The sequence below is a fragment of the Mycolicibacterium bacteremicum genome (assembly GCF_002086115.1).
GTDB lineage: Bacteria > Actinomycetota > Actinomycetes > Mycobacteriales > Mycobacteriaceae > Mycobacterium > Mycobacterium bacteremicum.
This window is the reverse complement of record NZ_MVHJ01000002.1, coordinates 226,590-340,581: the sequence shown is the minus strand read 5'-3', so window position 1 is coordinate 340,581 and position 113,992 is coordinate 226,590. Positions and strand designations below refer to the sequence as shown.

118 protein-coding genes and 1 pseudogene (2 of these 119 only partly in view) are annotated in these 113,992 nt (G+C 67.9%); 36 read left to right on the top strand and 83 right to left on the bottom strand.

Annotated elements, in window-relative coordinates; translation table 11 throughout:
• Together glpK and exaC are read right to left on the bottom strand one after the other, a co-directional pair.
• Positions 1-516 carry the beginning of a glycerol kinase GlpK gene (glpK, locus tag BST17_RS03990; RefSeq protein WP_083055617.1) on the bottom strand. The gene continues 1,002 nt to the left of window position 1, outside the view, so the window shows 516 of its 1,518 coding nt (coding positions 1-516); it begins with the start codon at positions 514-516; the stop codon falls past the left edge of the window.
• 114 nt (positions 517-630) lie between these two features.
• Positions 631-2,154 (bottom strand): acetaldehyde dehydrogenase ExaC, encoded by a 1,524-nt coding sequence (gene exaC / locus BST17_RS03985; RefSeq protein ID WP_083055616.1) that lies wholly within the window; start codon positions 2,152-2,154, stop codon positions 631-633.
• A 158-nt stretch (positions 2,155-2,312) separates the two neighbouring features.
• On the opposite strand from exaC, the gene BST17_RS03980 reads away from it, so the two are divergent.
• Positions 2,313-2,888, top strand: coding sequence for a TetR/AcrR family transcriptional regulator (locus tag BST17_RS03980; RefSeq protein ID WP_083055677.1), 576 nt, complete (start codon positions 2,313-2,315; stop codon positions 2,886-2,888).
• Here BST17_RS03980 and BST17_RS03975 read toward each other — a convergent pair.
• The 6 genes from BST17_RS03975 to eccCb form a co-directional block, all read right to left on the bottom strand.
• Positions 2,839-3,789 (bottom strand): alpha/beta hydrolase, encoded by a 951-nt coding sequence (locus BST17_RS03975; RefSeq protein WP_083055615.1) that lies wholly within the window; start codon positions 3,787-3,789, stop codon positions 2,839-2,841. The genes BST17_RS03980 and BST17_RS03975 overlap by 50 nt on opposite strands.
• A gap of 115 nt (positions 3,790-3,904) precedes the next feature.
• Positions 3,905-5,185, bottom strand: coding sequence for a GAF domain-containing protein (locus BST17_RS03970; RefSeq protein WP_083055614.1), 1,281 nt, complete (start codon positions 5,183-5,185; stop codon positions 3,905-3,907).
• 191 nt (positions 5,186-5,376) lie between these two features.
• A complete protein-coding gene (locus tag BST17_RS03965) occupies positions 5,377-5,670 on the bottom strand; it encodes a WXG100 family type VII secretion target (RefSeq protein WP_083055613.1) in 294 nt (97 codons plus the stop codon).
• An 11-nt stretch (positions 5,671-5,681) separates the two neighbouring features.
• Positions 5,682-5,990, bottom strand: a complete 309-nt coding sequence (locus tag BST17_RS03960) for a WXG100 family type VII secretion target (RefSeq protein WP_083055612.1) — start codon at positions 5,988-5,990, stop codon at positions 5,682-5,684.
• A 96-nt stretch (positions 5,991-6,086) separates the two neighbouring features.
• Positions 6,087-7,169 carry a type VII secretion-associated protein gene (locus tag BST17_RS03955; protein ID WP_083055611.1) on the bottom strand — a complete coding sequence of 361 codons (1,083 nt, stop codon included), beginning with the start codon at positions 7,167-7,169 and terminating at the stop codon, positions 6,087-6,089.
• Entirely contained in the window at positions 7,151-10,657 is a 3,507-nt protein-coding gene (gene eccCb, locus BST17_RS03950; RefSeq protein ID WP_083055610.1) for a type VII secretion protein EccCb, read from the bottom strand. Before eccCb ends, BST17_RS03955 begins: the two co-directional genes overlap by 19 nt.
• Before the next feature lie 97 nt (positions 10,658-10,754).
• Between eccCb and eccD the strand changes: the two genes are divergently transcribed.
• Positions 10,755-12,029 carry a type VII secretion integral membrane protein EccD gene (gene eccD / locus BST17_RS29575; RefSeq protein WP_133053507.1) on the top strand — a complete coding sequence of 425 codons (1,275 nt, stop codon included), beginning with the start codon at positions 10,755-10,757 and terminating at the stop codon, positions 12,027-12,029.
• Positions 12,026-13,390: a type VII secretion-associated serine protease mycosin gene (gene mycP, locus BST17_RS03940; RefSeq protein ID WP_083055608.1), complete on the top strand. Its 1,365-nt coding sequence runs from the start codon at positions 12,026-12,028 to the stop codon at positions 13,388-13,390. Before eccD ends, mycP begins: the two co-directional genes overlap by 4 nt.
• Here the strand turns inward: mycP and eccB are convergent.
• A complete protein-coding gene (eccB, locus tag BST17_RS03935) occupies positions 13,322-14,455 on the bottom strand; it encodes a type VII secretion protein EccB (RefSeq protein WP_083055607.1) in 1,134 nt (377 codons plus the stop codon). The two genes, mycP and eccB, sit on opposite strands and share 69 nt — an antisense overlap.
• Before the next feature lie 73 nt (positions 14,456-14,528).
• On the bottom strand, positions 14,529-15,083 hold the full coding sequence (locus tag BST17_RS03930) for a CGNR zinc finger domain-containing protein (protein ID WP_083055606.1): 555 nt from the start codon (positions 15,081-15,083) through the stop codon (positions 14,529-14,531).
• A gap of 74 nt (positions 15,084-15,157) precedes the next feature.
• On the opposite strand from BST17_RS03930, the gene BST17_RS03925 reads away from it, so the two are divergent.
• From BST17_RS03925 to BST17_RS03905, 5 genes are all read left to right on the top strand, one after another.
• A complete protein-coding gene (locus tag BST17_RS03925) occupies positions 15,158-16,162 on the top strand; it encodes an EamA family transporter (RefSeq protein WP_083055605.1) in 1,005 nt (334 codons plus the stop codon).
• A 38-nt stretch (positions 16,163-16,200) separates the two neighbouring features.
• The gene (locus BST17_RS03920; protein ID WP_083055676.1) at positions 16,201-16,857 is read left to right on the top strand and encodes a cutinase family protein; all 657 of its coding nucleotides are present in this window, start codon (positions 16,201-16,203) and stop codon (positions 16,855-16,857) included.
• Positions 16,858-16,902: 45 nt separating this feature from the next.
• Positions 16,903-17,544, top strand: coding sequence for a cutinase family protein (locus BST17_RS03915; RefSeq protein ID WP_407937726.1), 642 nt, complete (start codon positions 16,903-16,905; stop codon positions 17,542-17,544).
• Positions 17,545-17,568: 24 nt separating this feature from the next.
• Positions 17,569-18,279, top strand: a complete 711-nt coding sequence (locus BST17_RS03910; RefSeq protein ID WP_083055603.1) for a cutinase family protein — start codon at positions 17,569-17,571, stop codon at positions 18,277-18,279.
• 61 nt (positions 18,280-18,340) lie between these two features.
• A complete protein-coding gene (locus BST17_RS03905; RefSeq protein WP_083055675.1) occupies positions 18,341-19,021 on the top strand; it encodes a cutinase family protein in 681 nt (226 codons plus the stop codon).
• Position 19,022: 1 nt separating this feature from the next.
• Here BST17_RS03905 and truA read toward each other — a convergent pair whose 3' ends face one another.
• The 9 genes from truA to BST17_RS03860 form a co-directional block, all read right to left on the bottom strand.
• Positions 19,023-19,892 (bottom strand): tRNA pseudouridine(38-40) synthase TruA, encoded by an 870-nt coding sequence (truA, locus tag BST17_RS03900; RefSeq protein ID WP_083055602.1) that lies wholly within the window; start codon positions 19,890-19,892, stop codon positions 19,023-19,025.
• 7 nt (positions 19,893-19,899) lie between these two features.
• Positions 19,900-20,511, bottom strand: coding sequence for a 50S ribosomal protein L17 (gene rplQ, locus BST17_RS03895; protein ID WP_083055601.1), 612 nt, complete (start codon positions 20,509-20,511; stop codon positions 19,900-19,902).
• Positions 20,512-20,573: 62 nt separating this feature from the next.
• Entirely contained in the window at positions 20,574-21,626 is a 1,053-nt protein-coding gene (locus BST17_RS03890; RefSeq protein WP_083055600.1) for a DNA-directed RNA polymerase subunit alpha, read from the bottom strand.
• A gap of 71 nt (positions 21,627-21,697) precedes the next feature.
• Positions 21,698-22,303, bottom strand: a complete 606-nt coding sequence (gene rpsD, locus BST17_RS03885; RefSeq protein ID WP_083055599.1) for a 30S ribosomal protein S4 — start codon at positions 22,301-22,303, stop codon at positions 21,698-21,700.
• 14 nt (positions 22,304-22,317) lie between these two features.
• Entirely contained in the window at positions 22,318-22,734 is a 417-nt protein-coding gene (rpsK, locus tag BST17_RS03880; RefSeq protein WP_019512358.1) for a 30S ribosomal protein S11, read from the bottom strand.
• Between the two features lie 6 nt (positions 22,735-22,740).
• Positions 22,741-23,115 carry a 30S ribosomal protein S13 gene (gene rpsM / locus BST17_RS03875; protein WP_083055598.1) on the bottom strand — a complete coding sequence of 125 codons (375 nt, stop codon included), beginning with the start codon at positions 23,113-23,115 and terminating at the stop codon, positions 22,741-22,743.
• Positions 23,116-23,274: 159 nt separating this feature from the next.
• A complete protein-coding gene (gene rpmJ / locus BST17_RS03870; protein ID WP_079925868.1) occupies positions 23,275-23,388 on the bottom strand; it encodes a 50S ribosomal protein L36 in 114 nt (37 codons plus the stop codon).
• Positions 23,389-23,432: 44 nt separating this feature from the next.
• Positions 23,433-23,654 (bottom strand): translation initiation factor IF-1, encoded by a 222-nt coding sequence (infA, locus tag BST17_RS03865; protein ID WP_003418601.1) that lies wholly within the window; start codon positions 23,652-23,654, stop codon positions 23,433-23,435.
• Between the two features lie 274 nt (positions 23,655-23,928).
• On the bottom strand, positions 23,929-24,393 hold the full coding sequence (locus BST17_RS03860; RefSeq protein ID WP_083055597.1) for an SRPBCC family protein: 465 nt from the start codon (positions 24,391-24,393) through the stop codon (positions 23,929-23,931).
• An 80-nt stretch (positions 24,394-24,473) separates the two neighbouring features.
• Here BST17_RS03860 and BST17_RS03855 point away from each other — a divergent pair, with 80 nt between their 5' ends.
• The 10 genes from BST17_RS03855 (at position 24,474) to BST17_RS03810 (ending at position 35,513) form a co-directional block, all read left to right on the top strand.
• Complete coding sequence (locus BST17_RS03855; protein WP_083055596.1) at positions 24,474-26,186, top strand: NAD(P)/FAD-dependent oxidoreductase; 1,713 nt, start codon at positions 24,474-24,476, stop codon at positions 26,184-26,186.
• Between the two features lie 15 nt (positions 26,187-26,201).
• Complete coding sequence (locus BST17_RS03850; protein WP_083055595.1) at positions 26,202-27,695, top strand: ATP-binding protein; 1,494 nt, start codon at positions 26,202-26,204, stop codon at positions 27,693-27,695.
• Between the two features lie 73 nt (positions 27,696-27,768).
• Positions 27,769-28,623, top strand: coding sequence for an LLM class F420-dependent oxidoreductase (locus BST17_RS03845; RefSeq protein ID WP_083055594.1), 855 nt, complete (start codon positions 27,769-27,771; stop codon positions 28,621-28,623).
• 21 nt (positions 28,624-28,644) lie between these two features.
• Positions 28,645-29,502 carry an LLM class F420-dependent oxidoreductase gene (locus BST17_RS03840; RefSeq protein ID WP_083055593.1) on the top strand — a complete coding sequence of 286 codons (858 nt, stop codon included), beginning with the start codon at positions 28,645-28,647 and terminating at the stop codon, positions 29,500-29,502.
• 103 nt (positions 29,503-29,605) lie between these two features.
• A complete protein-coding gene (gene rfbB, locus BST17_RS03835; RefSeq protein ID WP_083055592.1) occupies positions 29,606-30,601 on the top strand; it encodes a dTDP-glucose 4,6-dehydratase in 996 nt (331 codons plus the stop codon).
• Positions 30,598-31,200 (top strand): dTDP-4-dehydrorhamnose 3,5-epimerase, encoded by a 603-nt coding sequence (rfbC, locus tag BST17_RS03830; protein WP_083055591.1) that lies wholly within the window; start codon positions 30,598-30,600, stop codon positions 31,198-31,200. Before rfbB ends, rfbC begins: the two co-directional genes overlap by 4 nt.
• Positions 31,201-31,284: 84 nt before the next feature.
• Positions 31,285-32,805, top strand: coding sequence for a CoA-acylating methylmalonate-semialdehyde dehydrogenase (locus BST17_RS03825; protein ID WP_083055590.1), 1,521 nt, complete (start codon positions 31,285-31,287; stop codon positions 32,803-32,805).
• A gap of 8 nt (positions 32,806-32,813) precedes the next feature.
• On the top strand, positions 32,814-33,992 hold the full coding sequence (locus BST17_RS03820; protein ID WP_083055589.1) for an acyl-CoA dehydrogenase family protein: 1,179 nt from the start codon (positions 32,814-32,816) through the stop codon (positions 33,990-33,992).
• 17 nt (positions 33,993-34,009) lie between these two features.
• The gene (gene mmsB / locus BST17_RS03815) at positions 34,010-34,897 is read left to right on the top strand and encodes a 3-hydroxyisobutyrate dehydrogenase (protein WP_083055588.1); all 888 of its coding nucleotides are present in this window, start codon (positions 34,010-34,012) and stop codon (positions 34,895-34,897) included.
• Positions 34,898-35,036: 139 nt separating this feature from the next.
• Positions 35,037-35,513, top strand: a complete 477-nt coding sequence (locus BST17_RS03810) for a hypothetical protein (RefSeq protein ID WP_083055587.1) — start codon at positions 35,037-35,039, stop codon at positions 35,511-35,513.
• 37 nt (positions 35,514-35,550) lie between these two features.
• Here BST17_RS03810 and BST17_RS03805 read toward each other — a convergent pair whose 3' ends face one another.
• A complete protein-coding gene (locus tag BST17_RS03805; RefSeq protein ID WP_234807518.1) occupies positions 35,551-36,360 on the bottom strand; it encodes an HAD family hydrolase in 810 nt (269 codons plus the stop codon).
• A 104-nt stretch (positions 36,361-36,464) separates the two neighbouring features.
• Here BST17_RS03805 and BST17_RS03800 point away from each other — a divergent pair, with 104 nt between their 5' ends.
• Together BST17_RS03800 and BST17_RS03795 are read left to right on the top strand one after the other, a co-directional pair.
• Positions 36,465-37,127: a response regulator gene (locus BST17_RS03800; RefSeq protein ID WP_083055586.1), complete on the top strand. Its 663-nt coding sequence runs from the start codon at positions 36,465-36,467 to the stop codon at positions 37,125-37,127.
• The gene (locus BST17_RS03795; protein ID WP_083055585.1) at positions 37,124-38,359 is read left to right on the top strand and encodes a GAF domain-containing sensor histidine kinase; all 1,236 of its coding nucleotides are present in this window, start codon (positions 37,124-37,126) and stop codon (positions 38,357-38,359) included. Before BST17_RS03800 ends, BST17_RS03795 begins: the two co-directional genes overlap by 4 nt.
• Positions 38,360-38,382: 23 nt before the next feature.
• Here the strand turns inward: BST17_RS03795 and BST17_RS03790 are convergent, their stop codons facing one another.
• From BST17_RS03790 to BST17_RS03780, 3 genes are all read right to left on the bottom strand, one after another.
• Positions 38,383-38,886, bottom strand: coding sequence for a MarR family transcriptional regulator (locus tag BST17_RS03790; protein WP_083055584.1), 504 nt, complete (start codon positions 38,884-38,886; stop codon positions 38,383-38,385).
• Positions 38,887-38,949: 63 nt separating this feature from the next.
• Complete coding sequence (locus BST17_RS03785) at positions 38,950-39,660, bottom strand: anti-sigma factor family protein (protein WP_083055583.1); 711 nt, start codon at positions 39,658-39,660, stop codon at positions 38,950-38,952.
• Positions 39,657-40,184, bottom strand: coding sequence for a sigma-70 family RNA polymerase sigma factor (locus BST17_RS03780; protein WP_083055582.1), 528 nt, complete (start codon positions 40,182-40,184; stop codon positions 39,657-39,659). Before BST17_RS03780 ends, BST17_RS03785 begins: the two co-directional genes overlap by 4 nt.
• A 168-nt stretch (positions 40,185-40,352) precedes the next feature.
• Here BST17_RS03780 and BST17_RS03775 point away from each other — a divergent pair, with 168 nt between their 5' ends.
• The 3 genes from BST17_RS03775 to BST17_RS03765 are packed head-to-tail and all read left to right on the top strand — an operon-like array spanning position 40,353 to position 43,413.
• Positions 40,353-41,162, top strand: coding sequence for an alpha/beta fold hydrolase (locus BST17_RS03775; RefSeq protein ID WP_083055581.1), 810 nt, complete (start codon positions 40,353-40,355; stop codon positions 41,160-41,162).
• A 34-nt stretch (positions 41,163-41,196) separates the two neighbouring features.
• Positions 41,197-42,720 (top strand): GMC family oxidoreductase, encoded by a 1,524-nt coding sequence (locus tag BST17_RS03770; RefSeq protein ID WP_234807517.1) that lies wholly within the window; start codon positions 41,197-41,199, stop codon positions 42,718-42,720.
• A gap of 39 nt (positions 42,721-42,759) precedes the next feature.
• Positions 42,760-43,413 carry a GntR family transcriptional regulator gene (locus BST17_RS03765; protein ID WP_083055579.1) on the top strand — a complete coding sequence of 218 codons (654 nt, stop codon included), beginning with the start codon at positions 42,760-42,762 and terminating at the stop codon, positions 43,411-43,413.
• A gap of 2 nt (positions 43,414-43,415) precedes the next feature.
• Here BST17_RS03765 and map read toward each other — a convergent pair whose 3' ends face one another.
• The 4 genes and pseudogenes from map to BST17_RS03745 all read right to left on the bottom strand — a co-directional run.
• Positions 43,416-44,210 (bottom strand): type I methionyl aminopeptidase, encoded by a 795-nt coding sequence (gene map / locus BST17_RS03760; protein WP_083055578.1) that lies wholly within the window; start codon positions 44,208-44,210, stop codon positions 43,416-43,418.
• 5 nt (positions 44,211-44,215) lie between these two features.
• Complete coding sequence (locus BST17_RS03755) at positions 44,216-44,761, bottom strand: adenylate kinase (protein WP_083055577.1); 546 nt, start codon at positions 44,759-44,761, stop codon at positions 44,216-44,218.
• Positions 44,762-44,774: 13 nt separating this feature from the next.
• A complete protein-coding gene (gene secY / locus BST17_RS03750) occupies positions 44,775-46,103 on the bottom strand; it encodes a preprotein translocase subunit SecY (RefSeq protein ID WP_083055576.1) in 1,329 nt (442 codons plus the stop codon).
• Between the two features lie 187 nt (positions 46,104-46,290).
• Positions 46,291-46,686, bottom strand: a pseudogene (locus tag BST17_RS03745) (sensor domain-containing protein); the annotation flags it as partial.
• Between the two features lie 116 nt (positions 46,687-46,802).
• Between BST17_RS03745 and BST17_RS03740 the strand changes: the two are divergent.
• The 3 genes from BST17_RS03740 to BST17_RS03730 are packed head-to-tail and all read left to right on the top strand — an operon-like array spanning position 46,803 to position 49,653.
• Positions 46,803-47,726 (top strand): class I SAM-dependent methyltransferase, encoded by a 924-nt coding sequence (locus BST17_RS03740; RefSeq protein ID WP_083055574.1) that lies wholly within the window; start codon positions 46,803-46,805, stop codon positions 47,724-47,726.
• Between the two features lie 2 nt (positions 47,727-47,728).
• Entirely contained in the window at positions 47,729-48,742 is a 1,014-nt protein-coding gene (locus BST17_RS03735; RefSeq protein ID WP_083055573.1) for an SAM-dependent methyltransferase, read from the top strand.
• Positions 48,742-49,653: a class I SAM-dependent methyltransferase gene (locus BST17_RS03730; RefSeq protein ID WP_083055572.1), complete on the top strand. Its 912-nt coding sequence runs from the start codon at positions 48,742-48,744 to the stop codon at positions 49,651-49,653. The genes BST17_RS03735 and BST17_RS03730 overlap by 1 nt, the downstream gene beginning before the upstream one ends.
• On the opposite strand, the gene BST17_RS03725 is transcribed toward BST17_RS03730, so the two are convergent.
• The 39 genes from BST17_RS03725 to rpsJ all read right to left on the bottom strand — a co-directional run bounded on the left by BST17_RS03725 (position 49,634) and on the right by rpsJ (position 82,803).
• A complete protein-coding gene (locus BST17_RS03725; protein WP_234807516.1) occupies positions 49,634-51,010 on the bottom strand; it encodes an MFS transporter in 1,377 nt (458 codons plus the stop codon). The genes BST17_RS03730 and BST17_RS03725 overlap by 20 nt on opposite strands.
• A gap of 92 nt (positions 51,011-51,102) precedes the next feature.
• Positions 51,103-51,465 (bottom strand): STAS domain-containing protein, encoded by a 363-nt coding sequence (locus BST17_RS03720; RefSeq protein WP_083055571.1) that lies wholly within the window; start codon positions 51,463-51,465, stop codon positions 51,103-51,105.
• Positions 51,458-52,576 (bottom strand): glycosyltransferase, encoded by a 1,119-nt coding sequence (locus BST17_RS03715; protein WP_083055570.1) that lies wholly within the window; start codon positions 52,574-52,576, stop codon positions 51,458-51,460. The genes BST17_RS03720 and BST17_RS03715 overlap by 8 nt, the downstream gene beginning before the upstream one ends.
• Positions 52,576-53,280: a glycosyltransferase family 2 protein gene (locus tag BST17_RS03710; protein WP_083055569.1), complete on the bottom strand. Its 705-nt coding sequence runs from the start codon at positions 53,278-53,280 to the stop codon at positions 52,576-52,578. Before BST17_RS03710 ends, BST17_RS03715 begins: the two co-directional genes overlap by 1 nt.
• Positions 53,277-54,638 carry a bifunctional PIG-L family deacetylase/class I SAM-dependent methyltransferase gene (locus BST17_RS03705; protein WP_083055568.1) on the bottom strand — a complete coding sequence of 454 codons (1,362 nt, stop codon included), beginning with the start codon at positions 54,636-54,638 and terminating at the stop codon, positions 53,277-53,279. Before BST17_RS03705 ends, BST17_RS03710 begins: the two co-directional genes overlap by 4 nt.
• Complete coding sequence (locus BST17_RS29190; RefSeq protein ID WP_083055567.1) at positions 54,631-55,626, bottom strand: acyl-CoA dehydrogenase family protein; 996 nt, start codon at positions 55,624-55,626, stop codon at positions 54,631-54,633. The genes BST17_RS03705 and BST17_RS29190 overlap by 8 nt, the downstream gene beginning before the upstream one ends.
• Positions 55,627-55,668: 42 nt before the next feature.
• Positions 55,669-56,307: a helix-turn-helix transcriptional regulator gene (locus BST17_RS03695; protein ID WP_083055566.1), complete on the bottom strand. Its 639-nt coding sequence runs from the start codon at positions 56,305-56,307 to the stop codon at positions 55,669-55,671.
• An 81-nt stretch (positions 56,308-56,388) separates the two neighbouring features.
• A complete protein-coding gene (sppA, locus tag BST17_RS03690) occupies positions 56,389-58,155 on the bottom strand; it encodes a signal peptide peptidase SppA (RefSeq protein WP_083055565.1) in 1,767 nt (588 codons plus the stop codon).
• 164 nt (positions 58,156-58,319) lie between these two features.
• Positions 58,320-58,763: a 50S ribosomal protein L15 gene (rplO, locus tag BST17_RS03685; protein WP_083055564.1), complete on the bottom strand. Its 444-nt coding sequence runs from the start codon at positions 58,761-58,763 to the stop codon at positions 58,320-58,322.
• Positions 58,764-58,765: 2 nt separating this feature from the next.
• On the bottom strand, positions 58,766-58,948 hold the full coding sequence (rpmD, locus tag BST17_RS03680) for a 50S ribosomal protein L30 (RefSeq protein ID WP_083055563.1): 183 nt from the start codon (positions 58,946-58,948) through the stop codon (positions 58,766-58,768).
• A 2-nt stretch (positions 58,949-58,950) separates the two neighbouring features.
• A complete protein-coding gene (rpsE, locus tag BST17_RS03675; protein WP_081843412.1) occupies positions 58,951-59,616 on the bottom strand; it encodes a 30S ribosomal protein S5 in 666 nt (221 codons plus the stop codon).
• Between the two features lie 25 nt (positions 59,617-59,641).
• On the bottom strand, positions 59,642-60,049 hold the full coding sequence (rplR, locus tag BST17_RS03670) for a 50S ribosomal protein L18 (RefSeq protein ID WP_109749978.1): 408 nt from the start codon (positions 60,047-60,049) through the stop codon (positions 59,642-59,644).
• Between the two features lie 3 nt (positions 60,050-60,052).
• Positions 60,053-60,592, bottom strand: a complete 540-nt coding sequence (gene rplF / locus BST17_RS03665) for a 50S ribosomal protein L6 (RefSeq protein WP_083055561.1) — start codon at positions 60,590-60,592, stop codon at positions 60,053-60,055.
• 12 nt (positions 60,593-60,604) lie between these two features.
• The gene (gene rpsH, locus BST17_RS03660) at positions 60,605-61,003 is read right to left on the bottom strand and encodes a 30S ribosomal protein S8 (protein WP_019510997.1); all 399 of its coding nucleotides are present in this window, start codon (positions 61,001-61,003) and stop codon (positions 60,605-60,607) included.
• 71 nt (positions 61,004-61,074) lie between these two features.
• Positions 61,075-61,260, bottom strand: a complete 186-nt coding sequence (locus tag BST17_RS03655; RefSeq protein ID WP_019510998.1) for a type Z 30S ribosomal protein S14 — start codon at positions 61,258-61,260, stop codon at positions 61,075-61,077.
• A gap of 3 nt (positions 61,261-61,263) precedes the next feature.
• On the bottom strand, positions 61,264-61,836 hold the full coding sequence (rplE, locus tag BST17_RS03650) for a 50S ribosomal protein L5 (protein ID WP_083055560.1): 573 nt from the start codon (positions 61,834-61,836) through the stop codon (positions 61,264-61,266).
• A 2-nt stretch (positions 61,837-61,838) separates the two neighbouring features.
• Positions 61,839-62,156, bottom strand: coding sequence for a 50S ribosomal protein L24 (gene rplX, locus BST17_RS03645; protein ID WP_019511000.1), 318 nt, complete (start codon positions 62,154-62,156; stop codon positions 61,839-61,841).
• The gene (gene rplN, locus BST17_RS03640) at positions 62,157-62,525 is read right to left on the bottom strand and encodes a 50S ribosomal protein L14 (RefSeq protein WP_018601827.1); all 369 of its coding nucleotides are present in this window, start codon (positions 62,523-62,525) and stop codon (positions 62,157-62,159) included.
• Between the two features lie 230 nt (positions 62,526-62,755).
• Positions 62,756-63,568 (bottom strand): formylglycine-generating enzyme family protein, encoded by an 813-nt coding sequence (locus BST17_RS03635; RefSeq protein WP_083055671.1) that lies wholly within the window; start codon positions 63,566-63,568, stop codon positions 62,756-62,758.
• A gap of 35 nt (positions 63,569-63,603) precedes the next feature.
• Positions 63,604-64,296 (bottom strand): hypothetical protein, encoded by a 693-nt coding sequence (locus BST17_RS03630; protein WP_083055672.1) that lies wholly within the window; start codon positions 64,294-64,296, stop codon positions 63,604-63,606.
• An 8-nt stretch (positions 64,297-64,304) separates the two neighbouring features.
• A complete protein-coding gene (locus tag BST17_RS03625; protein ID WP_083055559.1) occupies positions 64,305-66,656 on the bottom strand; it encodes an arylsulfatase in 2,352 nt (783 codons plus the stop codon).
• A 62-nt stretch (positions 66,657-66,718) separates the two neighbouring features.
• A complete protein-coding gene (locus BST17_RS03620) occupies positions 66,719-68,386 on the bottom strand; it encodes an ArnT family glycosyltransferase (protein ID WP_083055558.1) in 1,668 nt (555 codons plus the stop codon).
• A complete protein-coding gene (locus BST17_RS03615; RefSeq protein ID WP_083055557.1) occupies positions 68,383-69,876 on the bottom strand; it encodes a glycosyltransferase in 1,494 nt (497 codons plus the stop codon). Before BST17_RS03615 ends, BST17_RS03620 begins: the two co-directional genes overlap by 4 nt.
• Positions 69,873-71,396 carry a hypothetical protein gene (locus tag BST17_RS03610; protein WP_083055556.1) on the bottom strand — a complete coding sequence of 508 codons (1,524 nt, stop codon included), beginning with the start codon at positions 71,394-71,396 and terminating at the stop codon, positions 69,873-69,875. The genes BST17_RS03615 and BST17_RS03610 overlap by 4 nt, the downstream gene beginning before the upstream one ends.
• A complete protein-coding gene (locus BST17_RS03605) occupies positions 71,393-73,342 on the bottom strand; it encodes a cellulose biosynthesis cyclic di-GMP-binding regulatory protein BcsB (protein WP_083055555.1) in 1,950 nt (649 codons plus the stop codon). Before BST17_RS03605 ends, BST17_RS03610 begins: the two co-directional genes overlap by 4 nt.
• A gap of 97 nt (positions 73,343-73,439) precedes the next feature.
• A complete protein-coding gene (locus tag BST17_RS03600) occupies positions 73,440-74,951 on the bottom strand; it encodes a phosphatidylglycerol lysyltransferase domain-containing protein (RefSeq protein WP_083055554.1) in 1,512 nt (503 codons plus the stop codon).
• Between the two features lie 281 nt (positions 74,952-75,232).
• Positions 75,233-75,499 (bottom strand): hypothetical protein, encoded by a 267-nt coding sequence (locus tag BST17_RS03595; RefSeq protein WP_083055553.1) that lies wholly within the window; start codon positions 75,497-75,499, stop codon positions 75,233-75,235.
• Positions 75,477-77,117 carry a hypothetical protein gene (locus BST17_RS03590; RefSeq protein ID WP_133053506.1) on the bottom strand — a complete coding sequence of 547 codons (1,641 nt, stop codon included), beginning with the start codon at positions 77,115-77,117 and terminating at the stop codon, positions 75,477-75,479. The genes BST17_RS03595 and BST17_RS03590 overlap by 23 nt, the downstream gene beginning before the upstream one ends.
• 369 nt (positions 77,118-77,486) lie before the next feature.
• Positions 77,487-77,783 (bottom strand): 30S ribosomal protein S17, encoded by a 297-nt coding sequence (rpsQ, locus tag BST17_RS03585; protein WP_019514053.1) that lies wholly within the window; start codon positions 77,781-77,783, stop codon positions 77,487-77,489.
• A 3-nt stretch (positions 77,784-77,786) separates the two neighbouring features.
• Positions 77,787-78,020, bottom strand: a complete 234-nt coding sequence (gene rpmC / locus BST17_RS03580; protein ID WP_083055551.1) for a 50S ribosomal protein L29 — start codon at positions 78,018-78,020, stop codon at positions 77,787-77,789.
• The gene (rplP, locus tag BST17_RS03575; RefSeq protein WP_019514051.1) at positions 78,020-78,436 is read right to left on the bottom strand and encodes a 50S ribosomal protein L16; all 417 of its coding nucleotides are present in this window, start codon (positions 78,434-78,436) and stop codon (positions 78,020-78,022) included. Before rplP ends, rpmC begins: the two co-directional genes overlap by 1 nt.
• Before the next feature lie 2 nt (positions 78,437-78,438).
• On the bottom strand, positions 78,439-79,260 hold the full coding sequence (gene rpsC, locus BST17_RS03570) for a 30S ribosomal protein S3 (RefSeq protein ID WP_083055550.1): 822 nt from the start codon (positions 79,258-79,260) through the stop codon (positions 78,439-78,441).
• Entirely contained in the window at positions 79,260-79,721 is a 462-nt protein-coding gene (gene rplV / locus BST17_RS03565) for a 50S ribosomal protein L22 (protein ID WP_083055549.1), read from the bottom strand. The genes rpsC and rplV overlap by 1 nt, the downstream gene beginning before the upstream one ends.
• Positions 79,721-80,002 carry a 30S ribosomal protein S19 gene (gene rpsS, locus BST17_RS03560; protein ID WP_083055548.1) on the bottom strand — a complete coding sequence of 94 codons (282 nt, stop codon included), beginning with the start codon at positions 80,000-80,002 and terminating at the stop codon, positions 79,721-79,723. Before rpsS ends, rplV begins: the two co-directional genes overlap by 1 nt.
• 12 nt (positions 80,003-80,014) lie before the next feature.
• The gene (rplB, locus tag BST17_RS03555) at positions 80,015-80,851 is read right to left on the bottom strand and encodes a 50S ribosomal protein L2 (RefSeq protein WP_083055547.1); all 837 of its coding nucleotides are present in this window, start codon (positions 80,849-80,851) and stop codon (positions 80,015-80,017) included.
• Positions 80,852-80,880: 29 nt separating this feature from the next.
• Positions 80,881-81,183: a 50S ribosomal protein L23 gene (gene rplW, locus BST17_RS03550; RefSeq protein WP_083055546.1), complete on the bottom strand. Its 303-nt coding sequence runs from the start codon at positions 81,181-81,183 to the stop codon at positions 80,881-80,883.
• Positions 81,183-81,830 carry a 50S ribosomal protein L4 gene (rplD, locus tag BST17_RS03545; RefSeq protein ID WP_083055545.1) on the bottom strand — a complete coding sequence of 216 codons (648 nt, stop codon included), beginning with the start codon at positions 81,828-81,830 and terminating at the stop codon, positions 81,183-81,185. Before rplD ends, rplW begins: the two co-directional genes overlap by 1 nt.
• Positions 81,830-82,483, bottom strand: a complete 654-nt coding sequence (gene rplC, locus BST17_RS03540) for a 50S ribosomal protein L3 (protein WP_083055544.1) — start codon at positions 82,481-82,483, stop codon at positions 81,830-81,832. The genes rplD and rplC overlap by 1 nt, the downstream gene beginning before the upstream one ends.
• Before the next feature lie 14 nt (positions 82,484-82,497).
• Positions 82,498-82,803 (bottom strand): 30S ribosomal protein S10, encoded by a 306-nt coding sequence (gene rpsJ, locus BST17_RS03535; protein ID WP_003883485.1) that lies wholly within the window; start codon positions 82,801-82,803, stop codon positions 82,498-82,500.
• 444 nt (positions 82,804-83,247) lie between these two features.
• Between rpsJ and BST17_RS03530 the strand changes: the two genes are divergently transcribed.
• On the top strand, positions 83,248-83,742 hold the full coding sequence (locus tag BST17_RS03530) for a hotdog fold domain-containing protein (RefSeq protein ID WP_165762208.1): 495 nt from the start codon (positions 83,248-83,250) through the stop codon (positions 83,740-83,742).
• Positions 83,743-83,813: 71 nt separating this feature from the next.
• Here BST17_RS03530 and BST17_RS03525 read toward each other — a convergent pair whose 3' ends face one another.
• On the bottom strand, positions 83,814-85,367 hold the full coding sequence (locus BST17_RS03525) for a carboxylesterase/lipase family protein (RefSeq protein WP_083055669.1): 1,554 nt from the start codon (positions 85,365-85,367) through the stop codon (positions 83,814-83,816).
• A gap of 153 nt (positions 85,368-85,520) precedes the next feature.
• On the opposite strand from BST17_RS03525, the gene BST17_RS03520 reads away from it, so the two are divergent.
• The gene (locus tag BST17_RS03520) at positions 85,521-86,786 is read left to right on the top strand and encodes a cytochrome P450 (RefSeq protein WP_083055543.1); all 1,266 of its coding nucleotides are present in this window, start codon (positions 85,521-85,523) and stop codon (positions 86,784-86,786) included.
• Here BST17_RS03520 and BST17_RS03515 read toward each other — a convergent pair.
• The gene (locus BST17_RS03515) at positions 86,752-87,405 is read right to left on the bottom strand and encodes a TetR/AcrR family transcriptional regulator (protein ID WP_083055542.1); all 654 of its coding nucleotides are present in this window, start codon (positions 87,403-87,405) and stop codon (positions 86,752-86,754) included. The two genes, BST17_RS03520 and BST17_RS03515, sit on opposite strands and share 35 nt — an antisense overlap.
• Before the next feature lie 92 nt (positions 87,406-87,497).
• On the opposite strand from BST17_RS03515, the gene BST17_RS03510 reads away from it, so the two are divergent.
• On the top strand, positions 87,498-89,090 hold the full coding sequence (locus BST17_RS03510; protein ID WP_083055541.1) for an MFS transporter: 1,593 nt from the start codon (positions 87,498-87,500) through the stop codon (positions 89,088-89,090).
• 1 nt (position 89,091) lies between these two features.
• Here the strand turns inward: BST17_RS03510 and mftG are convergent, their stop codons facing one another.
• The 7 genes from mftG to mftA form a co-directional block, all read right to left on the bottom strand.
• Positions 89,092-90,459: a mycofactocin dehydrogenase MftG gene (gene mftG, locus BST17_RS03505; protein ID WP_083055540.1), complete on the bottom strand. Its 1,368-nt coding sequence runs from the start codon at positions 90,457-90,459 to the stop codon at positions 89,092-89,094.
• 5 nt (positions 90,460-90,464) lie between these two features.
• The gene (gene mftF, locus BST17_RS03500) at positions 90,465-91,877 is read right to left on the bottom strand and encodes a mycofactocin biosynthesis glycosyltransferase MftF (RefSeq protein ID WP_083055539.1); all 1,413 of its coding nucleotides are present in this window, start codon (positions 91,875-91,877) and stop codon (positions 90,465-90,467) included.
• Positions 91,874-92,617: a mycofactocin biosynthesis peptidyl-dipeptidase MftE gene (mftE, locus tag BST17_RS03495; protein ID WP_083055538.1), complete on the bottom strand. Its 744-nt coding sequence runs from the start codon at positions 92,615-92,617 to the stop codon at positions 91,874-91,876. Before mftE ends, mftF begins: the two co-directional genes overlap by 4 nt.
• A gap of 120 nt (positions 92,618-92,737) precedes the next feature.
• Entirely contained in the window at positions 92,738-93,913 is a 1,176-nt protein-coding gene (mftD, locus tag BST17_RS03490) for a pre-mycofactocin synthase MftD (RefSeq protein ID WP_083055537.1), read from the bottom strand.
• 5 nt (positions 93,914-93,918) lie between these two features.
• A complete protein-coding gene (mftC, locus tag BST17_RS03485; RefSeq protein WP_234807515.1) occupies positions 93,919-95,160 on the bottom strand; it encodes a mycofactocin radical SAM maturase in 1,242 nt (413 codons plus the stop codon).
• Entirely contained in the window at positions 95,157-95,474 is a 318-nt protein-coding gene (mftB, locus tag BST17_RS03480) for a mycofactocin biosynthesis chaperone MftB (protein ID WP_207573561.1), read from the bottom strand. Before mftB ends, mftC begins: the two co-directional genes overlap by 4 nt.
• A complete protein-coding gene (mftA, locus tag BST17_RS03475; protein ID WP_083055535.1) occupies positions 95,459-95,554 on the bottom strand; it encodes a mycofactocin precursor MftA in 96 nt (31 codons plus the stop codon). The genes mftB and mftA overlap by 16 nt, the downstream gene beginning before the upstream one ends.
• A 94-nt stretch (positions 95,555-95,648) precedes the next feature.
• On the opposite strand from mftA, the gene mftR reads away from it, so the two are divergent.
• The 3 genes from mftR (at position 95,649) to BST17_RS03460 (ending at position 98,138) form a co-directional block, all read left to right on the top strand.
• Positions 95,649-96,236 carry a mycofactocin system transcriptional regulator MftR gene (gene mftR, locus BST17_RS03470; protein ID WP_083055534.1) on the top strand — a complete coding sequence of 196 codons (588 nt, stop codon included), beginning with the start codon at positions 95,649-95,651 and terminating at the stop codon, positions 96,234-96,236.
• A 97-nt stretch (positions 96,237-96,333) separates the two neighbouring features.
• The gene (locus tag BST17_RS03465) at positions 96,334-96,855 is read left to right on the top strand and encodes an RNA polymerase sigma factor (protein WP_083055533.1); all 522 of its coding nucleotides are present in this window, start codon (positions 96,334-96,336) and stop codon (positions 96,853-96,855) included.
• Positions 96,852-98,138 carry a VOC family protein gene (locus BST17_RS03460; RefSeq protein ID WP_083055532.1) on the top strand — a complete coding sequence of 429 codons (1,287 nt, stop codon included), beginning with the start codon at positions 96,852-96,854 and terminating at the stop codon, positions 98,136-98,138. Before BST17_RS03465 ends, BST17_RS03460 begins: the two co-directional genes overlap by 4 nt.
• 49 nt (positions 98,139-98,187) lie before the next feature.
• On the opposite strand, the gene BST17_RS03455 is transcribed toward BST17_RS03460, so the two are convergent.
• Together BST17_RS03455 and BST17_RS03450 are read right to left on the bottom strand one after the other, a co-directional pair.
• Positions 98,188-99,366, bottom strand: coding sequence for an NAD(P)/FAD-dependent oxidoreductase (locus BST17_RS03455; RefSeq protein WP_083055531.1), 1,179 nt, complete (start codon positions 99,364-99,366; stop codon positions 98,188-98,190).
• Positions 99,367-99,420: 54 nt separating this feature from the next.
• Positions 99,421-99,858: an Rv2324 family transcriptional regulator gene (locus BST17_RS03450; protein ID WP_083055530.1), complete on the bottom strand. Its 438-nt coding sequence runs from the start codon at positions 99,856-99,858 to the stop codon at positions 99,421-99,423.
• Between the two features lie 120 nt (positions 99,859-99,978).
• Here BST17_RS03450 and ddaH point away from each other — a divergent pair, with 120 nt between their 5' ends.
• Together ddaH and rocD are read left to right on the top strand one after the other, a co-directional pair.
• A complete protein-coding gene (gene ddaH / locus BST17_RS03445) occupies positions 99,979-100,827 on the top strand; it encodes a dimethylargininase (protein WP_083055529.1) in 849 nt (282 codons plus the stop codon).
• 108 nt (positions 100,828-100,935) lie between these two features.
• The gene (rocD, locus tag BST17_RS03440) at positions 100,936-102,153 is read left to right on the top strand and encodes an ornithine--oxo-acid transaminase (RefSeq protein ID WP_083055528.1); all 1,218 of its coding nucleotides are present in this window, start codon (positions 100,936-100,938) and stop codon (positions 102,151-102,153) included.
• Here the strand turns inward: rocD and BST17_RS03435 are convergent.
• Together BST17_RS03435 and BST17_RS03430 are read right to left on the bottom strand one after the other, a co-directional pair.
• Positions 102,140-102,994 (bottom strand): mycofactocin-coupled SDR family oxidoreductase, encoded by an 855-nt coding sequence (locus tag BST17_RS03435; protein ID WP_083055527.1) that lies wholly within the window; start codon positions 102,992-102,994, stop codon positions 102,140-102,142. The two genes, rocD and BST17_RS03435, sit on opposite strands and share 14 nt — an antisense overlap.
• Positions 102,995-103,070: 76 nt before the next feature.
• Positions 103,071-103,904, bottom strand: a complete 834-nt coding sequence (locus tag BST17_RS03430) for an SHOCT domain-containing protein (RefSeq protein WP_083055526.1) — start codon at positions 103,902-103,904, stop codon at positions 103,071-103,073.
• A 158-nt stretch (positions 103,905-104,062) separates the two neighbouring features.
• Between BST17_RS03430 and BST17_RS03425 the strand changes: the two genes are divergently transcribed.
• Together BST17_RS03425 and BST17_RS03420 are read left to right on the top strand one after the other, a co-directional pair.
• Positions 104,063-106,339 carry a sensor histidine kinase gene (locus tag BST17_RS03425; RefSeq protein WP_133053505.1) on the top strand — a complete coding sequence of 759 codons (2,277 nt, stop codon included), beginning with the start codon at positions 104,063-104,065 and terminating at the stop codon, positions 106,337-106,339.
• Positions 106,340-106,506: 167 nt separating this feature from the next.
• Positions 106,507-107,166: a LuxR C-terminal-related transcriptional regulator gene (locus BST17_RS03420; protein ID WP_109749977.1), complete on the top strand. Its 660-nt coding sequence runs from the start codon at positions 106,507-106,509 to the stop codon at positions 107,164-107,166.
• A 447-nt stretch (positions 107,167-107,613) separates the two neighbouring features.
• On the opposite strand, the gene BST17_RS03415 is transcribed toward BST17_RS03420, so the two are convergent.
• From BST17_RS03415 to rpsG, 4 genes are all read right to left on the bottom strand, one after another.
• Entirely contained in the window at positions 107,614-109,842 is a 2,229-nt protein-coding gene (locus BST17_RS03415) for a protein kinase domain-containing protein (protein ID WP_083055524.1), read from the bottom strand.
• Positions 109,843-110,196: 354 nt separating this feature from the next.
• The gene (gene tuf / locus BST17_RS03410; protein WP_083055523.1) at positions 110,197-111,387 is read right to left on the bottom strand and encodes an elongation factor Tu; all 1,191 of its coding nucleotides are present in this window, start codon (positions 111,385-111,387) and stop codon (positions 110,197-110,199) included.
• Positions 111,388-111,476: 89 nt separating this feature from the next.
• Positions 111,477-113,579, bottom strand: a complete 2,103-nt coding sequence (fusA, locus tag BST17_RS03405; RefSeq protein WP_083055522.1) for an elongation factor G — start codon at positions 113,577-113,579, stop codon at positions 111,477-111,479.
• A gap of 64 nt (positions 113,580-113,643) precedes the next feature.
• Positions 113,644-113,992, bottom strand: partial view of a 30S ribosomal protein S7 gene (rpsG, locus tag BST17_RS03400; RefSeq protein ID WP_018601866.1) — the 3' portion only. It continues 122 nt past the right edge of the window; the window shows 349 of its 471 coding nt (coding positions 123-471); its start codon lies off the right edge, out of view; it ends in the stop codon at positions 113,644-113,646.

Sequence of the window (113,992 nt, the reverse complement as noted above, 5' to 3'; positions counted from 1 at the left end):
CAGGTTCCACACCACCCAGCTGTCGCTGTTGCCGAAGATGGCATCACCGTTCTCGGCCGCTTCGCGCACCCCGTCGACGTTCTCCAGGATCCACTGGATCTTACCGCCGGAGAAATAGGTCGCCGGGGGCAGACCGGCCTTGCGGCGGATCACATCACCGCGGCCATCGCGATCCAGCGCGGTCGCGATGCGGTCGGTGCGGGTGTCCTGCCAGACGATCGCGTTGTAGTACGGCCGGCCGGTGTGCCGGTTCCACACCAGCGTGGTCTCACGCTGATTGGTGATGCCCAGTGCGGCAATATCTTCGGGTTGCAGATTGGTGTTGTTGAGCACCGAGGTCAGCACCGAGGAGGTGCGCTCCCAGATCTCCACCGGGTTGTGTTCCACCCACCCGGCCTGGGGCATGATCTGCTCGTGCTCGAGTTGGTGACGCCCCACCTCGGCGCCCGCATGATCGAAGATCATGGCTCGGGTGCTCGTGGTGCCTTGATCGATGGCCGCGACGAATCTGGGCAACGCTGCTCCTGACGCCGAAAAGGGTTGTGGGACCGCGGACGTGAGCTTGGGCCGGAGATCGGGGGGAGTTTCGAACCCAAGCTCACGTCCGCGGGGTCTGTGGTGGGGTGCAGTCTAGAAGAAACCCTGCGCCTTGTTGCTGTAAGACACCAGCAGGTTCTTGGTCTGCTGGTAATGGTCCAGCATCATCAGGTGGTTCTCCCGGCCGATGCCGGACTGCTTGTAACCACCGAATGCGGCGTGCGCCGGGTACTGGTGGTAGCAGTTGGTCCACACCCGGCCGGCCTTGATGTCGCGGCCCGCACGGTAGGCGGTGTTGCCGTCGCGGCTCCACACGCCGGCGCCCAGACCGTAGAGGGTGTCATTGGCCAACTCGATGGCGTCGTCGTAATCCTTGAACGAGGTCACCGCGACCACGGGGCCGAAGATCTCCTCCTGGAAGATGCGCATCTTGTTGTTGCCGGTGAAGATCGTCGGCGCCACGTAGTAACCGCCGTTGAGGTCACCGCCGAGGTCGGCGCGCTCGCCACCGGTGATGACCTGCGCGCCCTCGCTCTTACCGATCTCGATGTAGGACAGGATCTTCTCGAGCTGATCGTTGGAGGCCTGCGCACCGATCATGGTCTCGGTGTCCAGCGGATCGCCCTGGCGCACCGCCTTGGTGCGGATGGCGGCCATCGCCAGGAACTCGTCGAAGATGTCGGCCTGCACCAGGCTGCGCGACGGGCAGGTGCACACCTCACCCTGGTTGAGGGCGAACATGGTGAAGCCCTCCAGCGCCTTGTCCTGGTAGTCGTCGTTGGCCGCCAGGACATCGTTGAAGAAGATGTTGGGGCTCTTGCCGCCCAGTTCGAGGGTGACCGGGATCAGATTCTGGCTGGCGTACTGCATGATCAGCCGGCCGGTGGTGGTTTCACCGGTGAAGGCGATCTTGGCGATCCGGTTCGAGGAGGCCAACGGCTTGCCCGCCTCGACACCGAAACCGTTGACGACGTTGACCACACCGGCGGGCAGCAGGTCACCGATCACCTTGAACAGGTAGAGCACCGAGACCGGGGTCTGCTCGGCCGGCTTGAGCACGATGGCATTACCGGCGGCCAGCGCCGGGGCGAGCTTCCAGACCGCCATCAGGATCGGGAAGTTCCACGGGATGATCTGCCCGACGACGCCGAGCGGCTCGTGAAAGTGGTAGGCCACCGTGTCGTTGTCGATCTCCGACAGCGAACCTTCCCGCGCGCGGATCGCGCCCGCGTAGTAGCGGAAGTGGTCGACGGCCAGGGGGATGTCGGCGTTCAGCGTCTCGCGGATCGGCTTGCCGTTGTCCCACGACTCGGCCAGCGCGATCGATTCGAGGTTCTCCTCGATCCGATCGGCGATCTTGTTGAGGATGAGCGCGCGCTCGGCTGCGCTGGTCTTGCCCCACGCGGGAGCGGCGGCGTGCGCGGCGTCGAGGGCCTTCTCGATATCGGATTCGTCGGAGCGGGCGACCTCGCAGAACACCTCACCGGTGACGGGAGTGCGGTTCTCGAAGTACCGGTCGGCGTTCGGGGCGACCCACTCGCCGCCGATGTAGTTGTCATAGCGGGCGTCGAACGACATCAAAGCGCCGTCGGCACCCGGCCGTGCGTAAACAGTCATGAGGATCTCCTGCGTTCGGACACATGGGTGTGTCGGCCGTCACTCAATGTAGGGGTTGCAACGTTGCATGACGGTTGCAACTCACGGTGATCTCGGAGAAGAATCGGCCCATCGGCACCACCCGCAGAAGCCCCCGGCAGGCCCGGTCGATCCAGACGCTGGCCGTGCTCGTGGAGGCCGCTGCGCAGGTGTTCTCCCGCGAGGGCCTGGCGGCCACGACCAACCGGATCGCCGAACGCGCCGGTGTCTCGATCGGCACGCTCTACCAATACTTTCCGGACAAGAATGCGCTGCTGCACGCGGTCGCGGCCCGCCACGTCCGGGCGGCCGATGCCCGGCTGGGCGCGCTCTTCGAGCAGTTGCGGGCCACCGAGCCGTCGTTCGACGAGACGATGGATCAGCTGTTGACCGCGCTGGTGGAGCTGCACAGCGGACAGCCCCGGCTGCATGCGGTGCTGCACCGGGTGGCGATGACGGCCGCCGATCTCGAAGAGATGCGCGCCTTCGAGGACCGGGTCTGCGCCGAGGTCGCGTTTCACCTGAAGCGCTGTGACCGCGGTGGCCTCGGGACGACGGGATATGCCGACGATCCGGAGCTGACGGCCCGGACGTTGGTACACGCCATCGACGCCCAACTGCACCGGGTGATGCCCGAGCACGGTTATGCGGTGGCACCGTTGCGGCTCACCGTCGAGCGGCTCGCTCCGCCGAACCGTCGGCACCCAGGGCCCTGACCGTCTCCCGGCCGACTGCTTCGAGCTGACTCAGCCCGGGCTCCTCGATCGGGTAATGCCCACAGTTCTCCAGCAGCACGGCCCGGGTGGGACCCGAGATCCGCTGCAGGAAACGCTGACTCAGCTCCGGCGGCGTCCAGGTGTCGGCGGCCGGTGCCACCAATGTGACCGGTGCGCCGCGGTACCGCTCGGGCGGGGTGTGCCGGTGGTTGAACCAGCTCGACAGGAATCCGATGGGTACCCGCACCCCGCCGCCGCGCGGGTCGGTGGCGCACAGCGTCGACAGGCCCGGGTTGTTGCTCATCGCGGACATGTCGGCCAACCATCGGACGGGTATCCGCAACCCGCCCAGCACGGGATCGATCGTGCGCAGCGCGACCGCTCCCGGCCTGCCGAGGACCTTGATGCGCGATGCCGCCCGGCGGGCCCGCGCGTCGGCGGGATCGAGCAGACAGGTTGCCAATACCGCGTCGACTCCGCCGGTGCGGTGTGCCACCTCGTAGGACAGCAGGCCGCCCATGCTGGCGCCGAACAGGATGATGGGCCGGTCGTCGGCGGCCCGTTCGGCGATGACGATGTCGGTCAGCAGGTCCAGCCAGTCCCGGTACCGCACGGCGGCCGGGTGCGGCTCCTCGGTGTAGCCGTACAGCGGCAGGTCGGGGGCGATCACCTCGACGCCGATATCACCACCGACGCCGGCGGCAAGTCCGGCCAGCGGCCAGAGCGCGCCGGAGTAGCCGCCCGCGCCGTGCACCAGGATGCCCTTGACCCGGGCGTCGGCGGTGCCCGCGCGGGCGATGTGGACCCGTCGGCCGCGCCACGGCAGCCAGGTCGACCGCGGGGTGAGGATGCCCGCGCGGCGATGCTCGGGAAGGAAGGCGGCGTAGCGCTCGACGTTCACACCCCGATGGTGCGGGGCGGCAGCGGCGCTGACAACTCGCGTTCGACCGCGATATCTGCCCAGCTCAACCGCGTTGTCGCCGGGAGTACTCAGATTCCGGCGGGCCGCGTCGGTCTCACCCGAGTTCGGAGTCGAGCCCGACGAGGTGGGCCCGCGCCCTCGCCCGCACGATCGGATCTGCCGCGGCGTGCTCGGCGAGCAACTGCCAGCCCCGCCGGTCGTCGCGGCCGTCGGGCAGTTGCAGCCAGTGCCGCAACAACGCGAGGTTTCCGCGGGCCGACTCGGCCAGCACCGCGCCGCGCAGGCTGGTGGCCAGCTCGGTGCGCAGCCGCGCGATGGCCGGCGACACCGACTGCGGCAGCAACGCACCGGCGTAGGCGGACAGCGCCCCGGCGACGTCACCGGCCTGCAGGGCGTCGAGCACGTCACCCATGTCGCTGGAGACCGGGCCGAGCAGCCGGTAGGGCCGCGAGGCGATGTGGTCGCCGCCGATGACGCGCCGCAGCCGCGACATCTCGGCGCGGATGGTGACGACATCGAGATCCTTGTCGTCCAGCAGCATCGCCAGGTGGTCGGCGCTGAGCCCCTCGGGATGACGGATCAGCAGAACCAGGATGTCGGCGTGCCTGCCGGTGAGCGCCACCGCATTGGCGCCGCCGGCGTGCCAGCGCGGGCGGTCCGCGCCGAGTACCGACAGGGTCGCGACCTCGTCGGCACCGTCGACGGGACCGGACAGCCGCAGCAGTGCCAACTGGTTCTCGACGGCGACGGCGGTGGCCCGCACCAGTGCCAGCGTCTGCGGCGTGGCGACCGACGGGCCGCCGGTGAGATCGATGGCGCCCAGCAGCGCACCGGTGCCCGGATCGTGGACCGGCACCGCGGTGCAGTTCCACGGGTGCACGATGCGGGAGAAGTGCTCGGAGCCGCGGATCTGCAGTTCCCGGTCCAGGGCCAGGGCGGTGCCCGGGGCGTTGGTGCCCGCGGCGTGCTCACTCCAGTCCGTGCCGGGCACGAAGTTCATCCCCTCGGCCTTGCGGATGGCGCGGCGGTCGCCCTCGACCCACAGCAGGGTGCCGTCGGCGGCGGTGATCGCGACGACGACACCGGAGTCCACGGCGTCCTCGACGAGCAGCCGGCGGATCAGCGGCAGGGTCGGCGCCAGCGGGTGTGACCTGCGCAGTTCTTCGAGCGCCTTGGCGGCTTCGGTGGCCTGCCCGACGGTGTCGGGGTCGACCCCGGTGGCCAGGCTGCGCTGCCAGCTCTCGGCGACGATGCGGCGCAGCGGGACGGAATCGAGATAGGAGGCGTCGACCTGACCTGCGACGAACAGGTCGTGGACGGCACGCACCTTCGCCGGCGGCACCCGGCCGCCGGAGGTCCTCGATAACGCCACCATGCTCACACTCCCCGCGAGGCGCCGTTCCCGGACGCTCCGCATCTCTGAGGCCAGGATAGTGGACCGCGTCACACTGGTTCGGCGTTCGCCCGCCCGGGCGTCGCTCGCCGGGTCGCGCACCTGCCCGATCGGGCGGTGCAGCCCCGTCCGGCTCTCCTCCGGGACGGGACCGCACCCGACCGTGGGGCAGGTCAGCCCCAGGCGCCGGCCGCGCGCCGGTCGGTGGCCGACACCTCGTCGGCACCGTCGCGGACCGCGTTGCCCAGCCGCTGCAGGATGTCGTTGAGCGCCGCGGCGGACTGGTTCCAGCGCAATTGTTCGGCGCGGTAGGCCTCGGCGGCCTGCGCGGTCCAGGTCTGCTGCAGCGGGGCGATCTGGCCGCGCAGATCTTCCAGTGCGGCGTTGAAGCGCGCGGAGATGGTGTGGATCTCCTGGCGGACGGTGTGCTCGATCTCGTCGAAGTTGTAGGTCACCATCATGTCCATGGCGGTCTCCGCTACAGGTGCTCGGCGACGGCGCTGATCCGCTGCGCATGGCCGTCGGCGGCCTCGCGCAGGGTGCGTTCGTTGAGCCGGATGGTCTCGGCGATGCGGCCGAGCGCGGTGTGCAGTGCGATCGACTCGGTGTTCCAGCGATCGACCACCTCCCGGAACCGCGCGGCGGCGGCACCACCCCACACCGAGGCCGGCACGCTGCACATCCGGCCGATGAACGACCCGAGCATGACCCGGACCTCGTCGTTGCGGGCATCGATCTGACCGGAGACCGTGTGCATGAGGTCCAGGTCGGTGTTCAGAGCGGGCATCGGGTGTCCTCCTCGGTGAGTGGTGTCGGGTGTCTGTCTGTCATTCGGGCTCTTCTTGATTGGACGCAGCGGATGTCCATTCGGTTCCACTGCATTTCAGTCCGGCACGGTGCGCGCCGAACGGACCGCCTCCGCGCAGTGCTCGCGGATCCGGTCGGGCTGCTGACATCCGATCGCGATCCGCACCGGTCCATCGACGAAGACCGCCCACTCGATATCGCGGCCGGGCCGGGTCTCGGTGTAGCTCATCACGTCCCGGTCACCACGGTGATCGGTGGCGCGGAAGTCGGCGAACACCCCGGGTGGTTGCGCGGCCAGCGCCGCCGCCAGCACGCCGGCCGGGTCGGGACCGGCCGGGGACTGGGTCAGCAGGATGGCGGCGTCCGGGTCGTACGGTGAGATCGCCTGCAGCCGTGGCGAACCCGCACCGTCGACGACGCGGTATCGCGCCCACCCGGCCGGTAACCGCAACGCGACCCGGCCCTCACCGACCGGCTCGGTCTGGCCGGGTGCCGGTTCACCCGACGGCACGATGACGCCCAGGCCGGCGGCGAGCAGCACGACTCCGGCCATCAGGGGTGCCACCCGGCGCCCCCGACGCCGGGCCGACGCGCCGGCCTGGCGCAGCAGCACATGATCGTCGACGACGGTGGTGTCGCGCCGGCGGGCCCGGCAGCGCCCTGCGATGTCGGCGGCGAGTTCGGCGGCACCGGGCACACCGATGGGCGCGTCGATCAGCACGGGCCCGCCGGCGGTGATCTGGGCCGCGACGTCATCGGCCACCCGGTCGGTCAGACGCGGCACCGAGGCGACCACCCGGTCGGCGATCCGCACGAGGACGAACTCCCCGGCGATCTCGACGATGACATCGGCGACCGTGGTGTACACCGTGTGTCGTTGCCGCACGGTGTGTCTCACGCCGGCCGCGCGCCGGATGCGATCCACCCGGGCCGGATGCCACCAGCCGGGACAGACGAGCACCAGCGGCGAGGTGTGCGCCGCCGCGGCCCGCAGCACGGTGCGCCACAGATCGTCGACATCGACCACCCGGTCGTCGACGAGCGCGCGCGGGTCGTCGATGGCCGCGCAGGCGGCCGCGGCGAGTTCGGCCGGAACCGGTCGCGGTCCGTGCACGGTGGCCGGCCCCACCAACAGCACGGTCACCGCGGTTCGGTCCATGCGGTCTGGATACGTTCGTCGGGATGCCCGCGCCGGATCAGTATGGCCCGTCCGGGTGGCAGGACGACGGGCCTGGTGGATCCGAACAACACGCCCTCGTCGGCGGAAGTGCTCATCATCAGTGCGGCGCATCCGAGTTCGCGCATGGTGGCCAGCACCGGGTTGAACAGCGCCCGGGCCGCTCCCCCGGCGCGGCGGCCGACGACCAGGTGCAGTCCGACATCGCGGGCGTACGGCAGGAACTCCAGCAGCGGGGCCAGTGGATCGCCGGTGCCGGAGAGCAGTTCGTGATCGTCGACCACGACATAGATCTCCGGCCCCGACCACCAGGAGCGGTCCCGCAACTGTCGCTGGGTGACACCGGCATCGGGCATCCGGGCACGCAGGATGTCGACCAGTGCCGGCAGGTGCGCCGCCAGGATGGCGGCCGAGATCGCGTAGCCGGCCAGGTGCGCGGTGTGCACGGCCCCCAGCAGGGTGCGCCGCGCGTCGCCGATGTAGAGCTGCACCTGCTCGGGTGAGCAGTCCCGGGCCAGCCGGGCGCACAGCGTGCGCAGCACCGAGGTCTTGCCGCAACCGCTGTCACCGAGCACGATCAGATGCGGAGTGTTCTCGAAATCGATTGTCACAGGTCCCAACTGAGACTCGTCGATACCGATCGCGACCTGGGTGGCCGGTACCGCGGATCTCGGCAGGGTCGCGCCGTCCACCCGCGCGGGCAGCAACCGCACGGGTGGCGCCGCACCATCGGGATGGCGGCCGCACAGAGCGGTCACCGACGCGCTGACGTCCGCGCCGTCGAGATGCGGCAGCGCCAGCGCCGCGAGCCGGCCGTCGCGGGTCAGCGCCGTCCCGGGCGGGTGGTCCGCCAGTTGCCGGGCGGTCTTGCGGTCCATCTCCGACTCCGCCGGCTCGCCGAGTCGTAACTCGATCCGGGTGCCGAGTTGATCCTTAAGCGCTGGGCGCAGATCCGCCCAGCGCGCCGCGGTGATGACGACATGCACGCCGTGGGCGAGTCCGTGGGCGGCCAGTTCGCCGATGGCCTCGTCGAGCCCCCGGCCGTCGTTACGCAACGCCGCCCAGCCGTCGACGATCAGGAACGCCTCGCCGTAGCCGTCCCGGGCGCGCTCGGCTCCGGTCGCGCGTCGCCGCACCAGCGCCTGCAGCTGGGCCACGGTGCGACCGGCGAGTTCGGGGTCACCCCGCCCTGCCACCGCGCCGGTGTGCGGCAGCCGCTTCATCGGTGCGAGCAGGCCACCGCCGAAATCCAGGCAATAGAATGCGATCTCACCGGGCGGATGCCGTGCCGCCAGCGCCAACATCAGTGTGCACAGCAGGGTGGACTTGCCCGAGCGGGTGGCGCCGACGACGGCCACGTGCCCACCGGATCCGGTGAGGTCGACGGTCAACAGCTCACGGGTCTGCGCAAAGGGGTTGTCGGCCAGACCGATCGGCGCCGTCAGGCGGGCGCCGTCGTGACGGGCCATCAGCGCCGCCAGCGTGGGTGGCCCTGGCAACGGTGCCAGCCAGACGGCATGCGCCTTGGGGCCGTGACCGGCCAACCGGTCGAGCACCACGTCGAGCACGGTGCGCGTGCCCGGTGCCGCGACCGCGGTGCCCGGCCCCGTATGCGCGGCGGTGAACAGCCGCACGGTCGGCGTGCGGTCCGGTGGTTGCTCAGCGGGGCCGGACACATACGTCGTCCGCAGCCGCACCGACGCGCCGTCGACGGTCTTCAGATACGCCGCACCGGGTTCGGCGGGCAGCTCATAGGCATCGGGGACGCCCAGCACGGCGCGGGAGTCGCCGGCCGAGAACGTCTTCAGGCAGACCCGGTAGGACAGATGGGTGTCCAGGCCGCGCAACCTGCCCTCGTCGAGGCGTTGGCTGGCCAACAGCAGGTGCATGCCCAGCGAACGGCCCAGCCGCCCGACGGCCAGGAAGAGGTCGGCGAAGTCCGGATGCCTGCTGAGCAGTTCGGAGAACTCGTCGATCACGATGAACAACACCGGTAGCGGCGCCAGGTCGACACCCTGCTCACGCGCCCGCCGATGCTCGCCGATGCTGCCCAGACCGGCCTGCCGCAGCAGTTGTTGACGCCGGTGCATCTCGCCGGTGAGCGCGGCGTGCATGCGGTCGACCAGATGCGACTCGTCGGCCAGATTCGTGATGACGGCGGCCACGTGGGGCAGCCGCTCGAAGCCCAGAAATGTTGCACCGCCCTTGAAGTCGATCAGTGCCAGGTTCAACTCCGCGGAGGTGTGCGTCGCGGCCAGGCCCAGGATGAGGGTGCGCAGGAATTCCGACTTTCCGGAACCGGTTGCGCCCACGCATAATCCGTGCGGTCCCATGCCGCCCTCGGCGGCCTCCTTGATGTCCAGATGAACCGGAGCGCCCACGTTCTCGGGGCCGTCACCGGTACCTATCGGTACCCGCAGCCGCGGTCCGGCCGGTGCGTCGCCGCCGAGCAGCCACGACCACGGCGTTGCCTCGCCCTCCCCCGCGGTGGCCGTGCGCCACCTGGCAAGCCGCCGGGCGCACAGCTGTGCCTGCGCCTCGGACAGTGCGTCGGAATCCGGACCCGCCATCACGGTGCGCGCGCCGTGACCCCCGAGATCCAGCACCACGTCCGCCGCGTCCGGTCGGACCGCGTCGTCGTCATCGAGGATCAGTACGGACCGCGCCCCGGGGAGGCCGTGGCCGTGGTGCGGCAGCCATTTTACCCAGTCCCAGTCCGGCGAACCGGGCCGGACACGCGCCGAGATCCGGACATCATCGGGTCCGTGCAGGGTGGCGAGCTGACAGACCACCGCGCGCACGAGCGGCCGGACATGCTGGGGGTCACCGGTGAAGCCGAGGTGGCCGCGGAGCTCGACGGTGACCGGGACGGCGGGCACCACGGCACAGGCTGCCAGCATGTCGTCGAGGGCCGCCTCGGTCACCGGGTCCGGCTCACCGACCGGGTCGCGATCGTCGACGATCAGCGGGGTGGCCAGGGCCACCGGCCCGACCCCGACGCGCACCCGACAGAACTCCGGCTCCGCGCGCCGGCGTTCCCACATCCGGCCGCTGCCGGCCATCGACCACAGCATCGCCGGATCCGGGTGCGCCCGGTGCAGACACGCGTGCTGGACGGCCGCGGTCTGCGCCGACTGCACCGCCACCGTGTCCAGGTAGCGCAGGTACTCCCGGCGCCCCGCGTCGAGTTCGGCCGACCGGCCGCGGGTGCCGTGCGCCACCGTCGCCAGCACGGACACCAGCATCATCACCGGCAGGATCAGATACATCGGGCTGCGGGTGGACGCCGCGCGATCGCCGGACAGGTACAGCACCACCATGCCGGCGGCGGCCACCAGCATCACCAGCGGCAGCAGTCTGGTCAGCACGTTGGGCGGCTGCTGCACCGGCACCGGCGGTGGCCGGCGCACCCGCACCGGTTCCGACGGCACCCGCGGCGCCGCCGCCGGCCGCCCGCGAACGAACTCCATTCTTGTTCTGACGCAGCGCGTCGGCGATCGGATCCATCGAATTCTGGTGCGCGTCAACGGGGCGCACCGGGGTTACCGTGGCTGCGGGGGTGATGTGATGGACGATCCGTTGTGCCGCGTCACCGTCCAGTGCGCCGATAATCCACGGACCGTGGACCTCGCACTGCCGCGGTACGCGCGGCTGGGTGTGTTGTTCCCGGACATCGTGGAGCTGGCGGCCGGCGGCGGGTCATCGGCCGCGGGTTGGCGGCTGGACCGACTCGCCGGCGGCCGCTGGGATGAGTCACTGAGCCTGCACGACAGCGGTATTCGCGATGGCGATGTCATTGTGCTGTCTGCGGTGTCCGCCCCGGCGCCGGGGCAGACGTCCGAGGACCCGTTCGGAACGGACCCGGACACCGAGCCGGGTGCGGCGACCGCCGCCGCGTCGGTGGGCGGGGGAACGGCGGCCGGGGGAATCGTCGCACTCGGATTGGCGCTGTCGGGCCCGGCCGGCGCCGACCACCTGGTGGCGGCCGCGACCGCCGCGGTCGCGGCCTGCGGGTACCTGGCCGTCGGCCTGCGCCGCGAACGGCGACCGGCCCTGGCGATGTCGCTCGTATTCCTCTGCACTGCAGCCCTTCTGCTGACACCCGGCCCGCCGGGTCCGGCACATCTCCTGCTGACCGCCGCGGTCTGTGTCTGCGCCTCGGTGGTGGCGCTGCGGTTCACCGGCTCGGATGCGCCCCTATTCACCGCGACCGCCACCGGTGCGACGCTGATGGCGGTGGCGAGCGCGGTGGCACTGGCGCTGTCCGCCGATCTCGCGGCCCTCGGGGCGGTACTTGCCGTGCTGTCGCTGGGTGTGCTGAGCGGGTCGGGACGGCTGGCACTCGGGCTGAGCGGGCTGCGGCCGGCACGGGCGGTATCGCATCCCCAGGTGGCGGCCGCGGGTGACCGGCTGGCCGGGCTGGTGGGCGGCTGCGCGGTCGCCGCGGCCGGGGCGGCGGCGACCGCGGCGGCGGGGTGCCTGCGCGCCGACGTGCCATGGCCCCCGGCGGTGGCGCTGGCCGGTGCGCTGGCCGGCGTGCTGGCCCTGCGGGCGCGGGTGTTCGCCGACGCGCGGTGCCGGCGGGTCCTGTGCTGGTCCGGGATGACCTGTGCGGCAGTGACGCTGGGCCTGTCGGTGTGGGCGGTACCGACGCACGCCGGGTGGCCGGCGGTGGCCGCGCTGGGCCTGGCGGCCTGGTGTCGCGGTCGGGGCGCAGCGGCCGGCCCGGTGCTGACCCGCGGGGTCGACGCCGTCGAATATCTGTTGTGTGCGGCGGTCGTACCGCTGGCCTGCTGGACCGGCGGCGGATACGACCTGGTGCGGTCTGCGAGCCTGATGTGACGCGGCTGGCGCGTATCTTCGCGGCGGCCGCGCTGGCGGCCGCGCCGGTCTGTACCGCGGCGCCCGCGGTCGCGGTCCGCCCGCCGCCGGTCGATTCCGCGTTGCTGCCCCCGCCGGGGCCGGCCGCCCCGCGCGTCCCGACCGAACAGCGTCGGCCGTGTGTGTCCCCGCCGGCCGCTGCAGCGCCGATGCGGGCTCCGCGGCCCGACCTGCAGGCGGCGTGGTCACGCACGCGCGGGGCGGGTCAGACCGTCGCCGTCATCGACACCGGCGTGACCCGGCACCGGTCGTTGCCGCGGTTGCGTCCCGGTGGCGATTACGTGGCGACCGCCGACGGCACGCAGGACTGCGACGGGCACGGCACCATCGTGGCCGGGATCATCGGCGCGCAGTACGACCCGATCACCGGGTTCGGTGGAATCGCACCCGACGCAGGCATTCTCGCGATCCGGCAGTCCTCGGCGATGTTCGATGCCGTCGATGCCGGTGGCGACGGGGTCGGTGACGTCGAATCGCTGGCCGCGGCCGTCCGCAGCGCCGCCGACCAGGGCGCGACCGTCATCAACATCGCGTCGGTGGCGTGTCTGGATGCCGCGGCCGCGCTGGATGACCGCGCACTCGGCGCGGCGCTGGCGTACGCCGTCGACGAACGCAATGCGGTGGTGGTCGCCGCGGCCGGCAACGTGGGCGGTCGGGGGACATGCCCGAAACAGAATCCGGCGCCGGATCCCGCCCGTGCCGGCACCCCGGACTGGGACCGGGTCCAGGTCGTGGTGAGCCCGAGTTGGTATGACGATCTGGTGTTGACGGTCGGGTCGGTCGACGCCGACGGTAGGCCGTCGCATTTCACCCTGGGCGGACCGTGGGTGGATGTCGCGGCACCCGGTGAGGACGTGGTGTCGCTGAGCCCGTCCGGGGAGGGACTGGTCGATGCGATGCCGGAACCGGATGGTCTGCAACCGATTTCCGGAACCAGCTACGCGACACCGGTGGTGTCCGGGGTGGTGGCGCTGCTGCGGTCGGCGGCCCCGCACCTCACGGCGCGCCAGGTGATGCACCGGGTCGAGAGCACGGCGCGCCGACCGGGGTCCGGGTGGGAACCACTGACCGGTCACGGTGTGGTGGATGTGCTCGCCGTCCTCGACGGCCTCGGTGAACCCGGCCCGGCCGCCGCGGGTCGGGTGCCGAGTCCACCACCGCCGCAACCGACGTCGACCAGTCGGATCCCGGTGATCGGGGCTGCGGTGTGCGCCGTACTGACCTTGGCCGCAGCGCTGGCCCCGGTCAGGAGGTCAGCCGGCGGCGACCGTGTCGCGCAACAGGGTGGCCCGATCGACGGCCAGTTCGGGCCCCCGCGGTAGCAGGGCCAGTACCGGCCACGGGGCCGTGCCCGGCGCAGGCAATCCGAGGGCGCCGGCGGCGGCATCGTCGGCCACCCCGAACGCCGCCCCGCTCGCGGTGACCAGATGGCACGGCCCGGTGGTCTGTCCGTCGCCGGCGACCCCCGCGGCGCGGACGTACACACTGCGCCCGCCGGTCATCGACACCGCGTCCAGTTGCGGGCCGGCGCCGTCGGCCTGGACGAGCCGGATCGCCGCGGGCCCGTCGGGCAGGGCGGTGCCGGTGAATACCGCGGTGTCCGGCGCCTGTCCGATACCGGTCCACAGCCAGCTTGCGCACAGCACACCGCCGAAGTCCGCGCCCACCGGGTCGGTCACCGGAACCGGGATCCGTACCGGCCTGCGTTCGGGTAGCGCATCCAGCACCGACTGCGAAACACTGAGCGGCACAATGCCTTCGAGACGCATGGCGGTGACGACGGCACGGTCGCGCAGATCGATCGCCGCCCTACCGCCGTCGTGCAGCAGGAAGGTGCGCCCGGAGCCACGGGCGGCGGCCAGGACGGCCCGACCGTCGGTCCGTGCCCCGCGTGGACCGATGAACAGTGTCGTGTCGTGCTCGGCGGCGTCGTCACACACCGTCCACGCGGCCGAGGAGGAATCCGCTACCGGGTCGACTGTGCCCGGTGCGCCCGCAATGCCCATCATCGGACCGAGTCGGGCGCCGGTCAGCATCGCCGCCGCGATCACCCGGGGCTGAGCGGGAGTGCCGGCGATCAGCCGCGCCGACGCCAGATTGGGGGTGGGATGCAGGGTGTCGCCGACCCGCACGTAGACCGCCGCGGTCTCGCGGACCAGGACTATCGGGTCGTCGCCGAGCGTTCCGTGCGGTCGCAGCAACGCCAGCACCGCACACACCGCGACCACCACCGCGGTGACCGCCACCCCGGCCGCCAGCGCCAGCGACTGGCCACGGATGGGATCGTCGAGCATCCGGGTGTCCCGGGACACCAGCGCGTATTCCATTCTGCGCAGCAGGAAGCGGTATCCGCTGACCTCCAACCGCGAAACCGAACGCCGTGCCATCTGACCCCCGGTTCGACCCTAACCGGGCCCGACCGCGGTGCAGCGCGCCAGTTTCCGGCGTCCGGGCCCGGCATCAACCGTCGCGGCCGCGCCGTTCCCGGTACGCGGCGACGTGCTGCCGGTTCCCGCAATTGCCCGTGTCGCAGAAGATCTTCGACCGGTTCCGGGAGACATCGAAGAGCACGGCCGCACAGTCCGGCGCCGCACACACCTTGAGCCGGCGCAGTTCGCCGCCACGGATCAGGTCGGCCAGCGCCATCGCCATCTCGGCGCCCATCCGCTGGGCCAGCGGGTCGTGGATCGATGCCAGATGCAGGTGCCACTCCGGCATCTCCGCGTGCCGGGTCAGCCAGGGTGCGGCCTGCGTGTCGGCCAGCAGGGCGTTGACCTGGCCCACGGTGTGCTCCTCATCGTCGGCGCACTCCCAGATCCGGCCGAGCCGCGTACGCAACCGGTGCACCGCCGCGAGCTCCTCGCCGTCCCGGTCGCGGCGGCCGGTCCAACCGAATTCGGTCAGGTAGGCGTCCAGACCGGCGAGGTCGGCGAACTGATCGCCGTCCACCCGGTCGCTGTTGACCAGGACGCAGGCCGCCCGCAGTGTGAGCTCCGTGTCATGAGTGAAAATCATTTGACGCATGACTCCCGTCACCGTTAATGTCATGAGCAAATTCCATTTTACTCATTACACCTCCGGAGTGCACCATGACGGCGATCGACGCGCGCGCGACGAACCGGTTCCGCATCGGCCTGATGTTCGCGATCACCTCGGCATTCACCTTCGGGATGTCCGGCCCGCTGGCCAAGGCCCTGATGGAGGCCGGGTGGACCCCCACCGCCGCCGTGACGGCCCGACTGGCCGGTGGCGCGCTGGCGATGGCCGCCTTCGCCACCTACGCCCGGCCCGGCTGGGTCAAAGAAGCCATGGCGCACCGCGGCACGGTGATTGCCTACGGCCTGATCCCGATCGCCGGCGCGCAACTCTGCTACTACAACGCTGTCTCGCACCTGTCGGTCGGCGTGGCGCTGCTGCTGGAGTACACCGCCCCGATCCTGGTCGTGGCCTGGCTGTGGGCGACCACCCGCCGGCGGCCCGCCGCGCTCACCCTGGCCGGCGCGGCGCTGGCGGTCGCGGGCATCATGCTGGTGCTCGACGTCTTCGCCGGGGCGCACATCAACTCCGCGGGCGTGGCCTGGGGCCTGGCCGCCGCGATCTGCGCGGCCTGCTATTTCATGATGTCGGAGAAGGCGAGCTCCGACGGCACCGGGCTGAGCCCGATCACCCTGGCCGCCGCCGGCCTGGTGGTCGGCGCCCTCACCGTCGCCGGTCTGGGCGCCTCCGGGGTGATGCCGCTGCGATTCACCGCCGCCGACGCCGTGGTCGCCGGTCTCACCCTGCCCTGGTACGTGCCGGTGATCGCGCTGGCGCTCATCCCGACGGCCATCGCCTACACCCTGGGCATCATGGGCATCGCCCGGCTGCAGCCCCGGTTCGCCTCGCTGGTGGGGTTGTCGGAGGTGCTCTTCGCGGTGCTGATCGCCTGGGTGATGCTGGGTGAGGCGATCTCGGTGACCCAGGCCGTCGGCGGTGCGGTGGTGCTGGCCGGCCTGGCCCTGGCCCGCCAGGGCGACCGGTCCGATCAGGTCGCCCAGGCGAACTGGCCCGACGTGCCGCCGCCGCCCGCGGAACGACCGATTGCCCATACCTGACCGACAGATGTGAAGATGGGCTCGTGAAGTTGCGCACGATGGCGGCCCGGTCGGCCGCGCTGGGCTCGGCCCTGATTTCCGCGTTTGCCGTCCTGGCGGTGACGGCACCCGTCGCCACGGCGGAGCCGGCCTGCTCGGATGTCGAATTGATCTTCGCCCGCGGCACCAGCGAGCCGCCCGGCATCGGCCGCGTCGGCTTCGCGCTGGAGAATGCGCTGCGCCCCCAGCTCGGCGGCCGCACCCTGAGCACCTACGGGGTGAACTATCCGGCGACCTACGACTTCTTCCGCGCCGCCGACGGCGCCTTCGACGCCAGCGCGCGCATCGCCTATCTCGCCCAGAACTGCCCGAACACCCGGGTGGTGCTGGGCGGGTACTCCCAGGGCGCCGCGATCGTCAACATGCTGGTCGGCCTCCCGCCGGCCGGCGACCGGATCGGCGACATCGGCTCGGCTCCCCCACTGGCGGCCAACCTGGCCGGCAACGTCGCGGCCATGGCCGCCTTCGGCAACGCCGGTGCCAAGTTCGGGTATCCGGTCAGCGCTGCCGGCCCGCCGTTCAGCGGTCGCGGGATCGACCTGTGCGCCGATGGTGACCCCATCTGCTCGCGTGGTCGCAACCCGTTCGCACACACCCGGTACGAGTCCTCAGGGTTCATCTCGCAGGCCGCCGGCTTCATCGCAGGTCGCGTCTGACGGGGACTTGTTTAGCCCGTCTCCGCGTTATCATTTGGCGTGCGCATTGATCTTGTTCGCCGTTGCTCCGTGCTCCTCGCCGCCGCCGCCACGGCCGTCGGCTCCCTGATCCTGATGCCGGCCGCGCCTGCGCAGGCCGAGTCCTGCCCCGATATCGAGGTGGTGTTCGCCCGCGGCACCAACGAAGACCCGGGTCTGGGCCGCATCGGCAACGCGTTCGTCAACTCGCTGCGCGGCAAGGTCGGCGGCCGGTCGGTGGGCACCTACGCGGTCAACTACCCCGCCAGCTACGACTTCCTGGCCGCCGCGGCGGGCGCGAACGACGCCAGCGGCCACATCCAGTGGATGATCGCCAACTGCCCGGCCACCCGCCTGGTGCTGGGCGGTTATTCGCAGGGCGCGGCGGTCATCGACGTCATCGCCGCGGTGCCGGTGCCGGCCATCGGCTTCAACGCCCCGCTGCCGCCCAATACCCCGGAGCACGTCGCGGCGCTGGCCGTGTTCGGCAACCCGTCGGCAAAGGTCGGTCTGCCCCTGACGGTCAGCCCGGTATGGGGGCCGCGCTCCATCGACCTGTGCAATCCCGGTGATCCGGTCTGCACCAGCGGTGAGGACGTCGCCGCTCACCGGGCGTATGACGGCGGTCCGGCCGACCAGGCGGCCTCCTTCGTCGCGGGTCTGCTCTGAGGCTCACCCCGTACACTTCATCAGGTGTCCAGCCGAACGCTCTCAGCAAAGCACCGTGCGCGTAAGTTCGTCGCCACCGCGGCCGCGGTCATGGCCGCCGCCGGCGGCTTCGTGGCCTCCGTCGCGGTGTCCCCTGCCGGCCAGCTGCCCACCGCCGCTGCCGAACCCTGCGCTCCCGTCGAGCTGATCTTCGCGCGCGGCCGTAACGAGGCCCCCGGAGTCGGGCGGCTGGGCAACAACCTCGTCGGTGCACTCAACGCCCGGCTGCCCCAACCCGTCGGGGTCTACGGCGTGAACTATCCCGCCAACACCGAGATCCCGGCCGGCGCCAACGACATCAGCAACCGGATCCAGTACATGGCCGGCGCCTGCCCGGACACCAAACTGATCGTCGGCGGATATTCGCTGGGGGCCGCCGCAGCGGTGCTGGCGTTGTCGGCCAACCAGTCCGGACTCGGCTTCACCCGGCCGTTGCCGCCCGGCATGGACCGTCACATCGCCGCCGTCGTGCTGGTCGGCAACTTCTCGAAATCGATTCCGGGCCATCAGATCGCGGCGCAATACGTCGAGCGCACCATCGACGTGTGCAACGCCGAGGACCCGGTCTGTTCGGGCGGGCTGCCCAACGACCTCAACGATCTGCAACGCGTGTGGGGCGATCACCTGCAGGACGGCTACATCGGTTCCGGCCTGATCGACCAGGCCGCCGACTTCGCCGCCGCACGCGTGCGCTGACCGGCCGACTTTCGCAACACAGACGTCAATTCCGGCCGCTACAATCGGCCTGGTGATCTTGATGTCGAGGGATCGGGTCTCCGCCGTCACCGCAGCGGCAGTCGCCGCCATCCTGGCGCTGGCCGCCGTGGTCGCGCCCGCCGTGGTGACACCCGTGCTGCTGCCCGCCGCCGGCGCGGCCGCGTGCCCGGACGCCGAGCTGATCTTCGCGCGCGGCCGGATGGAATCGCCCGGCGCCGGCCAGATCGGCAATGCGCTCGCCCAGGCCCTGCGCTCCAAGACCGGCAAGAACGTCGCGCTGTACGCCGTGAAATACCCCGCCGACACCCAGATCGACATCGGCGCCAACGATATGAGCGCCCGGATCCAGCACATGGCGGCAACCTGCCCCGACACCCGCCTGGTGCTCGGCGGCTACTCGCTGGGCGCCGCCGTCACCGACGTGGTGCTGGCGGTGCCGTTCGGGGTGTTCGGCTTCAAGAACCCGCTGCCGCCCGGAGTGGACCAGAAGGTCGCTGCGGTTGCGTTGTTCGGCAACGGCATTGCCTGGGTCGGCCCGATCTCGAACTTCAACCCGCTGTATCAGGAACGCACCATCGAGCTCTGCCACGGTGACGATCCGATCTGCAACCCGACCGACCCCGAGAACTGGCAGGACTACTGGGCCGACCATCTGGCTCCGGCCTACATCGGCGCGGGCATGGTCACCCAGGCCGCCGACTTCGTCGCCCCGCGGTTGTAGCTCACAGCGTGCGCAGGTCGCGGGTGATCTCGATCCGCGCGGCCAGTTCGTCATCGGGCGGGTAGTCGACGCCCACCAGCGTCAGTCCGCGCGCCGGGGCGGCGGCGAAGTCGCTGGATCGCTTCGACGAATCCAACAGCGCCGCACACCAATCCGCGTCCCGCCGGCCCTCCCCGACGGCCAACAGCGCGCCCACCAACGAGCGCACCATGGACCAGCAGAACGCGTCGGCGGTGACGTGGGCGGTGATGACGTCACCTGTACGCACCCAGTCCAGGCGCTGCAGATCCCGGATCGTGGTGGCTCCCTCGCGATGCCGGCAGAAGGCCGCGAAATCGTGCAGCCCGACCAGGTGCCGGGACGCCGCGGCCATCGCATCGATGTCGAGCGGCCGCAACCAGGGTGTGACGAAGCGGGCCTGCTGGGGCAGCACCCCGTACGGCGCGGTGCCCAGCCGGTACTCGTAGTGCCTGCGCAGCGCCGAGAACCGCGCGTCGAATCCCTGCGGTGCCCGGACGATCGCCAGCACCCGGATCTCCTCGGGCACAAAGCGACTCAGCCGCCGGATCAGCGGCAGGAACTCCGGTTCTCCGACCGGCCTCGCACTGCGTGGAAAGGCGTGCGCCAGCGCGTCGGCGGGGACGTCCACGTGGGTGACCTGTCCGGTGGCGTGCACGCCGGCATCGGTGCGGCCGGCCGCGCGCAGCACCACCGGTGTACGGAACACCGTCGACAGCGCGTCCTCCAGCGCACCGGCCACCGTCCGCTGCCCCGCCTGGGTGGCCCACCCGGCGAATTCGGTGCCGTCGTAGGCGATGTCGAGCCGCAAACGAACAAACCCGCCACCTGAAGAGGTGGCGGGTTCGTTCACTGCGTGACTACTTGTCGTCAGACTTCTCGTCCTTGGCGGCCTCGGCTTCGGTGGCCTCCTCGGCCGGGGCCTCGGTGGCCTCGGCGTCGGTGGTCTCCTCGGTCACGGCCTCGTCGGTGCTCGTCGACTCCTCGGCCACGGCCTCGTCGGCCGTGGGGCCGTCAGCGGCCTCGGGCTCGACAGCGGCCTGCGGAGCCGCCGCGGCAGCGACCTTCTGGGCTGCGTCGGCACGACGGGCGCGGTTGGCCTCGGAGGTGACGGTCTTCTCCCGCACCAGCTCGATGACCGCCATGGGGGCGTTGTCGCCCTTGCGGTTCTCGACCTTGATGATGCGGGTGTAGCCGCCGTTGCGGTCGGCGAAGAACGGACCGATCTCGGCGAACAGGGTGTGCACCACATCCTTGTCGCGGATCTTCTTCAGCACCTCACGCCGGTTGTGCAGTTCACCCTTCTTGGCGTGGGTGATCAGCTTCTCGGCGTACGGACGCAACGCCCGGGCCTTCGGCTCAGTGGTCTTGATGCGGCCGTGCTCGAACAGCGCGGTGGCCAGGTTGGCCAGCAGCGCCTTCTGGTGCGAGGACGACCCGCCGAGACGGGGACCCTTGGTGGGCTTGGGCATTGCGACTATCTCCTTGTGGGGCCGGCCCCCGTATCAGGTAGGGCCGGGACGGACGATCTTCTTTAGAGCTGTTCGGTTTCGGCGAAGTCCTGGTCGGTGTCCAGGTCGTAGCCCGAGTCACCGGTCCAGGTGCCGGTGGCCACGTCGTAGCCGGCCACCTCGGACGGGTCGAAGCTGGCGGGTGAGTCCTTGAGCGACAGACCCAGCTGATGCAGCTTGATCTTCACCTCGTCGATCGACTTCTGCCCGAAGTTACGGATGTCGAGCAGATCCGACTCGGTCCGCGAGACCAGCTCGCCGACCGTGTGCACACCCTCGCGCTTGAGGCAGTTGTACGAGCGGACCGTCAGGTCGAGGTCGTCGATCGGCAGCGCGAAGCTGGCGATGTGATCGGCCTCGGCCGGCGACGGGCCGATCTCGATGCCCTCGGCCGCCTCGTTGAGCTCACGGGCCAGACCGAACAGCTCGACCAGGGTCTTACCGGCCGACGCCAGGGCGTCGCGCGGGCTGATCGAGTTCTTGGTCTCGACGTCGAGGATGAGCTTGTCGAAGTCGGTGCGCTGTTCGACGCGGGTGGCCTCGACCTTGTAGGTCACCTTCAGCACCGGCGAGTAGATCGAGTCGACCGGGATGCGGCCGATCTCGGCGCCGGAGGCCTTGTTCTGCACAGCCGGCACGTAACCGCGGCCGCGCTCGACGACCAGCTCGACCTCGAGCTTGCCCTTGTCGTTCAGAGCCGCGATGTGCAGATCCGGGTTGTGCACGGTCACACCGGCCGGCGGCACGATGTCACCGGCGGTGACCGCACCGGGGCCCTGCTTGCGCAGGTACATGGTGACCGGCTCGTCCTCCTCGGAGGACACGACCAGACCCTTGAGGTTCAGGATGATGTCGGTGACGTCTTCCTTCACACCGGGGACGGTGGTGAACTCGTGCAGCACACCATCGATGCGGATGCTGGTGACCGCTGCGCCCGGGATGGACGACAGCAGCGTGCGCCGCAGCGAGTTGCCGAGGGTGTAGCCGAAGCCGGGCTCCAGCGGTTCGATCGTGAACCGGGACCGGTTCTCGGCCAACGACTCTTCGGACAGGGTGGGTCGCTGAGAGATCAGCATTTTCTATCTCCTTCTCGGCACCCGCTATTTGATGCCGTCTGGGTGTCTTCGACCGGGATGGTCGAGGACTGTTACTTCGAGTAGAACTCGACGATGAGCTGCTCGGTGAGCGGCACCTGGATCTGGGCGCGCTCGGGGAGCTGGTGGACCAGGATGCGCTGACGCTCGCCCACGACCTGCAGCCAGGACGGGATCGGGCGCTCGCCGGCGGTCTGGCGGGCCACCTCGAACGGGAAGGTGTTCAGCGACTTCTCTTTGACGTCGATGATGTCGTACTGCGACACCCGGTAGCTCGGGATGTTGACCTTCACACCGTTGACGGTGAAGTGGCCGTGGCTGACCAGCTGGCGCGCCATCCGCCGGGTGCGGGCCAGGCCCGCCCGGTAGATGACGTTGTCCAGCCGGCTCTCCAGGATCTGGAGCAGGTTCTCACCGGTCTTGCCGGTCTGCCGGTTGGCCTCTTCGTAGTACTTGCGGAACTGCTTCTCCATGACGCCGTAGGTGAAGCGGGCCTTCTGCTTCTCCTGCAGCTGGGTGCGGTATTCGCTCTCCTTGATCCGCGCGCGGCCGTGCTGGCCGGGCGGGTAGGGGCGCTTCTCGAACGACTGATCGCCGCCGACCAGGTCGACGCCGAGGCGGCGCGACTTGCGGGTTGCGGGTCCGGTATAACGAGCCATTTTCTAGATCCTCCCTAGACCCGGCGCCGCTTGGGCGGACGGCAGCCGTTGTGCGGCTGCGGGGTGACATCGGAAATCGCGCCGACCTCGAGGCCGGCGGCCTGCAGGGAACGGATCGCGGTCTCGCGGCCCGAGCCCGGGCCCTTCACGAACACGTCGACCTTCTTGACACCGTGCTCCTGCGCCTTGCGGGCGGCGTTCTCGGCGGCCAGCTGCGCGGCGAACGGGGTCGACTTACGCGAGCCCTTGAAGCCGACGTGACCCGACGAGGCCCAGGCGATGACGTTGCCCTGGGGATCGGTGATCGAGACGATGGTGTTGTTGAAGGTGCTCTTGATGTGAGCAGCGCCGTGCGGGACGTTCTTCTTCTCCCTGCGGCGGGTCTTCTGACCCTTCTTGGCGGCGGTGCCGCCCTTCTTAGCCTGTGCCATCCGGGGTTACCTGGCCTTCTTCTTGCCGGCGATGGTGCGCTTGGGGCCCTTGCGGGTACGCGCGTTGGTCTTGGTGCGCTGTCCGCGCACGGGCAGGCCACGACGGTGGCGCAGGCCCTGGTAGCAGCCGATCTCGATCTTGCGACGGATATCGGCCTGCACCTCGCGACGGAGGTCACCCTCGACCTTGAGGTTGCCTTCGATGTAGTCGCGCAGCTGGGTAACCTGATCATCGGTCAGGTCCTTGGTGCGCAGGTCCCGGCTGATGCCGGTGGCTTCCAGGATCTCCTGGGAGCGGGTACGGCCGACGCCGTAGATGTAGGTCAGCGCGATCTCCATGCGCTTGTCGCGCGGGAGATCAACGCCCATGAGACGTGCCATCAGGCAGTGTTCCTTTTCGTTGCGGAGGTCTGATCCCAGTCCGTTCCCCTCACGGGGTCCGGCCTCCGTGCCGGACGTGGTTGAGCAGCGAATCTGCTCAGTGGTACTGGGAGGTCTGCATTCAGTTGTGGGTGGTGCCGGTCGGTCTCGGGACGAGACCTAGCCCTGACGCTGCTTGTGGCGCGGGTCGGAGCAGATCACCATGACTCGCCGATGCCGGCGGATCACCCTGCACTTGTCGCAGATCGGCTTGACGCTCGGGTTCACCTTCACGGCTTCGCGATCCTGTTCTCTCGTGTGGTCTTGATGGTGGGCAGTTACTTGTACCGGTACACGATGCGGCCCCGGGACAGGTCGTAGGGAGAGAGCTCCACCACGACGCGGTCCTCGGGCAGGATGCGGATGTAGTGCTGCCGCATCTTGCCGCTGATGTGGGCCAGAACCTTGTGTCCGTTCTCCAGCTCAATGCGGAACATCGCATTGGGCAGAGGCTCGACCACGCGGCCCTCGACCTCGATGGCACCGTCTTTCTTGGCCATACTGTCTTAGCGATCCTTGCCTTCGTTTTCGTATCTCTACGCCCCGGCACGACCCGACCCACCGACTACGAGACGTGAGCCGGATCCGAAATCGTTAAGGTTTCTTGACGAGGCACGCGAAGAGTCGGCGCGACAAGCCGCACCGTTGGTCCATACTACCCGCCCGGCGGCGTACCCCAAAATCAGCGAAAACGCAGCCCGACCCGCCGTGACGCGAGATGCCGATCCGCTGCGGCTGCCGGGGACAGTGCGGCGGGTCGACGATCCCAAGCGGTCAGCCCGCCGCGGTGGCCTGGATGGCGGCCAGCGTCTCCGGTATCCCGCGGTGGGCCAGTTCCGAGCGCTGCGCGATCTGATTGTCGGCATCGGCGCCGAACTTCTCGCCGAAGCCCTCGATGCCCTTGGGTAGGAACCGCCAGTACTGGGTCAACGTGGATCCGCCGTCGGCGGGTTCGATGGTGAAGCCCCAGCGCACCCAGCCGTTGTTGACCTCCCAGGCGAACTCGCGATCCGGTTCGGCGACCACCACCTGGCTGCGCGTCTCCCAGGTGCGCTCGGGCAGTTCGTTGCGCCCGGTGAACCAAGCCCCGGCGACGGCTCCGGCGGCCGGGTCGTCCCACCAGCACGCCTTGCACACCGGGCTCCACTCGCCCATCCGGGTGATGTCGGAGACGAGCGCATATGTCGATGCCGGGTCCAGATCCAGGTGGACGGAATCGGAAAACTCGAGAGCGGTCACGAATTCGGAGCGTAGGGCCTGTTCGCCGTCAGCGATCCGGCAGGGATAAGAAGTGGACGATCGGCGCATAATCATCAGTGATGCCTGACGCCGAGCGCCAACCCCGCAAACCCGTGATCCTCTCCGTGGACGACGACCCTGCCGTGTCCCGCGCCGTGGCGCGCGACCTGCGCCGTCACTACGGCGAGCGGTACCGCATCGTGCGGGCCGAATCCGGCCCGGATGCCCTGGACACGCTGCACGAACTCAAGCTGCGCGGCGACACCGTCGCGGTGTTCGTCGCCGACTACCGGATGCCGCAGATGAGCGGTATCGAGTTCCTCGAAGCCGCGATGGACCTGTACCCGATGGCGCGCCGCGTACTGCTGACCGCCTACGCCGACACGACGGCGGCCATCGATGCCATCAACGTCGTCGATCTGGACCACTACCTGCTCAAGCCATGGGATCCGCCCGAGGAGAAGCTCTACCCGGTGATCGACGGCCTGCTGGAGTCCTGGCATGCCGCCGGCGACCACGCGATCCCCTACACCAAGGTGATCGGCCACCAGTGGAATCCCCGGTCCTGGGATGTCCGCCAGTTCCTGGCCCGCAACGGCTACCCGTTCAAAGCCTTCACCGCCGAGGAACCCAAGGGGCGCCAGCTGCTGGAGGCCGCCGGCCTGGACGGCAAGCAGTTGCCGGTGGTCATCACCGAGGACGGCAAGCCCATGGTCGAGCCCAGCGACACCGATCTGGCCAACATGCTCGGGCTGTCCACCAATCCGTCGCTGGAGATGTACGACCTGGCCGTCATCGGTGGCGGTCCGGCGGGTCTGGCGGCCGCGGTGTACGGGGCCTCTGAGGGGCTGAACACCGTGCTGATCGAGCGCGCGATGACCGGCGGCCAGGCCGGGCGCAGCTCGCGCATCGAGAACTACCTGGGTTTCGAGAACGGCATCTCCGGGATCGACCTGACCACCACCGCGCGCCGGCAGGCCGAGCGGTTCGGCGCCGAGGTGATCACCACCCGGCAGGCCATCCACCTGCAGGCCGGTGAGATCGGCACCGCGCGCACCATCACGTTCTCCGATGACGAGTCCGGCGACGGCGGCGAACGCACCATCGGTGCCCGGGCGGTCATCCTGGCAACCGGTGTCGACTACCGCGAGCTGACGGTCACGGGCTGTTCGGCGGCCGAGGAATCCAATCTGATCGGTCGCGGCGTCTACTACGGCGCCTCGGTCTCCGATGCCGCCGAATGCGAGGGCGAGGACATCTACATCGTCGGCGGGGCCAACTCGGCCGGTCAGGCGGCGATGTTCATGTCGAAGACGGCCAGGAAGGTCACCCTGCTGGTGCGCGGGCCCTCGCTGGAGGCGTCCATGTCCTACTACCTGATCCAGCAGATCGAAGCCAACGACAAGATCGAGGTCCGCACCTGCACCGAGGTGGTCGGCACCACGGCCGAGGACGACCACCTGGTCGGGTTGACGCTGGCCGACCGGCAGTCCGGGCAGACCGAGGACGTGCCTGCCAACCGGCTGTGTTGTTTCATCGGCGCCACCCCGCGCACCGACTGGCTCGACGGCGTGGTCGCCCGCGACGACCGCGGCTTCATCCTGGCCGGACCGGACCTGCGCGACGTGGTCGGCTGGACGCTGGACCGCCCGCCGCACCATCTGGAAACAAGTGTGCCCGGTGTGTTTGTTGCAGGAGACGTGCGTTCGGAATCCGCCAAGCGGGTTGCCGCGGCCGTCGGCGAAGGGTCGATGGCCGTGATGTTCGTACACCGGTACCTGGCCGAGGCATAGAGGGGCTTGAGAGATATGGGCGAGACGTGTGTGCGCGACGAACTGCGGACCCTGTTCCTCTTCGAGCATCTGTCCGACGAGCAGCTCGACACGCTGTGTGAGGCCGGGACCATCGAGATGTTCCCGGCGGGCCCCATCGTCCAGGAGGGCGACCCGGCGACCTGCTTCTATGTGCTGATCGACGGTGAGCTGATCATGTCGAAGCGCTCCGGCGGGGTCGACATCCAGACCAACCGGACCTCCCAGCGTGGCGTGTACTTCGGCGCCTGGTCGGCCTATATCCCCGGTGAGGAGCAGCTTTATCAGGCCTCGGTTCGGCTGGTCGCCGAGTCGCGGGTGTTCGTGCTGGAGGCCCGGGCGTTCGCCGAGTTCATGCGCGCGCAGTTCCCGATGGCCGTGCATCTGATGGAGGGCCAGCTCGTCGGCGGCCGCCGGCAGAGCCAGATCATCGGCCAGCGGGAGAAGCTGCTGGCACTGGGCACCATCACCGCCGGTCTGACCCATCAGCTCAACAATCCCGCCGCCGCCACCGCCCGCGCCGTGGCCGACCTGCGCGAGAGCGTCGGGCACATGCGGCACAAGCTGGCCATGGTCGCCGAGGCCAAGTTCAGCCCCGAGTCGCTGCGCGCGCTGGTCAACATCCAGGACCAGGTGGCCGAGCAGGTGGCCAAGAACAAGGATCTGGAGCTCACCGCGCTGGAGGCATCCGATCGCGAGGACGAACTCGGTGACTGGCTCGACGATCACGGCATCGCCGGCGCCTGGGACTACGCACCCACCTTCGTCGAGGCCGGGTTGGACACCGACTGGCTGGAACGGGTGTCCGCCCTGGTCGACGACCTGGATTCCACCGCATCACTGCAGGGCGCGATCGGGTGGCTGAAGTACACCATCGACAACGAGCTGCGGATGAACGAGATCGCCGAGGCGAGCAAGCGCATCTCGGCGCTGCTGGCCGGGGCCAAGCAGTACTCGCAGATGGACCGCGGCTCCTATGGCAACGCCGACGTGCACGAGCTGCTGCGCAGCACGATCATGATGTTCGGCGACAAGATCGGTGGGCCCGGGAAGGGCCGGCCGGTGACCATCTGCAAGGACCTGGACAAGACGCTGCCGGAATTGCACTGCTACCCGGGCGATCTCAACCAGGTCTGGACCAACATCATCGACAACGCGATCCAGGCGATGGGCGGCACCGGCACCCTGACCATCCGTACCAGCCGGGAGAGCGACGAGATGATCCGCGTCGAGATCTGCGATGACGGTCCGGGGATCCCCGAGGACGTCATCGACCGCATCTTCACCCCGTTCTTCACCACCAAACCGTTCGGCGAGGGCACCGGTCTCGGGCTGGACCTGGCATGGCGCATCGTGGTGGAGAAGCACGGCGGCAACATCTCGGTGCAGTCCAAGCCCGGCGACACCCGGTTCGCGGTGTGCCTGCCGCTGGTCGCACCGGCGCCGGTGATCCCGACCCCCGGCGAGCTCTCGGCCGCGGGCACCGAATAAAACGCACGCCCACGGTTGCGCTCACGGTGCGCCGATCGGAATAGCCGGCTCGCGGCGGGAGGTTGACCCGGTCATGGCTCACACTTCCCATCCGGATCTCGGTCGTTTCGGCGTATTCGGCCACTACTCGCAGTGGCAGCAGCTCCCGGCACAGCAGCTCAAGGACATCGAGGCGCTGGGTTACGGCGCCATCTGGGCCGGCGGCTCTCCCCCGGCCGAGCTGGAGTGGATCGATCCGATCCTGGGCGCGACGGAGAAGCTGCAGCTCGCCACCGGCATCGTCAACATCTGGACCGCGGCGGCCGGACCCACCGCCGAGTCCTTCCACCGGATCGAGAAGGCCTTCCCGGGCCGGTTCCTGCTCGGCATCGGCGTCGGCCATCCGGAGGCGCACACCGAATACAAGAAGCCCTACGACGCGCTCAAGGACTACCTCGACGAGCTCGCCCGGCACGGTGTACCGGCCGAGCGCGTGGTCGTCGCCGCGCTGGGTCCGCAGGTGCTCAAGCTCGCAGCCCGGCGCAGCGCCGGTGCGCACCCGTATCTCACCACCCCCGAACACACCGCCCAGGCGCGCGAGCTGATCGGACCCGACGCCTTCCTGGCCCCCGAGCACAAGGTCGTGCTGACGACCGACGCCGACAAGGCCCGCGCGACAGGCCGGGCAGCGCTGGAGGTCTATCTGAATCTGGCGAACTACCTGAACAACTGGAAACGGCTCGGCTTCACCGATGCCGATGTCGCCAAGCCCGGTGGCGACGCGCTGGTCGACGCCGTTGTCGCCTACGGCAGCACCGAGGCCATCGCGGCGCGGCTCACCGAGCACCTGGATGCCGGCGCCAACCATGTTCCGGTTCAGGTGTTGACGGGTACAGACAGGCTGCTGCCCGCGCTCACCGAGTTGGCCGGCCCGCTGGGTCTGAACTGATACGAAAAGGACGGATACGCCATGACCGATGCCGTGACCCTCAAGCCCGATCTCGGCCGCTACGGCGTCTGGACGTTCGGGGCCCCCACACCCGAGCAGGCCGCCGAGATCGAGAAGCTCGGCTACGGCGCAGTGTGGATCGGCGGCTCACCCAAGGGTGATCTCAACTATGTCGAGCCGTTGTTGGAGGCCACCGAGACCCTGCAGGTCGCCACCGGCATCATCAACGTCTGGCAGGCCGATGCCGGCGAGGTCGCCGAGTCCTATCACCGGGTGGAGAAGGCGTATCCGGGCCGCTTCCTGCTCGGTGTGGGCATCGGCCATCCCGAACACACCGAGGAGTACCGCAAACCCTATGACGTCCTGGTCGAATACCTCGACGCCCTGGACGCGGCGCACGTACCGACCAGCCGGCGGGTGGTCGCCGCACTCGGCCCGAAGGTGCTCAAGCTGGCGGCGGCCCGCAGTGCGGGCGCCCATCCCTACCTGACCACTCCGCAGCACACCGGTCAGGCCCACAACCTGATCGGGAAGACGGTGTTCCTGGCTCCCGAGCACAAGGTCGTGCTCAGCACCGACGTCGACGAGGCCCGCGAGGTGGGCCGCGGGGCGGTCGGCTTCTATCTCGATCTCAGCAATTACCTGAACAACTGGCGCAGGCTCGGCTTCACCGAGGACGATATCGCCAAGCCGGGTAGCGACCGGTTGATCGACGCGGTGGTGGCACACGGGACGGCCGATGCCGTCGCGGCGCGGCTGCACCAGCATCTGGACGCCGGGGCCGATCACGTGGCCATCCAGGTCCTCGGTGGCTGGGACAAGCTGGTGCCCACGCTCACCGAGCTGGCCGGCCCGCTCGGCCTGCAAAACCAGAACTGAACCCTTCCGGCGAGCGTGCGCGTCTGCACCTCGACACGCCGGGCTCGGAACAGACAACTCGCACACTCGCGGGCCACGTGGAGACGGCGACTAGGGTCGAGCCATGCGCGTATTGGTCACCGGCGGGGCGGGATTCATCGGCGCCAACTTCGTCCATCTGACGCTGCGCGAGAGGCCGGAAACCCAGGTGACCGTGCTGGATGCGCTGACCTACGCCGGTAGCCGGGAGTCGCTGGCACCGGTCGCCGATCAGGTCCGGGTCATCGAGGGTGACATCACCGATGGCGCGCTGGTGACCGACCTGGTCGGTGCCGCCGACGCGGTGGTGCATTTCGCCGCCGAGACCCATGTCGACAACGGGCTGGCCGATCCGACGCCGTTCGTGCGATCCAATGTCGTGGGCACCTTCACGGTCCTGGAAGCGGTTCGCCACCACGGCACCCGGTTGCATCACGTGTCGACCGACGAGGTGTACGGCGATCTGCCGCTCGATGGCGCCCAGCGGTTCACCGCGGCCACCCCCTACAACCCGTCGAGCCCCTACTCCTCGACCAAGGCGGCGGCCGATCTGCTGGTGCGCGCCTGGGTCCGGTCCTACCGGGTGCCCGCCACGATCTCCAACTGCTCCAACAACTATGGGCCCTATCAGCACGTCGAGAAGTTCATCCCGCGCCAGATCACCAACATCCTGACGGGCCGGCGCGCCAAGCTCTACGGCACCGGCGCCAACGTACGCGACTGGATCCACGTCGACGACCACAATGCGGCGGTCTGGCGCATCCTCGACGACGGGCGGATCGGACAGACCTACCTGATCGGCGCGGATGGGGAGCGCGACAACCTGACCGTGCTCCGGACGCTGCTCGCACTGATGGGCCGCGACGCCGACGATTTCGACCACGTGACCGACCGCGCCGGGCACGATCTGCGCTATGCCATCGACGCGTCGGCGTTGCGCGACGAACTGGGCTGGGCGCCCGGCCACACCGACTTCGAGGCCGGCCTGCGGGCCACGATCGACTGGTACCGCGACAACGAATCCTGGTGGGGTCCTTTGAAAGCAGACGTCGAAGCGCGTTATTCGGAGCGCGGGCAGTGACGGCGCGGGAACTGTCGGTGCCCGGGGCATGGGAGATCACCCCGACGGTGCACGCCGATGCACGCGGCGCGTTCTTCGAGTGGTTCACCGACCGGTCGTTCCACGAAATGACCGGCCACCGCTTCGAATTGCACCAGGCCAACTGCTCGGTGTCGGCGGCCGGGGTGCTACGCGGTGTGCACTTCGCCGATCTGCCACCGAGCCAGGCCAAGTACGTCACCTGTCTGCGCGGCGCGGTCTACGACGTGGTGGTCGACATCCGCGTCGGCTCCCCCACCTTCGGGCAGTGGGACGGCGTGCTGCTCGACGACCGGCAGCGCCGCTCCGTGTACCTGTCCGAGGGTTTGGGCCACGCTTTTCTTGCGCTGGAGGATGATTCGACGGTCATGTATCTGTGCTCGGCGGGCTATTCGCCCGAGCGGGAGCACACGATCTCGCCGACCTCGGTGGGCATCGACTGGCCTCTGGAGCACCGGCTGATCCTGTCCGAACGGGACGCCGCGGCACCCACGCTGACCGAAGCACAGGCATCAGGCCTGTTGCCGTCCTGGGCGGAAACCCAGGCCTTCGTCGAGCACTTGCGCGCCCGGCTGCGCTGAACCGCCCCCGCCCCTTGCGTCCGACCCGACCCATTACTAGGATATCCAAGTATCTCGGATCACACCGCACACTGGACGGATGTCATGACCACACAGATTCAGCACTTCATCGACGGCAAGCGCAGCAACCTCGCCTCGACCCGCACCGCCGATGTCCTCAACCCCAGCACCGGTGAGGTGCAGGCCCAGGTCCTACTGGCGAGCAAGGCCGACGTGGACACCGCCGTCGCCTCCGCCGTGCAGGCCCAACGGGAGTGGGCCGCCTGGAATCCGCAGCGCCGCGCGCGCGTGATGATGAAGTTCATCGACCTGGTCAACCAGAACGTCGACGAACTGGCCGAACTGCTCAGTCTGGAACACGGCAAGACCGTCGCCGACTCGCGCGGCGACATCCAGCGCGGCGTCGAGGTCATCGAGTTCGCGATCGGTATCCCCCACCTGCTCAAGGGCGAGTTCACCGAGGGCGCCGGCGGCGGCATCGACGTCTACTCGATCCGCCAGCCGCTCGGCGTCGTCGCCGGCATCACCCCGTTCAACTTCCCGGCCATGATCCCGCTGTGGAAGGCCGGCCCGGCACTGGCCTGCGGCAACGCCTTCATCCTGAAGCCCTCCGAGCGCGATCCGTCGGTGCCGGTGCGCCTTGCCGAACTGTTCCTCGAAGCCGGCCTACCCGCCGGTGTCTTCCAGGTCGTCCACGGCGACAAGGAGGCCGTCGACGCCATCCTGACCCATCCCGACATCCAGGCCGTCGGCTTCGTCGGCTCCTCGGACATCGCGCAGTACATCTACTCCACCGCCGCCGCCAACGGTAAGCGCAGCCAGTGCTTCGGCGGCGCCAAGAACCACATGATCGTGATGCCCGACGCCGACCTCGATCAGGCCGTCGACGCCCTGATCGGGGCGGGCTACGGCAGCGCCGGTGAGCGCTGCATGGCCATCAGCGTCGCCGTCCCGGTCGGCGAGGAGACCGCAAATCGGTTGCGCAACAGGCTGGTCGAGCGCGTCAACCAGTTGCGGGTCGGGCACAGCCTGGATCCCAAGGCCGACTACGGGCCGCTGGTCACCGGCGCCGCGCTGGAGCGGGTGCGCGACTACATCGGCCAGGGCGTCGAGGCCGGCGCCGACCTGGTGGTCGACGGCCGCGAGCGCGCCACCGACGAGCTGAGTTTCGGTGATCAGGATCTGTCGAAGGGCTACTTCATCGGCCCGACCCTGTTCGACCACGTCACCACCGACATGTCGATCTACACCGACGAGATCTTCGGTCCGGTGCTGTGCATCGTGCGCGCCGAGGACTACGAAGAGGCACTACGGCTGCCGACCGAACACGAGTACGGCAACGGGGTCGCGATCTTCACCCGCGACGGCGATGCCGCCCGCGACTTCGTGTCCCGGGTACAGGTCGGCATGGTCGGCGTCAACGTGCCGATCCCGGTTCCGGTGGCCTACCACACCTTCGGCGGCTGGAAGCGCTCCGGCTTCGGCGATCTCAATCAGCACGGACCGGCCTCGATCCAGTTCTACACCAAGGTCAAGACCGTCACCGAACGCTGGCCGTCGGGCATCAAGGATGGCGCCGAGTTCGTCATCCCCACGATGCAGTAGCGCCGACGATGTCGATGTTCGAACTGGACGACGACGAACGCGTGATCGCCGAGACGGCGTCCGCGTTCGCCACCAAACGCCTTGCGCCACGTGCCTTGGAGTGGGACGAAACCAAGCACTTCCCCACCGATGTGCTGCGCGAGGCGGCCGAACTGGGCATGGCGGCCATCTACTGCGGTGAGGATGTCGGCGGCAGCGGCCTGCGCCGCATCGACGCCGTGCGCATCTTCGAGGAACTGTCCGCCGCCGACCCGGCGCTGGCCTCGTTCATCTCGATCCACAACATGTGCGCCTGGATGGTCGACACCTACGGCAATCTCGAGCAACGCAAGACCTGGGTGCCCAGGCTGGCCACCATGGAGACCATCGCCAGCTACTGCCTGACCGAACCGGGCGCCGGTTCGGACGCATCGGCGTTGCGCACCAAGGCGGTTCGCGACGGCTCAGGATCAGACGCAGGCTGGGTGCTCGACGGTGTCAAACAGTTCATCTCCGGCGCCGGGGTCTCCGACGTCTATCTGGTGATGGCCCGGACCGGCGCGGACGGACCGAAGGGAATCTCGGCGTTCCTGGTCGAGAAAGACACACCTGGGCTCAGTTTCGGCGCCAACGAGGCCAAGATGGGCTGGAACACCCAGCCGACGGCGCAGGTCATCCTGGAGCAGGTGCGCGTGCCCGCCGATGCGCTGCTCGGTGGACCCGAGGGTGAGGGCACCGGTTTCGGCATCGCCATGAACGGCCTCAACGGCGGGCGCATCAACATCGCCGCCTGCTCACTCGGCGGTGCCCGCACCGCCCATCAGAAGGCGGCCGGCTACGTCCGGGACCGGCAGGCCTTCGGCGGCGCGCTGATCGACGAACCCACCATCCGGTTCACCCTCGCCGACATGGCCACCGCGCTGGAAACCTCACGGATCATGCTGTGGCGCGCGGCATCCGCGCTGGATTCCGGCGCCGCCGACAAGGTCGAACTGTGCGCGATGGCCAAGCGTTACGTCACCGACTCGTGCTTCGAGGTCGCCGACGCCGCCCTGCAACTGCACGGCGGTTACGGCTACCTCAAGGAGTACGGCCTGGAGAAGATCGTGCGGGATCTGCGGGTGCACCGAATCCTGGAGGGCACCAACGAAATCATGCGGGTGGTCATCGGCCGGGCGGAAGCCGCCCGGGCCCGGGCCGCCGGATAAGGAAGGTCGAGGGCCGAATGAGCAATGAGACAACCACCGTCGCTTTTCTCGGGCTGGGCAACATGGGCGGACCGATGGCGGCCAACCTGGTGTCCGGTGGATTCACCGTGCACGGTTTCGACCCGGTCGCCGACCTGCGGGATGCCGCTGCCGACAAGGGCATCACGACGTTCGACACCGGCGCGGCAGCGGTCGCCGAGGCCGATGTCGTGATCACCTCGCTGCCCAACGGCGCCATCGTCAAGGCCGTCTACGCCGAGGTGCTGCCGGCGGCCAAGGCCGGTGCGCTGTTCATCGACACCTCCACCATCTCCGTCGACGACGCCCGCGAGATCCATCGACAGGCCCTCGACGCCGGCTTCGCCCAGCTCGACGCGCCGGTCTCCGGTGGCATCAAGGGTGCCGCGGCGGGCACGCTGGCCTTCATGGTCGGCGGCGAGGATGACGCCTTCACCAGGGCCACGGCGGTGCTGGATCCGATGGCGGGCAAGGTCATCCACTGCGGCGGCGCAGGCGCGGGCCAGGCCGCCAAGGTATGCAACAACATGGTCCTGGCGGTGCAGCAGATCGCCGTCGGCGAGGCCTTCGTGCTCGCCGAGAAGCTGGGACTGGACAAGCAGAAGTTGTTCGACGTGATCACCGGGGCGACGGGCAACTGCTGGGCCGTGAGCACCAATTGCCCGGTGCCCGGCCCTGTTCCGACCTCGCCGGCCAACAACGACTTCAAGCCCGGCTTTGCGACTGCCCTGATGAACAAGGACCTCGGTCTGGCCATGGCGGCGGTCGAATCCACCGGTTCGAATGCCCCGCTGGGCACGCACGCCGCACAGATCTACGCCGACTTCAACGCCGAGCACAGCGGGCTGGACTTCAGCGCCGTCATCGAGGCGCTGCGCCAGGGTTAGCGCGGTCACCCGCAGAACGCCGGCGGCCTGATCGGCGTCGGCGAACACCAATCTCGGCGGATCACCACAGCCTGTTCGCAGGTTCGAGGGTGACCGTGGACTCCAGGTCGGGAAAACCTGATCCCCTTGGGAGTTCGAGATGAGTGTGACAAAACTCCTCACCGCGGTCGGCGTCGCCGGAGCCATCGGCCTGACGGCCATCGGCGCCGGCTCCGGCGTGGCCGATGCCGCGCCGGGACCGAATTGCGGTCCGCCCGCGGCGCATTGCGGTCCGCCGGCACCACCGCCGGGAAGCTCCGGCCCGCCCGCACCTCGGCAGGGTCCGGGCGGGCCACCGCCCGGACAGTGGCGCGGCCCCGGCGGTCCCGATGGCGGGCCCCCGCCCGGCGACCCGCACTGGCACGGGCAGCGGCCGCCGTGGGGCGACGGTCCCGCGCCCTGGGGCTTCGGGCCACCTCCTCCACCGCCGCGGCCGTGGGGATTCGGGCCGCCACCGCCACCATGGGCACCGCCCCCGCCGCCCTTCGAGTACTGGGGCCAGACCGTCACCCCGGTATTCGACGCCGACTTCGGTCAATGGGGCTTCTGGTTCTTCGGCATCTGGGTGGCGCTGTGACGACCGGTGCAGGTCTGCCGGATCGGCGCGGCCGGTCTCAGGCCGCCGCCGGGGTGTGCGCGTCCCACCACTGGGTGTGCAGCCGCCGGCACTGCGACAACCGCAGTGCGCCCGCGGCGCCGGCGTAGTCGGCGCGCACCGCGACCGCCGCGTGCGGCCCGGAGTGTTCGGCATCGGCGTCGATGAGGACGGTGGCCAGCCCGGCGGTGTCGGCCGCACGCAGACCGCGAACCGAGCCGACCACGGCCAGCGCGTCCCGCGGGCCGATGCCCAACTCGGCGAGCGCATGCCGGAACAGGGCGGTCCCGTCCGGCGGCACCCCGATGTCGTCGGCGGTCACCACGGCCTCGACCAGCCCGGCCCCGACGAGCTGGTGCACCAGCGGCTGGGCCCACCGCCGCCGCCCGTCGGTGACGACGCAGATCGGCACGTCGGCGACGAAGGCATCGGTGATCAGGTCGCACAGCCCGGCGCGCGGCGGCAGGCCGGCATCCAGGATCATCTCGTCGAACATCATGTCCTTGGTCGCGCAGATCTCGTCGACGAGCAGGTCGACCAGCACGTCGCATTCGGTCCCGACGCAGTGCTTGCGCAGTTCGGCGGCCACCCGCAGCCGCTCGTCGGGCAGCGCCAGCAGTCGGCGGTACCGTTCCACACTCCAGTGCAGCGGCAGGTTCAGCGCGGCGAAGGCCGCGTTGAACACCGCGCGGTAGCCGTCGAAGCGCAGGTCGGTCAGCGCGTCGAGATCAAAGATCACCGCGCGCAGCGGATCGGTGTTGCGGAACAGGTACGTCGCCGTCGCTGCGCTCGGCTCGGTACAGCCGGTCTTCTCGTCTGTCGCGGTCACCGGACAAGAGTGGCCCAGCTCACATTCGCGGCGCGTCCCCCGCAAGGGGGATTGGGCAGGCCAAGTTGGGCCTGCCGGCCCGCCGCCGGCTCTATGGTGGGGCCATGGCGCCGTCCAGCCCGATGCGCCTTGTGCTGGTCGACGACCACGAGATGGTCATCGAGGGTCTCAAGGCGATGCTCACCAGCTTCGAGGACCGCGTGCAGGTGGTGGGTCAGGCCGTCGGCGCCGAGCGGGCTCTGACCGTGGTGGCCGACCTGGACCCCGACATCGTCCTGTGCGATGTGCGCATGCAGGGATCCAGCGGGCTCGATCTCTGCCTGGCGCTGCGCGAACGCGACCCGGACCGCAAGGTGGTCATGCTGTCGGTCTACGAGGATGAGCAGTACCTGTTCCAGGCCTTGCGGGTCGGTGCGTCGGGCTACCTGCTCAAGAGCATCAGCAGCGATGAGCTGGTGCGTCAGCTGGAACTGGCCCGCCGCGGCGAGACGGCCATCGACCCGGGACTGGCGGCCCGCGCCGCCGACACGGCCGCCCGGCTGCAGCGCGACGAGTTCTGGCCGGGTGCCCGGCAGGGCCTGACCCAGCGTGAGAGCGAGATCCTGTCCTTCGTGGTCAGCGGGCTGTCCAATCGCGGGATCGCCGCCAAGCTGGTGATCGGCGAGGAAACCGTCAAGACCCACCTGAGCTCCATCTACCGCAAGCTCGGGGTCGGTGACCGCACCGGCGCGGTGGCCACCGCCCTGCGCGAGGGCATCTACCGATGACCAGTCCCGTGCTGACCGCCGATCGCGAGCTCGCCCTGCTGCGTGAGCTCATCCAGGCGACTTCCAGCGGCCCCGGGGTGGAACCGCTGGCCGCGGCGGCGGCCCGGATGATCACCGACGCGACCGCCACCGACGTCTGTTTCGTCCACGTCCTCGACGACACCGAACGCTCGCTCACCCTGACCGGTGCCACCCCACCCTTCGACAGCGAGGTCGGCAAGATCCGGCTCCCGCTGGGCCGCGGCATCTCGGGCTGGGTGGCCAGCAACCGGGAGGCGGTGGTGATCAGCCACGACAAGGAGTCCGACCCGCGGTACCTGCCGTTCGAGTCGCTGCGGGGTTCGGACTTCACCTCGATGGTCTCGGTGCCGATGCAGACCGATCCGGGCGGCCTGGTCGGGGTGCTCAACGTGCACACCGTGCGCCGCCGCGAGTTCACCGGCCGCGATGTGGAACTGCTGCTGGTGATCGGCCGGTTGATCGCCGGAGCGCTGCACCAGGCGCGCCTGCATCGACAGCTGGTGGCCCGCGAACGCGCGCACGAGAACTTCGTCGAGCAGGTCATCGAGGCCCAGGAGATGGAACGGCGCCGACTGGCCGGCGATATCCACGACGGCATCTCGCAGCGCCTGGTGACGCTGTCCTACTGGCTCGATGCCGCCGGCCGCGCGGTGGCCGACAATCCCGCCACGGCAGCCGAACAGCTGGCCAAGGCCCGCGAACTCGCCGACCTGACCCTGCAGGAGGCCAGGGCCGCGATCAGTGGCCTGCGCCCGCCGGTGCTCGACGACCTGGGCCTGGCCGGCGGGCTGGCCAGTCTGGCGCGCTCGATCCCTCAGCTCGAGCTCGAGGTCGACCTCGCCGATCAACGGCTACCCGACCACATCGAGCTGGCGCTGTACCGGATCGCCCAGGAATGCCTGCAGAACGTCGTCAAGCACGCCCGCGCCACCCGCGCGGGGCTGGCGTTCTCGGTGGACGACGAGCAGGCCCGCCTCGAGATCACCGACGACGGAATCGGTTTCGACACCTTCGAGCATCCCCTCGGGGGCGACGAGATGGGCGGCTACGGCCTGCTCTCGATGGCCGAGCGGGCCGAGATCGTCGGCGGCCGGTTGCACATCCGGTCCCGGCCGGGCTCCGGTACCACCGTGACCGCGAGCATCCCGATCCCGGCCGCCGACACGACGGGTTGTGGCGAGAAATCCGGCCGACCGCGCCAAGAACCGTAGTCTCGGCGCATCCGGACGGCGCCCTAGAAATCTCCGGAGTGCCTGCGCAGCGCCTCGATGGCCGCGGCCAGCGAGCGCGACTGGTCGTCGGCGATGCCGATATCGGCGAACACATCCTTGTTCAACGTCTCCGTGGCGTCCTCGACCGTCGAGCGCCCCAGATCGGTCAGCCGGACCAGGGTGGTGCGGCCGTCGGTCGGGTGCGGCAGCCGCTCCACCAGGCCGTCACTCTCCAGCCGTCGGATGGCGTGCGTGACGCTGGTGACGTGCACCTGCAGCCGGTCCGATGCCTTGGTGATGGGCAGTTCCCCGTTCCGGCTGAAGGCCAGCAGACGCAGCAACTCGAACCGGGAGAAGCTCAGATCGTAGGGGCGCAGCGCGGTCTCCACCCGGGCCAGCAGGATCTGGTGGGCCCGCATCACCGATGTCACCGCCACCATCCCGTCGGCGACATCGCCCCAGCCGGCGCGCTCCCAGTTGGCGCGCGCCAGCGCGATCGGGTCACGTTCGGCCGGGTGTGGGGGCATCGGTCTTTCTTACCTGCTCGGCGGGAGTGGGCACAAAAGCTACCGTCCATGCCGGCGCACCGGTCACAGCGCCCTGTCCAGCAGTACCGTGCCGTCATCGACCGAAACCAGTTGCACGGAGGCGATTTCGGATGGCCGCAGCGGCGTGTTCCCGCTGGGCAGAGCGGTTGCGCCCGACAGTCCCAGCCAGGTGGCGATCTGGGTGCGGCTGCCGTCACGCCCGACAACCACCATGCCGAGATTCTGCGGCGGGGCGTCGCGCTGCCCCCAGTCGCCGTAGCTGCACGCCATGTCGATCCGGGTGCCCCAGCTGTATCCGGACACCGCGATGCCGGCGTTGATGGGCGTCTGGGCGACCTTGACCATTTCCAGCATCGCCGGCTGTTGGCCCGACCCCGGTTGCAGGCCAACGGTTTCCGGTCGGATGACGGCCACCAGGGCGAAGACCAGCAGCGCGGCCACCAGTCCGAGGGCAGCGGTGGCCAGCCGGCGCGACCGACGACGCCGCGCCCGCACCCGACCGACGATCTGATCGCGCAGCTCCGGTCGCGGCATCGGTTCGGTGTCCAGCGACTGCACCTCCGCGGGGTCCAACTTCCCGAGCAGGGCCGGCATCCCGGTCAGCTCACCGACGGCGGCCCGGCAGTGCACGCAACCGGTCAGGTGGGCCTCGAACTCCCGGCGTTCGGCCGGCGAGAGCGCACCGAGGATGTAGGCGGCGTCCCAGCTGATGTAGGGGTCGTGATCACCTGCGGGCACATCGAACTCGGTCACCGGGTCACCCCCATCTCCTGCAGTGTGAGGCGCAGTGCCCGCACCGCATAGTGCAGCCTCGATTTGACCGTGCCCTCCGCGATACCGAGGTCAGAAGCGATCTGCGCGGTACTCCAACCTTGGTAGTAGGCCCGCCGGATGACCGCGCGATGATCCTGCGACAGGGCTGCCAGCGCGGTGCTGATCAGTAGTCGGTCCAGCGCGGTGTCGGCTTCGTCGAGACCGTCGAGGGCACGGGCGCCGTCGGCGACATGTTCGGGGTCGGGGGTACCGGTCTCGTGTCGCGCCCGCGCGCTGCGCCGCTCGTCGATGACGAGATTGCGCGCCACGGTGAACAACCATGCGCGCGCCGATCTGCCGGGGTCGGCGCCCACTTCCGGGTGCCTCCACGCGCGCAGCAACGTCTCCTGCACGACGTCCTCGGCGCGGGCGGCATCGCCGGTCAGCCGCAGCGCGTACCGCCACAGCGGCCCGGCGTGCTCGTCGTAGAGCATCCGCATGATCGCGGCCTCCGGATCGTCCACTCCCAACCTCCGCCCAGAACACGACGCCGGTGGTGACCGGGTTCAACCTACGGCCTGACCCGCCGTCGAGCGGCCGACCGAACCGGGATCCGCTCGACGGGGAACAGATCGGCTCCCTAAAGCGATATCCAATATATTGCATTTCTCCACCCACCCGAAGGAACCCTCGTGAACACCCGAACCGCCCTCGCCGCCACCGCCCTCGCCGCTGCCGCATCCCTGACCGCCGGCTGCACGGGCGCGGCTGCAACACCGCCCGACCCCGCCCCGCGTCCCACCGTCGTCCTGGTGCACGGCGCCTTCGCCGACTCGTCGAGCTGGAATGGCGTCATCGCCGAGCTCGGCCGCGACGGCTACCCGGTCATCGCCGCAGCCAACCCGCTGCGCGGTCTGCACGACGACGCCGCCTACCTGCGCAGCGTCCTGGACCGGGTGGACGGTCCGGTGATCCTGGCCGGCCACTCCTACGGCGGCTCGGTGATCAGTGCGGCCGCCGACGGCGACACCGACGTCAAGGCCCTGGTGTACATCGCGAGTTTCATCCTCGACGTCGGGGAGAGCACCGCTGAGCTGGCCGCCAGATTCCCCGGCGCCGAACTCGGCCCGGCCCTGGACACCGTGCCCTATCCGCTGCCCGACGGGGGCTCGGCCGATGAGCTGTACATCAAGCAGGACCGGTTCGCCGACGTGTTCGCCGCCGATGTGCCCGCCGACACCGCCACCCTGATGGCCGCCACCCAACGGCCCATCACCGCCGCGGCGCTTGCCGACCGCGCCACCGCGACGGCGTGGAAGCAGATTCCGTCGTGGAACCTGATCACCACCGAGGACCTGGCCATCCCCGCCGAATCGATGCGGTTCATGGGTCAGCGCGCCGACGCGCACAGCGTCGAGATCGACGCCTCGCACGCCGTCACCGTCTCGCACCCCGATGTCGTCGCCGACCTCATCGACCAGGCCGCCACCGCCACCGCCTGACACCCACCCCGACACCGCAGAAAGAGGGATCCACGTGACCCACTACGACCATGTCGTGATCGGCGCCGGCTCGGCGGGCTGTGTCCTCGCCGCGCGACTGTCCGAGGACCCGGACATCACCGTGCTGCTGCTGGAATCCGGCTCGCCGGATACGTTGCCCGCGATCGCCGAACCGCCCGCCTGGCCGACCCTGTGGGGCAGCCCGGTCGACTACGCCTACCACACCGTCGCCCAACCGGGAACCGAAGGGCTGTCGCACAACTGGCCGCGGGGTAACACCCTCGGCGGTAGCGGCAGCATCAACGCCATGGTGCATCTGCGTGGTCACCCGAACGACTTCGACCGTTGGGCGCAGGCTGGTTGTGCGGGTTGGGATCACGACTCCGTGCTGCCCTACTTCCGCCGAATGGAGACGGTCCCCGGCGGGGACCCGCGCTACCGCGGCACCGACGGGCCGATGACCCCCGGGCCGGCCGCGCGCGATGCGTCCAATGCGTTGTCACAGGTCTTCCTCGACGGAGCACAGCAAGCGGGTTTCGCGCTGACCGACGACTTCCACGGGTCGCGGCCTGAGGGTGCGGGCTGGCATGACCTGGCGATCTCCGGCGGACGACGGCAGAGCACCGCATCGGCATACCTGCATCCGGTGCGCCACCGACCCAACCTCACGATCGCCACCGGGTCCCGCGCCCACACCCTGCTGTTCGACGGGACACGGTGCACGGGTGTCGAATTCGTCAAGGACGGTCAGCTCACCCGGGCGTACGCCGACGCCGAGGTGATCCTCAGCGCCGGGGCGATCGACACGCCTCGACTGCTGCTGTTGTCCGGGGTAGGTCCGGCCGGCGAGCTGGCGGCCGCCGGCGTGCCCGTCCGCCACGACCTACCGGGGGTGGGGCGAAACCTGCACGACCACCCACTCTGCGCCGTGGTGTACGAGGCTCGCCGGCAGATACCGGCCGGACGCACCAATCACGCCGAGGTGTCGATGCTGTGGCGCAGCAGTCCCGCGCTGCCCGGACCGGACATGCAGCTGATGTTCATCCATGTCCCGTTCCATCCCCCGCACCTGACCGCGCCGGCGAACAGTTTCACCATCGGCGTCGCGGTCGTCCCGCAGGCTCGTGGAACGATCCGGCTGGCGGGGCCGGATCCGTCGACCGCCCCGCTGATCGACCCGAACTACCTGGGCACCGAATCCGATGTGCAGCGGTTGATCCACGGGGTGGGGATGGCGCGTGAGATCGCCGCCACCCCCGCCTTCGACCCCTGGCGCGGCCGCGAGGTGCTGCCCGGCGTGGGGAGCACCGACGATGCGGCGCTACGCCGCCACGTCGCCCGCGCCACCAGTACCTACTACCACCCGGTCGGCAGCGCCGCGATGGGTACCGGCGCCGACGCCGTCGTCGGTCCGGACCTGATGGTGCACGGCCTGACCGGTCTGCGGGTGGCCGACGCATCGGTGATGCCGACGATCGTGTCGGTGAACACGAACGCCGCGACCATCATGATCGCCGAGAAGGCGGCCGACCTGATCCGCGCGGGACGGGGCCGGTGACGGCGGGCAGACATCGGGTCCCGACATAGGATCGCAGGCATGCCGGTACCGGGTGAACAGGGCAAACACAAAAGGTCGCTGCTGCGCGAGCAGGCCTACCTGTCGCTGCGGGACGCCATCGTCAACGGCACGCTCGCACCCGGGGAGAAATTGCGGGATCCCGAGCTGGAACGCTGGCTCGGGATCAGCCGCACCCCCATCCGGGAGGCGATCGCCCGGTTGGAGACCGCCGGTCTGGTGCAGACGATGCCGGGGCGGTCGACCGTCGTGTCGAGTATCGACCGCAAGGCCGCGCTCGACGCGCAGGCGGTCGCGGCGGCCATGCATGCGCTGGCGGTACGGCTCGCGGTCCCGAAGATGACCGAGGCCGACATCACCGCCATGGTGGCGGCGAACGAGGAGTTCGCCGCCGCGCTCAGCGCGGGTGACCCGGCGGCGGCCATGCGCGCCGACGCCCGATTCCACAAAGTGGCGGTCGAGGTGAGCCAGAACCACGCCATCGGTGTGGCGCTGGAGTCGGTGACCCCGGTACTGCGCCGGCTGGAATATCAGCGCTTCTCGTCGCTGTCCGGGCGCCAGTCGATCAGCCAACACCAGCAGATCATCGAATTCTGCCGAGCCGGGGACGCCGAGGCGGCCGCCGCGGCGACTCAGCGGAATTGGGAGACCCTGAGCGCGCTGGACACCGACTGACGCTAAAGCGTCAGGATGCGCGGTCCGTCGGCGGTGACGGCCACGGTGTGCTCCCAGTGCGCCGCGCGCGACCCGTCGGTGGTGACGACGGTCCAGTCGTCGTCGAGGATCTTGGTGTTGGTGGTGCCGAGCGTGAGCATCGGTTCGATCGCGAGCACCGACCCGATTTCCAGGTAGGGGCCGCGACCCGGTGATCCCTCGTTCGGCAGGAACGGGTCCATGTGCATCTGCCGGCCGATCGCATGACCGCCGTAGCCGGCCACGATGCCGTACGTGCGGTTGTCGCGGGCTTCAGCGGTATGCGTACCGGTCTCGATGGCGTGCGAGACGTCGGTCAGCCGGTTACCCGGGACCATCGCCGCAATCCCCGCCTCCATCGAGAAGCGGGTGGCCGCGGACAGCTTCTCGTCGGCCTCGATCAGCGGACCCACGCCGAAGGTGACGGCCGAATCCCCGTGCCAGTCGTCGAGGATGGCGCCGCAGTCGATGGAGACCAGATCGCCGGCGGCCAGGATCTCGGCATCGGACGGGATGCCGTGCACCACGCGATCGTTGACCGAGGCGCAGACGGTGGCCGGGAAGCCGTGATAGCCCAGGAAAGACGGGACACCGCCGCCGTCGCGGATCACCGATTCGGCGATCCGGTCCAACTCGCCGGTGGACACCCCGGGCGCCGCGGCCTGCTGGACGGCCCGCAACGCCGCCGCGACCAGGGCACCGGCGGCAGCCATCGCGTCCAGTTCCCCTGGACTGCGTTGCGGGACGACCTTGCGTCGCAGACCCGGTACAGAGATCACGGCAGTTACTTGCCGAGGGCGGCCAGCGCCCGGTCGAACACCTCGTCGAGGCTGCCGACGGCGTCGACGGTCTTCAGCTCATCGGCGTAGTAGTCCAGCAGCGGCGCGGTCTCGTCGCGGTACACCTTGAACCGGTTGCGGATGACGTCCTCGGTGTCGTCGGCGCGGCCGCGACCCTTCAGGCGCGAGACCAGCTCTTCCTCGGGCACCCGGAACTCCACCACCGCGTCGAGCTTCAGGCCGCGCTTGGCCAGCATCTCCTTGAGCGCCTCTGCCTGCTCCACCGAGCGGGGGAAGCCGTCGAGGATGAAGCCGCCGGCCGCGTCATCGTGGTCGATGCGGTCGTCGACGAGCGCATTGGTCAGCGTGGCGGGCACCAGGTCGCCGGCGTCGAGGTAGCGCTTGGCCTCCACCCCGAGCGGGGTGCCGTTGCTGATGTTGTGGCGGAACAGGTCGCCGGTCGAGATCTGCGGGACGCCGAGTTGGGCGGCGAGCTTCTCGGCTTGCGTTCCTTTTCCGGCACCGGGAGGACCGAGCAGAACAATTCTCAACTTTTCGAACCTCTCACTTCAAGAAACCTTCGTAGTTGCGCTGCATCAGCTGGCTCTCGATCTGCTTCACGGTGTCCAGACCCACGCCGATCATGATCAGCACCGCGACGCCGCCGAAGGGCAGGTTCTGCAGCGTGGCACCACCGCTGCCGGCCTGCAGGACCACGTTCGGCAGCACGGCGATGACACCGAGGTAGATCGAGCCCGGCAGGGTGATCCGGCTGAGCACGTAGCGCAGGTAGTCGGCGGTCGGTTTACCCGGACGGATGCCCGGGATGAAGCCGCCGAACTTCTTCATCTCGTCGGCACGTTCCTCGGGATTGAACGTGATCGACACATAGAAGTACGTGAAGAAGATGATCAGACCGAAGTAGACCGCGATGTGGGTGATGCTGGTCGGATTCGACAGGTGGTTGGCGACGAACGAACTCCACCATCCGGTGCCCGGATTGGACCGTCCGCTGTCGATGAGCTGGGTGATCAGCTGCGGGATGTAGATCAGCGAGGACGCGAAGATGACGGGGATGACGCCGGCCTGGTTGACCTTCAGCGGCAGGTAGGTCGAGGTGCCGCCGTACATCCGGCGGCCGACCATGCGCTTGGCGTACTGGACCGGGATGCGGCGCTGTCCCTGCTCGACGAAGACGACACCGACCAGGATGGCCAGCGCGCCGATGCAGACGAAGGTGAAGATCAGGCCGCCGCGGGCGTCGAGGATCATCTTGCCCTCGGACGGGATGCGGGCCGCGATGCCGGCGAAGATCAGCAGCGACATGCCGTTGCCGATGCCGCGCTCGGTCACCAGCTCGCCCATCCACATGACCAGGGCGGCGCCCGCGGTCATGACCAGGACGATGACGACCAGGCCCCAGATCGAGGAGTCGTCGATGATCTCCAGCGAGCAGCCCTGCAGCAGGGCGCCGTTGGCGGCCATCGCCACGATGCTGGTGGCCTGCAGGATCGCCAGCGCGATCGACAGGTACCGGGTGTACTGCGTCATCTTGGCCTGACCGGCCTGGCCTTCTTTACGCAACTGTTCGAAACGCGGGATGACCACGGTGAGCAGCTGCACGATGATGCTCGCGGTGATGTACGGCATGACGCCGACGGCGAAGATCGACAGCTGCAGCAGCGCTCCACCGGAGAACAGGTTGATCAGCGAGTAGATCTGCGCGGAGTCACCGCCGGAGACCTGCTCGATGCACTGCTGGACGTTCGGGTAGTTCACGCCCGGGGACGGAACGGCCGCGCCGACGCGGTACAGCACGACAAGTCCCAGGGTGAAAAGGATCTTCTTCCTGAGGTCGGCAGTCCGCAGCGACGAGATGAAAGCCGAAAGCACTCTTCCTCCTGCGCAGCCGGCTTCAGTACGCGGCGTGCCGATGGGGCTGGTCGGTACCAGCGTCTGGTTAAAGTCTCACGCCACCTAGCAGCAGGTTTGCAACCTGCCTAGTCGCGCGTCAAACAGTCTACGAGACTAACAGCCCGACCCTGATCGTCCGCCATCGGTCGCGGCGGCCGCGCACGCCTCAGCCGGCAAGCTTCGCGGTGATCTGTTCGGCGATGTCGGTGGCCGCGGTCACCGGTTGCTGCCGCGCCGGCTCGCAGGCCTGGATGTCCAGGACGATGTTCACCGCGACCGACAGGACCCGCTGGCATGATCTCGCCTGGCCGCCGGCACCCCTGGTGTAGGGCATCGCCAGGGCGGTGTCGGTCTGCTGCAGGTCACCGCTGACCCACCTGGGCAGCTGCCGGTCGTTGACCCGGACGTTGACCGTGTGATCGGTGCACTTCGACCACCGGCGTGCCGAGTCGTCGAAGAATGCGCGTGCGGCATCGGCGGTGGGATAGGACACCACCGCCTGCACCACGAGGTTGTCCCAGTCATCGGTGTCGGGAACCCGCAGCAGCTGCCGACGGACCGACGTGTAGCGGCTGGGGTCGGACCTGGACTTTCAGGAATAGCGCGTACATTCGTAGGCGTTCATTACATCAGCTAATTAATTTGGCACACACGCTCACGAAACGAGGAGACATCCCCATGGCACGCACTGACGGAGACACCTGGGATCTGGCGTCCAGCGTCGGCGCCACCGCGACGATGGTCGCCGCGGCCCGCGCGATGGCATCCGCGGCCCCCTCCCCCGTGATCGACGACCCGTTCGCCGCCCCGCTGGTCCGGGCGGTGGGCGTGGACTTCTTCACCAAGCTGGTCGACGGTGAGATCACCGAGGCCGAACTCGGTGGCGATCCTCAGATGAACATCGCCCGGTTCGCCGACGGCATGGCCGCCCGCACCCGCTTCTTCGACGATTTCTACTCCGACGCCGCCGGAGCGGGCGTGCGCCAAGCGGTGATCCTGGCCGCCGGGCTGGATGCGCGCGCCTACCGGCTCTCCTGGCCCGCCGGCACCGTGGTGTACGAGGTTGACCAGCCCGAGGTGATCGAGTTCAAGACCACAACCCTGGCCGATCTGGGCGCCCAGCCGACGGCAGACCGTCGCACCGTCGCCGTCGATCTGCGTGATGACTGGGTCGGTGCCCTGAAGGCAGCCGGTTTCGATCCCTCCGCACCGACAGCCTGGATTGCCGAGGGGCTGTTCGGCTACCTACCGCCCGAGGCGCAGGACCGACTGCTCGAAGTCATCACCGAGAACAGCGCCCCGGGCAGCCGCATCGCCGCAGAAGCCGTACCCGCCATCGCCGATCTCGACCAGGAGGCGGCGCGTGAGCGCATGCAGGCGGTCCGTGATCAATGGGCCGACCATGGATTCGACCTGGACTTCAGCGAGCTGGTCTACCTCGGCGAGCGCACCGACGCCACCACCCACCTCATCGAACTGGGCTGGGAGACCTCGGCGATCCCGACCAACGGCCTGCTGGAGCGCTACGGCCTGTCCACGCTGCCCGAGGACGCCCAATTCGGGCAGGTCTCCTACATCACCGCGCTCAAGCAGAAAGGCTGACGGTGGCTCGCTCCGAGGGAGACACGTGGGACCTGGCCAGCAGCGTCGGCGCGACGGCGACATCGGTCGCAGCGTCGCGGGCGCTGGCCAGTCGCGGCCCGAACCCGCTCATTCATGACCCCTATGCCGCCGCTTTGGTCGAGGCCGTCGGCCTGCCGCACTTCGTGCGGGTGGCCAACGGTGAACTCGGCGACCAGGCCGATCCGTTGTTCGGCGCCGATCAGATGCGTGAGCACATCGCGGTGCGGACCCGGTTCTTCGACGACTTCTTCGCCGCCGCTGTCGGAGACAGCGATCCAGCCCCTGCTGTCGGAGACAGCGATCCAGCCCCCGTTGTCGGAGACAGCGATCCAGCCCCCGCTGTCGCAGGCGGCGTCCGTCAGGCCGTCATCCTGGCCTCGGGGCTGGACACCCGGGCCTACCGGCTCGACTGGCCCGACGACACGGTGGTCTTCGAGATCGACCAGCCCGCCGTGATCGATTTCAAGACCCGGGTGCTCGCCGAGGCCGGCGCCGAACTGCGCATCGATCGCCGCACCGTCGGCATCGACCTGCGTGAGGACTGGCCGGCGGCGTTGCGGGAGGCGGGCTTCGACCCATCGGCGCCGACCGCCTGGATCGCCGAGGGCCTGTTGATCTACCTGCCGCCCGAGGCGCAGGACCGGTTGCTCGACGACATCACCGCGCTCAGTGCACCGGGTAGCTCGCTGGCCACCGAGCACATGGACGCCAAGGCCCTCACCGGGGACTGGGCCAAGGAGCTCAGCGAACGGGGCCGCCGCTACGGCAGCGATATCGACCTCAATGCGTTGTTCTACAACGGTCCCCGCACCCCGGCCGGCGACCATCTGCGTGCCGCGGGCTGGCAGGTGACGGTGTTGTCCAACGACCAGGCGTACGCCGCCAACGGCTTCGAGCGCCCCAACGACCGGTTGGTGGCAATGGTCGGCGACTCCGGATATCTGCAGGCCACCTGGCGCGGGCACAGCGGCGAGGAAGATCGTAGGCTGGCGTGATGGCACGCGCAGACGGCGACAGCTGGGATCTTGCATCGAGTGTGGGGGCGACAGCGACCATGGTGGCCGCCGGCCGCGCCATCGCCTCCAGATCCGAACATCCGTTGATCGATGATCCGTTCGCCGCCGATCTGGTACGCGCAGTGGGCATCCCGGCCTTCACCATGATGGTCGACGGCACCGTGGATCTCGCCGCCATCGCACCGGAGGCCGCCGGCCAGGTCCAGTCGAACATCGACGAGATGGCCGTGCGCACGAAGTTCTTCGACGACTACTTCCTGGCTGCCGGCACCCAGGGCGTGCGGCAGGCCGTCATCCTGGCGGCCGGGCTGGACGCCCGTGCCTACCGGCTGCCCTGGGCGGACGGCACCGTCGTCTATGAAGTGGATCAGCCCGAGGTGATCGACTTCAAGACGCGCACGCTGGCCGGCCTCGGTGCCGAGCCGACCGCACAGCGGCGCACCGTTCCGGTGGATCTGCGCGATGACTGGCCGGCGGCGATGCGTGCGGCCGGCCTGAATCCGGGCGAGCCGACCGCGTGGTGCGCCGAGGGCCTGCTGATCTATCTGCCACCGGAGGCGCAGGACCGGCTGTTCGACAACATCCATGCGCTCAGTGCGCCGGGGAGCACGGTGGCCACCGAATTCGTGCCCGGCATGCGGGATTTCGATCCCGAGAAGGCCCGCACCGCTGCGGAGACATTCAGCAAGCTCGGCCTGCAGATGGACATGCCCTCGCTGATCTACCACGGCGAGCGAACCTCGGCCGCGGATTATCTGAGCGCGAAGGGTTGGCAGATGACCGGCGTGCCACGCACCGAGTTGTTCACCGAATATGGCCTCGCCACACCCGATTTCGGCGACCGCGATGTGCTCGGGGAGATCGTCTACATCAGCGGTCGGCTGAGCTGACCCGGTAATCCACCGGCGGCGGCGCTGCGGGCGTTCCCGGGGTCACCGTGCCGTCGATCGGACACCGGGCGGTCTCCGGGATACCGGCCAACGCCACCGCGCCGACGATGCATGCCGCCATCATGTAGTACGCCGGGATCAGGTTGTCACCGGTCGCGCCCACCAGCCACTCGTTGACCGCCGGCGCCGTGCCACCGAAGATCGACGTCGACACGTTGTACGCGATGGCGAACCCGGCGAAGCGCACCTGCGTCGGGAACATCGCCGGGAAGGTCGCCGAGATCGTCGCCAGCTGGGGCACGTAGAGCAGACCAAGCACCGCGAAACCGATGATGGCCCCGGCCGGTCCGGTGCCCATCAGCATGAACATCGGCACACCGGCGACGAAGAGGCCGATCAGCGAGAACCACCAGAGCGGCTTGCGGCCCCACCGATCGGATAACGTGCCTGCGATCGGCAGGAAGACCATCATCGAGAGCATCCCGATGATGGGCACGACCAATGACACGTTCGACGACAAGCCGATGGTGCCCTCCAGATACGTGGGCATGTAGGTCAGCAGCGTGTAGTTGGCGACATTGAGCGCCACCACAAGACCACCGAGCCGCAGGATCGGCCGCCAGTAGTTGACGATCAGATCCCGGAACTGTGTCGTCGTATCCGTTGTGTCTCCGGCGGTTTCCGCCGAGTCGGCCAGCTCCTGGAACACGGGGGTCTCGGCCAGCCGCGACCGGAGATACATGCCGATCAGGCCGAGTGGGGCGGCGACCAGGAATGGCAGCCGCCACCCCCACGAACCCATCTGATCATCGGTGAGCAACAGCGAGCAACCCAGCATCAGCGATGCACCGAGTGAGAATCCGGCCAGCGTGCCGAACTCCAGGAAGCTGCCGAGGAACCCGCGTCGGCGCGACGGCGCGTACTCCGCCATGAAGGTCGCCGCGCCACCGTACTCACCGCCGGTGGAGAAGCCCTGGACCATCCGCAACAGCACCACCAACACCGGAGCCCACATTCCGATCACGGCGTAGGACGGCACCAGGCCCACCCCGAGCGTCGCACCCGCCATCAGCAGGATCGTGAGCGCCAGAACCTGTTTGCGCCCGATCCGGTCGCCGAGCGGCCCCCAGATCAGGCCTCCGAGCGGTCGAACCAGGAAGGAAACCGCAAAGGTCATCAGCGCCAACAGCGTCGCACTCTGGGTGTCCCCGGGAAAGATGGCCGCCGAGATGTAGCTGACCCCGAAAGCGTAGACACCATAGTCGAACCACTCGGTCGCGTTACCGATCGCCGAGGCCGCCACCGCACGTTTGACCACGGCGGGGTGCGCATCGGTGGCCCGGGCGGATGCGGCCACAGAACTCACCTCTTTCGCGGGCACACCGCGTACGCCTTCTACGCACCGCTCGGCGTACCACCTCTGTGAGCTGTGCCCGGTCGTTCGGACGGCTAAACGCCTCCGCTGGTCACCGCGTCGATCGCCTCGTCGAGGTTGGCGTACAGCCCGACGACATCGGCGATCCCCACCAGTTTGAGCGGACGGCTGGTCGCTGGTCCGTCGGCGACGACGGCGAACCGGATCGCCGGGGTGATATCGGCGTGGGCAGCCATCAGCACACCCATCCCGGTGGAGGACAGGAAGTCCACCGCGAGAAGATCGACCACCACCGCGGCGGGCCGGTTGGCAGCGGCGGTGGCGATGGCGGCCTCCAGTTGCGGTGTGGTCACCGAATCCACCGTGCCGGTGACGGCCACCACGGCCACCTCCCCGCGACGGTGCTCCTCGATGTCGCAGTGCACTCCGCTAGCCATCGAAGCCTCCCATGCATCCGTGCGAAGCTCGCATCATCGGCACCTCCAGTCCGTTCGAACGTTTTGCGGCGGAGAGCAACTTCTCGTAGTTGTCCACCGTCAGGTCATGGGTCAAGTGCGCGCGCGCCGACTCGGCCACCAGACGCCGGTCGGTTGCGGCAACGGTCTCGACGGCTGCAGCCAGCCGGCCGGCCGCGCCCGGACCGGGATCCACCAGCACCCCGCCCGAGCCGAGGACAACCTCGGGCAGACCGCCGCGGCGCAAGCCGACCACCGGCGTACCGCACATCTGGGATTCCGCGGCCACCAGGCAGAACGGCTCCTCCCAGCGGGGCGTCACCAATGTCGCCAGGCTGCTGCCGTACAACTCGGCCAACCCGGAGTCGTCGACTGCACCGACGTACTCGACACCGTCACCCAGTCGGGGCGCGATCACCTCGTGGAACCAGTCGCCGACTCCGATCGGGCCGGCCAGCCGCAGACCGACGCCCGCATGCCGAGCCGCCCGGATCGCGATGTCGGCGCCCTTGTCAGGGATCAACCGTCCGGCCCAGGCCAGTGCGTCACCGCCGCCACCGAAGGCGAAGACCCCTGGATCGACACCGTTGGCGATGACCTGGACCCGGTCGAGAGTCGCCCACTGCTCGCGCAACGCCGCACTGACCGCCACCATGTGCGAGGACGAACCGGCAAGCCACGCACCCACCTCCATCCACGGGAACGGCGGGGTGTGCAGGGTGGTCACCGTCGGAATCGGCAACACGGTGCTCAACGCCAACGGCAATTGGTGCAGACTCTGGTTGAGAACGATGTCGAAGTCATTCCGAGACAACAGGTCCCGCATCACCGCGAGATATGCCACCTGATCGCTGAGGAAGTCCGGTTCGGGCAGGTTCGGGTCCGACGACGCGATCTGTGATAGCGCAGGAGTATCCGGCATCACGTGCACCCGGTCCGCGAGCGACGGGTCGGTTCCGTGGCGGGCCCACATCTCCACCCAGTGGCCGCGGTCGTGCAGACCGGCTGCGAGCATCGCGGTGAACCGCTCCTGCCCCCCGGCGTAGGGCTGACAGACGGGATTCCGCGACGGGCCGATGACGACGATGCGCATCAGGTTGCCTCCGCGCTCAGTTCGCCCAGGAAAGAGGCGAATCCACCCTGGACCCGGGACTCCGTCCGGCCAGATGTCCGCACACTGGTCTCGTGGGTCGCAACCCAGCGTGACGTCAAGACCCGGATACGCTCGACCAGTCCGACATCCTCTCGGCTCTCCGATTGCCGGAAGCCACCCGCCCGCAGGTACACATCAGCGGTGAAACCCAGATTGGCTCCGTGCACATGGCTGTGCCCCTCGGTCAGGTCGTGTTCACGAAGCCACCGTCGATAGACCTCTGGACTGACGTCAGTCGGGGTCACCGTTCCGATGACGGCGTCATTGCCGTTGCCGGCGAACTCGATCTGCCGGCTCAGCCAGTGCCGCGGCACCACGGTGTCGGCATCCGTACACGCGATCCACAGCGCAGAAGCGTCGATACCCGATGCCGCTGCACGGTCGATGGCATCCGCCGTGCCGGCCTGCCGAGCGGCGCCGACCTGGCATGCGTCACTGCTCAGCAGGCGTGCGCCGAGTTCGAGCGCGACCGCGCCGGTGTCATCGGTACAGCAGTCCAGGACCACCGTGATCCCGCAGGAGATCTCCGGCCTCTCGCTGCGCAGGGCGTCGACCGCGGCGGAGACACTGCCGACGCAGTCGCCGATGCGCTCCTGCTCATCCTGAGCCGGTATCACCACCTCGACATGTCGGATGGCGCTCATGACGCTCCCCGATACTCCCGGTAGACCGAGACCGGTTCGCCCCATACCTCCACGATCAGATCCACATCCTCATATCGGGCCCGCAGCGGGAGATCGAGCAGCGCTGCCGCCTGCTCGTGAACGGCTCTGCCGTCGAGCGGGATTCCGTCCGTCGGGCCGCGCCAATGCGCCAGCACGATCTCGCCGCGGGCGGTCAGATTCCGGCGCACCGCCCGCAGCGTCGCCGTCAGGTCCGGACCGTCGAGGAAATAGCCGATCTCCGACAGAATGATCGCGTCGAACGTTTCGTCCGGTAGGTCTCGCGGAGCCGCGCCGCAGATCCAGCGCACCGCGTCGGTTCGACGGCGCGCCACGGCCAGTGCGCGTTCGCTGGCGTCGATCGCGACGACCGTGTCCGCGCGACCGGTCAGCTCCTCGGACAGTTGACCGGTAGCGCACCCGACCTCGAGGACGCGCTGATAGCGCTCGCGACCCAGACAAGCCAAGACCAGGGACAGACGACGCCGCTCGTAGGCGAAATCGTCCAGGTGCCAAGGATCTTCTTCGCCTCCGGCCAACATCGCGTCGAACGGCTCTGCGACGTCGCTGCGGTCGCGCCCGCCGTCGACCTCGCCGACGACGCGGGCCGCCAGAACCGGATCCTGCGGGATCAGCACGGTCTCGAACACCCGATGCGCACGCCGAAGGACCGCGGGCCCCACGATCGGTCGGTCGTCTCGGGCGGTCAACTGACTCGTGTAACAGTCGATCGCAGATGCCTTCGAGCGCAGCGCCGCCAGCGAGGGCGACAGCGTCCGCAACCGGGACCAGTCCACATCGGCCGGAGTCGCCCAGTGCCACAGCCAGATCGGATAGTGCAGTAGCACGGCGTCATTCTCGCGGGCCACGCCGGCCGCCACCCGTGCGGCCGCCTCGTGATCGGAATGCCCATCACATTCGACGGGGGCGAAAACCACCGTGTCGGCATCGATCAGCTTCCCAAGCGACTCCGCCAGATCGGGCGCGGCCCCGTCCAAACCGCCGTCGGGCAGGTCGCACCACACCGCGGACATCTCGGAGCCCAGCGTCGCAATGGCGCGGTCCCCCTCGGTGCGACGGGGCGTGGAACGCGGCCCGCTGCCGCCGTGGGTGGCAAACACCACAGTGACATCGACATTGCGTGCGCTCAGATCCGCCAAGGTCGCTCCGAGTGCGAGCGTCTCGTCGTCAGGATGCGGCGCCACGACGACAACCCGCGAGCACCCCTTGACGATGGCCGACAGATCGAGCCTGGGAACGCCGTCCCACCCGGGCGCGAGCAGCCACGTCGCCTCGTCGGTCCCGTCGTCCCGATGGGTGAACTGCCGGGCCTCAATCATGGATCTCCTCCTGGTCGGCAATGCAGAGCTCGCCCAGATACGCGAGATCGCGTGGACCGTGATGCTGGCGTAGATAGACACCGAGATCGGCCACCCGACGGGCGTACTGCTCGTCGCCGACCAGCGGCCCCGGCCCGAGCAGATGGCCGGCTGTCCGCAACGTGTTCTCACATGTGCGGGCCACGACAGCCCGCACCCGTTGTGCCAGCAGCCCAGGGGAACCGGTGCCGGCATCCACGGCCTGCGCGGCGTACGAAAGGCAGGTGGCAGCGGCGAACATCTCCTCGTCCACACCACCGAGCTGCGCGGCCGCTATCGGCTGCACGGCCCGCCTGGTGACATGTCGTAACATCTGCGCACGCAACGCCAACGCCACACCGAACCAGACCGCAGCGACTCCGATTCCGCCCCAGGCGAATCCAGGCCGGTCGACGTACCAGCCGGAACCACCGAGCGGCGTCGCCGGCAGTTGGTCCACCGCGATGGGTCCGCTCGGTATCAATGCCAGTCCACGTGAAACCCATTGCGTAGGAATCACTTCGACGTGACGCGGATCTAGCCTCACGGCAAAGGCGCGCTGGCCCCCGTCGGGAGCCTCGGCCGTGACCACTGCGTGCGAAAGGCGGCCGGCCAGCGAGCACCACGGCTTGGTCCCGGACAGCAACCAGCCGTCGGCGCCCTGCCGTGCGCTCAACGCGAAGCCCGGCGCGTGTGCGGCGTACACACCCCAGGTCGAGCCGTCGTCGACAGGTGCCCCGGCCTGGTCCAGGATCGCCAGTGCATCCAGGTGGGGCTCGACGATGCGGGCCAGTGATGCATCGACGAAACCCAGTGTCGCCAGCACCTGCAGATACTCGAATGTCCTGCCTCCGCCGGGCCGATGGGCGGACAGATGCGTGGCGATCCTCAACGCAGCGGACACCTCGATCGGCCTGTCGGTGGGCACCGACAGGCTTTCCTGCAGATGTCGATCGACGAGGTCCAGCACTACGTCGATTCAACGCGGCCGTGCCGCCGCCGGGCTACACCCTTAGGGGTGTATCCGCGTCTCTTCGGGTCGGAAATTGTGCGTGACCCCCCAGGCGACGGCCTGCGATCGCCGCGTCACCCCGAGTTTGCGGTAGGCCGAGCGCACGATCGACTTCACCGTGTTGATGGACAGGTAGCAGGATTCGGCGATCTCGTTGTTGGTCCGACCCTGGGTGATCAGCGCCAACACCTCGGCCTCGCGGGCGGACAGCCCCAGATCCTGGCCGGGCCAGGCCATCGGCATCGACATGGTTCCGTCGCCGCGCTCCACCACGGTCTCGCCGGCGTGGATGCGCTCCAGGCAGTCCACCAGCCGGTCCACCGGCAGCGACTTGGCGAGGTAGCCGTGGACTCCGCCGGCCAGCGAGCGATCGATCAGCAATTGGTCGATGTTCCAGGAGTACACCACCACCCGGCCGCCGTGGTTGCGGCCCGTCAGGTCGGTGACGTCCACCCGGTCACCCTGCGCGGCGGCGAAGGTGTCCCAGATGATGATGTCGACATCGGCCTGTACCTCGGTGCGTGCATCGAGTTCGACGATGCGCACGCGGTCTGCATAGGGCCGCAGCAACGCGGCCAGACCCGCGACTATGAGTTCATAGTCGTTGACGATGGCCAGGGTTACCGGCGAACTGCTCACTCAGCCCGCCTTCCGCTCGACCGTCTTCGCCGCGATAACGATAGACCCATCCGGCGCAGGCCATCACACGGTAGGCCAAGTTCAGAACCGGTGCTCGCCCAACCACATGGCGTTCACCCCGGTGAGCGCGCGTTCGGCCTGATCGAAGACCCCCACCACCGACTGGCCCAGCAGTGCTCCGACCGCCTGCGGCAGGGATGCCGCCGCCGGCTGCGAGGATGGCTTGGGGCGCAACATGTCCAGCACCGACGAGCCCGGATAGTTGAGCACCCGCACCTGCGCGTCGGCGCCCAGTCCGGCACGCTCCTTGGCGCGCTCGACGGCCGTGTGCAGGCCACCCAGGGTGTCGACCAGGCCGCGCTCGGCGGCGTCGGCTCCGGTCCACACGCGACCGCGGGCGACGGCCTCGACCGCCTCGGTGGTCATGTTGCGGCCCTGGGCAACCCGCTCGACGAAGTCGGTGTAGAACAGGTCGGCTTCCGCTTCGACCTGGGCGTGCTGCTCCGGGGTGAACGGTGCGTCGGCCGACCAGGCGTCGGCATTGGCGTTGGTGCGCACCGTGTCCGACCCGATGCCGAGCTTGTCCTTGAGCTCGCGCGAGATCAGCTTGCCGGTGACCACGCCGATGGACCCGGTGATGGTGCCTGCGTTGGCGACGATCTCATCAGCTGCCATCGAGACGTAGTAGCCGCCCGATGCCGCGACCGAGCCCATCGATGCGACCACGATCTTGCCGGCCTCCCGCGCCCGCACCACCTCGCGCCAGATCGTCTCCGAGCCCGTCACCGAGCCGCCGGGACTGTCGACGCGCAGCACGATCGCGGCCACCTCGTCATCCGCGGCCGCTTCGCGCAGGGCGGCGGCGATGGTGTCACCGCCGGCACTGGAATTACCGAACGGCAGCACCTGCGGTCCGCCGCGGCCGCTGACGATCGGTCCGTGCAACGTGACCACGGCGATCGCGGGCCTCTTGCGGCCCGGGAGGGGCGGAACCGGTGTAGCGGCGCCGGCCCGGGCGTAGCGGGACAGATACATCCGCGGCGCGGTATCGGCACCGTCGGCGGTCGCGGCGGCGCCGGCCAGTGCGCTCATCCGCGCGTAGGCCTCGTCCCGGAAGCCGATGCGGTCGATCAGGCTGGCGGACAGGGCTTCATCGCGCAGCAGCGGCGCCTTGTCGGCGAGCAGGTCGACGGTGGCGACCTCGAGCCCACGGGCGGCGGCCACCGCGTCGAGCACCTGCCGATGCAGACTGCCGATCATGGCGGCGTCGGCTTCCCGATGGGCGTCGGTGTAGCTGTTCTGCGTGAAAAGGTTTGCCGCGGACTTGTATTCGCCACGCGCGACGAACTGCGCCTCGATCCCGGCCTTGCCGAGCGCGTCGCGCAGGAACAGTGCGCTGGTGGCGAATCCGATCAGGCCGACGGTGCCCGAGGGCTGCATCCACACCTCGCGGAATGCCGAGGCCAGGTAGTAGGACAGCGTGCCCGGGTAGGTCTCGGCCCACGCCAGCGTCGGCTTCTTCGCGCCGAACGCGGCGATGGCGTCGCGCAGTTCCTGGATCGGCCCGGGTGGGGCGGCGGCCAGTTGCACCCGCCCGATCAGCCCGGCGATCCGGTCGTCCTCGGCGGCCCGGTGGATGGCGGCGACTGCCTGGCGCAGCGTCAAGGGTTTACCGCCCAGGTTGATCAGCGTCAACGGGTCGAAGCCGACGGTCTCGGGCGGGGCAATCTGCAGATCGAGTTCGAGCACGCATCCGCGCGGGACGCCGCCGTGGCGGGCGGTGTCGACCTTGCGGAACAGGTCGCGCACGTCGTCGGGGCCGGGCAGGCTGGGCAACAATCCGAACATCTTTCGAGCCTACCGGCGGGTTTCGGCCCGGCGGGTTCGCCGAGTGTGAAACGTCGACGGCCCTTCGCCCGACTTCCCGACGACGTTTCACACTCGGCGCGTGGACTCCGACAACGCAAAAGGCCCCTGCCGAAGCAGGGGCCTTCTGACGTAAAGCGTGTTTCCTACAGCTCGGTGGCCGAACCGCCCGCGGCGGTGATGGCCTCGCGGGCGCTGCCGCTGAACTTGTTGGCGGTGACATCGACCTTGACGGCCAGCTTGCCGTCGCCGAGCACCTTCACCAGCGAGTTCTTGCGAACCAGGCCCTTGCCGACCAGCTCGTCGACACCGATGGTGCCACCCTCGGGGAACGCCTTGGCGATATCGCCGACGTTGACGACCTCATAGGCGACCCGGAAGCGGTTGCGGAAGCCCTTGAGCTTCGGCAGCCGCATGTGGATCGGCATCTGGCCACCCTCGAACGCCGCGGGGACGTTCTTGCGGGCCTTGGTGCCCTTGGTACCGCGGCCTGCGGTCTTACCCTTGGAGCCCTCACCGCGACCGACACGCGTCTTCTTGGTCTTCGAGCCGGGCGCCGGCTTCAGGTCGTGCAGCTTGATGACACTCATGATTACTGGACCTCCTCGACCGTGACGAGGTGGTGCACGGTCTTGATCAGACCTCGGGTCTGGTCGTTGTCCTCACGGACCACGGACTGGCGGATCTTCCGCAGCCCGAGCGTCCGCAGGCTTTCGCGCTGCTTCCAGCGTGCGCCGATGGTTCCGCGCACCTGGGTGATCTTGAGCTCTGCCATGACTATGCGCTTCCTTCACGAGCCGCCGCGACCGCAACGGCTTCGGCCTCGCGGCGTGCCTTCAGCATGCCGGCCGGGGCCACGTCCTCGATGGACAGACCGCGACGGGCCGCCACCTCTTCGGGACGCTGGATCATCTTCAGCGCGGCAACGGTGGCGTGCACCACGTTGATCGCGTTGTCACTGCCCAGCGACTTGGCCAGGATGTCGTGCACGCCGGCGCATTCCAGCACCGCACGCGCCGCACCACCGGCGATCACACCGGTACCGGGGCTGGCCGGACGCAGCATGACGACACCGGCTGCGGCCTCACCCTGGACCGGGTGGACGATGGTCCCGCCGATCAGCGGAACCCGGAAGAAGTTCTTGCGAGCCTCTTCGACACCCTTGGCGATGGCGGCCGGAACTTCCTTGGCCTTGCCGTAGCCGACACCGACCATGCCGTTGCCGTCACCGACGATGACCAGCGCGGTGAAGCTGAAGCGCCGACCACCCTTGACCACCTTGGAGACGCGGTTGATGGTGACGACGCGCTCGATGTAGTTGCTCTTCTCGCCACGGTCGTCGCCGCGACCGCGACCACCGCGGTCGTCACGTCCCCGGCCGCCGCGATCGCCGCGGCCACCGCGATTGTCCTGCGCCGAACCGGCGCCAGCCTGGTCGGCCATCATGCAGTCCTCTCGTTGTCAGTCATCAGAATTTCAGCCCGCCTTCGCGCGCGGCGTCAGCCAGCGCGGCGATCCGGCCACCGTAGGTGTAGCCGCCACGGTCGAACACGACCGTCTCGACTCCGGCAGCCTTGGCGCGCTCGGCGATCAGCTGACCGACCCGCACGCTCTGTGCCTTCTTGTCGCCCTCGACCGCACGGACATCGGCCTCGATGGACGATGCCGCCGCGACGGTCACGCCGGCCAGGTCGTCGATCAGCTGCACGTGGATGTGCCGCGCCGACCGGTTGACCATCAGACGCGGCGTGTCCGCGGTGCCCTCGACCTTCTTGCGCAGACGCGCGTGACGGCGGATGCGGGCGTTCCGACGGGTCTCGGAGATGTTCTGCCCCACCGGCTTCCGGATGGGAGCTTCAGTCTTCGTGGTAGCCATGGGTTACTTACCTGTCTTTCCGACCTTGCGGCGGATCTGCTCACCCTCGTAACGCACGCCCTTGCCCTTGTACGGGTCGGGGCGACGCAGACGACGGATCACCGCGGCGATCTGGCCGACCTTCTGCTTGTCGATGCCCGTGATCGAGAACTTGGTGGGTGTCTCGACCGCGAACGTGATGCCCTCGGGTGCCTCGATGAGGACCGGATGGCTGTAGCCGAGCGCGAACTCCAGGTTCGAACCCTTGAGCGCGACGCGGTAGCCGACGCCGAAGATCTCCATCTTGCGGGTGTAGCCCTCGGTCACACCGGTGACCAGGTTGGCCACCAGGGTGCGGGACAGACCGTGCAGCGAGCGGCTGCGCCGGTCGTCGTCCGGACGGTCCACCACGATGGCGCCATCGTCGTTGCGCGACACCTGGATCGGCTCGGCGATGTCCAGGGTCAGGGTGCCCTTGGGCCCCTTCACCGAGACGTTCTGGCCTTCGATGGTGACGTCGACCCCGGCGGGAACCGGGACCGGCTGCTTTCCAATACGCGACATGTTCTCGTCCCCCTACCAGACGTACGCGAGGACTTCGCCGCCCACGCCCGATCGAGCTGCCTGACGGTCGGTGAGCAGACCTGAGGACGTGGAGATGATCGCCACGCCCAGGCCGCCGAGCACCCGGGGCAGATTGGTGGATTTTGCATAGACCCGCAGGCCGGGCTTGCTGACCCGGCGCAGGCCGGCGATGGAGCGCTCACGGCTGGGGCCGTACTTGAGCTGCACCACGAGTGCCTTGCCGACCCGAGCATCCTCGGTGCGGTAATCGGAGATGTAGCCCTCGGTCTTGAGGATCTCGGCGATGTTGGCCTTGATCTTCGAGTGGGGCAGAGTCACCTCGTCGTGATACGCCGAATTGGCGTTACGCAGACGCGTCAAGAAGTCTGCGATGGGATCGGTCATCGTCATGACAGCCGGTTCACCTTCCTCGCGGCGGTTCCCAGTCCGGGCCTACCGTGTTAATCAGTAATGAATGCTGGTTACCAGCTGGACTTCTGCACACCGGGCAGCTCGCCCGCATGTGCCATCTCACGCAAGCAGATCCGGCACAGGCCGAACTTGCGGAACACCGCGTGGGGCCGGCCGCACCGGTTGCACCGGGTGTAGGCGCGCACTGCGAACTTGGGCTTCTTGTTGGCCTTGTTGACCAGAGCCTTCTTTGCCATTGCTCAGTTCTCCTTGAACGGGAAGCCCAGAGCGCGCAGCAGCGCACGGCCTTCGTCGTCGTTCGTCGCCGAGGTGACGACGGTGATGTCCATGCCCCGGGGGCGATCGATGGAGTCCACGTCGATCTCGTGGAACACCGACTGCTCGGAAAGGCCGAAGGTGTAGTTTCCGCTGCCGTCGAACTGCTTGGGGCTCAGGCCACGGAAGTCGCGGATACGCGGGAGGGCGATCGAGACCAGGCGGTCGAGGAACTCCCACATCCGGTCGCCGCGCAGCGTGACGCGGGCACCGATCGGCATGCCCTCACGCAGCTTGAACTGTGCGATCGACTTGCGAGCCTTGCGGATCTCGGGCTTCTGACCGGTGATCAGGGCCAGGTCGTTGACGGCGCCGTTGATCAGCTTGGCGTCGCGGGCGGCGTCACCGACACCCATGTTGACGACAACCTTCACCACGCCCGGGATCTGCATCACGTTGGCGTAGTTGAACTCGTTGTTCAGCGCGTCCTTGATTTCCTCGCGGTAGCGCTGCTTGAGCCGCGGCTGCACCTTGGCGGTGTTTTCTACAGTGGTCATTCTCAGATGTCCTTGCCGTTGCGCTTGGAGACGCGAACCTTCTTGCCGGACTCCTCGTCGACGCGGTAGCCGATGCGGGTCGGGTTGCCATCGGAGTCGATGACCATGACGTTGGAGACGTGGATGGGGGCCTCCTGGGTGACGATGCCGCCCGAGGATGCGCCGCGCTCGTTCTGCGACTGCGCGGTGTGCTTCTTGATCCGGTTGACGCCCTCGACGAGGACCTTCTCGCGGGTCGGGTAGGCCTCGATGACCTTGCCCTTGGCGCCCTTGTCCTTACCGGAGATGACGAGCACGGTGTCGCCCTTGTGCACCTTCATTTACAACACCTCCGGGGCAAGCGAAACGATCTTCATGAACTTCTTCTCGCGCAGTTCGCGCCCGACCGGGCCGAAGATGCGGGTGCCACGCGGGTCGTTGTCGTTCTTGATGATGACCGCGGCGTTCTCATCGAACTTGATGTAGCTGCCGTCGGCGCGACGGCGCTCCTTGACGGTGCGCACCACGACCGCCTTGACGACATCGCCACGCTTGACGTTGCCGCCGGGGATGGCGTCCTTGACGGTCGCGACGATGATGTCGCCGATACCGGCATAGCGCCGCGACGAGCCACCGAGAACCCGGATGCAAAGGATCTCCTTGGCACCCGTGTTGTCGGCGACCTTCAGCCGCGATTCCTGCTGAATCACTCGATCTCCTGACCTGGTTTTGTATGCACGCCAGATACCGACCTGGACGTACGCGGTCTTTGTCACTTCAGGGCACGCAGAGCTGACAGGAAAACTGCACAAGCCAGCCGAGGTCTGCCCGAGGCAACCCCTACATACTAGGTGAGCACGTGCTTTGCACCAAATCGCCGCTCACCCCTCTGCGACTTCGGTGAGGATTCGTGCGCTGACCGCACGTAAGCTCACCGACATCACAGGTCAGCGGCGCAGCGGAACCCGATATGGGTGGTCGCGGTATCCCGGGACTGTGGGGATCGCGCCGCCGGCCGGTAGCGGTGACAGTACTCGGGTGCGCACAGGTGCGACCCGCCCTTGAGCGCCTGGCTCACGCCGGGATCGTCGGCGGGCAGACAGCACGGGTTGGGCACCCTGCCGGTGAACTCGCTGCTGGTCCATTCCCAGACGTTGCCGATCATGTCGACCAACCCGAAACCGTTGGGCGGGAACGTTCCGACCGGCGACGTACCCACCCAGCCGGCGGCGCCCTCGTTGTGGAACGGGAACCTGCCCTGCCAGGTGTTGGCCATCGGCGTGCCGTCCGGGCGGGGGTCGTCGCCCCACGGGTAGATGCTCTCGGACCCGGCCCGTGCCGCGTACTCCCACTCGGTCTCGGTCGGCAGCCGCCGCCCCGCCCAGCCGGCATAGGCCAGCGCGTCCGCGTAGGCCACCTGCACGACAGGGTGGTCGGGCATGCCACGGGTCCCCGGTCCGAACGGGTGCCGCCAGCCGGCCCCGGGGGCCCAGTCCCACCATTGCCGCCAGTCGCGCAGATCGACCGGGCCCGGCGTCGGGCGGAAGACCATCGCGCCGGGCTGCAGGTCGGCGGCCGCGACACCCGGGTACAGCGCCGGGTCCAGCGGACGCTCGGCGATCGTGACATAGCCGGTGTCCTCGACGAACCGCGCGAACTGGGCGTTGGTGACGGGGTGCCGCTCGATGGCGAAGGCATCCACGTGCACGGTGCGGACCGGCGCCTCCTCGGGGTAGAAACGGTCCTCCCCCATCCGGAACGCGCCGGCGGGTAACTCGACGAGTTCGGTCACGGAATCCTGACCTCGATGTCCTGCGTCAGCTGCGCGCTGATCGGGTCGAAATCAGCTGTCTCACTCGGCGCTTCGACATGCACAGCGACCAGGTAGGCGCCTCCGGTGGTCGGGATGTGCAGGACCCGGTCGACGTACTCGGTCGCCATCTCGCCGGCGTCGGAGAGGGTCCCCATCAGCTTCTGACCGCTGTAGGCACACAGTTCGGCCGGCAGCACGCTCACCGAGCTGACCGCCGCACGCTCGGTCAGCCGGTCGGCATAGTCGGCGAACGCCGCCTGCGGATCCAGCGTGGTCGCGGCGATGGTCACCCGCGCCGACAGCCCGGTGGGCCCGGTCAGTTGCGCTCCGATGTCACCGGTGCCGCCCTGCATCGACCAGCCGTCGGGTACCGCGATGGTCAGGACCGGTGCCGCGGGATCGGCGATCTGCGCGGTCATGCCCACCGGGGGCCGCTGCGGGAACTCGCACGTCACCGCGCCGGTCGGAACTGGTGTGCTGGTCGGGACGACACCGAAATCCGGGTGCGCGATCGCCGAGGACGGTCCCGCCGGGGTCGTCCCCGGTGTCGAAGGCGGTGTTGCCGCCGAGGTGACCGACGCGGCGGGTACGGCCGTTCCGTCGTCGGCGCGGGTACAGGCCGGCGCCAGCATCGACGCCAGCGCCAGGACCGCCATTCCGGCGCGCATCTCCACGATCAATCCCTCGCAAACGCCCGGGCCAGTTCCCGTTCCACATCGAGGTACGGGGCTCCCGAGATGTCGATGATTCCCTGGGCGATTGTCCCACCGGTGAATGGGAACGGGGCCCGGTACGCGGCGCTGACGGCTTGACCGGGATTGCTGCCGATCTTGATACCCGCCCCGGCCAGGCCGAAGCTCCCCGGGTGGGTCCGCACGCCGTCGCGGGTGGCGACGGCCGTGCCGTCCACGTAGAGCGTCACCGCACCGAGCGGGGTGTGACTGTTCTCGACGGTGCCGGTGCGCTCGTATCGGACCCCCACGATGTGCGCCCCCAGCGGGAGCCCGGCGGTCGAGGACACCGCCTGCTCGTCCTCACCCATGAAGTTGTAGACGTAGTGCAGCTGCCCGCCCTCAACGAAGAGCACATGTCCGCCGTGTCCGGCCCCGTGTTTGAACAGCACGCCCCGGGCGTCACCGGAGTCGACGGTCACCTCGACGAACACCGAGAACGACCGGCCGCGCAGTTCCGGCGCTGCGCCACTGCCGACTTCGGCATTCTCGGGGTAGAAGGCGTAGCTGGTGCGCTCCCCGGAAAGATACGGACGCCACCGGCTCAGCGTCTCGAAGATGTTGAGGTCGCCCAGCGGAAGACCGTTGTACTTGGCGGCCTCGTCGAACCAGAGCTGTTGCAGCTCAGCCAGTTTCTCCGGATACGTGGCCGCCAGATCACGGCACTGGCTGCGGTCGGATTCGATGTGGAACAGCTCCCAGCGATCGGCATCGAAGTGACTCCAGCCGGCCGGACTGGCCGCGTGCACCGTGCCGGCGAACCAGCCGTCGTACCAGATGCCCCGGGTGCCCAGCATGCCGTAGTACTGGATGCGCTTGTCGGACTTGATATTCGCGTCCTTCAGCGTGGCGGCGAAACTGATGCCGTCCAACGGCTGCTGGGCGATGCCGCCGACCTCATCCGGCGGCGTCACGCCCAGCAGCTCATACACCGTGGGCGTGATATCGCAGACGTTGACATAGTTGTCGCGGACCTCGCCGCGCGCGTCGATACCGTCGGGCCAGGAGATGATCGCGCTGTCGGCGATGCCACCCTCGTGCGAGGCGTACCGCTTGTAAAGCTTGTACGGCGTATTGAACGCCATCGCCCAACCGATCGGATAGTGGTTGAACGTCTGCGGCCCGCCCAGGACATCGAGATACCCCATGCTCTCCTCGACGGTGTCGATATAACCGTTGAAGAACTTGCCCTCGTTGACCGTACCGTTGGGGCCTCCCTCACCGCTGGCGCCGTTGTCCGAGATCACCACGATGACGGTGTTGTCCAATTGGCCGGACTCATCGAGGTAGTCGAGGATCCGACCGATCTGGGCGTCGGTGTAGGACAGGAAGCCGGCGAACACCTCGGCCATCCGCGCGAACAGTCGCTTCTCGCTGTCATCGAGGCTGTCCCACGGCCGCACCGTGTCCTGCGCCGGCCACGATTCACCGTTGGGCCCCTTGACATCCAGGTAGGGGTTGATCGGAGACAACTCGGTGTCGGCCGGGACGATCCCGAGGCGCTTCTGATTCTCCAGGACGATCTCCCGGTAGCGCTCGTAGCCCATGTCGAAGGTGCCGCTGTAGCGATCGGCCCATTCGGTGAACACATGGTGCGGTGCGTGTCCGGCACCCGGGCACAGGTAGGTGAACCACGGCTTGTCCGGGGCGATCACCTTGGCATCTTTGATGAACTCGATGGTCCGGTCGGCCAGATCCTTGGAGAGGTGATACCCCTCCTCCGGCCCCGCCGGAGGAGGCACCGGATGGTTGTCGTACACCAGCTCGGGATACCACTGATCGGTCTCACCGCCCAGGAAGCCGTAGAACCGCTCGAACCCGCGACCGAGCGGCCAGTGCCGCTTGGTGGCGGCCAGATTCGACTCCTCAAGCGGGGTCAGGTGCCATTTGCCGACGGCGTAGGTGTTGTACCCACGCTCGGCGAGCACCTCCGACAACAGCGCGGTGTCCCGCGGGATCCGTCCGTTGCAGTTCGGGAACCCGTCGGTGAACTCCTCGATGGTCGCCATCCCGACGGTGGTGGCGTTGCGGCCGGTGAGCAACGCCGCGCGAGTCGGTGAGCACAGCGCCGTGGTGTGGAACTGGGACAATCGCACGCCCTTGTCGGCGATGCGGGTCATCGCGGGCATGTCGACCAGACCGCCGAAACAATCCCAGGTGGCGATGCCGATATCGTCCCAGACCAGGTACAGCACGTTCGGTGCGCCGGCGGGGGCGGTGGGCGCGGCATACGGCCCCCAGTCTGCCTCCGAGTCGCGGATGTCGAGTGCGATCGTGCCCTGGAATTCAGCGGTCATCGGCCCTCCCGGGTTAGGCGTCGCCCGGAGAGTACACCCGCACCGGCACCGCCGCCCCGGAATCAGCCGTCGGTCGGCTCGTTCACCCGGTACAGACGCCAATCCGGTTGCCCGTCGCCGTCATTGGGGATCTCCAGCTCAAGAGTCGCGACCTCGGCCCCGGTGTCGTACAGCGTCGGGTACCGCAGGTTCAGCGCGTCCGAGGCGCCGCGGCCGATCGGCGGCACCGCGAGCAGATATTTGATGCCGCGCTCGGACGGGTCGTTGAGCAACTCCGTGAAATCCGGATCGGAGGGGATCACGAACACTCGCGGACGGTCCGTGGCGGCCAGCACCGCGAATCCGTAGACGGTGTCGGTGATCACCGAACTGTCCGGCAGGTCCAGCGAATCCAGGTGCGCGGCGATGCGACGCTCGGTGAGAAAGGTGCGCGCGATCCGGTGCTCGATGGCCTTGTGCTCGGTGACGTTGTCGGGCTCCGGCGCCACCACGGCACCCAGTCCGTATTCCTGGGGCGCATAGTCGGACCGGCCCATCCCGATCACCGTGACCGGGATACCGATGGCCAGCGTCGCAGCGACCGCGACATAGACCGCCGGCGACCGCCTGGAGGTGTCGACGGTGGGTGCTACCGGCGGGGCATACCGGCCCCGCCGTTTCGCCGGAGCCGGCACCCCGTCGGGGACACCGAGCAGGGCCAGCGTGGCGGCCATCGGAATGGCGATGATGAAGAACCGTAGGAAGGGGAACGTCGAACCCTGCGCGTAGCTGACAGCCTGGAATCCCAGCACCGCCCCGTACATGGCCAGCGGCACCACCAGCATCTGCCAGTTCGGCCGGCCCCAGCGCTGCATCACCGCCCACAGCGCCAACGGCAGCAGTGTCGGGGCCAGCAGCATGACGCATACGGCGGCGAATCCGATGCCGTCGGTGAAGGTGGGTGCGGTCTGGCCGGACTGTTCCAGGATCGCAGCATTGCCGTACTGGGATGTGAACTGGGCGAAGGCCTCTCCGGTGATCAGCCAGCCGGCCGCCGCCCACCCCAGGAAGGCCGCCACCCCCGGCCCGCTGACGATCAGCATGTCCATCACGGTGCGCCGGATCCGCGGCGGCGTCCGCGCCCGCAGATAGGTGGTGACACCGACGATCAGGCCGGCCGCCCCCACCGACGCCAACGCGTCATACCGGGTGAGGTAGGCCAGGCCCATCGCGACGCCGCCGGCGGTCACCAGGTGGTGCACATCGTCGTCGACCATCCACATGATCAGCCGGCGCACCGCCCAGGTCATGAAGAAGATGAAGGGCGCCTCGCTCATCCCGTTCGAGCCGTAGAACACGATCATCGGGTTGAACGCGAACAATGCGGTGATCGTCAGCGCATAGCCGCGCGGTATGCCGCGATCACAACCCATGCTGAAGATCTGCACCGCGGCGCCGGCCATGAACAGGCTCGACATCAGGGTGCCGGAGAAGGCCCGCCCGGCCAGGTCGGCCCAGATGTCGCTGAACAGGATCGCCGGGATCTGCACCATGGCCGCCACCGGGGTGAAGATGAAGCCGACGGCCGCCAGATGCGGATCGCGGCTGAACAACACGGCCTGCGTCGAGGCCACGCGCGACAGCGTGTCGCCCATGATGAATCCGTGCCGGATCTGCAACCACCACCCGACCGCCAGATAGACCGTCACGGCCAGGAAGAAGATCGCGAACTTGATTCTGCGGTCGGTCATGTCGACCCCACCGCCTGCTCGTGGGCGGTCTTCTCGTCCGGCTTGTCGGCCAGGCCGTGAAAGGTCTTCTCCCAGAACGAGGGCTGTCGGATCATCTGGTAGCAACCCTTGGCCGCCGCGACGCTCATCATCAACCAGAACAGCGGCACCGACAGCGCCGCGTGCAACAGGTCGGCCCGGTCGTCCTCGCGTAGCGCGATCATGTTCATGTACATGACGGTGAAGTTGCCGATGATCATGGCGATCAGCGCCGGGAAATAGATGATGGGCGGGAAGATGCTGCCCACCACCGCGGGCTGTCCGAGGAACCACAGCACGGTGATGAACCAGAACAGCAGGTTCAGCACGGCGATGATCGGGGTGCCCGCCAGCACCAGGGTGAACCGGATGAAACTGCGGGTCCCCAGCGTCCGGTACAGCTTCATGGGGCGCCGGATGTGCACCAGCCAGGTCTGTAGATAGCCCTTGTACCAACGGGATCGCTGGCGGACCCAGTTGATGGGGTCGCTGTTGGCCTCTTCCAGGGTGTAGGAGTCGATAACGGCGGTGTGCAGTCCGTGCGCCGCGATGCGCAGACCCAGATCGGCGTCCTCGGTGACGTTGAACGGATCCCACGCACCGATGTCCACCAGCATGTCGCGCCGCAGGTGGTTCGAGGTGCCGCCCAGCGGTATCGGTGAGGTGCTGACCATCATGCCGGGTAGCAGGAAGCCGAACCACAGCCCGTACTCGGCGGTGAACCACGCCGTCAGCAGATTCTGATGACCGTTGTGGTACACGAGCTTTGCCTGCACACAGGCCACGTCGTCGGGTAGGTCCCGGAAGGCCGCCACCACCCGGCGCAACTGCAGGGGCTCGGGCAGATCCTCGGCGTCGAAGATGGTGACGATGTCTCCGGTGGCGAAGTGCAACCCGTAGTTGCACGCCTTGGGTTTGGTGCGCGGTTCGGCCGGTGGCACCAGCAGAATGGTGATCACATCGGACTCGCCGCACGCCCGGGCAGCGTCGATGGTCACCTGGTCGTCGGCCTCCAGCAGCAGCAGCACCTGCAACTTGTCGCGGGGATACTCCAGTGCGTCCATCGCGCCGATCAGGTCGGCAACCACCTCCGGTTCGTTGTAGGCCGGCACCAGGATCGTGTAGCGCGGCAGATTCTCATCGGGAATTGCGCGTGCCACGTCGTCGGGGACGGTGATCGGCCGGGAGGCCAGCCCACGACGGAATATCAGCACCCGGTCGGCCAGCGTCAGCAGGTAGGCGGCGGTGCACACACCGATGAGCAGCACCGCGGTCTGCATGGGCCGCCAGATCGCCAGCGCGATCACCAGCGCGAGCAGGCTCAGCAGCACCGGCTTCTGCCAGCCGAGCAGGGGTTTGGATGCCGACGCGCGGGGATCGTCGTCCCGCAGCCCGTTGATCGCCATGTCGAGCGCGTACTGACGCTGCTCCTCGGTGACGGTGTGGGCGTCGAAGATCTCCTGGAACTTCATCGGGCACTCCCCGCTTCGTCGAGCTGCGTCTGCACCAGCGCACGGCCGAATTCGGTGAGCAACTCGGCATCCTTGAACAACGGATCCTGCTGCGCAGCAACAGTATTGCCCCGGAAAAGCACCGTGAACAAGGTGCGCAGCGTGGACGGCAGGCCATGCCCCGGCATCGGGAAGGGGGCATCGGGCAGGTGGTTGTCCACGGCGAAGATCTGCACCAGTTGGTCCTCGTCGGCCGAACCCCAGGCGAAGCGCAGCACGTCCCAGGTGACCAGCAACCGATCGTCGACGGCCGATATCAGCTTTCCGGTGACCTCGTGGCCCAGGTCCACAGTGCGCGGACGGCTCAGCCGCGCTCCGCTGGTGTCGTAGGAGATGTGGCCCGGATAGGCGTCGAAGCTGAACGGCTGCCTGCTGACGATGCTGTCCACCATCAACGTGCGGGGGGCTGACAACTTGTCGAACCTGGGGTCGCCGACCTCGGCGACCATCCGCTGCCGCACCAATACGGCCCCGTCGCCGTAGAAGCCCTGCACCGGGGAATCTTCGACACCGGTGACGCGCCAGCCCGGCGGCGCACTCAGGCCGGTGCCGGGGCTCAGCTCATCCGGCGCGGGCCGGCTGATGTCGGTGGCGCTGCGCTGTTCGGGCAACGGGATGAGGGCGAGCACGAAAGCCACAACGACCACGAGAGGTATCGCCCCCCAGACCTGTCCGGCGGCCAGCGGGCCGAGGTGGTGAACCAGCGTCAGTTCCGGACGGTGCCGGCGGGCACCGATGAGGAAGAGGCCACACACCACGACCATTGCGGCCGTACCCGGCAGCAGCTGGTAGACCAGCAGCGGGACACCGTCGACCAGTGACGTCAGGACGATCAGGACGGCCAGCCCGCCCAGGAACGTCAGAACCGCGCCGAGCACGGCGCGCCGCCGTGTGCGGCCCACCGCGATCGCCGCGGCGGTGGCAGCGACGACGAGCGCGGCGAGACCGGCCGCGAACCGCCCGCCACCGAGGGCGATCACCATCGTCTGGTACGGCAGCAGGAACGCGAACGCGAGCATCAGCCACACCCAGCCGTACCGGGAGACCGGGCGCAACCCGAACAGCACGACCGCCGAGCCCAGGACGAACAGCCAGATCGACAGCAGGTCGAGGCGCAGCAGGTGGAAGTACTCTGCGTAGCGCGGTACCAGAACGCCCTCCACCACGACCGCGAGCACCAGACACATCGTCCCGGTGATGATGTCGGTCTGCCGGTCGTGGATGGGCGGTCCGGGCCTGCGACGCAGGTCGATTCCGGTGGCCGCCACCGCGGCCGCCGGCAGCAGCAGCCACACGAATCCGACCAGTCCGCCGGCCGCCGTGGTGTGCAACAGATCCCGCAGACTCTCCCGGAACGCCCACACCGTGAGCCCGGCGATCAGGGTCCACCGCAGCAACAGTCGCAACGCCGGACTCCGGCCGTACCACCAGTCGATCGTCCGGTCCACACCACCGCGACCGGGGCGGACCGACGTACTCACGACGGGTCCGCGGTGCCCCGGGAACGCCGGGCGCGCAGCGCCACTGCCGCCGCGCCGACCACCACGAGCGCCACCACCACGCCCCCGATGGCCAGGTACCTTCCACCACGGTCCTCGGCGGCGGCCTGTGGCTCGACGGCCTCCGGCGTCGTCAACTGGATGACATCGCGACCGGGCACCGCGATGAGCGCATTGCCCTGCAGACCGGACCAGCGGGTGGCGTCCGCGTCGAGCCACTGCAACAGCCGGTCGAGTTCACCGGGGGTGTCGGTCGAGGTGGCCACCAGCAGGGTCCGGCCGCCGCTGTAGAAGGTCTGCAGGGAGCCGAAGCCGACCAGTGGATCGAGTGCCAGGGTGGTGGAACCACCGGTGCCGTCGATGTTCTCGACGGTGATGACCCCCTCGGAATCGACGGCGACCGGCAGCGTCACGCTCTCGTCGTTCCAGCCGTCCGCACTCACCACGATGGCGGGGTTCGTCGAGGCGGTGGCGTCGGCCGTGGACACCACGGCGGTGTCGAAGGGCAATCCGCTGAGGCGCTGCAGCCCGATCAGGATCAAGACGGCACGGCGCAGATCGGCGAAGGCAACCGAGCTTCCGTCCCCGATCCCGACCTCGATCCGCGGCATCAGGGCCTGGGGCAGCGATTGGAATCCCAGCGGAATGGGCGGGTCGGCAGGCGCGCTCTGCACCGGGCTCTCGCCGTCGATGTTGAGCGTGATCGGCTGGAACTCGCCGCACCTGCCGGTGTTTCCCGCAGCGTTGAGCGCCACGTCCAGATTGGTGTAGCGCTGCAGCAGTCGATCCGGTACGTCCACCCAGCGGTCGATGACACCGCTCGGCTCGGCGGCCCATTGGTCGAGCACCTCGCCGCCGATGCTGACGACGATACGACCGGCGATGGCGGCCGGCAGCGGGGTGTAGGACCCTTGCAGGTGCACCCGCACCCCCTGCACCGAGCGTCCCATCCGGGTCTGATCCAGCGGGATGGTCACGCGCGGATTGACCTGGGCCGTCGCGTTGACGCCGGGCTGGCCCAGCGCCCTGATCGTGGTGCTGTCGCCGGCCAGCCGGGGAACCGCCGAGAGAGGACCCGCCACGGCGGCGGACTGCACGGCCAACCGGGACAGCTCACTGGACAGCAGGCGTGCCTGGTTGGCCAGGTCACCGGCGGCACCGGAGATCAGCAGCGCCCGAACCGCATTGGGGCCCTGCAGCGACAAGCCGGGCGCACCGCCCTCGCGCACGATGATCTGACGCTCCAGCGGTTGCGGGGCGGGCACCGCGGCGCCGTCGTCCTCCACGATGTCGACCTCGGTGCGCTGGGTGCCGTACCGGGCCACGGTGGCGGTGGCCAGCCGCACGGCCGCATCGGACTCCGCCGGGGACGGCTCGCGCGGGACGAACAATGTCAGCTTCCGCAGCACCGGCGGCAGGAAGTCGGCGATGGTCGTCGGCGCCAACTCCTGGCCGGCATAACGCACTTCGGTGTCGGTCAACCGCAGCGGATTGTTGGCGTCGAACACGCAGTAACCGTCGGGCAGCGACAGGAAGCTGCGCACCAGCACGGTCACGGCGTTGTCCACCACGCGGGCGCCGACCAGCGGGATGACGAATCGGCCCCGGTCGGCCGGTAACGGAACCCGTGAGATGACCCGGTCGTCCTGGCTGACCTCCACCGTGCCGCCGACCGCGTTGACCGGCAGCAGCGCGGTGGCATCGAGTTCGGTGGGCAGCAGGCCTGGCTGCACCGGGATGGACACCGTCTGCACGCCCTCCACCCCGTAGAGCGCGATGGTCGGATCACCACCGAGGGTGCGCAGGCTCAGCGATGGCGAATTCGCCAGCGAACTCTCACCCTCCGGTTCGGCCGATGCCACACCGGAAAACGGGGCGACCGCGACGACCAGAACGGCAGCGATCAGCGAGATGGGACGCGCGGTCACCTGTCGGAGCCTAGGCGGCTGGTCCGGTTCAAGGTCGTATTCTTTCCATTTCGTTATGAACGGTCCTTTTGATGAATAACTGGAACATGTTGCAATGTCAGCGGAATTGGGCGGCCACCAACCCGCGCGTGAAGGTGCGCAGCAGTTCCTGGTCCTTGAATACCGGCGTACGTTCGTCGAGCACGGCGTTACCGCGGAACAGCAGGGTGATCAGCGTCCGGATGTTGGACATCACGCTTGTCGACGGAGTCGGGAAGGGCGCGTCGGCCTCATGGTTGTCGACGGCGAACACGGTGACCCGCTGCGCCAGATTCCGGTCACCCCAGGCGAATTGCATCGAGTTCCAGGTGACGAGCAGATTGTCGTCGACCACCGAGAGCATTCTCCCCTGCACACCCATGTCCAGATCGATCTGGCGCTGGCCGCTGATCCGGGCGCTGGTGAGCCCGTAGACGATGCGTGCCGGGTAGGTACCGAACGAAAACGGCCGCTTGCTGACGATGCTGTCCACCACCACGGTGCGCGGCCGGGACAGCTTGTCCCACTGTGGGTTACCGGCATCGGCCAGCATGTACTGCCGGACCAGCACGGCATCATTTCCGTAGAGTCGACGCACCTGCGGGTACTCCTGCTGTTCGATGACCGTCCAGCCGATCGGCGGGAGCAGCGGTCGGCCCTGTACCAGACTGAACGGGGTGGTCCGGCTGATCGGCGCCGTGGTGGTCTGGGCGGGCAGCGGGCACAGTGCGAGCGCGACCGCGGCGATGACCAGGATGGGCACCGAGGACCAGACCTCTTTGGCGGCCAGCGGTTCGACCTTGCGGTCCAACAACCGCTTCGGGACTCCGCGGCGGGACCGCAGGTACATGAAACCGCCGACGATGCAGACCGCCGATATGGCCGGCACCTGCTGGTAGACCAGCATCGGTGAATTCCTGGCCACCAGTCCCATGAGCAGGATGATCGCGAAGCCGACCACCCAGGCGGCCAGCGATCCGTACATGCCGCGCCGGAAGGTGCGGCCCACGGCGATACCGGTGCCGATCGCCGCGATCAGCAGGGTCGCCACCGCGGCGGCGAGCCTCCCGCCTCCCAGCACGATGACGGCAAGGTAGTAGGGCAGCGCGAAGACCATTGTCAGGACGGCCCACACCCACGCGAATCTGATGACCGGTCGCAGACCGAACAGCATGACGGTACTGCTGACCACAAACAGCCAGCACGCCAGTAGATCGAGTCGCAGCACATGGAAGTACAGCGCGTAGCGATCGAGCAGGGCCGCCTGGATGAGGATGGCCATGCCGAGGCCGATCGCGCCCACGATGAAGTCGGTCTGCCGGTCGTGGATGGGAAGTTCGGTGTGTTTACGCCGGGCTACCCCCTGAGCCGCCAGCAACGCGACAACCGGAACCGTCCACACATAGCCACCGATCCCGCCCTCGCGGGTGGTGTAGACCAGGCTGGCAAAGGAATCCCAGAACGCGACGAGCGTCAGGCCGATGATCAACAGCCACCGGATGACGACCCGGTAGACGGGATTCAGGTCCAGGTACCAGGCGAGTGCCGCCGATGCCTTGGACGCCGGCGCCTCCGGGGTGGCGGTCGACACCTCAGCGCACCGCGGCCATGGCGGCGGCGGACGCCCAGCGGGAGATCTCAGATCGCTTGCACCACTGCCGACTTGGCGCCGCTGGCCCACCCCTCATGAGCGCGATAGTAGGTCACCAGCCGAGTTCAGCAAACCGGAATCGCTTGAACAGGCAAGCAAAGCGGATCCGCGGCTGCGCTGCAGCAACACCGGGTTGGCGACCGCGTTCTGCGCTTGTCACCACAATGTCCCGATACCGTCGCAGCGGGCAAATATCGAAACGCTGACCCGATCGACCCGGCTCAGGCCAAACCCCCGCGGCGGCGAGCGCGTGACCACAACAGCGCGATCAGCGCTACCGCGACGACGGCGGCAATCGCACCGACCCACCACCACTTCGCGACCAGCGACTGCTGCACCGGCTCGGGCGGGGTCATGGAGTCGGCCGCCGTCACCGTCAGCGGGTCACGTCCCGCCACCGACAGCAGCGCCACGCCACCGGCATTGGCCCAGTGCCGCTGATCGGATCCCATCCAGCGCAGCAGTTCATCGGAGTTGTGCCGGCGCACCGTTGGACGTCGCCACCAATACCGAGCGCCGCCCGTCGAACACCGCCTGCAGTGAGGCGAACCGTAGCGCGGGATCCAGCGTGAGGGTGGCGGGGTTACCCGCGGTGTCGAAGGTGTTGAGGGTCATGGGAGAGGTGTCCGGCGCGGACACCGGCAGGGTGACCTCGTTGCGGGTCCACCCGTCCGGTGAGATCAGCACGGCCGGATCCGACGACTCGATCGCCTCGTCCAACGGGACCACCGAGGTGTCCAGCGGCACCGCGCTCAGCCGCTGCAGACCCGTGAGGATCTGCACCGCACGCGCGGTGTCGCCGAAGATGTCGGCATTCACCCCCACCAGCATTCTCGGCATCAGCGCCTGCGGCAGGGACTGGAACCCCACCGGCACAGGCGGTTCGGCCGGTGCACTGTCCACCGTGCTGGCACCGTCGATGGTCAGCGTGAGGGGTTGGAACTCGCCGCACTGGCCGGTGTTACCGGCGATGTTCACCGTGACCGTCAACGGCGTGAACCGCAACAACAGACGATCCGGGACGTCGACGGTCTTGTCGATGGTGCCGGATGCGTCGGCCGGCCAGCGGGCGATCGTCTCACCACCGGCCGACACCACCACCTGCCCGCCGATCGTGCTGGGCAGTGGGGTGAACGAACCCAACAGGTGCACGCGCAGATCGTGCGACGGTCCACCCATCTGGGTCTGATCCAAGGCGATGTTCACCTTCGGGCTCAGCGCGGTGGCGGTAGCGCCCGGCTGTCCCAGCTGCCGGAGGGTGGTCTGTCCATTCTGTTGCTGCGCCTCGGGTTTCAATGATCCGGCAACGGCATTCGGGGTCAGCGCGTAGCGGGCGATCTCGCTGGTGAGCAGCCGGACCTGATTCCCCAGCTCGCTCGCGGGCCCGGTGATGAGCAGGGCCGGCATGCCACCGTCGGTGAGCAGCGAAACCTCCGCCTCGGCTCCCTCGGAGATGACGATGCGGCGTTCCAGCGGCCCACCCGATCCCGGCGACTGCGTCGCGGGGCCGGTCAGCGGTGCCAGTTCGATGCCCGGGTTCTGCTTGCCGTACCGTGCGGCGACCCCGGTGGCCAGCTGTATTGCGGCGCCGGCCTCGGCATGTGACGGCGTGCGGTCCAGCAGGATCACCAGCTTGCGCAGCACCGGCGGCAGGAAGTCGGCGACCGTGGCCGGTGCGCGCTCCAGCCCGGTGTAGCTCACCCCGACGTCGGTCAGCCGAAGCGGGCTCGTGGGATCGAGGCAGTACCCCTGCAACGGGAGCAGATAGCTGCGCAGCACCAGGGTGACCGAGTTGTCGACCACCTGCACCCCGGTCAGCGGGATGACCACCGGCCCGCGCTGCACGGGGATGTCCGCCCGCGCCAGGATGGCATCGCCCTGGCTCACCGTGACCTGCGCGCTCTGCACGTAGGCCGGCAGTTCGGCGGTGACGTTCAAGCTGGCCGGCACCATGTCGGTCAGGACCGGCAGAGTGACCGTCGTCGTGCCGACCTGTCCGTAGAGGAACAGATCCGGATCGAGCCCGAGCTCGGCCATCGGCAGCGTCGGCGCATCGGAGAGCCAGGGGGCCCCGGGTTCGGCGTGGACGACCGGCGAAGCGGGCATCACGACAGTGGCCGCGAGAACGGCCAGCAATCCTAGGATCGAGCACATTCGCTGCAACATTGCGAAAAACGATAGGCTGTCGGATCGGCTTTCGCCTGTAAGTCGTCGAATCGGTGCCATCCCGAGCCCACCCCATCCACCGGGGCAGGCGCGCAGCCGCACACCGCAGCAAACATGATCGCGCATCGTGTGCGTGGATGTCGCCGTACATGTCACCAGCCGTCGGCGACAAGCGGTCCGCCCGCACCGCACACGCACGCAGAAACAGCAACGACGCCGGTGGACCCACGAAAATGTCCCCCGGACCGGAGTCGCGGGGGACATCTTTCGCACGGTGTCCCCGGATGCGGGGACTGTATCGAGTGGTGGCTACTTGGCCTTCTCGAGGACCTCGACCAGGCGCCAGCGCTTGGTCGCCGAGAGCGGGCGGGTCTCCATCAGCGAGACGCGGTCGCCGATGCCGGCATCGCCGTTCTCGTCGTGGGCCTTGACCTTGCTCGTGGTCCGGATGATCTTGCCGTAGAGCGGGTGGCTCTTGCGCGACTCGAGCTCGACGACGATGGTCTTCTCCATCTTGTCGCTCACCACGTAGCCGATGGCGGTCTTGCGACGGCCACGCGGCGTCTCGGTAGCCGGCGTGTGGTTGGGGCCTTTAGTGTCTGCCATGTCTTACGAATCCTCACCAACGGGTCCGGCGGCCAGACCCAGTTCACGTTCACGCAGCACGGTGTAGACCCGTGCGATCTCCTGGCGCACGACACGCAGCCGACGGTTGTTGGTCAGCTGGCCGGTGGCCATCTGGAAGCGCAGGTTGAACAGCTCTTCCTTCGACTCACGCAGGCGAGTGGTGAGCTCTTCCTCGGTGAGCTCACGCAGTTCGCCAGGCGAAACTCCCACTGCCATCAGAACTGCTCCTCTCGGGTCACGATGCGTGCCTTGATCGGCAGCTTGTGGATCGCGCGGGTCAGCGCGTCCCTGGCGATCTTCTCGTCGGGGTAGCTCAGCTCGAACAGCACGCGTCCGGGCTTGACGTTGGCGACCCACCACTCCGGCGAACCCTTACCGGAACCCATGCGGGTCTCGGCGGGCTTCTTGGTCAGCGGACGGTCCGGGAAGATGTTGATCCACACCTTGCCGCCACGCTTGATGTGCCGGTTGATGGCGATACGAGCGGACTCGATCTGCCGGTTGGTGATGTAGGCGTGCTCCAGGGCCTGGATGCCGTAGTCACCGAAGCTCACCGAGGTACCGCCGCTGGCGGTGCCGCGCTGCTTGGGGTGATGCTGCTTGCGGTGCTTGACCCTGCGGGGAATCAGCATGACTAGCTCTCCGTGGTTTCTGCGGGTGCCTCGGCTGCTGCCGGGGTTCCCGCGGTGTCATCGGTGGCGGCCCGGCCGGCCTCGGTGCTCGTCGCCGTGGTGCCCGACGCGCCGCTGCGGCGCGGACGGGTGCCCGACGGACGTTCCCGACGCGGACGGTCGGCGGCCGGCGCGGCGGCGGCGAGCTCACGCTTGCCACCGACGATGTCGCCCTTGTAGATCCAGACCTTCACGCCGATCCGGCCGAAGGTGGTCTTCGCCTCGTAGAGGCCGTAGTCGATGTCGGCGCGCAGCGTGTGCAGCGGGACCCGACCCTCGCGGTAGAACTCCGAGCGGCTCATCTCGGCACCGCCGAGACGACCCGAGCACTGCACCCGGATGCCCTTGACGTTGGGCTGACGCATCGCCGACTGGATCGCCTTGCGCATCGCGCGGCGGAACGCCACACGGTTCGAAAGCTGCTCGGCGACACCCTGGGCGACCAACTGGGCCACCGCCTCGGGCTGCTTGACCTCGAGGATGTTCAGCTGTACCTGCTTGCCGGTCAGCTTCTCCAGGTCGGTGCGGATGCGGTCGGCCTCGGTGCCGCGGCGGCCGATGACGATGCCCGGACGCGCGGTGTGGATGTCGACACGGACCCGATCACGGGTGCGCTCGATCTCGACGTCGGCGATACCGGCGCGCTCCAGACCGGTGGCCAGCAGGCGGCGGATCGCGACGTCTTCCTTGACGTAGTCCGCGTACTGCTTGTCGGCGTACCAGCGGGACTTCCAATCGGTGGTGATACCGAGCCGGAAGCCGTGCGGGTTGATTTTCTGGCCCACTACTCCGAGCCCTCCTTCGAATCGGTGGCCTTCGCAGCAGCGGCCTTACTGCCCTGTGCACGACGGTTACGCGCGGTCGAGGTCGACGCGCCACCCTTCTGCTTGGGCGGGCGGCTCTCCACGATCACGGTGATGTGGCTGGTGCGCTTACGGATCCGGAACGCACGCCCCTGGGCGCGCGGGCGGATCCGCTTGGCGGTCGGCCCACCGTCGGCGTGGATGGTTGCGACCACGAGGGTCGCGGGGTCCAGGCCGTCGTTGTTCTGCGCGTTGGCCGCCGCACTGGCGATCACCTTGGCCACCGTGGTGCTGGCGTCCTGGGGTGCCCACCGCAGGATGTCGAGGGCTTCCTCGACGGACTTGCCGCGGACCAGGTCGATGACCCGGCGCGCCTTGGTCGGTGAGAACGGCACGAAGCGCGCGACCGCCTTCGCGGACGGATACTCAATTGCAGTAGTCATTACCGGCGCTTCGCCTTCCGGTCATCCTTGATGTGACCCTTGAACGTGCGGGTGGGGGCGAACTCGCCCAGCTTGTGCCCGACCATCGACTCGGAGACGAACACCGGGACATGCTTGCGACCGTCGTGGACGGCGAAGGTGTGGCCGATGAAGTCCGGGAGGATGGTGGACCGGCGCGACCAGGTCTTGATGACCTGCTTGCTGTTCTTCTCGTTCTGCGCGTCGACCTTCTTGAGCAGATGGTCGTCGACGAACGGGCCCTTCTTGAGGCTGCGTGGCATCGCTATTTACTCCTAGCGCTTCTTGCCGGTGCGCCGGCGACGGACGATGAGCTTGTCGCTCGCCTTGTTCGGCTTGCGGGTACGGCCCTCGGGCTTACCCCACGGGCTGACCGGGTGGCGACCACCGGAGGTCTTACCTTCACCACCACCGTGCGGGTGGTCGACCGGGTTCATGACGACACCACGGACGGTCGGGCGCTTGCCCTTCCACCGCATACGGCCGGCCTTACCCCAGTTGATGTTCGCCTGCTCGGCGTTGCCGACCTCGCCGACGGTGGCGCGGCAGCGCACATCGACGCGACGGATCTCGCCGGACGGCATACGCAGCGAGGCGTAGGTGCCTTCCTTGCCGAGCAGCTGGATGCTGACACCGGCGGAGCGGGCGAGCTTGGCACCGCCGCCGGGCCGCAGTTCCACGGCGTGGATGACGGTACCGGCCGGGATGTTGCGCAGCGGCAGGTTGTTACCCGGCTTGATGTCGGCGTTCGGCCCCTGCTCGATGACATCGCCCTGCTTGAGACCCTGCGGCGCGATGATGTAGCGCTTCTCGCCGTCCAGGTAGTGCAGCAGCGCGATGTTCGCGGTGCGGTTGGGGTCGTACTCGATATGCGCGACCTTGGCGTTGACGCCGTCCTTGTCGTGGCGACGGAAGTCGATCAGCCGGTAGGCGCGCTTGTGGCCGCCACCCTTGTGACGAGTGGTGATGCGGCCGTGCGCGTTACGTCCACCCGTGCTGTGCAACGGACGGATCAGCGACTTCTCCGGAGTCGAACGAGTGATCTCGGCGAAATCGGAGACGCTCGAACCGCGACGACCCGGGGTCGTCGGCTTGTACTTGCGAATTGCCATTATCAGTTAATCCCTTAACTCCCGGCCGATCAGGCCGGTGCTCCGAAGAGGTCGATCGGCTTGCTGCCCGGGGCCAGCGTCACGATTGCGCGCTTGGTGCTCTTGCGCTGCCCGTAACCGGTCCGGGTGCGCTTGCGCTTGCCCTGACGGTTGGCGGTGTTCACGGAATCGACCTTGACGGAGAAGATCTTCTCGATGGCGATCTTGATCTGCGTCTTGTTCGAATCCGGGTGCACCACGAACGTGTACACGTTGTCCTCGATCAGTCCGTAGGACTTCTCGGAGATGACCGGGGCGAGGATGATGTCGCGAGGGTCAGTGATCGTAGCCATCAGGCCGACACCTCCTGTTTCGTGTTCGAGGCGATGTAGGCGTTCAGGGCCTCGACCGAGAACACCACGTCGTCGGCGTGCAGCACGTCGTACGCGTTCAGCTGATCCGGCGAGATGACATGCACGCCAGGCAGATTCCGCACACTCTTGGCGCCGACCTCGTCGGTGCGGCCGATGACGATCAGCACCTTCTTGTTCGTGGTCAGGCTGGCCAGGAACGACTTCGCCGACTTGGTCGACGGGGTCTGGCCGGCCACCAGTTCGGTGATCGCGTGGATGCGATCGTTGCGGGCGCGGTCCGAGAGCGCCCCGCGGGTGGCGGCGGCGATCATCTTCTTCGGGGTCCGCTGGCTGTAGTCGCGCGGCTTGGGAGCGTGCACCGCGCCACCACCGGTGAACTGCGGGGCGCGGGTCGAGCCCTGACGCGCCCGGCCGGTGCCCTTCTGGCGGTACGGCTTCTTGCCACCACCGGACACCTCGCCGCGGGTCTTGGCCGAGTGGGTGCCCTGGCGGGCGGCGGCCAGCTGTGCGGTCACGACCTGGTGCAGCAGAGCGATGTTCGGCTCCACGTCGAACAGCGCGGCGGGCAGTTCCACGGAACCGTCCGTCTTGCCGTCCGGGGTACGGACGTCAATCTTGAGAGTCATTACTTCTCACCTCGTTTGATCGCGGTGCGAACCACGACGAGTCCGCCGGTGCGCCCGGGGACGGCACCCTTGATCAGCAGGACGCCGTTCTCGGCGTCGACCTTGTGGACCTTCAGGTTCTGGGTGGTGACGCGGTCGCTACCCATCCGGCCCGACATGCGGGTGCCCTTGAAGACGCGGCCCGGGGTGGCGCAGCCACCGATCGAGCCGGGACGCCGGTGGACCGCCTGGGCGCCGTGGGCGGCACCCTGGCCGGCGAAGCCGTGCCGCTTCATGGTTCCGGCGAAGCCCTTGCCCTTGCTGGTGCCGGTCACGTCGACGTACGCGCCGTCGGCGAAGATCTCGGCGGTCAGCTCCTGGCCGACCTCGTACTCGGCGGCGGCGGACTCATCGTCGAGCCGCAGCTCGGCGAGGTGGCGGCGCGGGTTCACACCGGCGGCGGCGAACTGACCGGTGACCGGCTTGTTCACCTTGCGCGGGCTGATCTCGCCGTAGGCGAGCTGCACGGCGCTGTAGCCGTCACGCTCGGTGGTACGGATACGGGTCACCACGTTGGGGCCGGCCTTCACGACCGTCACGGGAACGACTTTGTTGTTCTCGTCGAACACCTGCGTCATGCCCAGCTTGGTGCCCAAAATGCCTTTTCTAGCCATTTTTCTCGGGTCTCCTACTGGATGTTGACGTCGACGCTGGCCGGCAGATCGATGCGCATCAGGGCGTCAACGGTCTTCGGCGTCGGGTCGAGGATGTCGATAAGGCGCTTGTGGGTACGCATCTCGAAATGCTCCCGCGAGTCCTTGTACTTATGGGGAGACCGAATCACGCAGTACACGTTCTTTTCGGTCGGCAGCGGCACCGGGCCGACCACACTGGCGCCCGTCCGGGTGACCGTCTCGACGATCTTGCGCGCCGAGGCGTCAATCGCCTCATGGTCGTAGGCCTTGAGCCTGATGCGGATCTTCTGTCCCGCCACGCTTCTCCTACCTTCACTACTAACGGGCCCATGGTTGGGCCTTGTCTCTGGTCTGGCCCCGGTGCACGTGCTCCGGCTTCCCGAAGCGCGCGCAGCCTGTTGCCGCCGCTGTTTACCTGTCTCTGGTTCACCGACCCCCGCGCTCGGGTGTGTCGCCCTTGCGCACATTCTTTCGCGCCGATGACAATGTCGCGATCGAGGTGGGGACCGGGTGCGTCCGCTCGGGACGCTGGTCGGCTGCCCCCAGCCAGGCGAACCCGGCTCAAGGCAACCCGAACAGTATGCCTCAGATCCCGGCGCACTCCAAATCCGCATTTGAGCAGCTTGGAGGCCTGCGATATCCCGTCGAAGAGACACAAAAGTGCAGCATTTCCGGGCCCACCGGACAGGTTTGCGTCTGCTCGCCGGACCGAGTCGATCTTACTCATCAGTAAGATCTCGTACATGACCGAGAGCCCCACCTACCGCGCCTGGCAGCAGCTCTCCGGAAAACCCCTGGGTACGCGTCTGTTCTCGGCCGCGGCCATGGTCCGCGTGCCCTATTTCGCCTCGGTGCTACCGCACGTCCGCCGGATGGAACCCGGGCTTGCGGAGGTCGACGTGCCGAAGTGGTTCTACGTCTACAACCATCTGCACACCGTGCACGCGATCGCCTCCTGCAATGCCGCCGAGGTCGCGATGGGGATGGCCATGGAGGCCACCGTGCCGGGCAGCCACCGCTGGATCCCCAAGGGCATGACGGTCCGATATCTGGCCAAGGCGACGACCTCGTTGCGTGCGCGGGCCGAGTTCACCCCGCCCGATTTCGCGACGATTGAGGAGGGCACCGAGATCGTGGTGCCGGTTGCCATCACCGACCGCACCGGCGCCGAGGTCGTGCACGCCGACATCACGACCTGGGTGACCCCGGCCGCGGCGCACCGGGCCGATCAGAGATAGGTGCCGTGTCCCCCACGGACCAGTTCGCCGTCGCTGATCACACCCGTTGACCAAGCCGGCCGCGAACTCCACTACCGCCCTGTGAGACCGGCCCAGAATTCGCACTGGTGCTCTTGGTCGAAGTCGGTGACCACCCGCGGCCCGTCGGGCCGCAATGACATCCACGGGCCACCGCCGGACACCTCCGGCCACTCGGGTGCGCCGTCGGCGCCGGGTGCGCCGGTGCGCACGAATGACGTCCAGTAGTCGATCATCTGGTCGGACAGCCGCTGCTGCGCCGGGTCCAGCGGCGGTGCCCCGCCGACGTCGAACAGATAACGCAGTTCCAACGAGTGACTGGCGCCGACGGGAAACGGCAAGGTGCGCATGGGTTCCGGCGTGGGCGGTTTCGGATCGGCGAACTCGTAGGCGTACACCGCGTTCACCGCGGACAGCTGACCGGCCATCCGGCCCGCCACGCAGGCGAACACTCCGTCGGTGACCGCCGCCGAATACGCCAGCGCGGCACTGCCGCCGTACCGCTCCAGCGGGTAACGCGCACCGACCGTGGCGGACTGCGGCCCGAACGTGTCGGCCAGCAGATCGGGGTATTCGCCGGCGGCGTATTGGCGCGCGCCGCGCAGATATTGCAGCGCCGCGAACAGGGTGAACTCGTCGCGATTGCTGCCGATCAGCACCGGCACGTCGGCGGCCCGGCCCTCCCGGATGGCGACCATCGGATCCTCGGGCAGGGCTGCGGTCCCGTACACCGGGCCGCTGAGGGTGTCCTCGCCGATTCGGCCGTACCACACCGGTTTATCCAGTTCGTGGGCCGGCAGCCCGCGTAGGCAGGCGGCGGCCGCCGCGGGGTCACCGCAGCCGACATCGCGCGCGAAGTCCACGCTGACCCGTTCGGCCTGCGGCAGCGCGATCTGCGCCTGGCAGGGTCCACTCTGGATGACTGCCGCCCGGAACAGACCCTGCGAGTCCGGCGCGACCATGTGATCGCACACCGACATGCCGCCGGCCGACTCGCCGGCGATGGTCACCTTGTCGGGGTCGCCACCGAATGCCGCGATGTTGTTGCGCACCCAGCGCAGCGCCGCCTGCTGGTCCTGCAGCCCATAGTTGCCGACGGCGCCGGGCGGGCCGAGCGCGGGATGGGCGAGGAAGCCCAGCGCGCCCAGCCGATAGTTGAGTGTGACCACGACGATGTCTCCGCGGTCGACGAGCCAGCGCGAGTCGTACATCGCACCGTTGCCGTTGATGAAGGCGCCGCCGTGCAGCCAAACCATCACCGGCCGAAGCTCTTCGGCAGGTTCCGGCGTCCACACGTTGAGCGTCAGACAGTCCTCGTCGGTCTGCCTGCCGAACTCGACATCACTGCCCTCGTCCTGCAGACACCGCGGCCCGGTCTTGGTCGCGTCCCGCACCCCCGGCCAGGGCGCCACCGACTGGGGCGGTTGCCAGCGCAGCGGCCCCACCGGCGGCGCGGCATACGGGATTCCGGCGAAATGCCGCTTGTCGAGCGTCGCCGTGCCGCGGACCAGGCCGTCGGCGGTTCGCACCACCGATGGGTCGGGCGGCAGCGACGCCGGCGCAGCACCGCTCCCGCGACTGCAGGCCACCGCGAACACCACGACCATCAGCAGCGCCAGCGTGCGATGGACCCATCGCGACGAGAAGTGCACGGATCGAGCCTAGGCGACGGCGATTCGCCGTATTCCGGGCGTGCGGGTAGGTAGGCACCCCTAGACTGCGAATTGACACCCGTCAAGACAGCGCGAAGGAGACTGTTGATGAGCACTCCGACCAAGGATGACCGGGCCAGCGAGTACGCGAAAGTCTTTGTCGAGCCGAAGGCCTACGCCGACGACGCGCGACTGCACGAGGCGATGACGTACCTGCGCCACCACGAACCGGTCGTCAAGGTCGAGTCCCGGCTCTACCGACCTTTCTGGGCCGTCACCAAACACGCCGACATCATGGCCATCGAACGCGAGAACAACCTGTTCATCAACGAGCCGCGCCCGCTGCTGGCCACCGCCGCCGCCGACGACCTGGCCAAGCAGCAACTCGAATCGGGTATGGGCCTGCGCACCCTGATCCACATGGACGACCCACACCATCGCAAGGTGCGCGCCATCGGCGCGGATTGGTTCCGCCCCAAGGCGATGCGCGATCTCAAGGTTCGCGTCGACGAGTTGGCCAGACGTTATGTCGACCAGATGCGCGACATCGGGCCGGAATGCGATTTCGTCACCGACATCGCGGTGCAATTCCCGCTGTACGTGATCATGTCGCTGCTCGGCCTGCCCGAAGAGGACTACGGGCGCATGCACATGCTGACCCAGGAGATGTTCGGCGGCGACGACGACGAGTACAAGCGCGAGGGTGGCTCGTTGGAGGACCAGCTTCAGGTCCTGCTCGACTTCTTCGCCTACTTCTCCCAACTGACCGCGTCACGGCGCGCGAACCCGACCGGCGACCTCGCTTCCGCGATCGCCAACGGCCGCATCGACGGTGAACCGCTCTCCGACGTGGACACCGTGTCCTACTACACGATCGTCGCCAGCGCCGGCCACGACACCACCAAGGACGCGATCTCCGGCGGACTACTCGCGCTGATCGAGAACCCGGATCAGCTCGACCGGTTGCGGGCACAACCGGATCTGATGGGCACCGCGGTCGAGGAGATGATCCGGTGGTCGACCCCGGTGAAGGAGTTCATGCGTACCGCCACCGCCGACACCGATGTTCGGGGCGTACCGATCGCCGAAGGCGAATCCGTCTACCTCGCTTACGTTTCGGGAAACCGCGACGAGGACGTGTTCACCGATCCGTTCCGCTTCGATGTGGGCCGCGAGAACAACAAGCACGTGGCCTTCGGCTACGGGGTGCACTTCTGCCTCGGTGCGGCGCTGGCCCGCATGGAGATGAACAGCCTGTTCACCGAGTTGGTCTCGCGGCTGGACTCGATCGAGCTGGCCGGTACCCCGGAGTTGTCGGCGACGACGTTCGTCGGCGGGCTCAAGCACCTGCCGATCCGGTACTCGTTGCGCTGACACCGGGCCGCCGGTGGGTCGCCAGGAAGCCGTCGACGGCCGACCGCGCAACCTCGCGGTAGTCGAAGTCGGTCAACGTGCTGAACTTTCCCAGCACGATCGGGCCGAGCAGCAGGGCAACCGCCTGCACCTGATCGATCACACCGACCTCGGCGACGGCCTGTGGGCTGTCGAAGATCGCACTGAAGGGCGCTGCGTACTGGTCGGCGACCCGTTCCCGCAGCGTGCGCACCGCCTCGCTCTCGGCATCGTGGACTCCCCGCCACCACGACGGATCCAGCCCGCCGCCGAGCGCCAGCCATGAGGTTGCGGCGAGGCTGATCGGCGCCTCGGCGATCAGGTCGGCGAAGCTGTCCAACGTGGCCACCAGGCGGTCGCGCAACGTACCGTCCTCGGGCGGCATCGGCGCGGGCGGGATCAGCGCGTGAAACGCGGCCGCCAACAGGTCATTCCCGCTGGGAAAGTGGCGATACAGCGTGGCGCGGGCGACATTGGACGCGCGGATCACAGCGTCGACCGTCACCGCACTGGGACCGCCGGTGCGCAGCAGCGCCGTGGCAGCCTCCAACAGCCGGGCCCTCGAGCGGGCCGGCCGCGGGTCGGTGTGTGCGGCAGCCATCGGAGATCTCCCTTCCCCACCGCCAACGAGACTGTTAGTCTCGAAACCAGACGGGCAGTATCAAAAATAACGCACTCGTCGAAAGTGGGGCAATGGTCGACACACTCGCCGAGTCGGACCGGCCTACCGACGCCGCTCTCGCGGACCTCTCGCCGCGGGCCCGCGCCTGGACCTTGACAATCGCGTGTTTCGGTGTGCTGCTTGTCATCTCGTCGATGGTGGCGCTCAACACCGCACTCCCCGATCTCGCCACGGCCACATCGGCCACCCAGACCCAGCTCACCTGGATCGTGGACAGCTACACGCTGGTACTGGCCTGCCTGTTGTTGCCGGCCGGCGCCCTCGGTGACCGTTACGGCCGCCGGGGCGCGCTGCTGCTCGGATTGGCCGTGTTCGGGGTGGCCTCGGCGGCCCCGGCAGTCTGGTCGGACCCGATGCACCTGATCATCGCGCGCGGCGTGGCCGGAGCGGGCGCTGCCTTCGTCATGCCGGCGACGCTGTCGCTGATCACCGCCGCATATCCGAAGAGCCAGCGCAACAAGGCCGTCGGAATCTGGGCGGGGGCGGCAGGATCGGGCGCGATCCTGGGCATGCTCGGCTCCGGGGGCATCCTGCATTTCTGGCCGTGGCAGGTCATCTTCTGGGCGTTCGCCGGCGCCGCCGCGGTGCTCTTCGGGCTCGGGTTGACCGTGGCAACCTCACGGGAGTCGGTGGCCAAACCACTCGACTGGCCGGGCGCGGTCCTGATCGGCGGCGGTGTGGCCGCCCTGGTGTTCGGCATCCTTGAGGCACCGGCTCGCGGCTGGTCCGATGCACTGGTCATCGGATGCATCGTCGCCGGGGTGTTGCTCACGCTGGCCTTCGGTGTGGTCGAGACGAGACGTGCGAACCCGCTGCTGGATGTGCGACTGTTCGCGAATCCGGCTTTTGCCACCGGCGCGGCGGCCATCACGGTGTTCTTCCTGTCGATGTTCGGCTACTTCTACATCGTCATGCAGCACATGCAGCTGATACTCGGCTACACCCCGATGAAAACCGCATTCGCGCTCACCCCCCTGATGGGTCCGGTCCTGCTGCTGTCGGCGACGTCGTTCTGGTACCTGCCCCGGCTGGGGCTGCGTCTTGTGGTGTTCACCGGACTGGCGCTCATCTCGGCCGGTTTCCTGCTGATGACCGACGTGGCGCTCGGCGACGGCTACGGCGCCGTCGGCTGGCCCATGCTGGTCATGAGCTTCGGTATCGGCTTGCTGACCGCCCCAACGACTTCGGCGATCATGAACACCGCCCCCGATGACAAGCAGGGCGTCGCCTCCGCGGTCAACGACACCACCCGCGAGGTCGGTGCCGCCCTCGGCATCGCACTGGCCGGGTCGTTGCTCGCGGCCCGGTACACCGAGACGGTCGAATCCCGGGTCCCCGCCGAGCTGCCCGCACCCGCCCGTGATGCCGTGGCCGGTTCACTCGGCCAGGCCTTGGAGGTGGCCTCCAGGCTCGGCCCCCAGGGGGCCGATATCGCCGAGCTGAGCAGGGCGGCATTCGTCGAGTCGATGAGCTCCTCGTTGCTCGGGCTCGCGATCATCGTGGGGGCCAGCGCCGTCATCATCGGACTGTGGGCACCGGGACGCGACGACCGGCAACTGCGACCCGTGCGCGCCCTGCGCCGCACCGGCAGGCACCGCGGTTGACCTAGTCGGTGATGAACTCCGCGACGCGGTGCCCGATCATGGCGATGGTGGCATGCGGTCCACGCGAAGTGATCTCGGGCAGGATCGAGCCGTCGGCCACCCACAGCCCGTCCACCCCGAGCACCCGGCACCGGGCATCGAGCACCGCACCCATCGGCGCCGTGCCGCAGAGATGCTGGGTGGTGGACCAGTTGGCCTCGGTGGCGCCGATCCCGGCGATGTCGCGAGCCAGGTCCGCACCCTCGCGCAGCGCCGCCACATCACCGGCCACCGAGTCGTAGTGGTGCTCGATCCGCGGCGGGACGGTGGGATCGGCGGAGATCAGCGTCAGGCGGCCACGACCGGTCGGACGCATCAACGCCACCCCGATATGCGGCGGGTCAGTGGGCACCTCCCCCACCATCTCTGCGAAACCAGTTGTGTACAAACGTATCTCCAGATCATCGACGGCCAGCGCAGCTTCCAGCGGGGTACGGCCGGGGGTTGCCGGCCACGCGGTCGGCAGCAACCACTCCGGATGGTCGGCGAAGCCCACCCCCACCGGCAGATCGACCAGCACCGGCACGCCGGCCCGGGTGAGCGCATCGGCCGGCCCGCAGCCCGACAGCATCAGCAGCTGTGCGGTCGCGATGGCCCCGGCGCACAGGATGATCCGGTCGGCGTGCAGGCTCGCGTCACCGGCCGGCCCACGCACGTCGACTCCGGTGGCCCGGTGCCCGGCGAAGCGGATCGACCGTACCCGGGTATCGGTGTGCAGAACCAGGTTTGGTCGCCCCAACGCGGGGGCCAGGACCACCGCCCCGGGCCCGCAGCGCCGGCCGTCGGCGACGTTGAGCGGCAGCGCACCGACGCCGCGGTCGGTCTGGGCACCGTTGAGATCATCGATCCAGTCGAAACCGCGGTCACGCGCCGCGTCGATGAACTGTCGTGTCCCGCTGCTGAATTCGCGGGTCCGGCGGATCGGGATCGGGCCGGACGCGCCATGCAGCGGGCCGCTGAAATCGTGGTCGGTCTCGAGGGCGCGGAAATGCGGCAGCACATCGTCGAAGGACCAGCCCGGTACACCCCACCCGTCGAAGTCACCCGCGCGACCCCGGCAGAAGTAGCCACCGTTGATGGCACCCGAGCCGCCGACCACCGCACCGCGCACCAGGCTCACCGGCCGGTCCGGGGCATCGGTCAAGTTCGCCGGGTATCTGGCCGTGACGGGACTGGCCGGCCCGATGGGGAGTCGGTGCGCGTCGGTGAGCGCCTGACCGGCTGCCGGCGGGCCGGCCTCCACGACGGTCACATGGCATTCGGGTTCGCGCGAAAGACGCTCGGCGAGAATCGAACCAGCGCTACCCGCTCCGACGATGAGAACCCGCACGCCGGTCAGGTACGGATCTGGGGTTTCAGCGCACCGAGGTGCCGTTCGCGGACCACCCCGGTCCACAACCCCAGGCCGTAGGCGATGTCGTCCAGCCGCTTGAGCAGCAGGTAGCTGAACAGTCCTACCCGGTGGGTATCGGCCGGGATGCTGTTGTGCCGGCCCGCCCAGTCCACCAGGCCGTCCAGAACCGCCGCGGCGAACACCACCCGCCGGCATCGGCGGAACAGCAGACCCGCCAGGAGTGCGACCGGCCAGTAGTGCCGACAGATCGCCGAGGCGACCTGCAGGGCGGCGAACCACACTCCGCGCAGGGTCATGGTCGCCACCTCACGGGGCTGCGGCTCGACCGTCTCCAGCGAGTTGGCGATGCGGCGGCCGAACAGTACGGCGATGACAGCGGCCGCGAAGTAGCCGAACGTCGAGCCCGTCGCCGCCAGCGTCCACAGCAGCAGCATCCAGCGCGACACCACCATCGGCGCCGTCTTGCCCGGGTGCCGGACCGACAGCGGCGCGGCGGATTCGCCGTAGAAGGCCTTGCGGGCAAACCACTCCCGCAGCTGGGTGCGGTGATCGTGGCCGACCAGCGCGATCGGCTCGTAGCGCAACCGAGCACCGGCCTCGACCAGCCGCCAGCACAGGTCGACGTCCTCCCCCGATCTCAGCGTCTCATCGAAACCACCGACGTCCACCAGGGCACTGCGGCGACAGATGATCGCCGCGCTGGGCACGTAGGCCACCGGACCCAACGGGATCACCGGGGCCTCCCGCATCCCCAGATCGAGCGAGGACCGCACCGCCTCGTAGCGGGCTACCAGATTCTCCGGCTCGCGCAGGCTGACGATGCGCGGGGCCACCAGCGCCACGGCCGGGTCGCAGAAATGGCCGAGCAATGCTTCCAGCCATCCGCGCCGCGGCACCACGTCGGAGTCCAGGAAGGCCACGAAGTCGGTGACACAGGCCCGCATGCCGGTGTTGCGGGCAGCGGCCGGACCGCGGCTCCGGTCGTGCCGCACCACCCGCACCGCACAGTGCACCCCGTCGAAGTCGGCTTCGGTGATGGGTATCGCGGACCCGTCGTCGACCACCACGACCTGCATGTCGCGCAGTGACCGCACCAACCTGGCAACACCGAAAATGTTGTCCCGCACCGGGACAACGACGGTCACGTCGTGGTGCGACGGCCCGCTGGCCGGGCGCGGGTGTGCCACCGTGGCGTCGAGCAGGGTGCGTGCCAGCTGTGCCGACAGCGCATCGTTGACCTCGAGGCGGCCGCCGTCGAGCATGGTCTGGGCCACCGGCGCGAGCCGCAGCAGCCGGGTCGGGGAGCCACCCAGCAGCGCCGACCCGGCGCCGAGCACCTTGACCCGCCGGTCGACCTGGACGACGAATCCGTCCGGTAGCCGCGGCCCGGTCATGTGAGCATCCCCCGTCCGTTCGGTGCCCAGTCCGCCACTTTGCGGGCACACCCGTCGACCATAGCGGCAAAGTACCGTGCACCATCGGCCGCCGTAGCCGTCGTCGCATCGCCGAGCACACCCACGGCGCTGACGGCCGCGACCCCGCCGGCGCGCATGGCCGGCATGATCTCCGACAGCGGCGCGCGATTACCGGCCACCTGGGCGTCACGGCGCACGTCACCGGGTGAAATATGTAGCAATACCGATGTTTCGGTATGACCGGCATGTGCGTCGGCCCCGGCGACGCTGCACGAACACCAGCCGGCATCGCGTCCCTCGGTCCGCAGCAGTGCCACCGCCCCGGCCAGCGCATCGACATTGCCGCCGTGCCCGTTGACGAAAACCACGCGGCGGGCCCAGTTGCAGGCCGACCGGCCGTACTCGATCAGGAGTAGCTGCAACACCGTGGTGCCGATCGAGATGGTGCCGCCGAACCCCTCGTGTTCACCGCTGGCGCCATAGTGCAGCGCCGGCGCCAGCAGCCATCCGTCGCCGAACCGGGCCGCCACCGCGCGCCCGACTGCCGTCGCGATGCGGGTGTCGGTGTCCAGCGGCAGGTGCGGGCCGTGCTGCTCGGTCGAGCCGAGCGGGACGATCAGTGTCGGCTTGTCATCCGATGCGCCATCGATCAGTCCGGTCGACGTCGCGTTGCCGAGTTCGGCGGGTGAAGCCACCCGCCGATGGTAGGCCGAATTCACCTGGCGTGCGCCGGTTGTTGGCGCATGGGACGCAAATGATTTCGGCGATGTCACCCGGTCGGTGGACACCCGGTCACGTCTGTCACGCGAGTCACGTACGTTTCAACACGGCAGTGGCTGTCAGACACCGAGCGTACGGGTGAAGCCCTCCGGGATCAGGACGTCATCGCGGTTCAGGTCGTGGATGGAGGACTTGCCCAGCCCACGCAGTGCGGAGTCGATGCCGCCGGACAGGATGTCGAGCACGTTCTCGACACCTGCTTGGCCGTTGGCCGCCAGGCCCCACAGGTAGGCGCGCCCGATCAGCACGGCGCGCGCACCGAGCGCCACCGCCTTCACGACGTCGCTGCCACGGCGGATGCCGCCATCGAGCAGCACCTCCACCTGATCGCCCACGGCATCGGCGATGGCGGGCAGGCAGCGGATCGCCGCCGGGGTCGAATCCAGGTTGTTGCCACCATGGTTTGACACCGTGATCGCCGAAACCCCGGCGTCCACAGCCCGTTTGGCGTCATCCACGCGGACCATGCCCTTGAGCAGGAACGGACCACCCCACTGCTCACGCAGCCACGCGACGTCCTCCCAGGTCGGCGGCGGGGTGCCCATCCACTGGCCATAGGCCTCGAAGAAGGTCGGACCCGGCTCCCCGCGGCGACCCTGGTTAGGCACCCGCAGGTCCGGCGGGCGCAGTGTCTTGGCGAAGCTGAAGAACCAGCGCGGCTTGGTGATGACCTCCGGGCTCATCTTGATCATGGTCTTGAGATCCATCTGCTCCGGGATCTTGGGGCTGCCCCAGTCCCGGCCGTGGGAGAAGCTCCAGTCCGTGGTCAGGATCAGGCCCTTGGCGCCGGCAGCCCGGGCCCGCTCCATGCGCGCCAGGATGTCGTCGCGGCTGCCCAGCCAGTAGATCTGGAAAAAGATCTTGTCGTTGACGGCGGTGACATCCTCCATCGGTTTGCTGGCGAAGGAGGACAACCCCATCGCGGTCCCGCGGGCGGCCGCAGCCCGGGCGACGGCCACCTCGCCGTCGGGGTCGACCGCCTGCACACCGGTCGGTGAGATGACGACAGGCATCGAAATGTCCTGACCCAGCACCGTCGTGGCCATCTCGCGCTTCTCGGTGGCACCGATGACATGCGGGGCAAAGCCCAGTTCGGAGAAGGCCTCGACATTGTCAGAGACCGAGATGCCCTTCTCGCTCGCCGAGATCAACGACGAGTACGCAGAACGCGGCAGCCGTTTCTTCGCACGCTGTTGGGCGATGGCAACGGTCTCGAACCAGGTATCACGGGCCATGATCTCTACACAGGACTTTCGTTACAGAACTTCTTGGGCGGGACGGTCAGGAGCTTGAGCGGGATCGGGCCTTTCCTCCCACCCGTTCGGGAATGGTCCTGACTGGACTTGGGCTTGTCACGCTCAAGTGCCAGTGCAGGTTCGCCATAACCCTGCACGCATTCGGGATCGGGTCCGTCCATGGGCAGGCCGGTGAAGAACTTGGCCGCCATGCAGCCACCCCGGCAGGCGTCATAGTGGTTGCAGCTGGCGCACGCACCGGCCGACTGCGGCTCGCGCAGGTCCTTGAACAGCTGCGAGTTCTGCCATACATCCTGGAATCCGTTGCTGGTCAAAATGTTTCCGGCCAGGAACTTCTCATGGATGGCAAAGGGGCAGGCATACACATCGCCCACCGGATCGATCAGACAGACCACCCGGCCGGCACCGCAGAGGTTCAGCCCGGCCAACGCGCCCGGCTCACCGAGGCCCGACAGGTGGAAGAACGAGTCCCCGGTGAGCACCCGCTCGCCGTGGGCGACCAGCCAGTCATAGAGCTGCACCTGCTGGGCCGGGGTCGGGTGCAGATCGTCCCAGACGTCGGCGCCGCGGCCCGACGGGCGCAGCCGGGTGATGCGCAGGGTGGCCCCGTACGTGTCTGCCAGCGCCTTGAATTCATCGAGCTGGTCGATGTTGTGCCGGGTCACCACCACCGAGATCTTGGCGTCTTTGAAGCCCGCCTCGGCCAGGTTCTCCAGCGCACGGATCGCCATCGCGAACGACCCCGGTCCGCGGACCTCGTCGTTGACCTCGGCGGTCGCACCGTCCAGCGAGATCTGCACGTCGACGTAATCGCTGGCGGCCAGCTTGGCAGCCACCTCTTTGTCGATGCGCACCCCGTTGGTGGAGAACTTGACCCCGACATGGTGGGCGGTCGCGTAGTCCACCAGCTCCCAGAAGTCCGACCGCACAGTCGGTTCGCCCCCGCCGATGTTCACGTAGAACACCTGCATGCGCTGCAGCTCGTCGATGATCGCCTTGCACTGCTGGGTGGACAGCTCGCGCGGGTCACGCTTGCCCGAGGACGACAGGCAGTGCACGCACGACAGGTTGCATGCATACGTCAGTTCCCAGGTCAGGCAGATCGGCGCATCAAGGCCGTGTTCGAACTGCTCGACGAGCTTGGGAACCTTCACCGGCTCAGCTTTGATGGGCACCAGCGCCGGGGGCAAGACTTCCGGCGCGAGCGCCGTGTCCAGCACGGTCATGGAGTCTCCTTGGCGACGAGCATGTGGGATTTCACCAGCACGCTCAGCGCATGTAGGTACGGGCCTTGGGCGTCGTCGTCGATACCGGCGGCGCGGCACGCCGATCGGATATCGGAGTGCTCATCGAGGGAGTTGACCACCGCGACGATCGTCCGGTTCTTCAGGAAAGACAGTTTGCGGGTACCGAAGTGGTACAGCAGCGCCCCGAACGGCTCCGGCCGCACCGCCACCTGGTGGTGCAGCCGCCAGCCGCGATCGGGGTCGAACGCCACTGCATCAGCAGTGGGTGCGCTCACGATCAGTAAACCCCGCACATACCGTCGATCGAGACCTCTTCGACGAGGGACTCGGTCACGAGCTCGGTGTTGTTTTCGACCTGCTGGTTCTGGTCCATGTCATCCCTTTCTAGGCTGTTGTCAGGCCACGGCGATCGACGATTGTGACCTGTGTCGCACACAATATGGCATCGAGTGCACAAATGGAAGGGGGTGGTTTCCGTGGCGTCCCGCGCCGGCCGTCGTCCGTCGACCAACCAGGACCACATCACCGATGTCGCGCTCGACCTGTTCACCACCCACGGTTTCGACAACGTCAGCGTCGATGACGTCGCGAAGGCCGCCGGAATCGCCCGCCGCACGCTGTTCCGGTACTACCCGTCGAAGAACGCGATCCCCTGGGGCGACTTCGACGCCTACCTCGACCACATGCGCCAGCTGCTCGACGATGCCGACCAGACCGCGGGCGTCGGACAGGCCCTGCGCACCGCCCTGCTGGCGTTCAACGAGTTCGACGACCAGGACCGGCACCGTCGCCGGATGCGACTCATCCTCAAAACCGATGCACTGCAAGCCCATTCGATGACCATGTATGCCGGCTGGCGCGCCGTGGTCGCCGAGTACGTGGCCCGTCGGCGCGGTGAGCAGTCGGCCGGACTGATCCCGCAGACGGCCGCTTGGACCCTGCTGGGGGTGGCCTTGACGGCCTATGAGCAGTGGTTGGCCGACGAGTCGGTGTCGCTGGCCCGCCTGCTCGGCGACTCCTTCGATGTGGTCGGCCGCGGCCTCACCGAGCTGTGATTTGTGGAGTCGCACCCGGACTCATTACGGGTACGGCTCCGCAAATCGCCGGAAATCGGGGTGTCGGAGTTGAGGCCCGGACGGCGACGATGAAGGTGTGAGCGTCGAAACGGACCACCGCGACGCCCCTCGGGAGCTCCTGGAGCTCTACGACGCGGCGTTGCCCGTGGTGTACGGGTACTTCACCCGCCGCTGCGGCGACCGCGCGACGGCCGAGGACCTGACCTCGGAGACCTTCCTGGCGGCCATGGACGCCGCCCGCAGGCCGGCGCCGCCGCCGATCACGGTGGCGTGGCTGATCGGGGTGGCCCGGCACAAGCTCGCCGATCACTATCGCCGCAGGCACGACAGGTTCAGCGTGCCGGTGGCGGAGTTGCCCGAAACGGACCCGGTGGACCGCTGGGACACCGAACTGGACCGCATCGTGGCCGAGTCGGTGCTGGCGCATCTGCCCGAACACCACCGCACCGTGCTGGCCCTGCGCTACCTCGACGACTGCTCGGTACCCGAGTGCGCCCAACTGCTCGGCCGCACCGTGCATGCGACCGAGGCATTGCTGGTGCGGGCCCGGCGCGCATTTCGATCGCATTACCCGACACCGGAAGGAGGGACCCCGTGAACGACAACCGAGATCCGTTGACCGCATTGCACGGGAACGAGCTTCCGGTGGCTCCCGATCCGGCGTTCGCCGCACGGTTGCGTGCGCGCCTCGAATCGGCCCTCGCATTGCCGCACAACACCGAAGGAGTCGAAATGAGTGGCACCGACACCGTCATTGCCGAACTGAACGCCCCTGCGCCGGTCACGCCCGAATCCCCCCGACCGGCGGCGCTGCCCTATCTGGCCGTCCGGGACGCCCGCACCGCCATCGACTGGTACATCGATGCGCTGGGCGCCACGCTGGTGGGCAGCCCGATCCTGATGGACGACGGCCGGGTCGGGCATGCCGAACTCGTCATCGGCACCGGCGTTCTCTATCTCGCCGACGAGTTCCCCGAGATGGGCTTGAAAGCACCTGAGCCACAATCGGTCTCGGTGAGCCTGATGCTGCCCGTACCGGACGCGGACGCAGCGGTGCAGCGGGCAGCAGGTCGCGGCGCCAGGGTCGAGAGAGAACCCTACGAGGCACATGGGTCGCGTACCGCGACCATCATCGATCCGTCCGGGCACCGGTGGATGTTGACCGGGCCGGTGACCGGGGCCCCCGTCACGATCCAGCACGGCGACGTCGGCTACATCTCGGTCTGGACCCCGGACGCCGAGCGCGCCGCGGTGTTCTACGGACACGTGTTGGGCTGGGTGTACGACCGCGCCACCAACCAGGTGACCAACACCGCGGCGCGGATCGGTCTGCACAGCGTGGCCGGTCCGCCGACGCTGTTCTGCTGCTACGCCGTCGACGATCTGGCCGGGGCCAGGCAGTCCATCGTCGACGGCGGGGGCAGCACCGGGACCGAGACCGAGTTCGATTTCGGCACGGTGCTCGACGCGACCGATCCGGCCGGCGCCTCCTTCGCGGTCTTCCGTGCCGCCGCGCCGGGCACCCCGCGACCGGCGTTGAACGGGGCTGGGCCGGGCGAGCTTTCCTACATCACGTATTTCGCCCCCGACTCTTCGGAGTTCCGGGCGTTCTACAGCCGGTTCCTGTTCTGGACGTTCACCCCGGGGCGCATCGAGGACGGCTGGAACATCGAGGGCTGCCACCCGATGGCCGGCATGGCCGGCGGTCACGAACAGTCGGCAGCCGTGCCGATGTGGACCGTCGAGGACATCGACGCCGCGGTCGCCCGGGTCCGCGCGGCCGGTGGCACCGTCATCGAGGAGCCGTCGGCGCAGTCCTACGGGCGCTCGGCGCTGTGCACCGATGATCAGGGCAGTCGGTTCTACCTCGGCGAGTTCTGAGCGGTTTGCGGAGTCTCACCCGGAATGAGTCCGGGTAGGACTCCCCAAATCACGACAGGACGTCGGTGATCGGGGCGCCCGCGGCGATCTTGCCGCGGGCCTTCATCACCTTGGCCGGCATGCCGCCGCCGACGACCGCGGTCACCACACCGTCGCGCTCGTAGTAGGCCAGGAACTTGCGGCCGTCATCGGACACCAGGTGCACGATGTCGTCGGCGGCCGGTTCGCCGAGGCACTGGATCTTGACGTCGTATTGATCGCTCCAGAAGTAGGGCACGGAGATGGCCGGCGCGCCCGGCTCCTGGCCTAGGAGCGCCGGCACCAGCACCCGCGCCTGCTCGGCGACATTGCTCCAGTGCTCGACCCGCTCCTGATGGCCGGCCTCGGTGCGCCAGGACGCCACATCGCCGATGGCCCAGACGTGCTCGACGTTGGTCCGCCCGACCGAGTCGCAGACGACACCGTTGTCGACCTCGATGCCACTGCCGTCCAGGAACCCGGTCACCGGCCGCGATCCGATCCCGACGACGACCACGTCGGCGTCGAGCTCGGTACCGTCGGAGAGCACGACCTTCTCGACCTTGCCGGCACCGGCCACGGACTCGACACCGACTCCACAGCGCACCTGCACACCCTCGGCCTCGTGCAGCCGGGTGACCAGCGCACCGATCTTCTCGCCGAGTACCGAGGCCAGCGGGGTGGGCTGCGGCTCGACGATCACCACGTCGACGCCGAGCTGGCGCAGGCTGGCGGCCACTTCACAACCGATGAACCCGGCGCCGATGATGACGGCGCGGCGCGCGGTGGCGGCGTGTTCGCGCAGCTCGGCGCTCTCCCCCAGGGATCGCAGCACGCGGATGCCCTCGAGGTCGGGGAAGGACGGAATGCGCTTGGGCTCAAGACCGGTCGCGATGACGAGCTCGTCGTACCCGAGCGTCGAGCCATCCGCGAGCGTCAGCACCTTGGCCGCGGTGTCCACCGACTGCGCGCCTGCTCCCAGGCGCAGGGTGATGTTGCCCTCGTCGTAGAATTCCTGCGGCTTGAGCACCACGTCGTGGTCGGCGTTGCGCAGCACCTCTTTGGACAGCGGAGGCCGGTCATAGGGCAGGTGTTCCTCGTCGCTGACGATGGTGATCGGGCCGGTGTACTCGGCGCGACGCAGTTGTTCGGCGGTGCGGGCACCAGCCAGGCCGCCACCGACGATGACGATTCCACCATTATTTGTCACGTGGGTTTTCTAACACGGTGACGCGCTCGATACGGCACCACCCCGTGGTACCCGTCAGGACCGGCTGCGCTCGATGATGTTGGAGAGCACGACGATGCTCTCGCTGCGCTCGATGTCGGCGCTGGCCCGGATGCGTTCCAAGGCATCCTCGAGGTGCCGCATATCGCGTGCGAGGACGTGCAGGATCGCATCGGCCGTGCCGGTGACCGTCGCCGCGCTGACCACCTCGGGGATGTCCACCCACGCCCGCCGCAACTCGCTGGGGGCGATGGTGCCGTGGCAGTACACCTGAACATAGGCCTCGGTGGTCCACCCGAGTGCCTGCCGGTCCACCACGGCGGTGAATCCGCGGATGACCCCGGAGTCGAGCATCCGGTCGACCCGTCGTTTCACCGCGGGCGCCGACAGATTCACCCGCTCGCCGATCTCGGCGAAGGTCGCCCGGGCGTGGTCGGTGAGCTCGGCCAGGATGCGCTCATCTGTCTCGTCCATCGGAAATCCTCTCACGTGCACAATGGATCGCCGACTCTACGCCTCCGGAACAATGAATCGACATAGTAGACGCAATAGTCGGCGATTGATTGCGCCAAAAGCGGCGAATATCGTCAGATCATGACGGTTTCCGACCTCACCGCCGCCCCCGACACCCGCCGCCGAGCCCGCACCCGCCGCTTCGTGATGACCGCGCCGACGTTCTTCGCCGTCGAGTACGCCATCAATCCCTGGATGGATCCCTCGGTGCCGGTGGACAGCCACCGCGCGCTGGCCCAGTGGGAGACGTTGCACCGCAGCTATGCCGAACTCGGCCACACCGTCGAACTGGTCGACCCGGTCCCCGGCCTGCCGGACATGGTGTACGCCGCCAATGGCGGGCTTGTCGTCGGTGGGCACGCCATCGTCGCCAACTTCACCTTCCCCGAGCGTGCCCCCGAGGCCGATGCCTACGCCGCCTGGATGACCCGCGCCGGCCTGCAGCCGCACCGCACCCGGCACCACAACGAGGGACAGGGCGATCTGCTGGTCGCCGGCCCGATGGTGTTGGCGGGGTACGGATTCCGCACCGATCGCCGCGCGCACGACGAGATCGCATCGATCACCGGCATGCCGGTGCTCAGCCTGGAGCTCGTCGACCCGCGGTTCTACCATCTCGACACCGCGCTGACGGTACTCACCGACGGCCCGCAGCCCGTCGTCGCCTACTACCCGCCGGCGTTCAGCGACGGAGCGCTGGCGTTGCTGCGCAAGCACTTTCCCGATGCGCTGACCGTCGGCACCGCCGACGCCTTCGTGCTCGGCCTGAACGCGGTGTCCGACGGCCGCCACGTCCTGCTGCCCGCCGCTGCGACCGGGTTCGCCGCGCAGTTGCGGTCGGCCGGCTTCGAACCGATCGGGATCGACCTGTCCGAACTGCTCAAGGGCGGCGGGTCGGTGAAGTGCTGCACGCTGGAGGTGCACCCGTGAGTGAGCGAAGCGAACGAACCAACAGCCCAGAACGGGTGCACCGAGCCCGCGAGGTGCACCCGTGAGTGAGCGAAGCGAACGAACCAACAGCCCAGAACGGGTGCACCCGTGACTCTCGTAGACCACGCCGGTACAGCTGCGGCCATCGAGCTCGACAATCGGTATGCCGCACACAACTATTCACCGCTGCCGGTGGTCGCGGCCGCAGCCGAGGGCGCCTGGATCACCGACATCGAAGGCCGCCGCTACCTGGACTGCCTGGCGGCCTACTCGGCGGTGAACTTCGGGCACCGCCATCCGCTCATCACCGCCGCCGCACACGCCCAGCTCGACACCGTCACCCTGGTCAGTCGGGCCTTCCACTCCGACCGGCTCGGCCCGTTCTGCGCCGCACTAGCCCGGCTGTGCGGCAAGGACATGGTGCTGCCGATGAACAGCGGCGCCGAGGCCGTCGAGAGCGCGATCAAGGTAGCCCGCAAGTGGGGCACCGACGTCAAGGGTGTGCCGGTCGATACCGCCAACATCGTCGTCGCGCAGAACAACTTTCACGGTCGGACCACCACCATCATCAGCTTCTCCGACGACCCGGTGGCGCGTGGCGGATTCGGCCCGTTTACACCGGGCTTCCGTGCGGTCCCGTTCGGCGACGCCGACGCGCTGGCCGCCGCCATCGACGAGCACACCGTCGCCGTGCTGCTGGAACCGATCCAGGGCGAGGCGGGCATCATCGTGCCACCCGATGATTTCCTGCCGCGGGTCCGGCGGCTCTGCACCGACAACGACGTGCTGATGATCGTCGACGAGATCCAGTCCGGGCTGGCTCGCACCGGCCGCACCTTCGCCTGTGAGCACTGGGGTGTGGTGCCCGACATGTATCTGCTCGGCAAGGCGCTCGGCGGCGGGGTGGTCCCGCTGTCGGCCGTGGTCGCAGACCGCCACATCCTCGGCGTCCTGCACCCCGGCGAGCACGGCTCGACCTTCGGCGGCAACCCACTGGCCGCCGCGGTGGGAACGACCGTGGTGAGCATCCTGCAGACCGGCGAATACCAGGACCGCGCAACCGAACTGGGTGCGCACCTGCACGCCGGACTGGCCGGTATGGCCGGTGTCACGGCGGTCCGCGGCAAGGGGCTGTGGGCCGGGGTGGACATCGACCCGGGCCTGGGCACCGGCAAGCAGATCAGCCTGCGCCTGGCCGAGCGCGGCGTCCTGGTCAAGGACACCCACGGTCAGACCCTGCGGTTCGCTCCCCCGCTGGTCATCACCGCCGCCGAGATCGACTGGGCGATGGACCGATTCGCCGCGGCCCTGGCTAGTACTTCATGACGCCGCGGTCGACGGCGATCTGACTGCCCGACAGCGTCGAGGACCCGTCACCGGCCAGCCAGGCCACCACGTTGGCGACCTCCTCGGGTGCCATGAACGCGGCCAAGCCCTCACTCTTGCCGTCGGTCACACGGTGGTACGGCATCGGGGCGAAGCTGTGCAGGAAGCTGGGATGCTTGGCGAACAGCGCACCCATCGCCTCGGGTTCGATCATCGGGGTGTCGATCGAGTAGGGGTGGATGGAGTTCACCCGGATGCCGAACTCGCCCACCTCGAGTGCCAGCGAGTTCGTCAGGGCGGTCAGGCCGTGCTTGGACGCGGCGTAGTGCGCGTTGCCGGGGGTGGCCTTCACCCCCGCCGACGAGCTGACGATGATGATCGACCCACCGTTGCCGGCCTCGATCATCGCGGGCACGGTGGCCCGGATCGTCCGCCAAGTGCCGTTGAGGTTGACGTCGACGACGGTGTCCCACTGCTCGGGCGTCAGCTCCCAGATCCGGCCCCAGCTGAGCACGCCGGCGTTGGCGACCACCACGTCCAGGCGGCCGAACTGCTCGACCGCGTCGGCCACCAGCTTCTGCTGGGCCTCCAGATCACGGATGTCGACCTCGCGGGCCAGCACCTTACGACCGGTGGCCTCCACCGCGCGCACGGTCTCGGCCAGATCCTCGGAGGTGGCGGGCGGGTAGGTGACCGAATTCGACACCGGGGCGCAGATATCCGAGGCGATGATGTCGGCTCCCTCGTTGGCCAGCCGCACCGCGTGTGCGCGACCCTGGCCGCGGGCGGCGCCCGTCACGAATGCCACCCGTCCTTCGAGCGATTTCTCTGCCGCCGCCATGGCCCGTCCTTTCACCGCGATCCCCGAGCGCTCAGGCTAGCAGCCCAACTGGAACGTGTTCTAGAAACGGACCGGGCTACAGCTCGGAGATGATCTGCTGCCGCTTGGCCGTGTACTCGGCCCCCGAGATTGCACCGGTGGCGCGCAGCGTCTCCAGTTCCTGCAGTCGCTGCGCGGTGCTGACCGTGGGCGCCGCGGACGGCGCAGCCACGGGGGAGGCGGGCGCCGGCGCGGCGGGTGGGGCGGATCGTTGCATGGCGGCCCGTCGCACCACGGCCTGCACCTGGGCGCGGGCCGACGGGTTGTTGCGCAGGTCGATCATGTTGTTCATGCCGATCCCATGCGCCTTGAGGATCTGCAGAATCTCCATCAACGGTTCGACCTGGCCCGACAGATCGTAGGTCTGGTTGTCCTCGGCGATCGTGAACGTCGCGGGCACCAGCCCGCTGATCAACCCCGATCTGCTCCAGTCGATCTGGAACTTGTTGGTCGCCGGGTCGACGAGCACCACCAGCCGACGACCGGTCAGCATCGGTAGCCGGTCCACGCTCGCGATCACCTTGTCCTCGGCGGCAAATGGCGTGATGCCGGGCCCGGCGATGTTCAGGTTCAGACGCACCAGCGGGCGGTCGTTGATCTGGGTGTTCGTCTCGGCCAAGCCGGTGATCTGGGCCAGCGCGAGCACACCTTCTGACTCCAGCGCCTCGGTGCGGGCTTGCGCATTGGCCCCGTAGGTGGCCAGCCCCAGCGCGGCGAACACATCGACCGCGGTGATCAGCAGGCCCGTCCAGAACATCCACTTCAACAGATCGCTCTGGCCGGTCGCGAAGTACACGGCCAGGAAGATCGGGCCGACCAGACCGCCGCACAGCAGCACCCAGGCCTGGGCCTTGACGTAACGCCACAACATCGGTCACGCTCCTCACCTCGACCGGCACAGATTAACCACACCCGGCCCGCCCCGGAGGGCAGCCGGCGAGCCGCACGCGGGACACGCCGGACGGATGCTCGTAACATATGTCAATGTCCGTCAATTGGCTGACTTCGTCATAGACGTTTGGTAAGAAAATGCCTGTGCCCAGGAGCGGCCACGACCCGGCGGTCCATGTCTCAGAGCAGCAGGTCATCGGCGGCGCCCAGGAAATCTCTGTCGTCCTGCTGAACAGCGTCACGCTCGTTGCCTCCGGCAGCGCGTTGCTGCTGCCCGGCACCCCGGAGACCACCGCGGGCGTCGTCGCGCTGGCGCTACTGGTGTGGTGGGCCATCTACCGCCTGCTCACCCGCTCGACGGCACCGATCCACCTGGCCATCGACTTCGGCTACGTGTTGGCGGTGTCGGCCGCGGTACCGGTTTTCGGGGTCGATCAGCAGCTGCTGTACACGAACTCGGTGCCCCAGGTCATCGCGGGCACCGCGGTGATCAGCGCCGCGCTCGCGGCACCGCCGAAGGTGAGCCTGCCGGCCGCGCTCGCCATCACGGGCGCCTACGCCATCGGCTGCGCCCAGGTCGTCGGGTGGAGCCAGGTCGTCCACCTGCCGATGATCTATTACATGCTGCCCATCGAGTGGGTGGTGACGACGGCGCTGGTGTCGACCGCCCGCGCGGTCGCGCGGCGGGTCGACGCGGCCCGGGCCGAGAACAACGAGGCCGTGCTGCGCGATGCGCTGGCCGCCGCGATGCGCGACCACGAGCTGGAACACATGGCACTGGTGCACGACACCGCGGCCTCCACCCTGCACCTGGTCGGCGAGGGCGCCAAGATCTCGCCGGATCGCATTGCCGCACAGGCCCGCCGGGACCTGGCGCTGCTGGCCGAGGACCACCTCAGTATCGCGTCCGACGCCGATGTCGACATCGTCGCGGCCCTGCGCCGGGAGATCGCGCTGGCGACCACCCCGGTGCAGCTCGCCGGACTGGACCGGCTGATCCTGGACGGGCGGTCGGCCAATGCCGTTGTCGCGGTAGTGCGGGAGTCACTGAACAACGCCGAGCGGCACGCCCAGGCCACCTCGGTCGTCATCGATGTCGCGCCCTCGGGTGTCACCGTGACCGATGACGGAATCGGTTTCGACCCGGTCAACACCACGCTCGGACACGGCGTCACCGAGTCCATCGTCGGGCGCATGCGGCGGGCGCGGGGTACCGCCTCGGTGCAGTCCGCCCCGGGCCAGGGCACGGTGGTGACCTTGAAATGGAACCAGGCCCGCGAGCCGGTCGAGACCCGGCACGCCAACGACGCCTATCAGTTCACCGACCGCATCCTGGTCCGCTTCGGCATCGCCATCGTGATCATCGCGGTGCTGCAACTGGCCGTCGCGGTACCCCAGACCGCCTTCCAGACTCCCTACCCCGCAATTCAATTCGCCCTCGGCGGCATCGCGGTGCTGGTGGCACTGGCCGGCATTCCCCGGGTGCTCGGCCGCGGGCCGGATCTGACCGTGCCGGCACTGTTCGTGATGGCCGTCGTCGTCGCCGCCCAATCCCTGCTGATGCCCGACGACCGGCTCGGCAGTCCCGCCCAGTGGACGATGTACGCGACCACCCTGTGCGTGCTGCCGTACCTGCTACGGCACTCCTGGCAGATCTCGGTGTCGGTGATGGTGTTGTTCTGGCTCGGCATCTCGGTGCTGAACTTCGTGCAATATCCGGGCATCGCAGCGGCTTTCAATCTGGCGCTGTACACGGCCGGGGTGTTCGTGGTGCAGCTGCTGGTGCTGGCCTTCCCGGTGTGGCTGCGCCGCGCCCACGCGATCGCGGTGGCCGAGAATCGCGAGCGCTGGGCCCAGGATGCGCAGCGCCGGATCTCCGAGGCGCTGCACGACGACTATGTGCGGCGCACCTCCAAGCTGATCCGCGGAGTCTTCCCGCTGTTGCAGACATTGAGCACCGGCACCATCGATGCCGACATCCGGTGGCGGGCCCGGATCGAGTCGCGGCGACTGCGGCTCTACATCTATCAGGCCCGCACCTACAGCCACCCGTTGGTGGCCGATCTGCGACCGGCCATCGAGGCGGCCGATGCACGGGGGGTCGTGGTGTCGCTCAACACCGACGGCGACCTGCCCCGGTTGACCCCGGAGGTGCGCCGGCGGCTGCTCGAACCGATCGAGACGACGCTGGCGTTGGCCCGCGACAATGCCCGGGTCGGGCTCATGGTCGCCCCCGGCGAACTGGTCGCCAGCATCATCTGCGACAACGGCGGGATCGACATCGAGCCCCGGCCCGGCGACGGGGACACCCCCCGTATCGAGGTCACCGAGATCGGCGACACCGTGTGGGTCAGCGTCCACCATCAGATGTCTGACTCGGACATTCCGGCCGACGAGTGCGCGGAAATCGCCTAAAATCTGCCACGGCGACAATTACGTTAGCCGTGAGTTCGACTTGGGCAACGAAACCCGAGGCCGGGTAGTACAGTCCTGATACTGGGACGGGGCGTCTACCAGCTGACGGTTCTCTCAACATCAGGGTGAAACGCATGATGAAGACGGTGAGTCACGGGGCGGGGAACATGACGGACGCCGTGTCGGTGGTGCTGATCGACGACCACGACGTGATCCACGCCGGGGTGCGCGCCTGGTTTGCCGAGCAGGATCCGCCCATCGAACTCGTCGCCGACTATCCGCACCCGAAGGCGTTCCTGGACGATCATCCGCGCGGTGGCGAAGGCATCGACGTGGTGATGTTCGACCTGCAATACGACCGCTTCCAGCCGGAGTTCGAGACGCTGAGCGAGGTCTGCGAGGCCGGGCACCGGGTGATCGTCTACTCGCACATGGCCACCGATGAGGTCATCCTGTCCAGCCTGGACGCCGGCGCCACCACATTCCTGGCCAAGGGTGAGGACAAGCAGCACCTGTTCGACGCCATCTACGCCGCGCGGGCGAACACCCCCTACGTCGGACCGCGGATGGCCAAGGCCCTGTTCAACGACCGCACCGTCGGGCGCCCCGGGCTGAGCACGCGCGAGCGCGAGGTGCTGATCGCCTGGTTCCAGACCGAGAACAAGGAGTTCGTCGCCAAGCGACTGTTCATCGAACCGTCCACGGTGCGCACCCATCTGCAACGCGCCCGCGCCAAATACGCGGCGGTCGGCCGGCCCGCACCGACCAAGGCGGCGCTGATCGCCCGTGCCGTGCAGGACGGGATCCTGAGCATCGAGGACCTCTAGGCCGCGAACCTCGCCATCTTCACTTCTCGCCTGCGCTTACGGGACTCATTAAACGGACACGCTGTTGCACTTGACCGCTGCAGACGTAGATGCACTCGCCGATTAGTCAGCAAATGAATGTGCACGCGTGACACTTCTCGGTCCCAACTAATCGATCGTCCGAATACATCGGAGCAAACGGATACAAACACAAATCGAACGTTCGACAATAGATCAACTTCAAACGTAGTGTTTGACTTCTGCCCGGTTCCGACATTCAAGACTTTACCGAATTCCTTCGCATCCGATTTTAAGTTCGCGCCTGCTTTAGCGAGGAGTCATGCTGACTGCATACTGCTCTCGCTCTAAACAAGCGAACTCTCGTACGACCCGACCGTCCGGCCCTTAGTGCGCACCTATCCAGGAGCGGGATACCAATCACGGTCGTTGGTACATGGATGTTGAGCGTCAGGCCCCATCTACGCAACTGACACATTCTGACAAAATTTCAACTACGCGGACAACGCCATCAGTCGATAGAGCCACATTACGGACGACAATGAAGGTTTGAAAAGCGCCGCGGTTGCCGGCATGACGTTCTACAAGATCGAACCGTTGGACAATTCGATCAAGCTTTTGGTTGAGCAGGCGCCTCGCATTAGCACCCGTCGTGAAAGACGCAACTGGGATGGCACCAGTCACGGACAACTCAAGCTCTATATCTATCTGGTCGGTTCGATTGGTAGATCGGCCCTTCGAAATAATGGAGATTGCAACCTGCCCCGACAAGCTGAGCATGGTTATCTCTTGCCCGCTCAAGCTATAATTGCCATAGCCTCGGTAGCTATGCGCGATTCGCTCAACAATCCTATCTTCACTAATTCGATCATCACCAGTTTCAGCAAGAACATAGGCTTCGGCCTTTGCGATCTGCCGGAGTACCTCAGCTACACTCTGCGGGCGGTCCGCGGGATCCCGCTGCGTGCTTTGATCATATAGTTCATTAAGAATGCGAACGGCGCGTGGGTCCGCCCAATTGTTTGTGGCGCGTGCAAGCCTAGTTCGATTTTTCTCAGCGTCGTCACTTGCTGGGTCTTCGGCCGTGACAATATAAAACATCAGTTGCGCAAGGCTGTAAACGTCGACAGCTGGCGAACGCGCAGCGGCAGCAGTAGGCGTGTGCAACTGCTCCGGCGCCGCATAATTCAGAACTCCACCTACGCCGTACATCGCCGTCATTGTACGATTCGTTTGATGGTATGCGAGGTCAAAGTCGGTCAGAAAGGGCTCGGGATCTCCTTCCTCTCCGTACTTAATGATAATGTTTTCAGGCTTAATATCCCTATGTTTGACGCCTCTGCCGTGCGCATGCTCGACAGTTTCCGCGATTTCTTTCATGAGTTTCAAACAGAGTGCCTCGTCCGACCTATCAAGATACGAATCCCTCAGGTTAGAACCTTCGATGTAGTCCATCACTATACCGAGTGGGGCGAGGGTCAAATCGCGCACCCGAACTATTCTAGGATGTTCGAGCTTTCGCATATTGCCATAACCGTTCTTGAAGCGCTCAACCTTGATCTCATCGTGCAATTCGCTTGGATGATATATTTTGTATGCGCTCGTTGTATCGCCGTCTTCTACATTCCAGACATTCCCAAAACCTCCAGTTCCTAGTTTGCCGCGAAGCGTCCCCGCACGGGTTCGCTGACCAGCCGAAATCGGGGTGACACTACCGACATGACTGCGGATCATATCTCGCATGTGACTCCACTGAGAGTTGGTAGCGAGAGCTCCCCGACCTTTCTCGTTCGCGTCGAACCATTTCACAATGGTCTCCAGCTCGGCGGCACAGTTCGCGAGACCCTCCGTGTCACGATGAATGGAGTCCGACAACTCGCGCTGCTGTAAATAGTCATAGTCGTCCAGCATATGCCGACCACGGCTGACAATTTGATTAGCTTCGTCGTCATCGACGGCTGCATTGGGTGCCGGCTCAAACCCAGACCCTAAGATGACGGTTCCGGCGATGTCACCCTTAAATACTGGCATCTGTTCACCATCTCCGAAAATTCCAGATACGTAGTCGTAGAGCCCGAGCACCGTTACGTCGCCGTGCCCATTCACCGCTCCGCCAAGCAATCCTGACACTAATTTTGAGGTGAAAGCGCCGTGCCCGGCTAGCTCCTGTGCCTCTTGCTCCGGACGGCACGCTGCAAGGATGCACCGAGACTCGTTGACTGATCTCAGATTGCGATGCACGTCGCCAGCCCGTAGCGGCCTACCACTCACCCAGTTGTATGCGGAGCCCGAATGGCAACTGTCTAGTAGCACGATCACATGGTCATATGCGTTACTGGCCGATTCCATCAACTGTCCGAGATGGGCAAGTGATATCCCGGGATCGTGAGGTTGAGCGTCGAAAGTGACAAGATGCGCCTGATCTCCGAGCACCTCGCCGTGTCCGGCAAAATAGAAGAGTAGTGTTCCTCCCCCGCCATCTGCTCCGTACGCGCGCTCCCCCAACGTCTGCAAGACCTCAGACCGAGTCGCTTGCTGGTCGAACAGGGTTACACAGTTATACGAATACTGCTCGAACGACAAACATTCCGCGATGTCGCGCGCATCATTTACACATCCGAAGAGTGGCGCGCCCCGGTACTGGTCAATTCCAACAATTACCGCATCGCGACGACTCAAGATGCTGCCCCCGTCTAGGCCCTTTGAGACCTTGGCTCGGCAAGCTAGGTCAACTCGATAACCAAAATAGCGGGTGCTCGCGGCTTTCGCGCCTCAACGGCCTGGAACATTCCGGGAACACGTTCCTCCGCTACAAACGGAGGCGCCACTCGTTGGTATATGGCGGCACATTCCGTCGGAAAAGTGCAATAACGTCGAGAGTGCAAGATGCTCAAACTATCGGATCGGGTCTTCGCGAAAAAGTTTGCTGGCTTCGCGATCGCTCGTGTGCAACACAAAGCGGCGCCCACCCTTTCGGGTGAGCGCCGCTCTGTACTAGCTGAAACTACTCAGGCGATCCTGGGTAGGCGGAGCCTACTTGACGATCTTGGTCACACGACCGGCGCCGACGGTACGTCCACCCTCACGGATGGCGAACCGCAGGCCCTCGTCCATGGCGACCGGCTGGATCAGCTTGACGGAGATGTCGGTGTTGTCACCGGGCATCACCATCTCGGTGCCCTCGGCGAGGGTCACCACGCCGGTCACGTCCGTGGTACGGAAGTAGAACTGCGGACGGTAGTTGTTGAAGAACGGCGTGTGGCGGCCACCCTCGTCCTTGGACAGGATGTAGACGCTGCCCTCGAACTCGGTGTGCGGGGTGGTGGTGCCCGGCTTCACGACGACCTGGCCACGCTCGACGTCCTCGCGCTTGATGCCACGAACCAGCAGACCGACGTTGTCGCCGGCCTGACCCTGATCCAGCAGCTTGCGGAACATCTCGACACCGGTGACGGTGGTCTTGGTGGTGGTCGGGCGGATGCCGACGATCTCCACGTCCTCGTTCACGTTGATCACGCCACGCTCGACGCGACCGGTCACCACGGTGCCACGACCGGTGATGGTGAAGACGTCCTCGACGGGCATGAGGAACGGCTTCTCGGTCTCGCGGACCGGGTCCGGGATCGACTCGTCGACAGCAGCCATGAGCTCCTGGACCGACTTGACCCACTTCTCGTCGCCCTCGAGCGCCTTGAGCGCCGAGACGCGGACCACGGGGGCCTCCTCGTCGAAGTCCTGCGCGGCCAGCAGTTCGCGGACCTCCAGCTCGACGAGCTCCAGGAGCTCTTCGTCGTCGACCATGTCGGACTTGTTCAGCGCGACCAGGATGTAGGGCACGCCGACCTGACGGGCGAGCAGCACGTGCTCGCGGGTCTGCGGCATCGGGCCGTCGGTGGCGGCGACCACGAGGATGGCGCCGTCCATCTGAGCGGCACCGGTGATCATGTTCTTGATGTAGTCAGCGTGACCGGGGGCGTCGACGTGTGCGTAGTGACGCTTCTCGGTCTGGTACTCCACGTGGGAGATGTTGATGGTGATACCGCGCTGACGCTCCTCGGGCGCATTGTCGATCTGGTCGAATGCGCGCGACTCGTTCAAATCGGGGTACTGGTCGTGCAGAACCTTGGTGATTGCTGCAGTCAGCGTGGTCTTGCCGTGGTCAACGTGACCGATGGTCCCGATGTTGACGTGCGGCTTCGTCCGCTCGAACTTCGCCTTCGCCACTTCTGTGTCCTCCTGGACTAGTTGGTGCTTTGGTTAAAGCAGTTTTGATTGTGTTCAGTTGTGAAAACGCCGTGCCAAGCCGACGGGAATTACTCGCCCGTCGCCTTCGCGATGATCTCCTTCGACACGTTCGCCGGAACTTCAGCGTACGAGTCGAACACCATGGAGTAGTTGGCCCGGCCCTGGGTCTTCGACCGAAGGTCGCCGACGTAGCCGAACATCTCCGACAGCGGCACCTGCGCCTTGACGACGCGCGCACCGCTGCGCTCCTCCATGGCCTGGATCTGACCACGGCGGGAGTTCAGGTCGCCGATCACATCGCCCATGTAATCCTCGGGCGTGGTGACCTCGACGGCCATGATCGGTTCCAGGATGACCGGCTGCGCCTGTCCGGCAGCCTTCTTGAATGCCTGGGAACCGGCCACTTTGAAGGCCATTTCAGACGAGTCGACGTCGTGGTAGGCGCCGTCGAGCAGCGTGACCTTCACGTTCACCAGCGGGTAGCCGGCGAGCACGCCGTACTGCATCGCGTCCTGCGCGCCGGCATCCACCGAGGGGATGTATTCGCGCGGGATGCGGCCACCGGTGACCTTGTTCTCGAACTCGTAGGTCGCGCCATCCTCGCCGATGAACGGTTCGAGGTTGATGATGACCTTCGCGAACTGACCCGAGCCACCCGTCTGCTTCTTGTGGGTGTAGTCGACGTTCTGCACGCCGCGCTTGATCGTCTCGCGGTAGGCCACCTGCGGCTTGCCGACGTTGGCTTCGACCTTGAACTCGCGACGCATGCGGTCGACCAGGATGTCCAGGTGCAGCTCGCCCATACCGCCGATGACGGTCTGGCCGGTGTCCTGATCCAGGTGCACCTTGAAGGTGGGATCTTCCTCGGCCAGCTTCTGGATGGCCGTGCCCAACTTCTCCTGGTCGCTCTTGGTCTTGGGCTCGATGGCGACCTCGATGACCGGATCCGGGAAGGTCATCGACTCCAGCACGATCTGGTTGTTCGGATCGCTCAGGGTGTCACCGGTGGTGGTGTCCTTGAGGCCGATGACCGCGTAGATGTGGCCGGCGGATGCCGTCTCGACCGGGTTCTCCTTGTTGGAGTGCATCTGGAACAGCTTGCCCAGGCGCTCCTTCTTGCCCTTGGTCGAGTTGATGACCTGGGCACCGGAGTCGACCTTGCCCGAGTAGACGCGGACGTAGGTCAGCTTGCCGAAGAACGGGTGCGTGGCGACCTTGAACGCCAGGCCCGAGAACGGCTCGTCGGCCGACGGCTTACGAGAGATGATCTCGTCTTCCTTGCCGGGGACGTGTCCCTCGGCGGCCGGCACGTCCAGCGGGTTGGGCAGGTAGTCGATGACGGCGTCGAGCATGGGCTGCACGCCCTTGTTCTTGAACGCCGAACCGCACAGCACCGGGTAGGCCGCGGAGCTGATGGTCAGCTTGCGCAGGCCAGCCTTGATCTCCTCGATCGACAGCTCTTCGCCGCCCAGGTACTTCTCCATCAGGTCGTCGTCGGTCTCGGCGACGGCCTCGATCATGGCGGTGCGGTACTCCTCGGCCTTCTCCTGCAGGTCGGCCGGGATGTCGACGGTCTCGTACTTCTCGCCGAGCTTCGTCTCGCCGCTCCACACCTTGGCCTTCATCTCGACCAGGTCGACGACACCCTCGAAGTCACCTTCGGAACCGATCGGCAGCTGGATCGGGACGACGTTGGCACCCAGGCGATCCTTCATGGTCTGCACCGAGAAGTAGAAGTCCGCGCCCAGCTTGTCCATCTTGTTGACGAAGCAGATACGCGGGACGTCGTACTTGTCGGCCTGACGCCAGACCTGCTCGGACTGCGGCTCGACGCCTTCCTTGCCGTCGAACACGGCAACGGCACCGTCGAGCACGCGCAGCGAGCGCTCCACCTCGACGGTGAAGTCGACGTGGCCGGGGGTGTCGATGATGTTGATCTGGTTGTCGTTCCAGAAGCAGGTGGTGGCAGCCGAGGTGATGGTGATACCCCGCTCCTGCTCCTGCTCCATCCAGTCCATCGTGGCGGCACCGTCGTGCACCTCACCGATCTTGTACGAGATACCGGTGTAGAAGAGGATGCGCTCGGTCGTCGTGGTCTTGCCGGCGTCGATGTGCGCCATGATGCCGATGTTGCGGACCTTGGTCAGGTCGGTAAGCACGTCCTGTGCCACGGCTAGATTCCCACTCTTTCGCTTGCTTGATTGCTGTCCGGTGTGTGACCCCGAGGGGCCGTCATCACCAGCGGTAGTGCGCGAAGGCCCGGTTAGCTTCGGCCATCTTGTGCGTGTCCTCGCGACGCTTCACTGCGGCGCCGAGGCCGTTGCTGGCATCGAGGATCTCGTTGGCCAGGCGCTCGACCATGGTCTTCTCGCGGCGAGCCTTGGAGAAGCTGACCAGCCAGCGCAGCGCCAGCGTGGTCGAGCGGTCCGGGCGGACCTCGACGGGCACCTGGTAGGTGGCGCCACCGACGCGGCGGCTGCGCACCTCGAGGGCGGGCTTGACGTTGTCGAGCGCGCGCTTGAGGGTGACGACGGGGTCGGTGCCGGTCTTGTCCCGAGCCTGCTCGAGAGCGCCGTAGACGATG

Excerpts from the sequence above, each read along its gene's own strand:
- exaC (WP_083055616.1), bottom strand. The coding sequence starts at position 2,154 with ATGACTGTTTACGCACGGCCGGGTGCCGACGGCGCTTTGATGTCGTTC.
- BST17_RS03970 (WP_083055614.1), bottom strand. The coding sequence starts at position 5,185 with ATGGTGGCGTTATCGAGGACCTCCGGCGGCCGGGTGCCGCCGGCGAAG.
- BST17_RS03965 (WP_083055613.1), bottom strand. The coding sequence starts at position 5,670 with ATGGACATGATGGTGACCTACAACTTCGACGAGATCGAGCACACCGTC.
- BST17_RS03960 (WP_083055612.1), bottom strand. The coding sequence starts at position 5,990 with ATGCCCGCTCTGAACACCGACCTGGACCTCATGCACACGGTCTCCGGT.
- BST17_RS03955 (WP_083055611.1), bottom strand. The coding sequence starts at position 7,169 with ATGGACCGAACCGCGGTGACCGTGCTGTTGGTGGGGCCGGCCACCGTG.
- eccCb (WP_083055610.1), bottom strand. The coding sequence starts at position 10,657 with ATGGAGTTCGTTCGCGGGCGGCCGGCGGCGGCGCCGCGGGTGCCGTCG.
- eccD (WP_133053507.1), top strand. The coding sequence starts at position 10,755 with ATGGACGATCCGTTGTGCCGCGTCACCGTCCAGTGCGCCGATAATCCA.
- eccB (WP_083055607.1), bottom strand. The coding sequence starts at position 14,455 with ATGGCACGGCGTTCGGTTTCGCGGTTGGAGGTCAGCGGATACCGCTTC.
- BST17_RS03930 (WP_083055606.1), bottom strand. The coding sequence starts at position 15,083 with ATGATTTTCACTCATGACACGGAGCTCACACTGCGGGCGGCCTGCGTC.
- BST17_RS03925 (WP_083055605.1), top strand. The coding sequence starts at position 15,158 with ATGACGGCGATCGACGCGCGCGCGACGAACCGGTTCCGCATCGGCCTG.
- BST17_RS03920 (WP_083055676.1), top strand. The coding sequence starts at position 16,201 with ATGGCGGCCCGGTCGGCCGCGCTGGGCTCGGCCCTGATTTCCGCGTTT.
- BST17_RS03905 (WP_083055675.1), top strand. The coding sequence starts at position 18,341 with ATGTCGAGGGATCGGGTCTCCGCCGTCACCGCAGCGGCAGTCGCCGCC.
- rplQ (WP_083055601.1), bottom strand. The coding sequence starts at position 20,511 with ATGCCCAAGCCCACCAAGGGTCCCCGTCTCGGCGGGTCGTCCTCGCAC.
- BST17_RS03890 (WP_083055600.1), bottom strand. The coding sequence starts at position 21,626 with ATGCTGATCTCTCAGCGACCCACCCTGTCCGAAGAGTCGTTGGCCGAG.
- rpsD (WP_083055599.1), bottom strand. The coding sequence starts at position 22,303 with ATGGCTCGTTATACCGGACCCGCAACCCGCAAGTCGCGCCGCCTCGGC.
- rpsK (WP_019512358.1), bottom strand. The coding sequence starts at position 22,734 with ATGGCACAGGCTAAGAAGGGCGGCACCGCCGCCAAGAAGGGTCAGAAG.
- rpsM (WP_083055598.1), bottom strand. The coding sequence starts at position 23,115 with ATGGCACGTCTCATGGGCGTTGATCTCCCGCGCGACAAGCGCATGGAG.
- infA (WP_003418601.1), bottom strand. The coding sequence starts at position 23,654 with ATGGCCAAGAAAGACGGTGCCATCGAGGTCGAGGGCCGCGTGGTCGAG.
- BST17_RS03855 (WP_083055596.1), top strand. The coding sequence starts at position 24,474 with ATGCCTGACGCCGAGCGCCAACCCCGCAAACCCGTGATCCTCTCCGTG.
- BST17_RS03850 (WP_083055595.1), top strand. The coding sequence starts at position 26,202 with ATGGGCGAGACGTGTGTGCGCGACGAACTGCGGACCCTGTTCCTCTTC.
- BST17_RS03845 (WP_083055594.1), top strand. The coding sequence starts at position 27,769 with ATGGCTCACACTTCCCATCCGGATCTCGGTCGTTTCGGCGTATTCGGC.
- BST17_RS03840 (WP_083055593.1), top strand. The coding sequence starts at position 28,645 with ATGACCGATGCCGTGACCCTCAAGCCCGATCTCGGCCGCTACGGCGTC.
- rfbB (WP_083055592.1), top strand. The coding sequence starts at position 29,606 with ATGCGCGTATTGGTCACCGGCGGGGCGGGATTCATCGGCGCCAACTTC.
- BST17_RS03825 (WP_083055590.1), top strand. The coding sequence starts at position 31,285 with ATGACCACACAGATTCAGCACTTCATCGACGGCAAGCGCAGCAACCTC.
- BST17_RS03820 (WP_083055589.1), top strand. The coding sequence starts at position 32,814 with ATGTCGATGTTCGAACTGGACGACGACGAACGCGTGATCGCCGAGACG.
- mmsB (WP_083055588.1), top strand. The coding sequence starts at position 34,010 with ATGAGCAATGAGACAACCACCGTCGCTTTTCTCGGGCTGGGCAACATG.
- BST17_RS03810 (WP_083055587.1), top strand. The coding sequence starts at position 35,037 with ATGAGTGTGACAAAACTCCTCACCGCGGTCGGCGTCGCCGGAGCCATC.
- BST17_RS03800 (WP_083055586.1), top strand. The coding sequence starts at position 36,465 with ATGGCGCCGTCCAGCCCGATGCGCCTTGTGCTGGTCGACGACCACGAG.
- BST17_RS03795 (WP_083055585.1), top strand. The coding sequence starts at position 37,124 with ATGACCAGTCCCGTGCTGACCGCCGATCGCGAGCTCGCCCTGCTGCGT.
- BST17_RS03790 (WP_083055584.1), bottom strand. The coding sequence starts at position 38,886 with ATGCCCCCACACCCGGCCGAACGTGACCCGATCGCGCTGGCGCGCGCC.
- BST17_RS03765 (WP_083055579.1), top strand. The coding sequence starts at position 42,760 with ATGCCGGTACCGGGTGAACAGGGCAAACACAAAAGGTCGCTGCTGCGC.
- BST17_RS03740 (WP_083055574.1), top strand. The coding sequence starts at position 46,803 with ATGGCACGCACTGACGGAGACACCTGGGATCTGGCGTCCAGCGTCGGC.
- BST17_RS03730 (WP_083055572.1), top strand. The coding sequence starts at position 48,742 with ATGGCACGCGCAGACGGCGACAGCTGGGATCTTGCATCGAGTGTGGGG.
- BST17_RS03720 (WP_083055571.1), bottom strand. The coding sequence starts at position 51,465 with ATGGCTAGCGGAGTGCACTGCGACATCGAGGAGCACCGTCGCGGGGAG.
- BST17_RS03715 (WP_083055570.1), bottom strand. The coding sequence starts at position 52,576 with ATGCGCATCGTCGTCATCGGCCCGTCGCGGAATCCCGTCTGTCAGCCC.
- BST17_RS03710 (WP_083055569.1), bottom strand. The coding sequence starts at position 53,280 with ATGAGCGCCATCCGACATGTCGAGGTGGTGATACCGGCTCAGGATGAG.
- BST17_RS03705 (WP_083055568.1), bottom strand. The coding sequence starts at position 54,638 with ATGATTGAGGCCCGGCAGTTCACCCATCGGGACGACGGGACCGACGAG.
- sppA (WP_083055565.1), bottom strand. The coding sequence starts at position 58,155 with ATGTTCGGATTGTTGCCCAGCCTGCCCGGCCCCGACGACGTGCGCGAC.
- rplO (WP_083055564.1), bottom strand. The coding sequence starts at position 58,763 with ATGAGTGTCATCAAGCTGCACGACCTGAAGCCGGCGCCCGGCTCGAAG.
- rpmD (WP_083055563.1), bottom strand. The coding sequence starts at position 58,948 with ATGGCAGAGCTCAAGATCACCCAGGTGCGCGGAACCATCGGCGCACGC.
- rpsE (WP_081843412.1), bottom strand. The coding sequence starts at position 59,616 with ATGGCCGACCAGGCTGGCGCCGGTTCGGCGCAGGACAATCGCGGTGGC.
- rplR (WP_109749978.1), bottom strand. The coding sequence starts at position 60,049 with ATGGCTACCACGAAGACTGAAGCTCCCATCCGGAAGCCGGTGGGGCAG.
- rplF (WP_083055561.1), bottom strand. The coding sequence starts at position 60,592 with ATGTCGCGTATTGGAAAGCAGCCGGTCCCGGTTCCCGCCGGGGTCGAC.
- rpsH (WP_019510997.1), bottom strand. The coding sequence starts at position 61,003 with ATGACGATGACCGATCCCATCGCAGACTTCTTGACGCGTCTGCGTAAC.
- BST17_RS03655 (WP_019510998.1), bottom strand. The coding sequence starts at position 61,260 with ATGGCAAAGAAGGCTCTGGTCAACAAGGCCAACAAGAAGCCCAAGTTC.
- rplE (WP_083055560.1), bottom strand. The coding sequence starts at position 61,836 with ATGACCACTGTAGAAAACACCGCCAAGGTGCAGCCGCGGCTCAAGCAG.
- rplX (WP_019511000.1), bottom strand. The coding sequence starts at position 62,156 with ATGAAGGTGCACAAGGGCGACACCGTGCTCGTCATCTCCGGTAAGGAC.
- BST17_RS03635 (WP_083055671.1), bottom strand. The coding sequence starts at position 63,568 with ATGGGGGAGGACCGTTTCTACCCCGAGGAGGCGCCGGTCCGCACCGTG.
- BST17_RS03630 (WP_083055672.1), bottom strand. The coding sequence starts at position 64,296 with ATGCGCGCCGGAATGGCGGTCCTGGCGCTGGCGTCGATGCTGGCGCCG.
- BST17_RS03625 (WP_083055559.1), bottom strand. The coding sequence starts at position 66,656 with ATGACCGCTGAATTCCAGGGCACGATCGCACTCGACATCCGCGACTCG.
- BST17_RS03620 (WP_083055558.1), bottom strand. The coding sequence starts at position 68,386 with ATGACCGACCGCAGAATCAAGTTCGCGATCTTCTTCCTGGCCGTGACG.
- BST17_RS03615 (WP_083055557.1), bottom strand. The coding sequence starts at position 69,876 with ATGAAGTTCCAGGAGATCTTCGACGCCCACACCGTCACCGAGGAGCAG.
- BST17_RS03590 (WP_133053506.1), bottom strand. The coding sequence starts at position 77,117 with ATGCCCGCTTCGCCGGTCGTCCACGCCGAACCCGGGGCCCCCTGGCTC.
- rpsQ (WP_019514053.1), bottom strand. The coding sequence starts at position 77,783 with ATGGCAGACACTAAAGGCCCCAACCACACGCCGGCTACCGAGACGCCG.
- rpmC (WP_083055551.1), bottom strand. The coding sequence starts at position 78,020 with ATGGCAGTGGGAGTTTCGCCTGGCGAACTGCGTGAGCTCACCGAGGAA.
- rplP (WP_019514051.1), bottom strand. The coding sequence starts at position 78,436 with ATGCTGATTCCCCGCAGGGTCAAGCACCGCAAGCAGCATCACCCCAAG.
- rplV (WP_083055549.1), bottom strand. The coding sequence starts at position 79,721 with ATGACTACTGCAATTGAGTATCCGTCCGCGAAGGCGGTCGCGCGCTTC.
- rpsS (WP_083055548.1), bottom strand. The coding sequence starts at position 80,002 with ATGCCACGCAGCCTCAAGAAGGGCCCGTTCGTCGACGACCATCTGCTC.
- rplB (WP_083055547.1), bottom strand. The coding sequence starts at position 80,851 with ATGGCAATTCGCAAGTACAAGCCGACGACCCCGGGTCGTCGCGGTTCG.
- rplW (WP_083055546.1), bottom strand. The coding sequence starts at position 81,183 with ATGGCTACGATCACTGACCCTCGCGACATCATCCTCGCCCCGGTCATC.
- rplD (WP_083055545.1), bottom strand. The coding sequence starts at position 81,830 with ATGACTCTCAAGATTGACGTCCGTACCCCGGACGGCAAGACGGACGGT.
- rplC (WP_083055544.1), bottom strand. The coding sequence starts at position 82,483 with ATGGCTAGAAAAGGCATTTTGGGCACCAAGCTGGGCATGACGCAGGTG.
- BST17_RS03530 (WP_165762208.1), top strand. The coding sequence starts at position 83,248 with ATGACCGAGAGCCCCACCTACCGCGCCTGGCAGCAGCTCTCCGGAAAA.
- BST17_RS03525 (WP_083055669.1), bottom strand. The coding sequence starts at position 85,367 with ATGGTCGTGGTGTTCGCGGTGGCCTGCAGTCGCGGGAGCGGTGCTGCG.
- BST17_RS03520 (WP_083055543.1), top strand. The coding sequence starts at position 85,521 with ATGAGCACTCCGACCAAGGATGACCGGGCCAGCGAGTACGCGAAAGTC.
- BST17_RS03515 (WP_083055542.1), bottom strand. The coding sequence starts at position 87,405 with ATGGCTGCCGCACACACCGACCCGCGGCCGGCCCGCTCGAGGGCCCGG.
- BST17_RS03510 (WP_083055541.1), top strand. The coding sequence starts at position 87,498 with ATGGTCGACACACTCGCCGAGTCGGACCGGCCTACCGACGCCGCTCTC.
- mftF (WP_083055539.1), bottom strand. The coding sequence starts at position 91,877 with ATGACCGGGCCGCGGCTACCGGACGGATTCGTCGTCCAGGTCGACCGG.
- mftD (WP_083055537.1), bottom strand. The coding sequence starts at position 93,913 with ATGGCCCGTGATACCTGGTTCGAGACCGTTGCCATCGCCCAACAGCGT.
- mftC (WP_234807515.1), bottom strand. The coding sequence starts at position 95,160 with ATGACCGTGCTGGACACGGCGCTCGCGCCGGAAGTCTTGCCCCCGGCG.
- mftA (WP_083055535.1), bottom strand. The coding sequence starts at position 95,554 with ATGGACCAGAACCAGCAGGTCGAAAACAACACCGAGCTCGTGACCGAG.
- BST17_RS03450 (WP_083055530.1), bottom strand. The coding sequence starts at position 99,858 with ATGGACGAGACAGATGAGCGCATCCTGGCCGAGCTCACCGACCACGCC.
- ddaH (WP_083055529.1), top strand. The coding sequence starts at position 99,979 with ATGACGGTTTCCGACCTCACCGCCGCCCCCGACACCCGCCGCCGAGCC.
- BST17_RS03435 (WP_083055527.1), bottom strand. The coding sequence starts at position 102,994 with ATGGCGGCGGCAGAGAAATCGCTCGAAGGACGGGTGGCATTCGTGACG.
- BST17_RS03430 (WP_083055526.1), bottom strand. The coding sequence starts at position 103,904 with ATGTTGTGGCGTTACGTCAAGGCCCAGGCCTGGGTGCTGCTGTGCGGC.
- BST17_RS03425 (WP_133053505.1), top strand. The coding sequence starts at position 104,063 with ATGCCTGTGCCCAGGAGCGGCCACGACCCGGCGGTCCATGTCTCAGAG.
- BST17_RS03420 (WP_109749977.1), top strand. The coding sequence starts at position 106,507 with ATGACGGACGCCGTGTCGGTGGTGCTGATCGACGACCACGACGTGATC.